The organism is Sphingomonas sp. BK069, from assembly GCF_014193405.1.
In the GTDB taxonomy this organism is placed as follows: Bacteria; Pseudomonadota; Alphaproteobacteria; order Sphingomonadales; family Sphingomonadaceae; genus Sphingomonas.
The window spans coordinates 1,174,163-1,287,890 of record NZ_JACHZH010000001.1 but is presented as its reverse complement, the minus strand read 5'-3'; the positions used below and the strand labels follow the sequence as shown (position 1 = coordinate 1,287,890).

The following is a 113,728-nucleotide window of genomic DNA, read 5'->3' as shown; positions in this document are numbered from 1 at the left end:
CTGGCCAACGTCATCGCCAGCGTCAACGCTACTCCCCAGATCGTCCGCATCCCGCGCCCCATGCGGGTTGATCCCGCTGGTCATCAGTCTAGCGCCGGCGCGCGACGCGCGTCACCACCATCCCATCCAGATCGGGTCAGGCCGCGAGCGCGCGACGCGGTGCCTCGGCGCGGCCGAGCGCGCGCGTGTCGACGACGAAGCGCGATACTTCCTGCGTGAGCGAATCGGCCTCGCTCTCGAGGTTGCGCGACACCGCGGTGATCTCTTCCACCATCGCGGCATTCTGCTGCGTCACGCCGTCGATCTGGTTGAGCGCCACGTCGATCTGGTCGAGCCCGCTGGCCTGCGCACGGGCCGACGTCGCGATCTCCGCCACGAGGCCGCCGATCGCGCCGATCTGCCCGGTGATCCGCCCGAGCGCGGCGCCGGTCTCGTTGACGAGGCGGACGCTGGCATCGACCTGCTCGCCGCTCTGCGTGATGCGCTGGCGCACGTCGGTCGCGGCGTCGGCGCAGCGCGCGGCGAGCGCGCGCACCTCGTTGGCGACCACCGCGAAGCCCTTGCCGGCGTCGCCGGCGCGTGCCGCCTCGACCCCGGCGTTGAGCGCGAGCAGGTTGGTCTGAAAGGCGATCGCATCGATCACCGCGATGATCGCGCCGATCTCGGCCGAGGCCTGCTCCAGCCGCCCCATCGCCGCGACCGCGTCGCGCACCACCGCGCCGCCGCGCTGCGCCTCGTCATGGACCGTCTCCATCGCCTCATGCGCCTTGGAGGCGCCGTCGGCGGCCTGGCGCATGGTGCCGGCGATCTCGCTCATCGCCGCCGACGTCTCCTCGAGGCTGGCGGCCTGGTGTTCGGTGCGGCGCGAGAGGTCGTCGGACGCCTGGCTCAGCTCGGCGGTGTGACCATGCACCGCGGCGCTGCCGTCGCGAATCGCGCCGATCGCGCCGCGGATCTCGTCGAGCGCATTGTTGTAGTCGGCGCGAAGCCGCTCGTAGCTGTCGGGAAAGGTGCCCTCGATGCGCGCGGTGAGCTGCCCAGCGGCGAGCGCGGCGAGGTGGCGTGCGAGCGTCTCGACGACCTCGTGCTGCTCCGCGTCGGCACGGGCCTTGGCCAACGCGCCCTCCCGAAAGACGCTGACCGACTTGGCCATGGTGCCGATCTCATCGCCGCGGTCGAGCCCGGGGACGGTGACCTGGAGCTCCCCGCGCGCGAGCTGCTCCATCGCGCCGCGCATCTCACCCAGCGGCCGGAACATGCGCCGCGTCACGGCGAGGCAGGCCAGCGCCGCCGCGACGGTGACGAGCAGCGCGGCGAGCGCGATGCTGAACTGCACCTCATGGAGGTCGGCGAGGAACTGCGCCGCGGGAATGCCGACGTAGAGCACGCCGATCACCTTGCCACTGGCGTCGATGATCGGATCATAGGCGGTGAAAAACGGGGTGCCGAGGATGTCGGCGCGGCCGCGATAGGGCTTGCCGTCGCGCAGCACCGCGTCGCGCACCGCCTGACTGGTGAGCGTGGTGCCGACCGCGCGCGTGCCGTCGGGGTTCTTGACGTTGGTGGCGACGCGCGTGTCGCCGCGGAAGATCGTGGCGGTGCCGCCGACCAGCGCCTTGACATGGTCGACCGCGTCATTGTCGCCGTTCAGCGCGTGCGCGCCCATCACCAGCCTGTCGCCCTCGACGTGAGCGGCGCGGCCGTGGCGGTGAAGCACGTCCCAGGCGACGCGCATGTTCGCTTCCTGGCGTTCGGTGGCGCGCTGCTCGGCATTGGCGCCCAGGATCGTCGCGGTGACGCCGGCGGTCACCAGCGCGAGCAGACCGAGCGATAGCACGATCAGCATCGTTACCTTGGCGGACAGGCTCCGCCCCACCAGCGTCTTCGCCACTGCTCGCATGTAAAGACCCGATCTTCATTCAGCTTAGGGAGGCGCGCCGCGCGCGCCGATCTTGGCCGTACGTGATCGAAAATGCTTAAAATGCGGCTACTAACCTGGGTGAGTACCGGTCGGCGGAGGAGGCGACCTTATCTTCTTACCGTCACCCCGGACCTGATCCGGGATGACGGTGACAGAGGAGGGGAGGGCGCATCCGTTTCAGATCGCGCCCGAGAAGGTGTCGCATTGCGCCGGGTCGCCGCTCTCCATGCCACGCCGCAGCCAGGTCTGGCGCTGCGCCGAGGTGCCATGGGTGAAGCTGTCGGGCACGACGCGGCCCTGCGCTTCCTTCTGGAGCGTGTCGTCGCCGATCGCCTGCGCCGCGCGCATGCCTTCCTCGACGTCGCCGGGGTCGAGCCGCTGGCGGTTCTGCGCCGCCCACACACCCGCGTAGCAGTCGGCCTGGAGCTCGAGCCGCACCGAAAGCGCGTTGCCCTCGCGCTCGCCGCCGCGCGCCTGGGCGCGCTGCACCTGATCGGAGGTGCCGAGCAGCTTCTGGATATGGTGGCCGAACTCGTGCGCGATCACGTAATATTGCGCGAAATCGCCCGGCGCCTTGAAGCGGTTGGTCAGCTCGTCGAAGAACTCGGTGTCGAGATAGATGCCGTTGTCGGTCGGGCAGTAGAACGGACCCATGGCCGACATCGCCTGGCCGCAGCCCGACTGGCCGCTGCCGTCGAAGAAGCGCAGCATCGGAGGGCTGAAGCGCTGCCCTTCCTTGGCGAAGATCTGCTCCCAGGTGTTCTGCGCGTTGCTGAACGCCTGGCAGGTCTCGCGCCGCTGCGGCGAGGCGTCGCAGATCTGACGAACCCCGCCACCCTCGGAGGTGCCCACCTGTGCTGTCGGCGCGGAGGTCGTGCCGCCTCCGCTGAGCAGACCGCCGAGGTTGCCCAGCCCGCCGAAGACCGCGAGCAGCAGCAGCACCACGACGATGCCGCCGCAGCCGAACCGGCTGCCGATCAGCGGCAGCAGGCCGAGCAACAGTCCGCCGCCGCCTCCACCGCCGCCGAGCCCTCCGCCGCCGCGCGCCTCGCCGACGTTGATGTCGTTGTCATAATCGTCGAGCCGCATCGATCGGGTCCCCCCAGGCGTTTCGTGTCCGTCACGGCATGAATGCGTTCGGGGGCTGGCGGGTTGCAAGCGCGTGCCGGCTCACCGATGGGGCAGCCAGAGGAGACGAGCGGATGATCCTGACAGGTAAGAGCGCCGTGGTGACCGGGTCGACCTCGGGCATCGGCCTGGCGATCGCGCGTGCGCTCGCGGCACAGGGCGCTCAGGTCATGATCAACGGCTTCGGCGAGGACGCGGCGATCACGGCGGCGCTGGCCGAGCTCACGCGGGCGAGCGGCGCCGAGGCGCTGTACGATCCCGCTGACATGACCCGCCCGGACGACATCGTGGCGATGATCGATCGCGCTCACGGTGCATGGGGCGGCCCCGACATCCTCGTCAACAACGCTGGCATCCAGCATGTCGCGCCGATCGCCGACTTTCCCGCGGACAAGTGGGACGCGATCCTGGCGATCAACCTGAGCAGCGCCTTCCACACCATGCGCGCCGCGGTGCCGCATATGCGCGCGCGCGGCTGGGGGCGGATCGTCTCGACCGCCTCGGCGCACAGCCTCGTGGCCAGCCCCAACAAATCCGCCTATGTCGCTGCCAAGCACGGACTGGTCGGGCTGACCAAGACGGTCGCGCTGGAGACCGCGGCCGACGGCATCACCGCCAATTGCGTCTCGCCCGGCTATGTCTGGACCCCCCTGGTCGAGCAGCAGATCCCCGCGACCATGGCGGCGCGCGGGCTGACGCGCGAGCAGGTGATCGACGACGTGCTGCTCGCCGCGCAGCCGACGAAGCAGTTCGTCACGTCGGAGCAGGTTGCCGCGCTCGTGCTCTTCCTCTGCGGTGACGCGGCGAGCGCGATCACGGGCGCCAATCTGTCGGTTGATGGTGGCTGGACCGCGGCGTGAGGCGCACCACCGCGCTCGCGCTCGCCGCCGCGCTCTTCGGCTGCGGCAACAGCGCGGCGCCGCGGCTGATCCCGGTCGCTGCCGGCAGCGACTGGCGCCGCGTCGCGACGCCGGGCGACCGCGAGCGGCTGCGCGCGTGGCGCCAGACCTGGCAGCGCGCGCTCGCCGCCGCCCGCCGCACCGCGCCCGAGGCGCTCGCGGCGCAGGGCGCGCTGTTCGACTATGATCGCGCGCTGGATCAGCCCATCCCGCCGGCCGGGAGCTACAGCTGCCGTGTGTACAAGCTCGGCGCGCGCCAGCCGGGACAGCTCGATTACGTCGACTATCCCGCCCTCGCCTGCCGCGTCGTGGTCGACGAGCGCGGTACGGTCCGGCTGGAGAAGCTGACCGGCTCGCAGCGCCCGACCGGGATGATCTTCGCCGACAACGGACTGCGCGCCGTGTTCCTGGGGGTGATGATCCTCGGCGACGAGGCGCGGCCCTACCCTTACGGTCGTGAGCCGGCGCGCGACCTGGCCGGCTGGGTCGAGCGGATCGGCCCGGCGCGCTGGCGCGTGGCGCTGCCGCAGCCGGCGTTCGAGTCGCTGCTCGACGTGGTGGAGCTCGTGCCGGCGGGGTAGGGCGGCTACTTCTTGGTCTCGTCCGCCTTCTTCCCCGGCAGCGTGCCCGGCGTCGACACCGGCGCCGCCACGGGCACGACGCCGTCGAGCGGCGGGTGCTCGGCGAGGTAGGTCTTGCCGTCCTGCTCAATCACGCCGACCTCCGCCGCGTTGGCCGCCGCCACCGCACGCAGAAAGCTCGTCGGTTTCTTCATCAGCTTGGGAAAGTCCACGGTCGTCAGCCCGGCGCGTCGCGCCGCCTCGCGCACGAACGTGACGCAGTTGCGCTTGCCGAGATTGTAGGTCGAGTCGCCGGTTGTCGCGTCCCACTCGCGCACCAGCGCGAGCACCGCGCCATATTGCGCGTCGTTCAGCGTCACTGCGAAGCGCACCTTGCTGCCCTGCATGTAGCTGAGCCTGGGTCGTTCGATCCGCCCGGGAACGTTGCCGAAGAGGAGCGCGGGCGTGATCGAGCGCGCGGTGAAGCCGTAGCTCGCATCGACCGGCGCCCCGCCGGCGTCGAGCGTGCCGCGCAGTTGGAAGAAGGCGTGCGGAAAGTAGGTGCCGAAGTCGCGGCTCCAGAAGGTCATCGTCACCGCTGCCTGCGCCGGCCAGGCGACGAGCGCGAGCAGCAGCGCCGCCAGCGCCCCGGGTCGGCGTGCGATCACGCCTGCGCCTCGGGCGCCAGTGCGGCGGCGTCCTCGCGTCGCTCGGGCCGGATATAGATCGAGGAGAGCCGCGGTTCGGCCGCGCGCAGCTGATCCTCGATCGCCTCGATCATCCGCTCGCCTTCGCCCATGGTGAGCGAGTCGTCGAAGTCGGCGCTGATCGCGACGAAGATGCTGTCGGGCGCGGTGTGGATCGTGCGGACATGGTTCACCGCGGTGACGCCGCGCTGGCGTTCCACCACGGCGCGCACCGTCGCCACCACCGCCGGGTCGGCGCGCTCGCCGATCAGCAGACCCTTGCTCTCGCGCGCGAGCAGCACTGCGACCAGCGCCAGGATCGCGCCGATCGCGATCGAGGCGAGCCCGTCGATCCTCGGGTCGGCATAGGCGTGGCTCGCCCAGACGCCGATCGCGGCGATCACGAGCCCGGCGAGAGCGGCCGAGTCCTCGAACAGCACCATGAAGCCGGGCGGGTCCTTCGACTCGCGGATCGCGCGCCACCAGCCGGTGTCGCCCTTGGCCGCGGCGAACTCGCGCATCGCGATGAACCAGGAGGTGCCCTCCAGCGCGAAGGCGATCGCCAGCACGATATAGTTGAGCATCGGATCGGCGAGCGGCTCGGGCTCGCGCCAGTGCTTCCAGCCCTCGTAGATCGACACGCCCGCGCCGACCGCGAAGATCAGGATCGCCACCACGAACGACCAGAAATACAGCTCGCGCCCATAGCCGAACGGGTGGGCGGCGTCGGGCGCGCGGCGTGCCTTGCTCTGGCCGTAGAGCAGCAGGATCTGGTTGCCGCTGTCGACCAGCGAGTGGACCCCCTCGGTCAGCATCGACGACGAGCCCGAGATCCCGGCCGCGACGAATTTGGCGATCGCGATCCCGACGTTGGCCGCGAGCGCGCCGTAGAGGACGATATTCTCGCGCACCTGCGCGGCGAGCGTGGCCATGCAGTCTCCTCGTTGCCGGCGCCGGACGCGTCGGTGATGCCGCCAACGCGCGAGCGCGACAAGGTGCCGCGTCCGAGCGACCGTTGACGCGATCACTGTCGTTTCGGAGGCGATGTAAGCGTGTCCTTCATCAATCCCGCGCTACACACTTCCTTCCGCGGCAGGGCAGCAGGGTTACATGGGGATCACCGTCTACGAGCCGGCGTCTGTGCCGTCCGACGAGCCGGCGCGCGAGCGTTTGGTCGAGGGGTCGGGCGCGCTCGGCGTCCGCGACGACGGCGCGCTCCAGTCGCTGGTCGAGGACGTGCGCGAGACGCTGCAGACCCATGCCGCGGCGGTGTCGATCGTCTACAAGGACTGGCATTACATCATCGCCGGGGCGGGCTATGCCGCCGGCGCCTACAGCCGACGCACCTCGCTGTGCGGCCACGCCATCCTGTCGCCGGGCGAGGTCTTCCACGTCGCCGACATCGCCGCTGACCGCCGCTTCGCGGGCAATCCGGCGCTGACCGAGCGCGACTCGCTGCGCTTCTACGCCGCGGCGCCGCTGCTCGCCGGCCCCGGCCTGCCGCTCGGCACTTTGTGCGTGTTCGATCGCGCGCCGCGCGAGCGCTTCTCCACCAGCGACCGCGGCTATCTCCGCCGCCAGGCCGGCATGGTGGTGGCGCGGCTCGAGCGACTCCAGGCGCGCTGAGCCGGCTCAGCCCTGCTGTGCGGCGCGGTGGTGGCGGATCACCTCGTCGATGATGAAGCGGAGAAACTTCTCAGAGAATTCGGGATCGAGCTCGGCCTCCTCGCTGAGCCGCCGCAGCCGCGCGATCTGCGCCTCCTCGCGCCCCGGATCGGCCGCGGGCAGGCCCGTCGTCGCCTTATATTCGCCGACCGCCTGGGTGATCTTGAAGCGCTCGGCGAGCAGGCAGACCAAGGCGGCATCGATATTGTCGATGCTCTTGCGGTAGCGTTTCAGGACGTCGTCGGTCATCGCTGGCTCCCTCGCGTGCGCGGTCTCCTTGCTGATCGAGATGACGAACAGCAAGCCCGCGCTTGCGTTGCGCGCGTGCGACCCCCTAAGGGCGAGCGTAGATGAGCGCCACTCTCCACCGTCTCGCCGGCACGTCGCCGTCGCTCGATCCGATGATCGATCTGGTCGCCGAGGACATGGCGGCGGTCAACCGCGTGATCGTCGACCGCATGCGCTCGGAGATCCCGCTGATCCCCGAGCTGGCGGGGCATCTGATCGCGGGGGGCGGCAAGCGCCTGCGCCCGATGCTGACGCTCGCCGGAGCCCGGCTGCTGGGCTATGGCGGGACTCGCCATCACCTGCTCGCCGCCGCGGTCGAGTTCATCCACACCGCGACTCTGCTCCACGACGACGTGGTCGACGGCTCCGACCTGCGCCGCGGCAAGCGCACCGCCAACATCATCTGGGGCAATCCCGCCAGCGTGCTGGTCGGCGACTTCCTGTTCTCGCGCTCGTTCGAGCTGATGGTCGAGGGCGGCAGCCTGCGCGCGCTCGAGATCCTGTCCAACGCCAGCGCGGTGATCGCCGAGGGCGAGGTCAACCAGCTCACCGCGGTGCGCCGGATCGACCTGGGCGAGGAGCGCTACCTCGACATCATCGGCGCCAAGACCGCGGCGCTGTTCGCCGCTGCCTGCCGCATCGCCGCGGTGGTGGCCGACCGCGGCGAGGCGGAGGAGCTGGCGCTCGACTCCTACGGCCGCAATCTCGGCATCGCCTTCCAGCTGGTCGACGACGCGATCGATTACACCAGCGACTCGGGCACGATGGGCAAGGACGCGGGCGACGATTTTCGCGAGGGCAAGATGACTTTGCCGGTGATCCTCGCCTACGCCCGCGGCGGCGAGGACGAGCGCGTTTTCTGGCGCGACGCGGTCTCCGGGCGTCGCGCCGGCGACGAGGAGTTCGCCCGCGCGGTAACGCTCGTGCGCCAGTCGCGCGCGGTGGACGATACCTTCGCGCGCGCGCGCCACTACGGCCAGCTCGCGATCGACTCGCTCACGGCCTTTCCCGAGAGTGCGGCGAAGGACTCGATGATCGAGGCCGTCGAGTTCGCGGTGGCGCGCGCCTACTGAGCCGCGGCCAACGGCCGTTAAGCCACCGCCGCCGCCCCGATCGTCTGGCGCGGCAGGCGCCGTAGCGACAGCGTCAGCCCCGCCAGCCACACCGTGCCGAACAGCACATGCGCGACGTTGGCGCCCATCGCGCCGATCCACAGCACCAGGAAGGGTGCGGTGAGATAGAAGGTCGCCGTCGCCGCACCGACGACGCGCAGCACCGCCGACTGCGCCCCCTTGGCGAGCAGCGCCGCACGGCTCGCCGCGCCGCTGATCGTCAGCGAGACCGCGAGGATCTGCACCGTCAGCAGAGGCGCCGCGGCGGCGAAGCCGGGGCCGGCGGCGAGCCGCAGCAACGTCGGCGCGAGCAGCAGCGCGCCGAGGAAGCAGGCCCCGCCGAACGCCGCCAGGATCGCCTCGGTCTGGAGCAGCACGCGGTTGAACTGGCGCTGCTCGCCCGCCGCGGCGAGCCGGCTGAGATCGGGGTAGACCACCGATTCGACCTGGCTGCCGACCTGCTGGACGACTCGGCTGATCCGCTTGGCGATGTGGAAGAGCCCCGCCGAGACCGGGTCGGCGAGCCAGCCGACCAGCAAGGTGTCGACCTGCTGCGCGCTCGCCCAGAGGCTGAGCGACAGGTTGGAGGCGAGCGCGAAGCGCCACAGGCCGGGGAATCGCTCGCGCAGCCCTGCCAGCGAGGCGCGCCACAGCCGGTGACGTCCGGCGCGCCGCAGCAGCCACCAGGCGGTCGCGAAATTCGCCAGCGAGCCGAGCGCCTGAGTCACCGCCCAGATCAGCACGAAGCTCGCCAGCCCGGCGCCCGCCGCAAAGGCAGCGGCGACGCAGGCGAGGCGGACCATGGCGTTGATCACCTGCACCCGCGCGACCAGCCGGAACTGGCCGGTCAGCCGAAAGACCGCGGTGCTGATACCGTTCAGGTTGAACAGCAGCGACACCATATAGGCGAGCGCGAGCAGCACCGTGCCGCCGTCGAGGTGGAACAGCAGTCGGCCCGCCAGCACCAACAGGCTCGCCACCGCCCAGGCGAGCGCGCCGCCGCCGAGATCCAGCAGCAGCCCGAACTTCAGCAGGCTGCGATAGTCGGCCTCGTGCTCGGGCGAGTCGAGCGCGGCGCCGTAGCGGATCAGCGGCTGCCACGACTGGAAGCTGAGCAGTCGCTCGCACGCCTGCCCGAGCGTCAGCACCAGCGCGAGCACGCCGTAGCCAGCCGGTCCGAGCGCGCGCGCCGCGAGCCCCACCGTGATCAGCGTGATCCCTACCGTGGCGGCGGTGCCGGTGAGCAGATGCCCGACCGCACGGACGAGCCGCTCGCCGAGCAGCGCGCGCCACCGTGCCGGTGTGAGCGCCCATCTCGCCGCCGTCCTCAACCGCTCGCCCGCCACACCTTTCCCCCGTCGTGCGGATTCGTTCTAGCGCATACGGGCGGTCGCGGCGGCGTCCCGCGGGCGTAATCCCGAATCGCCGCCCGGTCGCGACCACGGCTTTGCTAGGATCCCGCCGACCGGGGGGACTGAACATGCCGATGACCGCAGCGCGATTCTTCGCGGCCGATCCGAAGGAGATCTGGCCCGCGCAGGAGGACAGCTTCTTCAACGAGCTGCGCACCAACAATGCCACCTACAAGACGACCGCGCACGATCGCTTCGCCGATCTCGACGCCGCCTGCATCGCGCTGCTGCGCCAGTCAGCGCGACCGATCCGCGAGGTGCTCGACATCGGTGTCTCCTCGGGCACGACCACGCTGGCGCTCTACGACCGGCTGCGCGAGGCGGGCATTGACGCGCGCGTGACGGGGACCGACCGGTCGGTCAGCGGGCATCTCGTCCGCGTGCTCCCGGGAGTGCGGACGCTGCTCGACGACGGCGGCGCGCCGATCCAGCACGATCTGTTCGGCCTGCCGGTGCGCCCGTGGTTCCGCCGCGCCGACCGCTACACCGGGATGCGCGGCGTACGCAGCGCGCTTAACGCCACGCTCGGCGGGCGCGCGCGGCGGCTGGTCGCGGCGGGCGCCTCCGGTGCCAGCGCGGTGCGGCTCGTCAGCCCGCGGCTGGCCGAGCGCCCGCGCGTGACGATCGAGTGCAACGACATCTTCGCGCCGACCGCGGCCTATCACCGCCGCTTCGACCTGGTGCGCGTCGCCAACCTGCTCCATCCGGGCTATTTCAGCGTCGAGCAATTGCGCCTCGGCATCTCACATACGGTGAGCTACCTGTCGGGCCCCGGCGCGTGGCTGCTGCTGGCGCGGACGCTCAAGCGGCGCCACGTCGCGACGCTGTTCCGCGTCTCGGACGACGGTGCGCGGCTCGAGATCGCCGATCGCTTCAACGGCGGCGCCGAAGCCGAGTGGCTCGCGCTGGAGGCACAGCTGCCCGCCTGGAACAAGTGAGTGACGACGGTCTGTTTCCCGTTCGTCGGTGACCTGATCGGCGGCAGCCACGTCTCGGCCGCCGGGCTGATCCGGCGGCTCGATCGCGCGCGCTACACGCCGCTGGTGCTGTTGCAGCATCCCAACGGCGCAATGGCGCGCTTCTTCGCCGAGGCCGGGATCGCGACCGAACCCGCGCCGCTGTCACCCGAGATGGTGCACGGTCGCGCCGTCTCGCCCGCCGGGGCGGCGCGACTGGTCGCCACCTCGCTGCGGCTGCGCGATTATCTGCGCGCGCGCGGGATCGGCATCGTTCACAGCAACGACGGGCGCAGCCATGCGACCTGGGGACTGGCCGCCAAGCTCGCGCGCGCGCGGCTGCTGTGGCACCACCGCGGGGCGCCCGATGCGATGGGGCTGCGCATGGTCGCGCCGCTGCTCGCCGACCGCGTCGTGTCGGTATCGGCCTTCTCCGCGCCGAAGCCGGGGCGCTACTCCGCCGCGGCGCGCACGCGCGTGATCCGTAGCCCGTTCGACCATCACATGCAGCATGACCGCGCCGAGGCGCGCGCCGCGCTGGCCGCGCTGATCCCGCCGGGCGGGGGAACGCGCTACGTCGCCTATGCCGGGGTGATGATCGAGCGGAAGCGCCCGCTGCTGTTCGTCGACGCGATCGCCGCGCTTCACGCGCGCCGGCCCGAGCTCGACGTCGCCGGCGTGATGTTCGGCGAGGCGCTCGACGGCATGGACGAGCAGGTGCGCGCGCGCGCCGCCGCCGCGGGGGTGGCGGATCGGATCCACCTCCTGGGTCACCGTACTCCGGGCGGCTATTGGCTGGCGGCGAGCGACGTCCTGATGGTCCCCGCGGTCGACGAGCCGTTCGGCCGCACCCTGGTGGAGGCCATGCTGGTCGGCACGCCGGTGGTGGCGACTCGCTCGGGCGGCAATGTCGAGGCGATCGCGCACGAGCGCACCGGACTGTTGGTGGCGGCGGAGGACGCCGACGCGCTCGCCGACGGCTGCGCGCGCGTGCTGGGCGAGCCGGCGCTCGCGGCGCGTATCGCGCGCGACGCCGCGACCGACGCGCGCGCCCGCTTCGGCGAGCAGGCGCATGCCGACGCGATCATGGCGGTCTACGACGAGATGCTGGCCGCCGGCGCCAGGTAGAGCGTACCGCTGCCGTAGCGATCGCTGAGCCACGGCAGCACGATCCGGCGGTATCGGCGCGACCGAGCGAAGGATGCGAGCGGCCCGTCCAGCTTGCCCTCGAAGCCGACCAGCACCGCCGCCGGCGGCGACGCGGCGAGCAGCTCGTCGATCGTGGTCGGCGATACCCAGTTCGCGTAGTGCTGGCGCTGCCTCAGTGGCACGTAATCGCCGACCCGGTACACCAGCGGCCCGGTGGCGAGTGCCGCGGGCACCGCCAACCCGCCCTCGACCGCGTAGAGCGGTGCCAGCGTCGCGATCGTCGCACCGCGGCGCTCGGCGCGGAGCAGGGCGGCGAGCCGCTGCCCCTGATCGTGCGTCACCGTGCCGGTCCAGCGCGCGCTGCGCACCGCGTCAGGCCAGCCGAGCGCCAGCCGCGGCGCCGACAGCAGCAGCGCGCCGAGCAGCAGCAGCAGCGCGGCGGCGCGGGAGCGGCCCTTGATCCGGCCCGCCAGCGTCACCGCCAGCGCGATCGCGAAGGGGACCGGCGGCGCGTAATATTGCGGGAAGGCGGGACTCGGCACGAAGGAGACCAGCACGCCGCCGAGGAGCAGCGCGACGATCAGTCGATGCGGCCAGCGCACCCGCGCCGCGCCATAGCCGCGCAGCCGCCACGCCGCGGTCGCCGCGAGCAGCAGCGCGGCGGCGATCAGTCCGGCGGGCGAGACCAGCCACACCTTGGCGGCGAGCACGAGCTTGCCCGGCAGGTCGAGGATCTTGGCGCCGTCGAGGTCGGCGTTGGCGGTCCAGTAAGCGACGTGGGGGCCGCTGTGGTAGCCGAGCACGTGCGTGACGAAGCCGCCGGGGTCCTTCGCCAGGTAGATCAGCGGCGGCAGCGCGCCGACGATCCCGCCCGCGACGAAGGGCAGGGTCACCCGCCGCATACGCGTCGCGGCCCGCAGCCGCGCCGGTGCCAGCAGCGCGGCGAGCGCGAACGGCGGCAGCGCGAAGACGTAATTGGCCTTGAAGCCCGCGGCGACGCCGAGGCACAGCCCGCTCGCCGCGACGAGCAGCGGCGCGGGGACGTCGCGGTCGGCGCCGGCGATCAGCAGGTAGGTCGCCATCAGCACGAACGCGAGCGGCAGGAAGTTGTTGGTCACCAGCATCCCCGCCGGGCCGAGCAGCAGCGGGTGGGTCAGCAGCAGCAGCGCGGCCAGCGCCCCGAGCGGCCAGGAGCGGGTGAGCCGCCGCACCAGCAGCAGCATTGCCGTCGCCGCCACCAGCCAGCCGGCGAAGATCGTCAGCCGCCCGGCGAGCAGCACCTGCTCCGCCCCGGTGACGCGCAGCACCGCGTGCATCAGTAGCGGCAGGTTGGGCAGGTTGTTGAAGCCGTAGTCGTCGTAGAGCCGGCCGTGCGCCAGCATGGTGGCGATCGGCAGGTACATCTGCTCGTCGTGCCGCAGCGGGTAAGTCATCAGCCGGCCGAACAGCCCGACCAACGCGAGTCCGATCGCCACCATCGCCGCGGGCAGCGCGCGCGATCGCGTCGCCACGCCTGCGCGCGCCGGTATCATCGCCGCGGCCACACTCGCCATTCATCCACCCCCGACCCCGTGTCTGCCCTGATCGTATCGGATGTCTCCGCGGGACGAAGCGCGCGGGCGGAGCGGGCGCGCGATCATTGGGGGTAGCCGGCGTCGATCGCATTAGCCCGGTTGCGCCGGGCTTTACCCGCCTGACCGTGCGACTTCGCGGGCGGGATCTCGCATCCTCGCCGCGGGGACGAAAGGTTGGGGGCAGCCGATGGACGACGGGACGACTCTGGCGATGGCGGAGGTGCGGGTTGACGCCCCGGCGCGATCCCGCCCGCTCGTCGTCGATCTCGATCACAGCCTGGTGCGGACCGACACGTTGCACGAGTGCCTGGTCACGCTCGCCTTCCGCTATCCCCGGCGGGTCCCGACGGTGGCGCGCGCGCTGGGTCAGGGCCGCGCTGCCTTCAAGCGTGCCGCGATGCTTCACGCCGGGCTCGACTGCGAGGCGCTGCCGCTCGATCCGGCGGTGGTCGAGGCGATCGCGCGTCGGCGTGCCTCGGGCGGCGAGGTTCATCTCGTCACCGCCGCCGACCAGCTCATCGCCGATGGCGTGGCCGCCGCGACCGGGCTGTTCGACAGCGCCACGGGCAGCGACGGCACCGCAAACCTCAAGGCAGAGGCCAAGGCCGAGGCGCTCGCACGAAGCTTCCCGAACGGCTTCGACTATGTCGGCGACAGCCTGGCCGACGTTCCCGTGTGGCGTCGCGCGGGTGTCGCGCTGCTGGCGGGGGACCGGCGCGGCGTGGCGCGGCGGCTCGCGCACGAGCGGATCGTGCCCGAGTTGCTGCCGCGCCGTTCAGTGCGCGCACGCGACTGGGTGAAGGCGCTCCGCCTTCACCAGTGGAGCAAGAACCTGCTCGTGCTCGCGCCCATCGTGCTGAGCCACGAGTTCCTCGCGCCGGCCCTGCTGTTGCAGGCGATCGCCGCCTTCGTGTTGTTCGGCGTCGTGGCCTCGGCGACCTATCTGATCAACGACCTTGCCGATCTATCGGCCGACCGCCGCCACCCGAGCAAGCGCTATCGCGCGCTCGCCGCCGGCCTGATCCCCCTCGCTACCGCGGTGCCGCTCGCCGCGGGGTTGCTGAGCGCGGGCCTGATCGGCGGCTGGCTTCTCGCGCCGGCGTTCGGCGCGACACTGTCCTGCTACGCCGCATTGACCTTGCTCTATTCCTTTCGGCTCAAGCGCGAGCCGCTGGTCGACGTCGCCGCGATCGCAGCGCTGTTCACGCTGCGCGTCGTCGCCGGCATGGTGGTGATCGGCCACCCCGTCTCGCTGTGGCTGGCGACCTTCACCGCGACGCTGTTCCTCTCGCTCGCGCTGGCGAAGCGCTCGGCCGAGCTGGTGCAGGCGGCGCGCAGCGGGCGGCCGGTGCACGGTCGCGGCTATCTGCCCGGCGACGAGCCGCTGACGCTCGCGCTCGGCGTCGCCGCCGGCGTCGTGTCGGTGCTGGTGATGGTGATGTACATGTCGGTCGACGCGATGCCGAGCGGGCTCTACGCGCTCGACGGCGCGTTGTACGTGATCCCCGCGGTGCTCTGCCTATGGGTCATGCGCGTCTGGCTGCTCGCGCACCGCGGCGCGCTCGACGACGACCCGGTGATCTTCGCGCTGCGCGACCGGGTGAGCTGGTGGCACGCCGGCGCGGTGGCGGGGCTGTGGCTCGTCGCGGTGGGAGGACGGGTCGCGTGACGCTGGCGCTGTTCGCTCTCATCGTCGTCAGCGTCTCGCTCAACGCGCTCGCCCAGGTGGCGCTGCGCAAGGCGATGACCTTCCGCGCGCTCCCCGCGCTGTCCGAGCCGATCGCGCTCGGGACCAGCCTCGTCGCCAACCCTTGGCTGTGGGCGGGCATGGCCTGCTACGCCGCCAGCATCGGCCTGTGGCTGGTGGTGCTGAGCCGGACCCAGGTGAGCGTCGCCTATCCGATGCTGTCGATGGGCTATGTCCTCGCCGCCGTGCTGGGCGTGCTGTTCCTCAGCGAGACCGTCGGGCCAGCGCGGGCGGCCGGGATCGCGCTGATCTGCCTCGGTGTGCTCGTCGTGGGGAAGACGGCGTGACCCGCCGCCACGTCATTACCGGTGGCGCCGGCTTCCTCGGCGAGCGCCTCGCCGCCGCGCTCGCGGCGCGGGGCGAGCGGGTCACCGTGTTCGACCAGGTCGCGCCGCGCACCGCGATCGACGAGGTGGTGCTCGGCGACATCGCGAGCACCGACGACCTCGCGCGACTCCGGCTCGGCCGCGACGACGTGGTGCACCACCTCGCCGCGCGCCAATTCCACGGTGCGGTGCCGCGGCATGACCGCGACGGCTGGTTCGCCGCGGTGAACGTCGAGGGCACGCGCGCGCTGCTGGCGGCGATGCGTGCGGCCGGGACGCGCCAGCTGCTCTTCGTCTCGACCGACATGACCTATGGCGTGCCGGTCCACACCCCGGTGCCGCCGACGCACCAGCAGGTGCCGATCGGACCATATGGCCGCAGCAAGGTGGGCGCGGAGCGGCTGATCGCGGCCGCGGCGGACGAATTTGGTTTGCGCGCCACCGTCTTCCGCCCGCGCCTGATCGCGGGGGCGGGGCGGCTCGGCATCCTCGCCAAGCTGTTCCGGCTGATCGCGCTGGGGCTGCCGGTGCCGATGATCGGGAGCGGGCGCAACCGCTACCAGATGATCGCGGTGGAGGATTGCGTCACCGCGCTGATCCGCGCCGCCGACCGCGGGTTGCCGCCGGGGCCGTTCAACCTCGGCTCGAGCGAGCCGCCGACGGTGCGTGAGCTGCTGCGCTCGCTGATCGCGCGCGCGGGCTCGCGCTCGGTCGTGCTGCCGACCCCCGCCAGGCTGGTGCAGCGCACGCTGGCGACGATGGACGCGGCCGGCGTCCCGCTGCTCTACCCCGAACAGTTCGCGATCGCCGACGCGGACTATGTGCTCGACACCGCCGCGACGCGCGACGCGCTCGACTGGTCGCCGAGCCGCCGCGACGCCGACATCCTGTTCGACGCTTATCACCATTTCCGCTCGCAGCCCGCGCGCGGGCACGACGCCCCCGCGCTGTCGCTCGCCGCGCCGAGCCGCGGCATCAGCTAGGAGCGCGCGCGTGGGTTCGGCCTCGGTCGTTGGTAAGGGAGCGCGCGGCGAGCATGTCGTGGCCGCGCATGGGCTCCGCGGGCTCGCCTCGGCGATGGTGGTGTTCGCGCATATCATCGGCGGCCCGGCGCGCCACGTCTACGCCGACAACGCGGCCTATGTCGCGCTCACCCGCGCGCCCTGGCATCTCGCCACCTTCGGGGTCATGCTGTTCTTCGTCATCAGCGGCTTCGTCATCCTGCCGAGCGCGCTGCGCTACGCCCCTGGCGAGTTCGCGCTGCGGCGCGGGCTGCGCCTGTACCCGCTCTTCGCGGTGCTGTCGGTGCTGTTCGTCGCGCTCAACGCGGTGACGAACGCCTATCCCAAGATCAACACGCCGCTGGCGGTCGTCGCGGGCTTCACCTTCACCAACCTCTTCACCGGCACCGACCAGCTCACCCCCAACGCGTGGAGCCTGAGCTACGAGGTGATGTTCTACGCGCTCACCTGCGCGGTGGTGACCTTGGCGGTGAAGCGGCGCGACCGACTGACGGGGGCACTGGCGGTGACGGCGGCGCTGGCCTTCGTGCTGGCCTTCCCGATCGCGCTTTACTTCGTCGCCGGTGTCGCGATCCGGCTGCTGCGCTGGCGCTATCCCGACGGCAGCCGCGCGACACGCTGGGTCGAGCTGCTCGCCTTCGCCGGCATGACCGCTCTGGCGAGCCGCGCACATTACGAATATTGGTGGCGCGACTTCCGCGACCCTGTCGTGGTGCCGCTGATCCTATTAACCGCCACATATTTCTACTGCGCGGTGGCACCGGGGAGCTGGACCGAGCGGCTGCTCGGCAACCGTGTCTTCGGCTATCTCGGCACGATCAGCTACAGCCTGTACCTGGTCCACCCTTATATCTATCTCGCGCTGCGCAAGCTGTTCGTGCGGCACGGGCTGTTCACCGACTACCTGCTCCACTCGATGCTGCCCTTCGCGCTGCTGGTCGCCGGCGGGTCGCTGGTGGCGAGCCATGTCGTCCATCTCTGGCTCGAACGCTGGCCCTACGAGCGCTTCTTCCGCCAGCGCATCTACCGCGCCGACCGGATCGCGCGCGGTGACCCCGCGACCGACGCGACCATGACGGCGCAGCGCGCGTGACCGCCGTCGCGCTTCCGTTGCCGCGGACGCAGGCCGCGACCGGCGCCGAGGTGCCGCGGCCGATCATCCTCGCGGTGGCGCTGTCCTCCTACCTGTCGTGGCGGCCCTCGCTCGACATCATGTTCACGCTGAGCGACCTGCTGTTCCTGCTCGGCCTCGGCCTGCTCGCCTCGCGCCACCGCCTGCCGCTGCAACCGTTCGGCGCGCTGCAGCCGGCGTGGCTGATGTCGTTCACGGTGATGATGGCGGGGCTGCTGGTCGCCTCGCTCGGCGCGCGCGACCCGTCGCGCTGGCTGATCGTGGCGATGCAATATGCCTTCGCCTGGGTGGTGCTGCCCTTCGCGATCGCCGGACATGGCCGCGAATACGCCACCACGCTGGCGCGCGCGCTGGTGGCGGGGATGGTGGCGATGGAGGCGTTCGGCATCCTCATCTACGTCTCGTTCCAGGCCTCCTTCGAAGTCGCGCGCAAGGTGCTGGGGCTCGACTTCCTCTCGGGCAATCGCCGGCTCGGCGTGTTCGCCACCGATGCCAATTGGAACGGCGCAGCGATTGCGATGACCCTGCCGTTCGTCCTGTTCTTGTGGCGCGCCGGGCGGCTGCGCACCGCGGCAATGCTGGTCGCCTTCGCGGTGCTGCTGGTGTCCTTGCTGCTGACCGCCTCCTTCACCGCTTTCTCCAGCGCGGCGATCGGTCTGGCGATCTTCGGCGTGATCGCAGGCATCCGGCTGCCGCGCTGGGTGGTCGGCGGGCTGTTCGCCGCCGCGCTGGTGGTGAGCCAGACCGGGCTGATGCTGCCCGAGACCTTCAACAAGCGAGTCGCCGGCGCGATCGAGAACGGCGACATCAGCGAGGCCGGGACCTTCACCGGCCGCGTCGCGCTGATCGACGACGCCTGGTCGATGATCGAGCAGCACCCGTTCAGCGGCGTCGGCGTCGATCAGCATCGCGTGATCAGCAAGCTGAAGGCGCCGGTGCACAACATGTACCTGCTGGTATGGGTCGAGGGGGGGCTGGTCGCACTGCTCGGCTGGCTCGGCATGCTGGTGGTGCTGGTGATGGTGGCGCTGTCGACGCTGCGGCGCGAGCGCGACGTCGCCGGGCTGGTGCTGGCGGTGCTGGTGACCTTCCTGATCTTCTCGGCCGCCAGCCCGCACATGTACGCGCGTCTCTGGTCGGTGCCGGTGATCCTGTCGCTGGCGATGGCGCACGGGGGTGCGGTGCGGCGGACGCCGCGAGCGGTGGCCGCGCTGGTCTCGCGCCGCGCCGAGGCGTGAGATGACGCGGATGCGAGCCCTGCTGGTCGCCGCGCTGCTGCTGCTCGGCGCGCTGCTGCTCCCCGCGATCGAGGGCGGGGTCGCGGTGCCAGCGGCGGCGGAGGAGAGCTTCCCGGTCGACTGCGACACCAGTGATGCGCCGCACGCGCTGCCTGCCTTCCCCGGCGCGCAGGGTTTCGGCCGGTACGCGCGCGGCGGCCGCGGCGGGCGCGTGATCGCGGTGACGACGCTCGCCGACGCGGGGCCGGGCTCGCTGCGGGACTGCGCCGAGGCCAGCGGCGCGCGCACCTGCGTCTTCCGGGTCAGCGGCACGATCGTGCTGCGCGACTGGATCAAGGTGACGCAGCCGTTCCTCACCATCGCCGGCCAGACCTCGCCGGGCGGCATCGCGCTGCGCAACGGTGCCTCGGGCAATGCGCCGATGCTGGTGCGCACGCACGACGTGGTGCTGCGCCACTTCCGCCTGCGCCCGGGCGCCTCGCCGCGCGCATCCGACAACGTCGACACGATCCAGATCAGCGGCGGCGCGCACGACGTGATCCTGGATCACCTCTCGACCTCCTGGCCCACCGACGAGGGGATCAACATCGTCGGCGCCGGGCATGAGAGCGGTCGCTGCGGCCAGACGCGCAACGTGACGGTGCAATGGTCGATCCTCGCCGAGGGGCTCAACCAAGCCAACCGCGGCCCGCACAGCCGCGGTACCTATTTCGGCTATGGCGCGCACGCGGTGACGTTTCACCACAATCTCATCGCCAGCAACGTCCGCCGCAACCCGCTGGTCAACCTGCGCGGGCAGTTCGACATGATCGACAACGTGATCTTCAACTCGGTGCGCTACAACGCCGAGCTGTACACGCGCTTCGGCGACCTCGACGTCAACGCCATCGGCAACAGCGCGATCATGGGCCCCTCGTCCGAGGCGACCACGCAGCTCTATTTGCTCAACTACTTCCGCGACTATCCGGCGCGCTTCCGCATCCACCTGCGCGGCAACCTCGACGTCCACCGTCCAGAGGACCGCGGCGACGAGCGGCTGGTGCTCGAGCCCGGCGACTGGCGCTATGTGTCGACGGCGCCGATCGGCACGCTCTCGATGGCGGCGGCCGAGATCGACGACGCCGGCACCGCTTACCGGCGCATCGTGGCCGCGGTGGGAGCGACGCGGCCGCGCCGCGACGCGGCCGACGCGCGCGTCGTCGCCGGTCTGATCGCGTGCCGCGGCGCGGTGCTGGACGATCCGGCGCAGGTCGGTGGCTGGCCTGCGCTCACCGGCGGCGCCGCGCCGGCCGATCGCGACGGCGACGGCATCGCGGACGAGTGGGAGCTCGCGCACGGCCTGTCGCCGACCAACCCGAACGATCGCAACATGCTCGGGGGCGACGGCTATACCAAGCTGGAGGCCTATCTGTCGGAGCTGGCTGGCGATCGCGCGACCATGACGGTGCAGCCGTCGCTGGTGCCGCGCCCGGCCTGCGGTCGCGCGATCGCCGACCCGGGGCCGCTGCCGTCGATCGCCCTCAGCGCGAATCCCGCGCAGGTCGGGATGGGCGGCGCGGTGACGCTGCGGTGGAGCGGCGAGAACATCCGCTCGTGCAAGCTCGACGGTGCGGCGGCGGGCGAGACGGGTGCGCGCGTCGTTCGGGTGAAGGCGACACGCGCCTATGAAATCGACTGTATCGGCCGCTACGGCGGTGATGCGATCGACTCGGCGCTGGTCACCGTGCGCTGAGGCGGACTACTCCTTCGGAGCCATCCCGCGCCCCGATACCCCACTTACCGCGATACCGCTTCGGACCTAATCTCCCGTCGCCGGTCACGCTGGGGGCGGACGGCGCTTTTCGGGGGAGGGGCGTATGGCAAACGGCGCATTCACGAGCGCGGGTAGCGAGTTCCGCGTCAACTCGACGTGGGCAGGGGTGCAGACCGACTTGTCCTTTGCCGCACTGGCAGACGGGGGCTTCGTCGCGATCTGGACTGACCTGAGCGGCAGCGGGGGCGATTCGTCGGGCACCAGCGTCAAGGCGCAGCGCTTCGACTCGGCCGGCGTCGCAGTCGGCGCCGAGTTCCTGATCAACAGCGCCACCGGCAACAACCAGGACCGGGCCAGCGTCACCGCACTGAAGACCGGCGGCTTCGTGGTGACGTGGAGCGATGCCAGCGGGCTCGGCGGGGATGCCGATCGTGGCTCGGTCAAGGCGCAGATCTACGACGCTGCGGGTCTGCGAGTCGGCGGCGAGTTCCTCGCCAACACCACCACCGTGGCGGGACAGTCGGACTCGACCATCACCGCACTCGCGGGCGGCAATTTCATTGTCAGCTGGGTCGATGCCAGCGCGACCGCGCCCGACGCCAAGGGCAGCGGCGTGCGCGCGCAGATGTTCTCCGTCACCGGCACCAAGATCGGCGGCGAGTTCCTGGTCAATAGCACCATCACCGGCAGCCAGGTCGCACCGGCGCTCGCCGGGCTGGCTTCGGGCGGCTTCGTCTCGACCTGGATCGACTATAGCGGGCTCGGCGGGGACTCGAGCGGCACGTCGATCAAGGCGCAACTCTTTACCAGCGCCGGCGCCAAGCTGGGCGGCGAGCTGCTCGTCAACAGCACGACGCTGGGCGCGCAGGACCAGCCGGTGATCACCGCGCTCGCCGGCGGCGGCTTCGCGATCGTGTGGCGCGACAACAGCGGACTCGGCGACACCAGCGCCTCGGGGCTGCGCGGCCAGATCTTCGATGCCACCGGCGCTCGGACGGCCAGCGAATTCCGCGTCAACACCACCACCTTCAACGCGCAAGACCAGCCGAGCATCGCCGCCACTGCCGATGGGGGCTTCGCGGTGAGCTGGCGCGACAACAGCAACATCGCCGCGGACGCCAGCGGCTTCGGCATCAAGACCCAGCTGTTCGACGCGCTGGGGCAGAAACTGGGCGGCGAGTTCCAGGCGAACGAGGTGGTGAGCGGCAATCAGGAGATGCCCGCGGTGACGGTGCTCGCCTCGGGAGCGCTGCTGGTCGGCTGGACCGACTACAGCACCGCCTCAGGCGACGTCGACGGCGGGCTTAAGGCGCGGCTGTTCGCGCCGACGACGCCGGCGATCACCGACATCGAGGTGTCGCGCAACGCGCTCTCCGAGACCGAGGTGGAGAACAGCATCGTCGCGGTCTTCTCGGGCGTGGGCGCGCTCAACGCGAGCTACAGCTATCGCCTGGTGGACGATTCCACCGGCGGCGCCTTCGCGATCGAGGGCAACAAGCTGATCGTCGAGGACAGCCTTGCGCTCGACTACGAGACCAACCCGGTCGTCTCGATCACGGTGCGCGCGACCGACACGTTCGGCGACACGTTCGACAAAACCTTCACCTTCGGGCTGACCGACGCGGTCAACGAATATCGCTATTCCGGCGCGCCCGAGGTGCTGGCCAACACCAACATCGCCGCGAGCCAGCTCGCCCCCGCGGTGGCGACCCTGGCCGACGGCCGCTCGGTGATCGTCTGGACCGACGGCAGCGGCGTCGGCGGCGACTCGAGCTCGTTCGGGATCAAGGCGCAGCTCATCGCCGCGGACGGCAGCAAGATCGGCGGCGAGTTCCGCGTCAATGCGCAGACGCTGAATGCGCAGGACGCCCCGGCGGTGACCGCGCTCGCCTCGGGCGGCTTCGCGGTGACCTGGAGCGATGCCAACGCCGGCAGCGACGGCTCGGCCAGCTCGGTCAAGGCGCAGCTGTTCGACGCGAGCGGCGCGGCGGTCGGTGGCGAGCTGCTCGTCAACACTGCCACGCTCAACGCGCAGAAGGCGCCGGTGATCGCCGCGCTGGCCAACGGCGGCTTCGTCGTGTCCTGGACGGACGCGAGCCTGCAGGGCGGCGACGCCAGCGCCACCAGCGTCAAGGCGCAGGTGTACGATGCCGCGGGCAATCATGTCGGCGGCGAGCTGCTCGTCAACACCGCCACCAACGGCGCGCAGGACTCGTCGGCGGTCACCGGACTTCAAGGCGGCGGCTTCGTCGTGACGTGGCGCGACGGTAGTTTGCAGGGCGGCGACGCCAGCAAGGACGCGGTGAAGGCGCAGCTGTTCGGCAGCGATGGCAGCAAGATCGGCGGCGAGTTCCTGGTCAACACCGAGACCGCGGGCTCACAGCAGGCCCCCGTGGTGGCGGCGCTGTCGACCGGTGGCTTCGCGATCGCCTGGGCGGACAACAGCTCGCGCGGGGGCGACGCCGATTATTTCGGGATCCGTTTCCAGTTGTACGACGCCGCCGGTGGTCGAATCGGCGGCGAGACGCTGGCCAACACGACAACGCTCGCGGGTCAGCTCGCGCCGACCATCACCGCGCTCGCCGGCGGCAATTTCGCGATCGGCTGGGCGGATTACAGCGGCGTCGGCGCCGAGGGCGGCACCGCCGGGGTCAAAGCGCAGGTGTTCGCCGGCGACGGCACCGCGGTGGGCGGCGAGTTCCTGGTCAATCATCAGACGCTCGGCAGCCAGGTCGATCCGGCGATCACCGGCACCGGCGACGGCGGATTCCTGGTGAGCTGGACCGATTACGGCGGTCAGGGCGGCGACGACCAGGCGACCGGCGTCAAGTACCGGCTGTTCGACCCGCTCGCCTCGCAGGGCACGCCGCCGGTGCTGATCGCGCGCGCCGACACGGTCGCGGCCACCGAGGACCAGACCACGGTTATCGCCGCCGCCGCGCTTCTGGCGAACGACACCGACTCCAACGGCGCGCCCTTCGCGCTGACGGGGGTGGCGGCGCTGTCGGGCGGCACCGCCGCGATCAACGCCGACGGCAATGTCGTCTTCACGCCGCTGGCCAACTTCGCCGGCACCGCGCTGCTGACCTACACGATCGCCGACAGTGCGGGTGAGTCCGCGATCGGGCGGGTCAACGTCCAGGTCGCCAACGTCAACGACGCGCCGGTGGCAGCGGCGGACCAGCTCTCGATCGACGAGGGCGCGACGAGCATCGCCGCGGCCGCGCTGCTCGCCAACGACCGTGACATCGATCCGGGCGACACGCTGCGCCTCACCGCGGTCGCGGGCACCACCGCCGCCGGGCTGGCGCTGACGCTCGCGGGCACGACGATCCAGGTGGCGACTCCCTCGAGCTACCAGGCGCTGCGTGCGGGCGAGACGGTAGTGGATCACTTCGACTATACCGTCGCCGATCGCGCGGGGGCGACCTCCACCGCCTCGGTCACGCTCACCTTCGTCGGCGCCAACGACGCGCCCTCGGCGCTGACGCTGGATCGCGCCCGCGTCGACGAGAATGCCGCGGCGGGCACGATCGTCGGCACGCTCAGCGGCTATGACGTCGATCACGACGAGACGCTGCGTTACCGTCTGGTCGACGACGCCGGCGGCCGGTTCGCGGTCGACGCGACGACCGGCGCGGTGACGGTCGCGAACGGCGCGCTGCTCGACTATGAGACCGCCACCTCGCACCTGATCCAGGCGCGAGTCACCGACGGGGCCGGCGCGACCTTCGACGCCAGCTTTACGATCTCGCTCAACAATCTGCCCGAGCCGAAGAGCTATACCGGCAGCAACAGCGCCAATACCTTCATCGCGCCCACCAACGACCTGTGGACCATGCACGGGCTCGGCGGGAACGACGTGCTGACCGGCAATGCCAGCTCCGACGTGCTGTATGGCGACGCCAACAACGACATATTGGACGGCGCGGGCGGGGCCGACCTGCTGTACGGCGGGATCGGATCCGACACCTTCTACGTCGATGACGTGGGCGATCGGGTGATCGAATATTACGGCGAGGGAACCGATCTGGTCTACACCAGCGTCGACTTCACGCTGGAGGCCAATGTCGAGCAGCTCACCATGCTGGGCAGCGCCAACCTGAGCGCCACCGGCAACGACTTCGCCAACACGATGACCGGCAATGCGGGCGACAACGTCATGCGCGGCGGGCTCGGCGGCGACCTGCTGATCGGCATGGAGGGGAACGACACGCTCTACGGCGAGGCCGGCGGCGATTATCTCCAGGGCGGGGCGGGGGCGGACACGCTCGTCGGGGGCGCGGGCAGCGACGAACTGATCGGTGGCGCGGGCGCGGACCGCTTCGTGTTCGACTATCTCGGGGCGGCGAGCGAGCGCGACACGGTCAAGGACTTTGTAACGGGCGAGGACAGGCTGGTGCTCGCGGGCGCGGTCTTCACCGCTTTCGCCGGGCGCACCGGCGCGATCACGGCGTCCGAGCTGGCGATCGGCGCCGCGGCGACCACCGCCGACCAGCATCTCGTCTACAACCAGGCCACCGGCGCGCTCTATTATGACGCGGACGGCGCCGGCGGCGCGGCGATGGTGCAGATCGCGCTCCTGTCGACCAAGCCTGTGCTGGGAGCGACCGATTTCCACATCATCTGAGCCGCGCTCGATCGTCTTCGTGCTCGCCGGACTCGGTGCCGGCGGTGCCGAGCGCGTCGTCAGCCTGATCGCGGCCGCGCTGGTGCGCGGCGGCAACGAGGTGACGGTGGTGAGCTTCGACCGCCCCGCTGACCCGGTGTTCCACGCCTTTCCCGCGGGCGTCCCGCTGGTTCGGCTCGGCCTGCCGCCCGGATCGGCGCCCGGGCCGCTGCTGGTCGTGCGCCGCGCCGCCGCGCTGCGCGGGACGCTGGGCGAGCTCCGCCCCGACGTGGTCGTCTCGTTCCTCACCAAGATCAACGTGGTGGCGCTGCTCGCCTCGCTCGGCCGACGGCACCGGCTGATCGTGTCCGAGCGCAACAACCCGCGCGCGCAGCCGGCGAACCGCGGCTGGGGGATGATGCTGCGCGCGCTGCTGCCGCGCGCCGACGCGATCGTCATGCAGACACGCGCGAGCCTGAGCCTGCTCGACGCGCGTGCGCGGCGCCGCGCGCGCGTGATCGCCAACCCGATGGCGGTGCCCTTGCGCGAGCGCCGACCGGGTCAGACGATCGTCGGCGTCGGCCGGCTCGATCGCCAGAAGGGCTTCGACCTGCTGATTGACGCCTTCGCGCGTCTCGCGCCAGCGCATTCCGACTGGAAGCTGGTGATCTGGGGCGAGGGGCCCGAGCGCGCTGCGCTCGAGGCGCACGTCGCCTCGCTGGGGCTTGGCCAGCGCGCCACGCTCCCCGGCAACAGTGCGGCACCGGGCGGCTGGCTCGACCAGGCGGAGGTGTTCGCTCTGTCGTCGCGCTACGAGGGCATGCCCAACGTGCTCGGCGAGGCGATGGCTGCCGGTGTCCCCGCGGCGGCCTTCGCCTGCGCCTTCGGCCCGGACGAGATGATCGCGCACGGCGAGACCGGGCTGCTTGCCCCCGCGGGTGACGTCGCCGCGCTCGCCGCCGCCCTGGAGACATTGGTGGCGGACGCCGCGCTGCGTGAGCGGATCGGCGCCGCGGCGAAGGCGGCATCGGCGCGCTACGCACCGGCCGCGATCACCGCCGAGTGGCGCGCGTTGATCAACTCGCTGCTCGGCGCGCGTGCCTCAGTAGGTGAGTCGCAACCCGAGCGTCGCGGTCCAGCGGCTGAACCGCTCGATCGGCTGGTCGGCATCGCGCCGGGTGAAGCTGCCGTTGCCCAGCACGGCTAGGTGGCGGTTGAGCAGGTAGGTGCCCTCCAGCTCGGCGAAGCGGAAGCGCTGGTCGCGGTCGATCGCGCCGCGATAGGCGATGTCGCGGATGCCCACCGCGGCGCGCGCGAGCACGTTGTGGCGCAGCTCCTGGTCGATCGCCAGGCTCAATCGGGTATCGACTCGCCCGATCGCACCCGCGCGGATAGTGGCCACGTCGCCGCGAAAGGCGTCCAGCGTGATCGCGGTGCGCACGCGCGGCTGCCAGGTGAGCTGCCCGCTCGCGGCGAGCCCGGAGAAGGCGCGGAGCGTCGGGTCGGACGGGTCGGAGCGGAAGGCGCCGATCCCGAGCTCGCCCTGCACGCGGGAGCTGACGTCGAACGAGACGCCGGCGAGCGCGCCCGCGGTCGAGGCGTCGCGGTCGATCCCGTAGCGATCGACCCGGAGCCGCGCGTCCCGCCGTACGGCATAGCCCTGCAGATACACGCTGGTGCGTCCGCTCACCGCATAGGAGCCGCGCAAAGCGACGCGGTAGACGGCGAGGTCGCGATCCGCGTCGGCGACGGGGAGGAAGTTGTAATTGGTCGCGGTCGCGCTCGCGAGCATGCCGAGCCGCGCGCCGGTGAAGCGATAGTCGAGCCCGGCCTCGGCGGCGTCGATGAGCGTCGGCCGGCGCCCGGCGCCGAAGTCCGCCTCCGGGTCGCTGCGCCGTTGGTAACTGCGGTCGAACGAGGCACGCGCGCGGATCGACTGGCGCGGCGCGACGTCGCCGCGCCAGTCGGCCAGGCCACGGAAGGTGGTGACGTTCTCGCGGTCGTAGCGCGCATAGCGGATGAGGTTGGCGTTGGCGGCGAGCCGCAGGTCGCTGCTCGTCGTCTGGCGACGCCCCTCCAGCGCGGGCTGGAGATTGAACACGACGTCGCCGATCTCGCCGGTCCGCGTCGCGAAGATGTTGTCGTTGTAGGTCGCGCCCAGATCGACTCGCGGCGTCACCACGATCCCGCCGAGCGTCAGGGTGCGCGGCTCGTAGCCGGGGCGGGGCAGATCGGCGATGGCGGTGGAGCGCTGCGGGTCCGCGGGCGACTGCGCGCAGCACATCGCCCCGCCGGCGGTGAGCAGCACGCAGCGCAGCAGCCTCAGCGACACGGCGGCGCTCCCGCCCCGTACGATGCCGTCACAGCGTGCTCTCGGCCACGGTGACGACGTCGCCCGGCAGGATGCGCGCATCGGGCTGCGCCACACCCTTGCTGCCGCCGCGGCGCACGACCGCGCGGTCCGTGTCGGCGCGGAAGGTGTAGCCGCCCGCGATCGACACCGCGGTCATCAACGTCATGCCGGGCACATAGGCGTATTGCCCCGGCTTCTGCACCTGGCCGGTAATGAAGAAGGGGCGATAGCTCTGCACCTGCGCGCTGACGCGCGGCTGGTTGACGAGCTGGCGGCGGCTGATCTCCGCGGCGATCGCGCGCTCGGCCTCGCGCACCGTCTCGCCGCTCACCGCGATTGGCTCGAGCAGCGGCAGTGCGATCGCCCCGGAGTCACTGACGATATAGGTGTTGTTCACCGCGTCGAGCCCGAAGACGCTGACGCGCAGCTCGTCGCCCGGTCCGAGCCGGTAGTCGCTCGCCGCCACTTCGGGCAGCGGCGCCAGCCCGCGATACTCGCTCGCACATCCCGCCAGCGACAGCCCCGCCGCCGCCAGCCCCAGCCACGTCCGCATCCTTCATCCCCCCTCACGCGTCACTCGGTCGATCGTCCGCTCAGGACGCCGCCGTCACTCGATCGTCGTTGGCCCCCGCCGCGGCGCCCGTGCGCCAGCGCGACAGGTCGCGCCCGATCATCGACTCCAGCTGTAGCACATCGTCGCGGTAATAGTCGCGCAGCAGCGCGCGCAGCTCCACCGTCAGCGGCGGGTAGCGCACCGGTCGCGCCATCGTGCCGCGGAGCCGCGCCAGCAGCGGGTTGCTCCGCAGGGGATCGAGCAACGGGCGCATCGGGCGCAGCACGCGACGGACGGGCAGCGGCAGCATCGCCGCCGCGCCGTCGTTACGGCGGCTCGCCACCGCGGCGGGCTCGATGTGCGGGTCCACGCCGATATGCTCGCACACGCGCGCGATCACGCCCTCGGGCTGCTCGATCACGTCCTCGTAGAGGAACACGGCGATCCGATCGCGCGCGTGATGGGCGTGGAAGCGCGCGAGATGCTGGGCGTAGAGGCCGCCGTCGAGAAAGCGCTTGCCGGCCGGGTCTCGCTTCTCGAGGTAGCGGCGCGGGTCGCCGGCGACGCGACCGTGCCGGAAGAGCATGCAATAGTCCGAATAGGCGCGCTCGACGGGATCGCGCAGCTGCACCACCATCGGCACGCCGGGCAGCACCGTCGCGATGCGCGCGGCGGCCTCGGGGTGCGCGAGATAGTCGGCCGATTTCTCACCGATCCGCCGCCCCGCCGGGGCGGGCGCGAACAGCGAGCGATAATGGTCGAGCCCGCGCTCGTAGTCGTCACTGAAGAAATGCGGCTCGGCGTCGGGAAGCCACAGCTCGGGGTGGCAGCGCAGCTGGTGCGAGATCCAGGTCGTCGCGGCCTTGACCGCGCCGATGACCAGGAAGCTGGGCAGACCCTCAACCATGCGTCCGCCCCATCGCCTCGAGCGCGATCGCGCGCAACGTCTCGCCCATGTAGCGGCATTCCTCCTGGTCGAGCGTCGGGTCGACCGGCAGCATCAGGCTGGTCTCGCCGAGCAGCTTCGCCACGGGCAACGGCGTGTCGCGGCCGAGCCCGCGCTCGACGAAGGCGCGCTCGCGATAGATCTCGGGGCAGCTGCCGGTGAGGCAGGGAACGCCGCGCGCGATCGCCTCGGCGACGATCCGCTCGCGCGTCCAGCCCGGCGCGAGCGCCTCGGGCCGGACGAAAGCGTAAAATTTGTAATAAGCATGGCCCACCTCGGCCGGCGGTTCGGCCAGTCGGACGGCGTCGAGCCCGCGGAGCGGATCGAGGATGGCCGCGGCGTTGCGCCGGCGCGTGTCGAGCCACGCCGGCAGCTTGGCCAGCTGAGCGACGCCGATCGCCGCCTGCATCTCGGTGAGGCGATAGTTGCTGCCGACCTCGTGGTGCAGCCAGCGAAAGCCCGTGTTGCCGCCCCCGCCGCCGAGGTCGCGCACGTCCTTGCCATGGTCCTTCATCGACCAGGCACGACGCCACGCCGCCTCCTCGCGCAGCAGCAGCAGCCCGCCCTCACCGCCGGTCGACATGATCTTGTCGGTGCAGAAGGAGAAGGTCGCGGCGTCGCCGAAGCCCCCGACCGCGCGGCCGTCGATCGTCGCGCCGTGTGCCTGGGCGCAGTCCTCGATCAGCAGGAGCCCGTGTGCGCGCGCCAGTTCAACGATCGGTGCCATGTCTGCCGGCCGTCCGCCGAGATGGACGACGATGATCGCCTTGGTGCGCCGCGTGAGCTGCGCCGCAATCGTCTCGGCCGAGAGCGCCTGGGTGTCCGGATCGACGTCGGCGAACACCGGGGTGGCGCCGCGCGTGACGACGCAGCTCGCCGAGGCGACGAAGCTGCGCGCGGGCACGATCACCTCGTCTCCGATGCCGACGTTCAACGCGTGCAGCGCCAGTTCCAGCGCCAGCGTGCCGTTCGCCAGCGCGATCGCGTGCGGCATCGCGCAGAGCGCGGCGAAGCCGTCCTGCAGCAGCGCGTTGTGCGCGCCGTGGTGGAGCGCGTTGACCTTGCCCGAGCGCAGCACCGCCTCGACGGCGGCGATCTCGTCGGCCTCGTAGCGGGGCCAGCGGCTCGCGATCGGCGCGGGGACGGCGTGAAGCAGCGCGGCCGATGCCGCCGCCTGATGAAGCCCGGCGCTCATGCCGCCGCCCCCTCGCGGTTGCCGTGAAGCGAGCGCACGACGGCCCCGGCATGCTCGTCCGCGGGCTTGGCGGCGACGATCCGATCGGGGTCGAGCAGCTCGAACAGCAGCGCGCGCGCCAGGTCCTGATCATGCTCGCCGACCGCCTCGGCCAGCCGCGTGAACTGCGCCTGGAGCGCGGGCAGGGGGACGGGGATCGGCTCGGCCTCGAACACGCCCTCGATCGCGGAGGGCAGCCGCTGCTCGCGCGCGTCGAACAGCTCCTCGTACAGCTTCTCGCCCGGGCGCAGCCCGACGATATGGATCGGCACGTCGCGGTCGGGCACCAGCCCGGCCAGCTTGATCATCCGCCGCGCGATGTCGATGATGCGGATCGGCTCACCCATGTCGAGCACCACGATCCGTCCGCGCTGCACGTTGCGCTCCATCGTGCGCGCGGTGCTGTGCAGCACCAGCTGCACCGCCTCGTGGACGGTCATGAAGAAGCGGGTGATCTCCGGATGCGTGACGGTCAGCGGCGCGCGGCGCGCCAGCTGGCGCTGGAACAGCGGGATCAGCGAGCCACTCGAGCCCAGCACGTTGCCGAACCGCACCGTCATGAAGCGCGGGCTGTCGGGTCGGCCCGAGCCCTGCAGGTCCATCGCCTGGACATACAATTCCCCGAGCCGCTTGGTCGCGCCCATCACGCTGACGGGATTGACGGCCTTGTCGGTCGATACCTGGACGAACGCACGCGCGCCGAAGCGCAGCGCTGCGTCGGCGACGTTGCGCGTGCCGATCACGTTGGTCATGATCCCGGCGCAGACGTTCAGCTCGACCAGCGGCACGTGCTTCAAGGCGGCGGCGTGGAAGACGTAGTCGGGCATATATTGCTCGAACACTGCCATCACGTGCTGGCGCTGGCGGATCGAGCACAGCACCGCGGTGCACGGCACCTGCGGGTAGTTCTCCCGCAGCTCCATCTCGACGAGGTAGAGGTTGTACTCGCCGCAATCGACCAGCACGATGTCGGAGGGCTTCATCGCCGCGATCTGGCGGGTGAGTTCGCGTCCGATCGTGCCGCCGGCGCCTGTGACCAGCACGCGCTTGCCCTCGATCGCGCGCGCCGCGACCGCGGCGTCGAGGTCGGTGGCGGGGCGCTCGAGCAGGTCGGCGAGGTCGATCGACTCGGCGTCGAGCGACTGGCGCACGCTGGCGTCCGGCGTGGCGCTTCGCACCGACAGGTGAAGCGCCTGTGCCGCGTTGACGAGCTGGACGCGGCGTGCGCCTGGCAGCCCACCGCTGCCGTTGCGCCCTTCCGCGATGATCACGACGCTGGGGCGCTCGTCGCGCGCGGTGAGCATATCGACCGCGTGGTCGATCGCGTCGACCATGCCGAGGATCGGCACGCCGCGCAGCCGCAGCGTGGCGTCATGGCTGTCGAGGTCGAGGATACCGACGGGCAGATAGGCGGGGCTCTCCTCCTGCTCGATCTGGCGCAGCAGCACCTCGACGTCCTCCGGCCGGCCGACGAGAAGCGCGCGCTGCTGACTCACGATCGTCGCGGCGCCGCGCGGTGCGGCCGAGGCGGCGCGGGCGCGGCGCGGCAGCTCGCTGGCGACGCGGCGCCACAGCCGCGCCGCCGTCATCGTCGCGGAGAGGACGAACCAATGGATCACCGGCACCGACAGCGGCAGCCAGGTGGCGTGCCCTGAGACCGAGAGTAGCCCGACCGACAGCAGCACCGACAGCGCGGCGGCGCCCATCAGCAGCAGCGCGTCGGGCAGCGAGGCGAGCCGCCAGACGCGGCGGTAGATGCCGGTGGCGTTGAACACCAGGAACCCCACCGCGATGAACACTGGCGCGCTCCAGACCAGGCCTTCCCACATCGAGGCGGGAACCGCGCCGCTCATTCGCAGCAGCAGCGCGATCGCGAGCGACGCGACGATCGCCACCGCGTCGAACAGCTGGTTGGCGGTGCGACGCACGCGCCGCGAGTAACGTTGGTAGTTCAAGATCCGCGGCATAAGCTCCCCCTGCCTGCCCCCAGGCGCCGGACGCGACCGCAGGAGAGTAGACCGTTGCGGCGCAGCATGGTGGGACGCATCCGGCGATGCGCGCCGTCGATTCCGGTGAGAGCCACGCTGCTCCTTCGCTCCCGGCGGCTCTCCGATCGGTCAGCGACGCTGCTCTTCCGGTCCCGCGCGCTCCCTCGAAGGGGTGATGTGCCCAATCGTCACGCCATGGTGCCGCCGGGTGCGGCTAGGATGCGCGGCGTACGGGGGAGTGTGTTGATCGTGGCGGGACGACGTAGCGGGCGGTGCGGCCGGTGAGGGTGCTGCACGTCATCACGGGATTGGATGTCGGCGGCGCGGAGACGATGCTGGCGCGGCTGCTCGAGCACGGGCGCCGCCACCCGCATCTGTGTTCCGAGGTAATGTCGCTGATCGCGCCCGGGCACGGCGGCGCGCGCATCGCGGCTACCGGTACGCCGGTGGCGGATCTTGGCATGTCCGCGGGGATGCCGTCGCCGCGCGCCCTGCTGTCGCTCGCGCGCGCGATCGCGGTGCGGCGCCCCGACGTGATCGTCGCCTGGATGCACCACGCGCAGCTCGCCGCGACGCTCGCCGCCGCGCTGGCGCGGCCGTGGCTGCGCGTGCCGGTGATCTGGAACGTGCGCCACTCGGTCGCCGATCTCGCCGAGGAGAAGCCGCTGACGCGGCTGGTCTTGCGAACGCAGGCGCTGCTGTCGCGCGGTGCGCGCGCGATCGTCTACAACTCGCACGCGGCGGCCGATCAGTACCGTCGCCTCGGCTTCCGCGCGCCGGATCAGCGCGTGATCCCCAACGGCTTCGACATCGTCACACCGGTGACGCGCGCCGCCGCCCGCGCGACGTTGCGCGACCGGCTCGGGGTCGACAGCGGCGACGGTCCGTTGATCGGCATGGTCGCGCGCGCGGCGCCGATGAAGGACGTGCCCAATCTGCTCCGCGCCGTGGCGATGGCTCGCGGGCAGGGGCTCGCCGCGCGGGTGCTGCTGGTGGGCAAGGGGATGGAGGAGCATCCCGCGCTCGCGCCGGCCGCTTTCGGACTGCCCGAGGACATCGTCATCCGTCGCGGTCACCGCGGCGACGTCGCCGACTGGCTCGGCGGACTCGACCTGCTCGCGCTCTCCTCAGCCTGGGGCGAAGGCTTCCCCAACGTAGTGGGAGAGGCGATGCTGGCGGGCGTACCATGCGTCGCCACCGACGTGGGGGACAGCGCCAAGCTGATCGGTGACACCGGCGCGGTGGTGCCGCCGCGCGATGCCGCCGCGCTGGCGGCGGCGCTGGTGCGGCTCGGCACGCTGCCCGCGACGCAGCGCGTGGCGCTCGGCGAGCGCGCGCGCGCGCGCGTCCGCGCCCGTCATGACATCCGCGACGTGGTCGACCGCTACGCCGCGCTCTACCGCGACGCCGCGCGCTCGACGCCGACCGCGCGTGACTGGGCGAGGGCACGCGCATGAGGGTCGTGGTGGTCGCGAGCCTGGCCTACTCGCTGGTCAATTTCCGCGGGCAGCTGCTCGCCGACATGGTCGCGGCCGGCCATGAGGTGATCGCCTGCGCGCCCGATGACGACCCGCAGGTGCGCGCGCGTCTCGCCGACATGGGCGTGGCGCTGCGCCGGGTGCCGATGGCCCGGGTGGGGCTCAACCCGCTCGTGGACCTCGGCACGCTGCGCGCGCTCGTCGCTCTGCTGCGCGCCGAGCGACCCGAGGTGGTGCTCGCCTACACGCAGAAGCCGATCATCTACGCCGGGCTCGCGGCGCGGCTGACGCGCACGCGCTTCTACGCGATGGTGAGTGGTCTCGGCCATGTCTACGGCGAGGACGCCTCGCCGAGGATGCGACTGCTGCGCCGCGGCGTGTCGCTGCTCTACCGCGCGGCGGTGCGCGAGGCGCGCGCGGTCTTCGTGTTCAACCGTGACGATCGCGCCGAGATGCTCCGCCACGCCATCGTCGTGCCGGACGCGCGCGTGATCCAGGTGCCGGGCTCCGGCGTCGACGTCACGCGCTTCGCGGGCACACCCCCGCCGCCCGGGCCGGTGTTCCTGATGATCGCGCGACTGCTGCGCGCCAAGGGCGTCGACGATTTCGTCGCGGCGGCACGCGCGGTGCGCGCGCGCTACCCTCAGGCGCGCTTTCGTCTGCTCGGGCCGACTGACCCCGGTCCTGACGGCGTGACCGCCGGCGAGATCGCGCGCTGGGCCGAGGAGGGCGTGATCGACTATCTCGGCGAGACGCGCGACGTCCGCCCCTTCCTGGCCGAGGCGAGCGTGTTCGTGCTGCCGAGCTGGTACCGCGAGGGGCTGCCCCGCACGATCCTCGAGGCGATGGCGAGCGGGCGAGCGGTGATTACCACCGACCGCCCCGGCTGCCGCGATCCGATCGATCAGGGCGCGAACGGGCTCGTCGTGCCGGCGCGCGATCCGGCCGCGCTGGCCGCCGCGATGGAGCGGTTCTGCGCGGATCCCGCGCTCGCGTCGCGGTTGGGCGCGGTGGCACGCCGCGTCGCCACCGAGCGCTACGCCGTGGAGCGGGTTAACCGGCTGCTGCTCGACACGATGGAGCTGTCAGCAACCCGACCGGACACGGCGGCGGCGGCGGGACCGGCATTCGCGGAAGCCGCGGCGTGACCGCGCGGCGATCGGTGGACATCGTCGTCGCGGCGGTCGGGCTGGTCTTCGTCGCGCCGCTGCTGCTGCTGCTCGCGCTGGTGCAGGCGGCCGTGGCGGGGCGGCCGATCCTGTTCGTGCAGGCGCGCTCGGGGCTGGCACAGCGACCCTTCCCGCTCCGCAAGTTTCGAACGATGAACGACCGGCGCGACGCCGCCGGCGCGCTGCTGCCCGACGACCAGCGGCTGCTGCCGACCGGGCGCTTCCTGCGCGCCACCCGCATGGACGAGCTGCCGCAGCTGTGGAACGTGCTACGCGGCGAGATGAGCCTGATCGGCCCGCGCCCGCTGCTGCCGGTGACGATCGCCGCCGCGGGCGAGCAGGGCGCGGCGCGCGCGCGCGTGCGGCCCGGGCTGACCGGCTGGGCGCAGGTCAACGGCAACACGCGGCTGAGCGAGGCGGAGAAGCTCGCGCTCGACCTGTGGTATATCGAGCATCGCGGGCTGCGGCTCGACCTGGAGATCCTATTCCGCACCCTGCTCGTCGCCGGCGGCGGCGGCGAGCGGCGCAACGCGGACGCCATACGGAGTGCCTATGCGGGCGATCCTCGTCGGCGCGGTTGAGAGCACCCATGTGGCGCTGCGCGCGCTGGCGGCGGCAAGGGACTGGACGCTCGCCGCGCTGGTCACGCTGCCGCCCGAGCTCAGCACGCGCCATTCCGACTTCGTCGACCTGGGCGACGCGGCACGCGCGCTCGGCGCCGAGGTCGTGCATGCCGCCAATTGCAACGAGTCGGCGGTGCTCGACCGGCTGCGCGCGCTGGCGCCCGACGTGATCCTCGTGATCGGCTGGTCGCAGCTGTGCGGCCCCGACTTCCGCGCCGTCGCGCCGATGGGCACGGTCGGCTACCATCCCGCGGCCCTGCCGCGGCTGCGCGGGCGCGGCGTGATCCCCTGGACGATCCTGCTCGACGAGCCGATCACCGCGGGCAGCCTGTTCGTGATCGACCAAGGCACCGACAGCGGTCCCATCCTGGCGCAGCACTTCTTCCACGTCGCGCGCGACGAGACAGCGCAGACGCTCTACGACAAGCACATGGCCGCGCTCGCCACGATGTTGCCGCCGCTGCTGACGCGGCTCGCCGCCGGCGATGCCGCGGGCGCGCCGCAGGACGAGCGCTATGCCACCTATGCCGCGCGCCGCCGTCCCGAGGACGCCGAGATCGACTGGCGCGACGACGCGGCTTCGATCGACCGGCTGATCCGCGCCTGCGGCGAACCCTATCCGGGCGCGCGCACTCGCTCGGCGGGCGGCGAGGTGACCATTCTCGCCGCCGAGCCGCGGCCGGGCCGCGGCCACGACGCCGCGTTCGCGGGGCAGGTGGTGGCGCGCGACGAGGTCACCTTCACGGTGCGCTGCGGCGACGGCGAGCTGCTGCGCGTGACACGCTGGCAGCGCGACCGGCCCGGCCCGCCGCCGCTCCACGTGCGGCTGGGATAACGAGCGTGAGCGAAGGGGGAATGATGCTGGACCGGATCGAGCGCGCGCTGGTGCTCGCGCCTCATCCCGACGACGAGGTGCTCGGCTGCGGCGGCACGATCGCGCGGCTGACCGCGCTGGGGCGTCACGTCGAGGTGGCGGTGGTCACGCGCGGCACCGCGCCGCGCTTCGCCGCCGAGCAGGTAGCGGCGGTGCGGCGCGAGGCGGCGGCCGCGCACGCGCTGCTCGGTGTGGCGACGACGCATTATCTCGATCTGCCCGCGGTCGAGCTCGACCGGGTGGCGCAGGCCGACATCAACGCCGCGGTCCGCGCCGCGCTGGTCGCGTCCCGCGCAGACACGTTGTTCGTCCCATTCGTCGGCGACCTGCACCGCGATCATCAGCTGATCTTCGACGCGGCGATGGTGGCGGCACGGCCGCGCGGCAGCGATTATCCGGCGCGCGTCCTCGCCTATGAGACGGTGTCGGAGACCAACTGGGCCGCGCCCTATCTGGCGCCGTCGTTCCAGCCCAACGTCTTCGTCGACGTCGCCGACACGCTGGAGGCCAAGCTCGACGCCTTCCGCTGCTTCGAGTCGCAGTGCCACGCCTTCCCCGACGAGCGGTCGATCGAGACGCTGCGCGCGCTGGCGATGGTGCGCGGCTCGTGTGTCGGGCGCCACGCCGCCGAGGCGTTCGTGCTCGTCCGCGAGGTCGGGTGATGGCCGATCTCCGCCTCTTGCTAGGCTCGGCTGGGCGCCGGGTCGCGCTGCTGCGCTGCTTCCGCGAGTCGGCCGCGGCGCTGGGCGCGACGCTCGAAGTCCATGCCACCGACCTCGCGCCCGAGTGGAGCGCCGCCTGTGCCTCGGCCGACGCCGCGCATGCCGTGCCCGCGGCGACGACCGAGGCCTATGTCGAGGCGACGCTGGCGATCTGCGCGCGCGAGCGGATCCACCTACTGGTGCCGACGATCGACACCGAGCTTCACGCGCTGGCGCGCGCGCGTGACCGCTTCGAAGCGGTCGGCACGCACGTCGCGGTGGCCGACGCCGAGCTGGTCGCGATGGCGCGCGACAAGCTCGAGACCGCGCGCTTCCTCGATCGCGCCGGCGTGCCCACCCCGACCACCGCGGCGGCAGAGACGGTCGACGCCGGCTGGCGCTGGCCCGCGATCGCCAAGCCGCGCGGGGGCAGCTCCAGCCGCGGCCTGGCGCGGCTCGGCTCTCTCGCCGAGCTGGCGGCGCTGCCGCGACCGGAACCCTATATCGTCCAGCACCTGCTTGAGGGGCAGGAATATACCGTCAACCTCTTCTTCGACGCCGCCGGCACGCTGCGCTGCGCGGTGCCGCACCGCCGCGTCGCGGTGCGTGCGGGCGAGGTCGAGAAGGGCGTGACCGAGCGGCACGAGGCGCTGCTCGAGGTGGCGCGACGGCTTGGCGAGGCGGTGCGCGGACGGGTGCGCGGCGCGTGGTGCTTCCAGGCCTTCGTCGATGCAGACGGCGCCCCCTCAGTATTCGAGATTAACGCGCGGTTCGGCGGCGGCTACCCGCTGGCGCATCGCGCGGGCGCGACCTTTGCGCGCTGGTTGCTCGAGGAGCGGCTCGGTCAAGCGACGAGCGCGGCGGCCGCGTGGGACGCCGGGGTGACCATGCTGCGCTACGACGATGCCGTCTTCCTCTGAGTCGCCCCCACTCGAGCGGGTCGTGGTGTTCGACCTCGACGATACGCTCTACCTCGAGCGCGACTATGTCGTCAGCGGGCTCACCGCGGCGGGTGACTGGGCGCGTGCGCGGCTCGGGCTCGACCGGCTCGGCCCCATGATGCGCGAGCGTTTCGAAACGGGAGCGCGGCAACGGATCTTCGACGACTCGCTCGCGGCGCTCGGTCAGCCCGCCACGCCCGCGCTGGTGGCGCGCCTGCTCGCGGTGTATCGCCAGCACCGCCCGCGGATCGCGCTGGCGCCCGACGCGGCGCGCTACCTTGATCGGCGCAGCGCGGGCACCGCGGTGGCCATTGTGACCGACGGTTTCATCGACGCGCAGCGCCGCAAGCTGCGCGCGCTCGACCTGTTCCGCCGCGGCGTGCGCCAGGCGGTCTGTACCGATCGCTGGGGGCGCGAGGCCTGGAAGCCGAGCCGGCGCGCCTTCGACCATCTCGAGGCAGCCTTCGGCCTGGATAGCGGCCGCTTTACCTATGTCGCCGACAATCCGTCGAAAGACTTCGTCGCGCCGCGCCAGCTGGGGTGGCAAACGGTGCGAATCGTGCGTGCCGGCGGTCTCCACGCCGAAGTGCGAGCGGCCTCCGCTGCGGACGAGGCGGATCGGGTCATCGAGAGCCTCGACTCGCTCGATTGAGCGGCTGCCCCGATCGGACCGCGATCGTGCCAGAGAGGTATATCACGAAGAGATGTTGCCGCTGCTCCGCTGGGCCAGCACGGTTGTGACGGGCGCGTGACGGTTCGCGCGCCGTGGTCCGGAGTGAATGAATGTCGCCGTTCCCCCCCGCGCTGGACGGCGAGACCCGGACCAAGCTGCTGCGGCGTGCGCGCCGTTACGCGCTGCTCGCCGAGCAGGCGCAGGATCCCGAACTGATGCGTGCCTATCGTGACGAGGCCGCCGACTGCCTGCATCGCGCCGAGCCGCCGCGCGCGCGATGACGTCCGGTTAACCGGAGAGACCCGGGTCGCGGTGTGGCGGCGACACCCTCGCCCTCGTCGTCGCTACGCCATCGACCGGCAAGATGGAGGTGCACGATGACAGATCGGGCGCGTGCATCGCGTCGGCTCAGGGACCAGCATGCTGCTCGACCCAGCAGCCTTCACAGAGACCTTCTTCGCCGATGGGCAGCGTGCCGCAGTCGGCGCAATAGCCGGCGGCGACCCGCGCGGCCGCGACTGCCTCCCGCTTGCGCACACAGGCCAATGGCAGGGCGGCGAGCGTCCGCAGCAGCCCTGCAGTCGGGAGGGTCTTTGGCTCAGGCCCTTTCCCGACGTTGTTACGACCATGCGATAGCGGCGCGCCGACGACGCCCCGGATGAGACCCATGACCACGATGATTCTTCCCCCTCTGGCTCAGGTACCAGAAAGGAAAATCACTAAGGATAAGCTATCTAAACCGAGATGGCCCAACTTTGTACAGGCGCTCGGCGAGAAGGGGTGCGGCGCTGCCGCGTCTGATCCATGCCGGCGGGAGAGCGCCACGGATGGTTCCGAAAAGCTCAGGGCCGCAGGGAAGCCTTAGCATCAGCGAGCGGGCGGGTGGCAGCACGGCCCCACCGAATTTAACCTCACCGGTACAACAGGTCCGGTCAAGCGCCGCTCGATCGCGCCGGACACAGTCCACATGGTGGACGATCCGAAATGGTGACCCCTACGGGACTCGAACCCGTGTTTTCGCCGTGAGAGGGCGACGTCCTAGACCGCTAGACGAAGGGGCCGTACGCGGTGTGGAGGCGCGCTGTTAGGAGGCGGTGAACGCGTCGTCAAGCGACTTTCGCGGCGGCGCACCCAAGGTCGCGTGCTTTTCTCGCGCGGTCCTGGGTGCGACATCGATCAGGCCGCCTTGCGACGCTCCGCCATCTCCGCGTTGAGCATCTCCGCGAGGAGGAAGGCCAGCTCAAGGCTCTGCCCGGCATTGAGCCGCGGGTCGCAGTGGGTGTGATAGCGGTCGGCCAGGCTCTGCTCGGTCACGTCGATCGCGCCGCCGGTGCACTCGGTGACGTTCTGCCCCGTCATCTCGGCATGAATGCCGCCCGCGTGCGTGCCCTCGGCGCGGTGGACCGCGAAGAAGCCGCGCACCTCCGCGAGGATGCGGTCGAACGGCCGGGTCTTGTAGCCGCTCGCCGCCTTGACGGTGTTGCCGTGCATCGGATCGCAGCTCCACACCACCGGATGGCCCTCGCGCGTCACCGCGCGCACCAGCCGCGGCAGATGCGCCTCGATCTTGTCATAGCCGTACCGCGTGATCAGCGTCATCCGACCCGGCACGCGGCCTGGGTTGAGCGTGTCGAGCATGCGCAGCAGCGCGTCGGGGTCGAGCGATGGCCCGCACTTGACGCCGATCGGGTTGCCGATGCCGCGCAGGAACTCGACGTGCGCCGAGCCCTCGAAGCGCGTGCGGTCGCCGATCCAGAGGAAATGGGCCGAGGTGTCGTACCAGTCGCCGGTGAGCGAATCCTGCCGCGTCAGCGCCTGCTCGAACGGGAGCAGCAGCGCCTCGTGGCTGGTGTAGAAGGTGGTCTGCGACAGCTGCGGCACCGTGTCGGGGCTGATCCCGCAGGCTTCCATGAAGTCGAGGGCCTCGCCGATGCGATCGGCCGTCTCGGCATATTTCTTCGCCCAGGGGCTGCGACCCATGAAGTCGTGGGTCCAGCGATGCACCTGGTGGAGGTTGGCATAACCGCCCTGTGCGAAGGCGCGCAGCAGGTTGAGCGTCGCGGCCGATTGCGCATAGGCGCGCACCATCCGCTCGGGATCGGGCAGGCGCGACTCGGGCGTGAAGGCGATGTCGTTGACGTTGTCACCGCGGTAGCTCGGCAATTCCACGCCATCGACCACCTCGGTCGGGGTCGAGCGCGGCTTGGCGAATTGGCCCGCCATCCGCCCGACCTTCACCACCGGCAGCTTCGACGCGAAGGTGAGCACCACCGCCATCTGCAGGATGACGCGGAACGTGTCGCGGATGTTGTTGGCGTGGAACTCGGCGAAACTCTCGGCACAGTCGCCGCCTTGGAGCAGGAAGGCCTTGCCCTCCGCCACCTTGGCGAGATCGGCGGTGAGGTTGCGCGCCTCACCCGCGAAGACGAGCGGCGGGAAGGTGGCGAGCCGATGCGTCGCGGCGGCGAGCGCGCCGGTGTCGGGATAGTCAGGCAGCTGGCGCGCCTCGGCCTTGGTCCAGCTGTCGGGGGCCCATGACATGGCCATCGGTAATCTTCCTTCCGTTTCGCCGCGCGCCTTGAACGAAACGTGCGCGACTCGCAACGTTCATCGGTATCGATCCGGCCTCATAGGATACCAGGATAGGCGCCCCCGTCGATCAAGAGGCTCTGCCCCGTGATATAGCCCGCCTTGGCGGAGCAGAGGAAGGCGCAGGCGGCGCCGAACTCCGCGGGATCGCCGTAGCGGTGTGCGGGGATCCGCTCGGCTCCGCGGCGCGCCGCCTCGGCGACGTCGACGCCTTGCTTCTCCGCCGCCGCGGTGTGGACGCTCTCGAGGCGGCGCGTTGCGAACTGGCCGGGCAGGAGGAAGTTGATCGTGACATCGGCGTGCGCCACCTGCCGCGCGACGCCGGCGAGGAAGCCGGTCAGCCCGGCGCGTGCCCCGCTCGACAGGTCGAGCCCGGCGAGCGGCGCCTTCACCGAGGCGGAGGTGATGCAGACGATCCGCCCGAAGCCGCGTTCGACCATGCCGTCGACCACGCGCTGGGTGAGGCGGATCGGCGTGATCATGTTCGCCTCGACCCCGGCGCGCAGCGCGTCGCGGTCGATCACGCGGAAGTCGCGCAGCGGCGGGCCGCCATTGTTGTTGACGAGGATGTCGGGCGCGCCGCCCGCGGCGTCGACCAGCGCGGCCTGGACCTGCTCGTCGGCGACGTCACCGGCGACCGTCTCGACCGCGACGCCGTGCGCGGCACGGATCGCGGCGGCGGCGGCGGCGAGCGCGGCGGCGTCGCGCCCGTTGAGCACCAGCGCGCAGCCCGCGGCGGCGAGCGCCTCGGCGCAGGCGCGGCCGAGCCCCTGGCTTGACGCGCAGACGATGGCGCGACGTCCCTCGATCCCGAGCTTCATGTGCGATTCCTCCTAACGTGGCGGGTGAGGTGCCTTCGCCCCTCCTGCTGCGTCCCGGCGAAGGCCGGGGCCCATTTGGGAAAGCCGTTGTGGGAGCGACCACCGTTCCCCAGCTGGGCCCCGGCCTGCGCGGGGGGCACAGGAAACGGACAAAGACCTATATCGTGATCTTCCAGTCCCATCCCAGCGGATCCCCGTCCATCACCTCGACTCCCGCCGCGGCGAGTTCGTCGCGGATCGAGTCCGAGCGAGCGAAGTCCTTCCCGGCGCGCGCGGCGCGACGCTGCTCCAGGGCGGCGGCGATCTCGGCCTCGTCGATCGTCGCGCTCGCCGGGCGGACGCGCAGCGCCTCGCGCGTCAGTGTCGCCAGCCCGAGACCGAGCAGCCCGTCGACCTCGTCGAGCAGCGCCAGCCGGTCCACCGCCGAGACCCGCTTGTCAGCGAGCAGCGCGTCCACCACCGGTAGCGCGCGCGGCGTGTTGAGGTCGTCGCTCAGCGCGGCGTCGAGCTGGTCGCGATACGCCGTGGGCGCGCCCGTGGAGACGCCGGGCTCGCGCGCGCGCAGCGCCGCGACGGCGTGGACCAGCCGCTTGAGCCGGACCTGCGCCGCTGCCAAATTCTCCCAGGAGAAGTCGAGCTCGCTGCGATAATGCGCCTGGAGGCACATCAGCCGATAGGCGAGCGGGTGGAAGCCGCGCTCGACCAGCCGGTCGAGCGTCATGAACTCGCCGGACGACTTGCTCATCTTGCCGCCGCGGTCGACGACGAAATTGTTGTGCATCCAGATCTGCGCGCCGGTGTCGGCGCAGTCGCAATAGGCCTGGTTCTGCGCGATCTCGTTGGGATGGTGGATCTCGCGATGATCGATCCCGCCGGTGTGGATGTCGAAGGCGGCGCCAAGATAGCGCCGGCTCATCACCGAGCATTCGAGGTGCCAGCCCGGCGCGCCGCGGCCCCACGGCGAGTCCCATTCCATCTGGCGCGTCTCGCCCGCCGGGGTACGGCGCCAGATCGCGAAGTCCTGCGGGTGGCGCTTGCCCGCCACCGCCTCGATGCGCGCGTGCGCGGCATCGTCCTGCCCGCCGGCGAGCCGGCCGTAATCGGGCACCGTGCTGGTGTCGAAGTAGAGCCCGTCGTCGAGCAGGTAGCAGTGACGCTCCGCGATCGCCTCGCCCCAGGCGATCATCTCGGCGACGTGATCCGTCGCGCGCGGCAGATGGGTCGGCGGCACGATATTGAGCTCGGCAAGGTTGCGCTCGAACGCCTCGGTATAATGGCGCGCGATCGCCCAGATGTCGCGCCCGGAGGCACGCGCCGCGGCCTCCATCTTGTCGTCGCCAGCGTCCGCGTCGGAGGTGAGGTGCCCAACGTCCGTGATGTTGATGACATGAGTGAGCGGCCACCCCTTCCACCGGATGACGCGCGCGAGCGTGTCGGTGAAGACATAGGCGCGCAGGTTGCCGATGTGCGCGTAGTGATAGACCGTCGGCCCGCACGAGTAGACGCGCACGTTCGACGGGTCGAGCGGGCGGAAGGTCTCCGGCTCGCGGGTCAGGCTGTTGTACAGGATCAGGGGCGCGCCGGTCATGGCGCGCCTCTTAGCTATCCTGCCTCAGCGCGCCAAGCCGATCACCGCGGTGGCGGCATAGCCGGCGGTCGGCATGCCGGTGAAGGTCGGGGTCATCTGCGTGTTCTGCGCGGTGGTGTTGTCGCCGAAGACATTGTCGCTCGATAGCGCCACGCGCGCGAAGTTGCTCGCGCTCGACGGGTAGGTGGCGGTATCGGCGTAGACGGTCGCGCAGGTCGAGGACGGCAAGGCCAGCTGTGACGTGAGCGCCGCGTAGCGGCCGCCTAGCGCGTTGGCGAGGCTGGAGAAGACCTCGAAGTGGATGTGCGGCCAGCGCCCATCGTAGCAGCCGGGAAAGATTGTGGTGAAGGTCACCTGACCGTTGCTGTCGGTCACCTGCACGCCGCGCAGATAGCTCTCCGCCGCGGCGGTGTAGAGCGAGTAATGCCCCTCGCGATCGCAATGCCACAGGTAGATGGCGTAGCCCGCGAGCGGCGCGCAGGACTGGTTGACGTCGACGAGCGTGAGCGTGAGCGTCACCTGCACCCCCGCGGCGACGGTGCTGGTGCTGAGGAAGCTGGCGCGGATGTCGCTGCGCACGATTCCAGTGGCGGTGAGCACGTTCGAGGTCGATCCGCTCGACGAGTTCTTGCCGTCGGCGGGGTAGGGACCAGCGGTCTCGCTCGCGTTGAGGACGCAGCCTGCGGTCGTGCTGCTGCTGCTCGCCGTCGGGCTGGGGGTCGGCGTGGGCGAGGGAGTCGGCGTCGCGGTGGCCGTGGTCGCGATGTCGGTCTCGGCCTCACCCGAGCCGCTGCCGCAGCCGGCCACGAGCGCGAGTGTGCCCGCGCCCGCAACCCATTTGAGCGCACGGCGGCGCTGCACCAATCGCTCCATGACCTGGAGGTCGTGCGCGAGGCCGAGGTCGTGATCGTGATCGTGATCGTGATCGTCGTAATGCATCGGGGTCCCTTTCGCTGTCGAGCCCCTGGCTGACGCTCCCTCCTCATCGTCATCCCGGACTCGGTCCGGGATCCACCGAGCCGCATGATCCGCGGCCGCAAGGCGCGTCGGGGGCTAGACTCCGGAACAAGTCCGAGGTGACGGAAGGGAGAAAGCGACAAGGGGCGTGTTGCCTGCCCCTCGTGCCGTCCGCGCCGCACGCCATGATGTCGGCGCGCTTCCGCGACGTTGCCGATTGTGTCAGCGCGCCAGCGGCAGTGTCACGGTCGCGACCGCGCCCGCCGCTTCCTCCCGGTTGGCAAGTACGGCGGTGCCGCCATGCCGCGCGGCGATCGAGCGGACGATCGCCAGCCCCAGCCCGGTGCCGCCGGTCGAGCGGTTGCGCGAGGGGTCGCCGCGCACGAACGGCTCGAACAGCCTTTCCGCCTGCGCCGGATCGATGCCGGGGCCGCGGTCGGCGACCGTGACGGTGACGCGCCCGTCCTCGATCCGCCAGGCGAGCGCCGCGGAATCGCCGTAGCGCAGCGCGTTGCCGATCAGATTGGCGAACAGGCGGCGCAGTCCGCTCGGGTCGCCGCTCACCACCGCGCGCGGCCCCGCCGCGACCGTCACCGCGGCGCCGCCGACCGCCATGTCCTCAGCCAGGCTATCGAGTAGGCTCGACAGCTCGACCAGCGTCTCTTCGCGCCGGCCGACGTCGTGGCGCGCGAAGCGGAGCACCTCGGCGATCATCGCGCGCATCTCGTCGATGTCGGCGACGGCGCGGTCGCGCGCGCCGTCGGGCAGCTGCTCCACCCAGAACGCCAGGCGCGACAGCGGCGTGCCGAGGTCGTGCGCGATCGCGGCCAGCATGGCGGTGCGCGACTCGGCGTGGCTGGCGAGCCGCGCGTGCATGGTCGAGACCGCGTGCGCCAGTTCGCGCACCTCGCGCCCGCCCTCCGGCAGCGGCGGCAGCGGCGCGCCGGTGCCGGCGCGGTCGGCCGCGGCGGCGAGCCGGGCGAGCGGGCGCGAGATCGCGCGCGACAGCATCCAAGCCGGGATCGACAGGGCCACGATCGCGACCAGCATGGCGATCAGCGTGTTGAGGTGCCAGCGCGTGAACAGCGGCAGCGCCGGGCTTCGTACCACACGCCAGCCCTGCGGCAGGTGCCAGGCGATGGTGAAGGAGCCGAACAACTCGCGCCCGCCGCCGCGTGGGCTCAGCTCGGTGAAAGCGAGCACGTCGCCCGGTGCGACGTGGAGCAGCACGGCGATGCGCGCCTGGGTCAGCGCGTCGGGCTTCTCGCGCCAGCGTGGGGTCGGCGCGGCGGCAGCCGTGAGCGTCTCCAGCGGCTCGATCCGCCATGCACGAAAGCGACCGCCGGGCGGGCGGAAGCGGAGGAACTCGGGCGGCAGCGGCGGCGGCGGCAGGCCGCGCAGCGCCGCGGTGATCGCCTCGAGCGGGCGCGGCGGCACGCGCGGCGGCGGCCCGCTGAAGGTGACGAAGAACAGGATCGCGGTGGCGGCGACCACCGAGGCGATCACCAGCGCGAAGATCGGCTGGGCGATCGAATGGGCTCGCCGGACCGGGCGCGTCATCGCCGGCGCCTCAGCGCCGCTCGACGTCGCTGGTGAACATATAGCCCTCGTTGCGCACGGTGCGGATCAGCTCGTCGCCCCCTGGCGCGTCGTCGCGGGTGAGCTTGCGCCGCAGGCGGCTGACCTGGACGTCGATCGCGCGGTCGAAATGCTCGGCGTTGAGCCCGCGCGACAGGTCGAGCAGCTGGTCGCGGGTGAGCACGCGGCGCGGGTGCTCGGCAAAGGCGAGCAGCAGGCGGAACTCGCCGTCCGAGAGGTTGATGACGACCTGGTCGGGGTCGAACAGCTGGCGCCCGACCGGATCGAGCCGCCATCCCGCGAAGCGAAGATAGGGCCGCCCCGAGCTCGGCGCCGCGCTGGCCGCGGCCTGATTGCGCCGCAGGACCGAGCGGATCCGCGCCAGCAGCTCGCGCGGGTTGGCGGGCTTGGCGACATAATCGTCGGCGCCCATCTCGAGCCCGACGATACGATCCACCTCCTCGCCGATCACCGACATGATGATCACTGCCGGGCTGGTCGAGCGGTCGAGCGAGCGCAGGATCGAGAGACCGTCCTCACCGGGCATCATCACGTCGAGTACGATCAGCGCGTAGCTCTCCTGCTCGAGCCGCGCGCGCATCTCGACGCCGTCCGCTGCGACGTCGACGACATAGCCGTGGCCGGCGAGGAAGGCGGCGGTGAGCTCGCGGATGCCGGGATCGTCGTCGACGATGAGGATGCGGGTGGCGAGGTCCACGGCGGGGTCCGGGGCGAGAGCGAGCGAGGCGTCGGGCATGGCGACCCGACTGGTGACCACGCGTATCGCGCGGATGACGCCGCTGCAACAAAGCGCGTTCACCCGCTCCCTGTGTCGCGCGTGCAACACTTGCGCGGCGAACCGCGTTGCTCTTGGAGAGCGGGCGAGGAGTAAGGTTTGACCAGGATCGCGGTTGTCCAGACCACCAGCGGGATCGACCCCGCGCGCAACGCGGCGGCGCTGGCCGCGGCGATCGAGGAGGCGGGCGCGAAGGGCGCGGAGATGGTGTTCACGCCCGAGATGTCAGGCGTGCTCGACCGCGATCGCGCGCGTGCGGCGCAGTCGATCGTGCGCGAGGGTGAGGACCAGGTGCTGGTCGCGGTGCGCGAGGCAGCGACGCGCGCGGGGGTGTGGGTGCAACTCGGCTCACTCGCGCTGCGCCGCCACGACGCCCGCTACGCCAACCGCAGCTTCGTCATCGATTCGCAGGGCAACATCCGCGCCCGTTACGACAAGATGCACCTCTTCGACGTCGATCTGCCCAGCGGTGAGAGCTGGCGCGAATCAGCGACCTATGCGGCCGGCGACCGGCCGGTACTGGCGGCGACGCCGCTGGGACGGATGGGCCTGTCGATCTGCTACGACATGCGCTTCCCCGACCTGTACCGCGCCCTGTCGGACAATGGCGCCGCGATCTTGTCGGTGCCCGCCTCGTTCACGCGGCCGACCGGCGAAGCGCACTGGCATGTGCTGCTGCGCGCGCGCGCGATCGAGGCGGCGTGCTATGTCGTCGCCGCGGCGCAGAGCGGGATTCACGAGGACGGGCGCGCCACCTTCGGCCACTCGCTGGTGGTCGATCCCTGGGGCGAGGTGCTGCTCGACATGGGCGAGGCCGCCGGGATCGGCTATGCCGAGATCGATCCCGAGATCCAGCGCGAGGTGCGCGCGCGCGTGCCCGCGCTGCAGCATCGCCGCGTCATCCCCGCGCCGATGGTGATTGGCTGAGTAGCGGCGCTTGCGGGCGCGCACCCATGCTGCTAGAGGCGGCGTGTTCGGCGCGGACCTCGTCCGCTGCCGCTTTAGCCGTTTGATCCGGAGTTTATCGGTTTTATGCAGATCATCGTTCGCGACAACAACGTCGACCAGGCCCTCCGCGCGCTCAAGAAGAAGCTGCAGCGCGAGGGTGTGTATCGCGAGATGAAGCTGCGTCGCCACTATGAGAAGCCGTCGGAGAAGCGCGCGCGCGAGCGCGCCGCGGCGGTTCGTCGTGCGCGCAAGCTGGAGCGCAAGCGCGCCGAGCGCGACGGCGCACGGTAAGCGGCAGCCCCCGCGTTCTCGGGCGCGGGGATCAGTGATGGGCGCTCGTCGTCCGCCCGATGCTGACGTATCTGCCTGCCGTACGTGATCGCCGCCGGTGGCGGCGCAACCGGGGTGTCCTGAACCGATGTCAACCGTCACCGCCGTCCCGCTTCAGCCGGTCAAGCGCGCCTATGTGCTGTGGCTGGTCGCCGGCCTGCTGATCGCGCTCGTCGCCGGCGTCGCGCTGGCGCGCGCGGGCGATACCGGGATCATTACGACCCCCTCGGGGCTGCGCTACAAGGTGCTCAAGGCTGGCGACGCCAAGGGGCCGAGCCCGACCAACGCCGACGTGACGCTGGTGAACTACGAGGGCCGGTTGCTCGACGGCACGGTCTTCGACAAGTCGCAGCAGCCGACGCCGCTGCCGGTCTCGGGCGTGGTGCCGGGCTTCTCCGAGGGGCTCAAGCTGATGCACAAGGGCGGCAAGTATCGCCTGTGGATCAAGCCGGAGCTGGGCTATGGCGAGCGCTCCACGGGACCGATCCCGCCAAACTCGACGCTGGTCTTCGACGTCGAACTGCAGGACTTCATTCCCGAGGCGACGCTGCGTCAGCTGCAGATGCAGCAGCAGATGATGGGCGGCATGCCTGGCGGCGGCATGCCCGGCATGCCGGGCGGGGCACCCGGCGGTCGCTGAGCGCGTCGACGGTCACGAGAAGAGACGGGTAGGGGGCGGCCGAGAGGTCGCCCTTTCTCGTTCGACCTCCGGAGTGGCGCTCGGTCGGTTATGTGGTGGGGCGCTCAGCCCTTTGCCCGGTACAAGCGCGAGATCACGGCCGGCAAGGCTGCGCATCCCGCTGCGCACCGATCATCTTAACCGCCCGCATCGGCGTGATCTCTAGGCGCGCCAGTATGTACCTGATCGCGGCCGAGTCATGGCAGGACGGCGGGGAAGCATGTGGAAAGCAGGCAAAAAAATAGCGGCCCAAAGGCCGCTATCTCTTACTCCCGAGGGAGCTGGGTCAGCTCAGTTGCTGTCCGCGCTGTCGTCCTCGTCAGCGACGACGACGATGCCCGCGACAACCGCAGCGGCCGCCAGGACCGCGACGATGATGCCGCCGCCAGCGACGTCGCTCTTCTTCGCCGAGGCCGAGCCGGCGCGCGCCGACTTGGCGACCGACAGGCTCGCTGCCGGGTTGGCCGGAGCGGCAACCGCCGGAGCAACCGCCATCGTGGCGGCGGCAGCGGCGAGCATGTACTTGGCAAGACGCATGTCAAACTCCCTTTGCATTCCGCCTGTCACTTACCGAGGCGAAGACGAAAAGCAAGGGGGGAGGTGCGCGTTTATGGCGATCCTATGGTATATCCGCCACGCTGGAGATCAGGTTTGCAGTGTCCACGTGTCTGTGCCGTCGAGCCCCAGCGCGCTGAGCTTCCCGCTGGCATAGGCGCCGGTGTCGATGCCGATGCGATTGGGGCGCCGGTCGATGTCGTCGGTGATGGTGTGGCCGTGGACGATCATCTTGGGATGCGGGCGGCGGTAGTCGAGGAAACTGCCGCGGATCCAGCGCAGGTCGGCGGGCACCTGCTCCTCGATCGGGACCTCGGGCCGGATCCCGGCGTGGACGAAGGCGTAATCGCCGGAGATCACGAGATCCTCGAAGGAGTCGAGGAAGTCGCGATGCGCCGCCGGCACCAGGTCGGGCAGCCGCTCCATCAATTCGTCATAGTCGAGCGCGTCGTAATCCTCCCGCGACAGGCCGTAGCTCATCAGCGTCTCGCGGCCGCCGACGCGGCAGAAAAGTCGCAACGCCTCGCGATCACCGCCCAGCGCGAGCAGGAACACTTCCTCGTGGTTGCCCTTGAGGAAACGCGTGGCCGGGCGCTCCCGCGCGAGCTCGAGCAGCCGTGCTACCACCCCGGCGGAATCAGGTCCGCGGTCGACCAGATCGCCGAGGAAGATCAGCGACGTCTCGGCCGGACCCTGGGCGGCGTCATCGGCGTCGATCAGCGCCAGCAGCCGTTCCAGCTCGTCGCGGCAGCCGTGAACGTCGCCGATGGCATACAGCCGCTCTCCGGACGCAGCGGAGAAACTCGCGGCCGGGGCCGGGCGGGGGGAACGAAGAAATTTGGACAGCATGGTCGCGGGCAGCCGGCACGGGATGCGGAAGCGCGTCGCCATAAGCGCGGCGCCGGCACGGAGCAACCGCGCTTGAGCGTCCCATAGGGCCCGGATTTGGTGCAGCGCAACACGAATCGGCTCGCGGCGTCGTTACACGCGCGCTAACGGTTTGCCGCGAACCAAGGCGGCCGGTAAACAGCCGGCGCCATCAGGAGGACCGAATGACCATCAAGCCCGTGCGTAAGGCCATCTTCCCCGTCGCCGGACTGGGGACGCGCTTCCTCCCCGCGACCAAGGCGATGCCGAAGGAGATGCTGACGGTCGTCGACAAGCCGCTGATCCAATATGCCGTCGAGGAAGCGCTCGAGGCCGGCATCGAGCAGCTGATCTTCGTCACCGGGCGCGGCAAGGGCGCGCTGGAGGACCATTTCGACGTCTCGTTCGAGCTCGAGACGACGATGCGCGCCCGCGGCAAGAGCCTCGCGGTGATCGAGACGATCCGCCAGCAGCCGGGTTCGCCGGTTTATGTTCGCCAGCAGGAGCCGCTCGGGCTCGGCCACGCGGTGTGGTGCGCGCGCGAGATCGTCGGCGACGAGCCGTTCGCGGTGCTGCTCCCGGACGAGCTGATGGTGGGCTCGCCCAACTTCCTCAAGCAGATGGTCGACGCCTATCAGCAGGTCGGCGGCAACGTCATCGGCGCGCTCGAGGTCGCCCCGGAGGAGACCAACAAATACGGCATCATCTCGCCGGGCCAGCGCGACGGCGCGCTGACCGAGGTGAGCGCGCTGGTCGAGAAGCCGGCCGCGGGCTCGGCCCCGTCCAACCTGATGATCCCGGGCCGCTACATCCTCCAGCCCGAGGTCATGCAGATCCTCGACGCCAAGGAGACGGGCGCCGGCGGCGAGATTCAGCTGACCGACGCCATGGCCAAGCTGATCGGCCGCCAGCCGTTCCACGGCTTCACCTTCAACGGCGAGCGCTTCGACTGCGGCGACAAGACCGGCTTCATCATGGCGAACCTCGCGCTGGCGCTCGCCCGCGACGACATCGGCCCGGCGGTGCGCGCCTTCGCGCAGCAGCGTTTGGGGTAACTAATGCTTCGGCGGTGAAGCGCGGTACAGCGGCGGGCTCATGTTCGCTGCACCGCGCTTCACCGTCACGGACGTCGCTCGCTCAGCCGGCGCCCGCTCCACAGGAGGGGCAGCCCGGGTCCTTGGGCAGTGACAAGGTGCGGAAGCGCAGGGCGAGCAGGTCGATCAGCACCAGCTTGCCGGCGCTGTCGTCGCCGAACGGCGCCAGCTGGCGGATCACCTCGAGCGCGGCGAGGCTGCCCACGACCCCGGTCACCGGTCCCAGCACGCCTTCCTCGGCGCAGGTGAGACCGTCGCGCTGCGGCGCACCGCCGACGAAGCAGCGATAGCAGGGCCGGTCGGGCTCCCAGCCGCGGAACACGCCGATCTGTCCCTCGAACCGGCCGACCGCGGCGGAGATCAAGGGAACGCGCAGCGCCAGCGCCGCGTCGGCGACGGCGAGCCGCGTGTCGAAATTGTCGCTTCCGTCGATCACCGCGTCGGCACCGTCGAGCAGCGTCGCGGCGTTGGCGATGTCGATGCGCGACACCAGCGGCCGCACGGCCACGTGCGGGTTGAGCCGCGCCACCGCCGCCGCGGCCGCCTCGGCTTTGGCCTGGCCCAGATCGGCGGTGGTGTAGAGCGTCTGGCGCTGGAGGTTGCTGGCGTCGACGCGGTCGTCGTCGATCACGTCGAGTCCCCCCACGCCCGCGGCGCCGAGATAGTGGAGCACCGGCGAGCCGATCCCGCCGGCGCCGATGACGACCACGCGCGCGCGCCGCAGCCGCAGCTGCCCGGCGCCGCCGACCTCGGGCAACACGATATGGCGCGCGTAACGCGCGAGTTCGTCGGCGCTGAGCATCACGGCCACTCGAAGGTGATCGAACTGCGGTACCAACCGGCGGCGGGCACCTCGGCGACGTTGCCGCGCATCGCGCGCAGCGTCAGCCCGGAGGCATATTGCTCCACCGTCGGGCAGTCGATCGCGCGCGGCACGATTCGGCGAACCTGGCCCTCGGCACCCAGGAAGACGACGAGATCGACCGTGATCCGCCTGGTGTCAGGCGTCGCGCAGCGCCCCGCGCGCACCTCGTCGCGGACAAAAGCGGTGACCTGCTCGCCCGGCTCCCAGCGGCGCAGCAGCGGCACCTGCTGGAGCGCACTCCAGTCGGTCGGCGGCGCGAGCGGAGAGCCCTGGAGCAGCAGCGCGAGCGCGACGATCACCGGTCGGTCATTTCACAGTGCGGCGGAGCCACGATCGTGAGTCCGCTCGGCCGGACGAGGTCGCGAGCGCGGCGCTGGCACGAGTCGCCATCGATCATCGACAAGTCCGTCCGGTCTCCCTTCACTTGCTCGCGGGCGACCGCGTGGCGGCGCTACCGTAACCGGTCGAGCCGAATCCGCCAAGGCCACGGCCCGTCTCGGACGAGAAGGCTTCCACCACGCGCAGCGCTGGCCGGAGGATCGGCACGAAGACGAGCTGAGCGACCCGGTCGCCCGGCTCGATCACCAGCGGGGCGGAGCCCGGCGGGGTGCGCAGCCACGCGCTGATGTAGATCTGGTCGGCGTAATCGGCGTCGATCAACCCCACCGACTGGCCGAGGATCAGGCCCTTCTTATGGCCCAGACCGGATCGGGCGAGCAGCACCGCCGCCATATAGGGGTCGTTCATCAGCAGCGCGATGCCCGAGGGGATCAGCACCGCGGGCGCCTGCGGCTGGAGCGTCAGCGGCGTGTCGATGCAGGCGTGCAGGTCGATCCCCGCCGCCATCTCCGTCTGGTAGCGCGGCAGTCCCCATTCGTGCAGCCGCTCGTCGATGACGCGCAGCTCGACCGCGCGCGTCGCATCCCGTTCCGTCATCGGCCCTGTCATCCTTCGTCCGTCGCACCGGGCCTTAGCGCGTCGGCCGCGGTGCTGCCACCACGGCCGAGTCGTTGACGGGTCAGAAGCGGACGTGGCCGCCGACGATGAAGCGGCGCCCATAATCGAACACGTCGAGCAGCTGGTTGCTGAAGCGGCCGTGCGTGCTCTGCTGGTTGTTGTTCAGGTTCTCCGCCGCGGCGAAGATGCTGAAGGTCTTGCTGATGTCATAGCTGGTCGAGAGATCGAGCTGGAGGCTCGAGTTGACGAACGTCGGCTCGGCGCCGAACTGGCTGGTATTCTGGTTCTGCCCGAATTGAAGCAGATACTCGTCGCGCCAGTTGAGCGCGGCGCGGAACTGGAAGCCGTTCTTGTCATAGAAGCCGACGAAATTGGCCGAATTCGCCAGGCCGGTCACCGCGAAGCCGGTCTGCGAGATGTCGGTCTGATCGTACGGCTTGTTGGTATCGACCAGCGTGGCGTTGGCCTGGAAGCCGAAGCCGGTGTCGCCGAACACCTGCTGCCATGCCAGCTCCACGCCGCGCACGGTTGCGTCAGGGCCGTTGACCTGCTGCGAGACCGCGAAGTTGGCGGCGTTGCCGGTGGTCGGGTCGACCACGCCGTTGATCGCCTGGCGCGTCACGCCCTGCACGATGAAGTTGCTGACGTTCTTCAGGAAGAAGTCGACCGAAAGATAGGAGTTGCGCTTGTAATACCATTCCGCGGCGACGTCGAAATTGTCCGCGAGATAGGGTTGCAGCGCGGGGTTGCCGCCGCTGGCGGTGAGCGCGCCGACGCGCTGCCCGATGCCGACCGCGAGCACCGGGTTGAGCGTGGAGAGCCCCGGTCGGGTGAGCGTGCGCGACGCGTCGAAGCGCAGCTGGAGCTCGGGCGTGACCTCGAGCCGCATGTCGACGGTGGGGAGCAGGTACGAATAGTTGCTTTTCGCGCTGATCGGCGAGACCTCGCCGAACGCCACGCTCAGCAGCGTCGGGTCGGCGGCGCTGGTCGAGATCGAGACGGGGAGGCGCCCCTGGCCAGTCGAGGTCAGGTGCGTGTTCTCGTTGCGCACGCCCGCCGCGAAGTGGAACGGCATGCCGGCGATGTCCGCGGTGTAGGCGACGTTGAGGTAGAGCGACCAGGTCTTCTCATTGATGTTCTGGAGGCTGTTGGGATCGACCAGCTGATCGAAGCTGCCGGTGAAGCCGCTCAGTCCGGTGGTGCTAGCCGCTGCATAGTTGAAGCCGGGGATGTTCTGCGTCTGCGGGTTGCCGAGGCCGCTGAGGAACTGCTGATAGGCGGCCGGGCTGAACACGATCAGCGACGGCGGCAGCGAGCCCTTGAAGCCCGGGATGAAGTTGCGCCCGAGCGAGACGCTGCCCTGGTAGAGCGAGGCCGGCAGCGGCGCGATCCCGCTGCCCTGGCCCGATGGCGTGCCGTACCCCGAATAGGCCTGCCAGAAGTTGTTGGTGAAGGTGCTCTTGTTCGACAGGCGGAACTGGTCGTCGACGTACTGACCGCCGGCGCGGATGGTCAGGTCATCCTGCTTCCACGTCGCGGTGAAGCGCGCCTGCTTGAGCTCGTCGGTGTTCTGCTGGGTCTGGTTGACCGTGACATGCGAGCCGATCAGCGTCGGATCGGCGAACGCCGCGGCATTGCCGTTCGGCCCGACAACCGTGAGCGACGGGAAGCTGTTGGTGCTCTTGCCGTTGATCTGGAGTCCGGTGTTGTTGGCGAGATTGCCGCCGTAGCCGATGTCGCCGTTCTGGCTGCCGATCGTGTCGTCGTCGGGGTTGAGCCAGCTCTTTGCGTAGGAAAGGTCACCCTCCAGCGTGAAATTCTCGCTGACGTCCCATTTGACGTTGCCGCCGATCTGGTTGGTGCGCAGGACCTGCGTATTGAGCGCGGCGGTGAAGTCGGTCGGCGACCCCGCTTGGGTGAAGTCGATCGCGGTGCCGTTGTCGTCGAGCTCGACGTTGCGCAGCGCGCCCTGGTTGAACCAGACACCCAGCGCCGAGGAGCGCGTGACGATCTCCTGGCGCGAGAAATTGTCGTCGAGCGTGACCATCACGTCCTCGGACGGATGCCATTGCAGCGCCAGGCGGGCGTCGACGCGCTCGTCCTTGGTGTTCTGCTGGTCGATGACATATTGCTGCGGGAACCAGCCCACCACGGTCTGGCGCTGCGCCGCGTCGGCGCCCGCGTTGCTCGTCGGCGCGCAGCTCGCGGCGGTGCTGCCCTGCAGCTGGCACGGCGCGTAGAAGCCGCCGGCCCAACCCGAGACCGAGACGCGGTTGGTCTTGGTGTCGCGCCGCGTGTAGATCACGTCGGCCAGCACGCCCAGCGTGTCACCGGCGAAGGTGTTGCTGACGAGCACGCCCGCGGTCGGGACGATCTTGCCCGAACGGTCCTGGAGCGATCCCGCCGCGCTCGCCGCGACGCGCAGGCCGGGGTGGTCGAACGGCTTGGGAAACTGGATGTCGACGGTGGCGCCGATCGAGCTCGACGCCAGCGTGACGTCGGGCGTCTTCAGCACGCTGAGCTGGCCGATGAAGTCCGAGCCGACGGTCGAGAAGTCGATCTGGCGGTTGCCGGTGCCGGTCGAGATGCGGCGGCCGTCGTACAGCGTAGTGTTGAAGTCGCCGCCGAAGCCCCGGACGGTGATGCCGGTCGCCTCGCCGCGCGTGCCCGAGCGCTGGATCGACACGCCGGGCAGGCGCTGGAGCGACGCCGCGACGTTGGTGTCGGGAAATTTGCCGATGTCCTCGGCCGAGATCGCGTCGACCACGCCGGTGGCGGTGCGCTTGATGTCGAGGTTGCGCTGGAGCGAGCCGCGCAGGCCGGTGACGATGATGTCGCGGGTCGTGTCGCCGTCCAGCCCAGCCTGGTCGCCGGCGGTGTTGGCACCGTTGGTGTCGGGCGCGGTGGCCTCGTCCTGCGGGCGGCCTGCCTCGCTGGCGCTGGTGGTGTTGGCGGTGGAGGGGACCGCCGGCTGCACGCCCGCGGAGGGCTGCGCCTGGCTGTTCTGCACGCTGCCGGAGTCGGCCTGCTGCGCCATCGCGGGCGCCGGCGCGATCAGCGCGGCGGTGAGCGCGGCACCGCTGCACGCGGCGATCAGGGTGCGACGGGTGGTGGCGCGTCCGCCGCGACCGACAGGACGTACGCTCTCAGGCTCTCTCATGGCCCCTCTCCTCCTCTGTACCGGCGGCACCGGCGTGATCGATCATCGCGTGCGCCCGACTCGACTGGCCCGGCTGTCACTTCGATGTAGCGCTAACATATCCGCCCAATCTGATCTGGCAAGTGATCATATAGGATCAGTTTAGCGCTAACGACTTGACGCTGGTCGTGCGCCCGCTGATCCTTCGCGCGAGCCGAGGCGAGCGCCCGGCGAGGAGGAGGGGGCATGGCGGTGTGGGAGCTGTTGGCGAGCGAGCGACATGCCGCGCTCGCGATGCGCCGCGCCAGCGCCGCGGGACGTCATTTCGTCCAGGTCGTGCCGAGCGAGTTCGCCAAGGTGGCGACGCGCTGCCCGATCGTGCTCACCAAACATCCCGAGACCGGCCGTTTCTACGCCGGCGCGCTGCTCGGCCTGGTGCCGGGCGAGAACCTCGTCACGGACGCCGGCGGCGCGATGGACGGCATCATGCCGCTCGATCTCGAACGTGAGGGGTTCTTCACCGTCGAGCAGGACATCGCGATCGACCTCGACCATGCCCGCTTCGCCGCGGAGGAGGGAGAGCTGGCGCTGTTCGACGCGGAGAGGGCGCCCTCCGCGCATCTCCGCCGCGTCCAGCGCGCGCTCGGGCTGCTCCATACCGGGTTGGCCGAGAGCGAGGCGCTGATGGCGGCGTTGCTCGGCGCGCGCTTAATCGAGCCGATCGACGTCTCGCTCTCGTTCGATGACGGCGAGCGGCTGCGCCTCGATGGTCTGTACACCGTCAGTCGCGACGCGCTGGCGGAGCTCGACGACGCGACGGTGCTGGCCCTGTTTCGCGCCGGCCATCTTCATCACGCTTACACGCTCGTCAACTCGCTCGCGCAGATCGCGCTGCTCGCGCACCGGCGCAACGAGCGGCTGGTGGGCGCGTGAGCGCTACCGTCGCGAACTACAGGCCCGCCGAGGTCGGCGCGCCGGACCGCTTCGGTGAGCTTGTCGCGGCGTGCGAGCCGTTCGTGGTGCGCGGGCTGTGCGCCGACTGGCCGGTCACACGGGCGGCGGGCCGGTCGCCCGCGGCGCTGCTCGACTATGTGGTCGCGCTGGACGCGGGAAAGTCGGCAGAGGCCTTCGTTGGCGCGCCTGCGATCGGCGGTCGCTATTACTACGAGGACGCACTCGACGGCTTCAACTTCGCGCGCGAGACGATCGGCGTGGGTGCGGCGCTGCGGCGCATGATCGACACCGCGGGCGTCGACGGCGCGGCGACGCTCTATCTCGGATCGCTCCCCACCGCCGCTTACCTGCCAGGGTTCGCGGAAGACAATGCCATGCCGCTGCTCCCGGCTGCCGCGCGCCCCCGCATCTGGCTCGGCCACGCCTCAACCGTGGCGTGCCACCACGACAATTCGGACAATCTCGCCTGCGTCGTCGCGGGGCGGCGCCGGTTCACGCTGTTCCCGCCCGACGCGATCGGTGACCTCTACGTCGGCCCGATCGATCACAATATGGCGGGGCAGCCGGTTGGGCTCGCCGTCGGCGCGGCGCCGGGCGACCCGCGCTACCCGCGCTTCGCCGCCACGCGGACGCGCGCGGCCACGGTCGAGCTCGAACCCGGCGACGCGCTCTACCTCCCCAAGCTGTGGTGGCACCAGGTCGAGGCGCTCAGCCCGGTCAACGTGCTGGTGAACTATTGGTGGGACGCGGTCGGGGCCGGCCCCGACGCGCCCTACACCGCGATGTTGCTCGCGGTCGCGGCTATCGCCGAGCGGCCCGAGCGCGAGCGCGCGGCATGGCGCGCCTTCTTCGACCATTATGTGTTCCGCCCCGACGGCCACCCGCTCGCGCATCTGCCCGAGGCGCAGCACGGGCTGCTCGCGCGCGGGCAGGGCGGGCGGATCCGCGCCATGGTGATGCGGCTGTTGCGCGGCTGAGCGGGGGGGGCGATCATGACTCAGCGGGACGGGGTGACGCGGCGGGACGCGCTCGGCGCAGCAGCGGGAACGGCGGCGCTCGCGGCGCTGCCCGCGCGCGGCGAGGAAGGAGGGGCCGACCGGCAGCGACTCTGGTACCGGCAGCCCGCGATGGTGTGGACCGAGGCACTGCCAGTGGGCAACGGCCGGCTCGGGGCGATGGTGTTCGGCGGCACCGCGCGCGAGCGACTCCAGCTTAACGAGAGCAGCCTGTGGGGCGGGGGGCCGTATGATCCGGTGAATCCGGCGGCGGGTGCGGCGCTGCCCGAGGTGCGCCGGCTGATCGCCGCGGGGCGCTATGCCGAGGCGCAGGCGCTCGCCAACGCCAAGGTGATGGCGCAGCCGCTCAGCCAGATGTCGTATCAGCCGATCGGCGACCTGATGCTGGAGCTGCCGGGCCTCGGCGCGACGAGCGACTATCACCGCGAGCTCGATCTCGACGCGGCGCTGGCCACCACCACTTTCACCGCCGGCGGGGTGCGATACCGCCGACGCGTGCTGGCCTCACCGGTCGATCAGGTGATCGCGATCGAGCTCAGCGCCGATCGCGCCGGCGCGATCGACCTCGACGTCGCGCTCACCACGCCACAGCGCGGCGCGGTGACCGCCGCCGGTGACACGCTCGCGCTCGACGCGCGCGCGCCCGACGAGCATGGCGTGGCGGGCGCCACGCGGCTGGCGGCGCGCGTACGGGTATCGGCGCATGGTGGCTCCGTGAGCGCGGGCGACGCGCGTCTGACGGTGCGCGGCGCCGCCGCGCTGACCATCCTCGTCGCGCTGGCGACGAGTTACCGCCGCTTCGACGATGTCGGCGGCGACGCCGGTGCGATCGCCGCGGCGCAGCTCGCGCGCGCGGCGACGAAACCGTTCGCGCGTATCGCTGACGACGCCGCGCGCGATCACCGCCTACTGTTTCGTCGCGTCACGCTCGACCTCGGCCGCACCGCCGCGGCCGACCGACCGACCGACGAGCGCGTGCGCGCCAGCCAGCAGGGCGACGGCCCCGCACTGGCGCAGCTCTACTTCGACTATGGCCGCTATCTGCTGATCTGCTCGTCGCGCCCCGGCGGCCAGCCCGCCAATCTGCAGGGCTTGTGGAACGAGAGCGTCAAGCCGCCGTGGGGCTCGAAGTACACGATCAACATCAACACCGAGATGAACTATTGGCCGGCGGAGGCGACCGCGCTGGCCGAGTGCACCGCGCCGCTGGTGCAGATGGTGCGCGAGCTGGCGGTGACGGGCGAGCGTACCGCACGCGCGATGTACGGTGCGCGCGGCTGGGTGGCGCACCACAATACCGACGGCTGGCGCGCCACCGCCCCGATCGACGGCGCGCAATATGGCCTGTGGCCGACCGGCGGCGCGTGGCTCTGCACGCATCTGTGGGACCGCTACGACTACGGCCGCGACCTCGACTATCTGCGCTCGGTCTACCCGCTGATGCAGGGCGCGGCGCTGTTCTTCCTCGACACGCTCCAGGTCGACGCGGCGAGCGGGCGGCTGGTGACCAGCCCGTCGCTCTCGCCGGAGAACGTCCACCCGCGCGGCGCCGCGATCTGCGCCGGGCCGGCCATGGACCAGCAGATCCTGCGCGACCTGTTCGACCAGACCGCGCGCGCCGCGGCGCTGCTCGGCAAGGACGCCGCCTTCGCGGGCGAGCTCGCCACGGCGCGCACTCGGCTCGCGCCGGACAAGATCGGCGCGCAGGGCCAATTGCAGGAGTGGCAGGAAGACTGGGACGCCGCCGCGCCCGAGCCGCACCACCGTCACGTCTCGCACCTGTACGGCCTGTTCCCGAGTACCCAGATCGACGTCGAGCGCACCCCCTCGCTCGCCGCGGCGGCGCGGCGCTCGCTCGAAATGCGCGGCGACGAGTCGACCGGCTGGGCGACCGCGTGGCGCGCCAATCTGTGGGCGCGGCTGCGCGACGGCGAGCATGCGCACCGCATCCTCGCCTATCTGCTCGGCCCCGAGCGGACCTATGCCAACCTGTTCGACTCGCACCCGCCGTTCCAGATCGACGGCAATTTCGGCGGCGCGCGCGCGATCGCCGAGATGCTGATGCAGAGCCGCGGCGACGAGATCCTGCTGCTGCCAGCGCTGCCGCGCGCCTGGCCGAGCGGGGCAGTGCGCGGGCTGCGCGCGCGCGGCGCACGGCAGGTCGATCTGACCTGGCGCGCGGGGGCGGTCGAGCGCGTCGCGGTCACCGCGGAGGTGGCGGGGTCGGTGACGGTGCGAGTCGGGGCGGGCCACGTCACCGCGCGACTGGGCGCGGGCGAGGTGCTGCGGCTGCGCGGTCCGGAGTTGCGACGCGGATAGGGCGGTGCGGCGCGGCCAGGAGGCACCACTTTCCTTCGGGGGAGTGGCCGGGGAGCGCCTCTGCGAGCGGAGCGCCGCCGGTGCGGCCTCACTCCAAACCCTCCCTTTAAGGAGAGGGGCTCGATCGGCTCTCGTTCGACGTGTCGCCGCCGCGCACGCAATTAGCGCTTCCGCGGGAGCACTGCGCGACATGCCGTCACCAGCTCTCTCTCACGGCGCCTCGACGAACGGGCCGACCACGGTGCCGACGAAGCCGCCGGCACGCTGCGTGCTCAGGAAGGTCGTGTCGAGCCGCTCGGTCAGCGTTCGTCGCGCGCCGCCGGTCGCATAGTCGAACGCCATCGTCCCGCCGTCGGCGCGGATCGTCAGCGTCACCGCACCGGCGGCGTCGACCGGCGCGGAGGCGACCAAAGTGTCGCTGTCGGCCAAGTCACGCGTGTACAGCGCCACCACCGTCTTGCCGCCGAGGCGCGTGACCGCGAATTCGAGCAACGAGCGGTCGTTCTGCACCGCCGCCAGCCCCGCGCGCGCGCCGTCGCGCTCGGGGGTGAAGCGCAGCACCGTCGATACCGTGGCGACATGGTGCTGCTGGCGCCGGCCGAGGAAGGCGGGCGTCCCGCTCAGGTCGCCGAATCGGGCGGCGGCGCTCAGCTCGAGCGCACCCCCGGCGACCCGGTAGAAAGGCAGACGCGGCGTGCGGATGCCGATCCACTGCATGCCGAGTGTGCCGCCGTCGAACTCGTCGACATAGCCGAAGTCGCCGCTGGTCGGCAGCGCGGGAGCGGGGCCGGCGGGAAGCCGGGGCCGCGCCGCGGTGAAGGGGATCGCGCGGCCGCGCTCCAGGATGTGCGGCCAGCCGGCACGCCACGTCACCGGCAGCAGGAAGGTCTCGCGGCCGATGTTGTAATGACCGTCGGCGTAGGGGCGCGTCGCCAGGAAGGTCGCCCACCAGTCGCCGTTCTGCGTCTGCACCAGCTTGGCGTGTCCCGCCGAGGTGACCGGATGCGCGCGGTCGGCGGGCAGGTCGCGCTGGGTCAGGATCGGATTGCCGGCATAGGGTATGAACGGTCCGCGCAGCGCGTTCGAGCGGAACACCACCTGCGAGTGGTTGTCGCCGGTGCCGCCCTCCGCCGCGGTGATATAATAGAGGCCGTCCTTCTTCAGCAGGTGCGGCCCTTCGATCCACACCGGCTTGGTGGCGAGGTCGACCCCGCCGTTGACGAGCTGCGTGCTCTCCCCGACCATCTTGCCGGCGCGCCAGTCATACTCCTGCACCCACAGCGCGCGGTGGCCGTCGTAGCGTGGCGGCTCGTTCGGTGCGCGATTGTTGATGATGTAGGCGCGATCGCCCTCCCAGAAGATCGACGGGTCGATGCCCTCGAACGGCAGCCAGATCGGCTTGGACCAGGGGCCGGCGGGATCGCGCGCGGTGATGATGAAGTTGCCGCCGCAGGCAACGCAGGTGTTGGCGATGTAGAAGACGCCGGCATGGTAGGAGATGTCCGGCGCGAACACCGCCTCCGAGACGCGCCGACCGGTGAAGTCGAGCTGGTCCGGCCGGTCGATCGCGTTGCCGATCTGAGTCCAGTCCACCAGGTTCTTCGAGTGGAACACGGGCAAACCGGGAAAGTGCGCGAACGACGAGTTGACGAGGTAGTAATCGTCCCCGACGCGCGTGACCGACGGGTCTGGATAGTAGCCGCTGACGATGGGGTTACGGTACTGGCCGGCGGACAGCGGCGCGTGCTCCTGCGAGCGTCCGTGGTAGGTGAACCGCTCGAAGCGGGCGACCTGCGCCGAGGCGGTGACACCGGTGATCGCCAGCAGCGTGGCGGCAGCTGTGCCCAGCCGCCCAACGACTCGCCGCATCTCGCCTCTCCCTTTCCGTTCAAGTGCATCGTACGAGTTACCGCTACCATAACAAGGAGCGCGTCCTCCTCCGGCAGCGGATGAAGAAGCGGTGCGCCGTATGCGACGCCGGCCAGTCTCACGACCGCTTGCACCCCTTCCGGAATGCTGTAGAACATATCAGATAGGATTCGTCGAGCCGTGTAGAGCATCGCGAACCGGGAGAGGAGAGGGGCGATGAGACTAGCTCGTGCCACAATGATCGCGTGCCTCATCGCCGCCGCGCCGGCGCGCGCGCAGACGACACCGCCAGCACCTTCCGCGGCGATCGCCGAGGATTTCAAACCGTCATCGCTCAACCAGCCCGGCCAGGCCTATCCGCAGGTCAACTCGCAAGGCTACGTCCGCTTCCGCGTCACCGCGCCCGACGCGAAGGCGGTGCGAGTCAGTCTCGGCCTCGGCGGGCGCGGCGGCACCGTCCTGACGAAGGCGGCGGACGGCAGCTGGACGGGCACATCGGAGGGGCCGCTCGACGAGGGCTTCCATTACTACCACCTCACCGTCGACGGCGGCACCTTCAACGATCCCGGCACGCTCAACTTCTATGGCTCGACCCGCTGGGAGAGCGGGATCGAGATCCCGGCGCGCGACGCCGACTTCTACGCGGTGAAAGACGTGCCGCACGGCCGCGTCGAGCAGATCCTGTTCGCCTCGCCGAGCACGCGCACGCATCGCCGCGCCTTCGTCTACACGCCGCCCGGCTATGACGCCGCGGATGGCAAGCGCTATCCGGTGCTGTATCTCCAGCACGGCTGGGGCGAGGACGAGACCGCCTGGTCCAACCAGGGCCACGCCAACCTCATCATGGACAATCTGATCGCCGCGGGCAAAGCGCGACCGTTCCTGATCGTCATGACCTATGGCATGACCAACGATGTCCGGCCGGGCAGCCCGGGCGGACTCGCCAGCTTCGACATCACGCCGTTCCGCAGCGTGCTGATCGACGAGCTGATCCCCTATGTCGACCGTCACTATCGCACGCAGGCCGATGCGCCGCATCGCGCGATGGCGGGACTGTCGATGGGCGGGTTCGAGACCAAGCTGATCGCGCCCAAGAACCTCGACACGTTCGGCGCGATCGGGTTGCTGAGCGGCGGTACCATCGCGCCCGAGGACGTCGCGGCGGCGCCCGGCTACAAGGACAAGGTGCGGCTCACCTTCGTCAGCTACGGCAGCCGCGAGCTCGAGGACGGGCGCACCCGCGGCGGGCCGGGACGGCCGAGCACCGACCCGCGCGCCAACGCCGAGGCGCTGAAGCGGGCAGGGCTCAACAGCGTCTTCTACGTGTCGCCCGATACCGGACACGAATTCCTGTCCTGGCGCCGCAGCCTGTACCAGATGGCGCCTTTGCTGTTCCGCGATCGGTAGTGGCAGACCCGATCTTACCTGTTGATTCTTAAGCCCTAATCTGTTCGCGGCGAAGGGTCGCCGGCGCTGAGCAACCGAATAGCCGCTGACAGTTTTTATTCACGAGAGAGTGTTGACACGAAAGGAAGCATGATTACGCTTTGATGGTAACGTTACCGTCCAAGGCTAGTGGCCGAATCGATCCGCCGATCGAAGAGGTATGTTCGCAAACGACGGGAGGGCGTGTGAGAGGAGGAGGGTGACGCACCATCGCTGCAGCGATGTGAGAAGTTTCTGGTACGAAGCGCGGGCGAGCGCCGGACCGGGGTCATCGATGATCGCTGGAACGATGACTTGTCACAAGCGCCCGACTTTCATCACGGCGATGCGAAGGAGTGCGGCTCATGGCGGAGCCGGCTGCCGCACATTGCTGCCGATCACAGATCAACGATACAAACTCTTGGAGGAGGGGACGATGATGAGAGCCACCATTAGCGCACGCCGCGCCGGTATGCGGGGCGGCGTGGCCTTCGCCGCGCTGGTCACCGCGATCGCGCTGCCGGCGGCCGCCTGGGCGCAGTCGGCACCCGCCGGGCAGGAAGCGGGCGCCGCGATGACGCCGCCCGAGGTGCCCCCGCAGCTCGACACCACCGCCGGCTCCACCGCGCGATCCGAGCAGGACGGTGCGAGCGCGCGCGATGCCGCCGCGCAGGACATCATCGTCACCGGATCGCGCATCACCACGGGCGGCTTCACCGCGCCGACGCCGACGACGGTGATCGATTCCGGTGCGATCGCGGCCAACGCGCAGCCCAACGTCTTCACCACCATCGCGCAGCTGCCGTCGCTGCAGGGCTCGAGCGGCACCAGCGTCAACACCTTCAGCACCTCGAGCGGCGCGCAGGGGCTGAGCTCCTTCTCGCTGCGCGGCGTGGGCGCGATCCGCACGCTGACGCTGATCGACGGCCAGCGCGTCGTCGGCGCCAACGTCACCGGCGTGCCCGACGTCAGCCAGTTCCCACAGCTCCTGATCAAGCGAGTCGACGTGGTCAACGGCGGCGCCTCCGCGTCCTACGGTTCGGACGCGGTCGGCGGCGTGGTCAACTTCATCACCGACACACGCTTCAAGGGCGTGAAGGGCAACGTCCAAGGCGGCATCACCGACTATGGCGACAACGAGCAGGTGCTCGTCCAACTCGCCGCGGGCACCAGCCTGCTCGATGATCGGCTCCACATCGTCGGCAGCACCGAATATGCGCGCGACGAGGGTGTCGGCGGCGGCGAGTTCGGCATCGGGCTGGCCGGCGGGCGCGACTGGTTCAAGCAGACGACGCTGGTCAACCGCAACGTCACCAACGATGGCTCGCCGCAGTACGTGTTGCGCGACTATGCCCAGTCGATCACCTTCGCCAAATACGGTCTGATCACCGCTGGGCCGCTGCAGGGCATCGCCTTCGACCAGTCGGGCAGCCCGTTCCAGTTCCAGTACGGCTCGAACGGCGTGCCGTCGCGGACATCGTCGGGAGCAGTAATCGGCTGTTTCGCCGGTTTCTGCCAGGGCGGTGATCTGTCGGGCAACGTCGACGCGGGGCGCTCGCTGCTGTCGGGGCTCGAGCGCATCAACAGCTACGGTCGGATCGGCTTCGACTTCGCGCCCGACAACGAGATCTACGTCACCTCGAACATCGCGCAGGTGAAGACCAACAACCAGCCGGTGGGCGGACAGAACCGCCCGGCGCTGACGATCCAGTGCGCCAATCCCTATGTTCCCGCGCAGGTCAAGGCGGCCTGCGCCACCGCGGGGATCACGAGCTTCCAGTTCGGCACCAGCAACGCCGCGCTCGGCAACACCCAGGTCCATACCGATCGGCGCCAGTACCGCTTCGTGGTCGGCGCCAAGGGGCGCCAGCCGGTGTTCGGATCGGACTGGAGCTACGACATCTACGTCGAGCACGGCACCAACCGTACCAAGATCGACGTCGACAACATCCTGCTCACCAACCGCTACAACAACGCGATCAACGCCACGACGCTCGACGGCGCGATCGTCTGCGCCAATCCGGTCGCGCGCGCCGCGGGCTGTCAGCCGCTCAACGTCTTCGGCGGCAACCCGTCGCAGCAGGCGCTCGACTACGTCATGCCCGCCAACGGCCCGCGCCAGCGCACGCGCCAGACGCAGGATGTCGCCAGCCTCAACTTCTCGGGGTCGCCGTTCAGTTCCTGGGCGGGGCCGGTGTCGGTCGCGTTCGGCGGCGAGTTCCGCCACGAGTTCTACAAGGTGACCGCGGATCCTTATGGCGCGGGTATCGAGAACCAGCCGTACGACTCGATCTACCCGTTCGATCCGGTCCAATTGCCCGCGGGCAACAACTGGTATGCCGGCAATTACAAGAACGGCACCGGCGCCTATAGCGTGAAGGAGGCGTTCGTCGAGGTCGACGTACCGCTGCTCAACGGCGACTCGGTAGGTCGCGCCAGCGTCAACGGCGCGGCGCGAGTCACCGACTACAGCACCTCGGGCACGGTCTGGGCGTGGAAGGTCGGCGGTACCTGGGACCTGCCGATCGACGGCTTCCGCTTGCGCGGCGTGACCTCGCGCGACGTGCGCGCCCCGAATCTGTCGGAGCTGTTTGCCGCGCCGGTGACGACGACGCAGCCGAACTTCTTCGACCCGTTCCGCAACGTCAACGTGCTCGCGATCCAGAACACGATTGGCAACCCTGCCCTGACGCCGGAGATCGCGCGCAACACCACCGCGGGCATCTCCTTCTCCGGGTCGAGCTGGGCGCCGGGCCTGAGCCTGTCGTTCGACTGGTACAAGCTCAAGATCACCGATGTCATCTCGAGCCTGGGGGCGGGCGACATCGTCGATCTGTGCTATCGCAACATCCTCCCCGAGACGTGCAGCGCCTTCAATCTCAACAACCAGGCGGGGCCGAACTTCATCAACGTTCAGGCCTTCAACCTGGCGTCGATCGACACCTCGGGCTTCGACATCGAGGCGAGCTACCGCTGGCAGCGGCCGTTGGGCCTGCCCGGGCGGCTCACCGTGCGCGCGCTGGCGACGCATATCAGCAAGTTCGTCACCGACACCGGGCTTGCCGGCCAGATCCCCAACGACACCGCGGGCGTGAACAACGGCAACACGCCCGATTGGAAGTGGCTGGCGGTGCAGACCTACGAGGGTGACGACTTCTCGCTGCTGGTGCAGGAGCGCTGGTTTAGCGACGGCACGCTCGGCAACCAATATGTCGTCTGCGCGCCCGGCACTTGCCCGGAGTCGACCAGGCAACATCCCACCATCGACCAGAACTTCATGCCCGGCGCCTTCTACATGGACGTCGGCGGGACGTACAACATCACCGAGGCAGTCACCGCCTATGCCAAGGTGGACAACCTCTTCAACCGCGATCCCGCCAAGTCGCCGTCTTTCGTCAATCCGGCGCTGTACGACGTGCTCGGGCGGACCTACCGGCTGGGCGTCCGCTTCAGCTTCTGACCTGACCGGCGGCCCGCGTGCCTCAGGCGCGCGGGTCGCCGTCCGCCGCTACTTACCTTCATCGTATAAAACCTATAGGATCGAGGCCGTTTCCCTCTCGGACCGGCGTACCTCACTTGCGGCAGATCGACACGAAGAGCTCCGTTCCCATCCCATCCCGCGCCGCGCGGCCTGCGCCCGGGCCGACGATGGTGGAACGCGCGTATGACCATCTGCTCGACATGCTGATGAGCCTCAGGATTGCGCCGGGCGAGCGGATCGCGATCGACACCGTCGCGCGCCAGCTCGGCATCTCGCAGACGCCGGTGCGCGAGGCGATGAGCCAGCTCGAAGCGGAGAAGTTGGTCTACAAGATGCCGAACGTCGGCTACCGCGCCAGCCCGCAGATGACGCGGCAAGAGGTGCGCGATCTCTACACGCTGCGCCAGCTGATCGAGCCCTACGCCGCCGCCCGTGCCGCCGAGGCGATGACCGACGCAGCGATCGCGACCTTGCGCGCGATCGATCGCGACATGTCGGGCGTGGCGGACGGGGACGCGCGCGCCTATTCGCGCTTCGCCGAGGCCGATGCCGCGCTCCATCGGCTGATCGCGACCGCCAGCGGCAACCGCCTGATCGCGGACACGATCGAGCGGCTGCACGCGCACCTCCACATCTTCCGCGCGCTCTACGCCACCAACGCGCCGCACGAGGCCGCGCGCGAGCATCGCGCCATCATCGACGCGTTGGTGGCGCACGATCCCGCCGCGGCCGAGCAGGCGGTGCGCCACCATCTCCTATGCTCGCAGCAGCGGATGGATGACGTGCTCGCGGAGGGTACGCCAAACACCTGACAACATTCGACTGGCGGTACGTCCCGACGCTTGACAGTCCCCCAGCCCCTACCTAGTCAGATCATATAGGATATGACATGGAGGGGAGTGCGATGCGGCGGTTTCGCCCAGGTCGCGCGCGGGCGATGAACCGCGTCGGTGTCGCGTTGGCGGCGCTGTGTCTCGGCGGCGGGGCCGCAGCGGAGACGGTGGTACTCGACCATGTCACGCTGTTCGACGGCACCGGCAGCGCGGCGCGCCCTGACCAGGCCCTGGTGATGACCGACGGCCGCATCACCTGGGTCGGCGCCTCCGCCGCACGGCCCAGGCTGAGCGATGCTACGGTCGAGGACCTGCGCGGCAAGTTCCTGATGCCGGGCCTGATCGACAGCCACGTCCATCTCGGCCTGGTCGACGGCGTCGATCAGAGCTTCCCCAAATATTACGACCGCGCCAACGTCGAGGCGCAGCTCAACCTGTACGCGGCCTACGGCGTCACCTCGGTCTACACGCTCGGCACCGACGGCGACCTGATCCACCAGGTTATCGCCGACCAGCGCCGCGCCGGCCGGATCGACCGGGCGCGCGCCTACACGGCGGGTCGCGGTGTGGTCTACAAGGGCAGCTACGGCGGTGTGCCGGGGCTCGAGCAGTCGGTCGCCACCCCGGCCGAGGCGACCGCGATGGTCCAGCGCGAGACCGCCAAGGGCGACGATTTCGTCAAATTGTGGATGGACGACGAGTTCGGCACCGTCGCCAAGCGCATGCCGTACGAGGTGAGCAAAGCGGTGATCGACGCCGCCCACGCCGCGGACAAGAAGGCGGCGGCGCACATCTTCTACTACGACAATGCCGCGGAGCTGACGCGCGAGGGCGTCGACGTCTTCATGCACCAGGTGCGCGACCGGGTCGCCGACCCGGCGCTGACGGCCGCGATGAAGCGGCGCGGCACGTGGCAGCTCGCCTCGACGCTCAGCCGCGAGGCGAGCTTCACCTACACGCTGCTCCCCTTCGTCGACGAGCCCTTCTTCTCGCGCGGGGTCGCGCCATCGACGATCGCCACGCTGAAGAGCCAGGAGCGCCAGCGGAAGCTCGCCGCCTCGCCGCTGTTCCCGAAATATCCGCCCGTGCTGCGCAACGCGATGGCGAGCCTCGCCGCCGAAGTGAAAGCCGGAGTGCGCTACGGCATGGGGACCGATAGCGGGCCGACCGCTCGCTTCCCCGGCTATTTCGCGCATTGGGAGCTGGAGCTGATGGTCAAGGCGGGGCTCACCCCGCTCCAGGCGCTCACCGCCGCGACCGGCACCAACGCCAGCTTCCTGCGCGAGAACGAGAGCGGCCTGTTGGAGCCGGGCAAATGGGCCGACCTGCTGGTGCTCGATCGCGACCCGACGCGCGACATCCGCAACACGCGCTCGATCAACGCGGTCTATGTCGCCGGGCGCAAGGTGCCGACGATCTGGCAGACCTGCGTCGGCCGCGCCGCCGACGCCTGCGGCACGGCCAAGCCGTGACCCCCGCGAGCGCGCTGGCGGAGCCCGTACCGGCAGTGGGCGAGGGCACGCTGCGCCCGACGCGGGTGCGCCACGCGGTGTTGTGGCTCACCGTGCTGGCCTATCTGATCACCTACATGGACCGCGTGGTGATCGCGACCGCGGCGCCGTCGATCCAGAAGGAATATGGCTTCTCGCTCGTCACGATGGGCTGGATCTTCGCCGCCTTCCAGTTCGCCTACGCGCTGTTCCAGATCCCCGGCGGCTGGCTCGGCGACCGCTTCGGGCCGCGACGCGCGCTCACCGGGGTGGTGGTGTGGTGGTCGACCTTCACCGCCGCGACCGCGCTGACCTGGTCGGCGGGCTCGATGATGGTATGCCGCTTTCTGTTCGGCCTCGGCGAGGCGGGGGCCTTCCCGATTGCAACGCGCTCGCTGTCGCGCTGGATGCTGCCCGCCGAGCGCGGCTGGGCGCAGGGGCTCACTCACGCCGGTGCGCGGCTGGGCGGCGCGGTGACCCCGGTGTTCGTGGCGCTGCTGATCGTCGATTTCGGCTGGCGCATGCCGTTCCTGCTGTTCGCCGGCGTCGGGCTGATCTGGGCGTTCTGCTGGTTCGTCTATTACCGCGACACGCCGCGCGAGCATCGCCGCGTCAACGCGACCGAGCGCGCGTTGATCGAGGGCGCGCTCGGCACTGGCCCGGCGCGCGCCAAGGTGCCGTGGCGTCGGCTGCTGCGCCAACCGCAGCTGTGGACGCTGTCGGCGATGTATTTCTGCTATGCCTACTGCATCAACATCTTCCTGACCTGGTTCCCGAAATACCTGCACGACGCGCGCGGCTACGATCTCGCGGTAATGGGGCTCTTCGCGAGCCTGCCGCTGATGGCGGGTGTGGTGGGCGATCTCGCCGGCGGCTGGACCTCGGACCTGCTGGTCAAGCGCGGTGCCGGGCTCAAGATGGCGCGGCGCGTCGTCGCGGTGATTGGCTTCGTCACCGCCGCGGTCATGATGCCGCTCGCCGCCGCGATCGATGCGCCGATCGCGAGCATCATTTGCTTCTGCGTCGCCGTATTCGGGCTCGAGCTGACCGTCGGCGTGTCCTGGGCGGTGACGCTCGACATCGGCGGCGAGTTCGCCGGCTCGGTCTCCGCGGTAATGAACACGCTCGGCAACCTCGGCGCGGCGATCGCCGCCGCGGTGACCGGCTATATCGTCACCGTCAGCGGCTGGTTCCCCGCCTTCATGGTGCTCGCGGTGCTGTGCGCGATCGCGGCTCTTCTCTTCCTGCGGATCGACGCGTCGCGGCGGCTCGCCACCGCCGACGAGGTCGCCGCGGCATGACTTCTGGAGACACTTCGATGACGTCCGACCCGACCGCGCCCGCCCTGTTCGGTGCGGCGCGCCTGCCGCGCTCCATCCTGTTCGGGCGCGGGCAGCGTGCCGCGCTCGGCTCGGCGACCGCGCGGCTCGGCACCCGCGCGTTGCTCTGCACCGACGAGCGCCAGGCCGCACAGCCTGAGTTCGCCGCGATGCTCGCCGACCTCGCCGCGCACGGGGTGGAGACGCGCGTGTTTGACGGCACCGTGCCCGACTTGCCGCTGCGCTCGATCGACGCGTGCGTCTCCGTCGCCAGCGGCTTCGACCCCGACGTCGTGATCGGCGTCGGCGGCGGCAGCTCGCTCGACCTCGCCAAGGTGGCGGCGGTGCTGCTCACCCATGGCGGCAGCGTGCGCGATTACTACGGCGAGTTCGCGGTGCCCGGCCCGGTGATGCCGCTGGTGGCGGTGCCGACCACCTCCGGCACCGGCTCGGAGGCGACCCCGGTAGCGGTGGTCGCGGACGAGGAGCGCGGCGCCAAGGTCGGCATCGCCAGCCCGCACCTGATCGCGCAGGTGGCGATCTGCGACCCCGAGCTGACCGTCACCTGTCCGCCCGCGCTCACCGCTTTCTCGGGAGCGGACGCGCTGACCCACGCGGTGGAGGCCTATACCACGCTGGCGCGCCCGATCGACGCAATGCTGACCGAGCAGCACGTCTTCGTCGGCAAGAACGTGCTTTCCGACCATTTCGCCAAGCTCGCGGTGACCAACGTGTTCCGCTACCTCGAGCGCGCCGTCGTCGACGGCAGCGACATCGAGGCGCGCGAGGGCGTCATGCTCGCCGCGCTCGCGGCAGGCTGCGCCTTCGGCACCGCGGGGACCGCCGCGGCGCACGCGCTGCAATATCCGGTCGGCAACCTCACGCACACGGCGCACGGGCAGGGCGTGGCGACGCTGCTGCCCTATGTCATGCAGTTCAACCGTCCCGCCTGCGCCGACGGCTTCGCCGAGCTCGCCGAACTCGTCGGGATCGCGGGTGCGACGCCGGGGGAGCGCGCGCAGGCGTTCATCGACGCGGTGGACGCGCTGTTCCAGCGGATCGCCATCCCGCGCTCGCTCGCCGATCTGGGATTGCGCGCCGACCAGCAGGACCATGTCGCGGAATATTCGCTCAACGCGGCGCGGCTGATCAAGAACAACCCGCGGCCGCTCGATCTTGCCGCGATGCAGACCATCACGCGTGCCGCCTTCGCCGGCGACCGCGCCACGCTCCTCCACGCCTGATGCACGGGACGCCTCCGATGACCAGCTACACTCCGCCGGGCGACGGCCCGTTCGCTATCCCCACCGGCCTGCTGATCGGCGAGCGCTGGACCGCTGCCGCGAGCGGCGCGACCATTGCGGTCGACGATCCCGCCACCGGCGCGACCCTCACCGAGGTGGCCGACGCCGCGGTGGAGGAGGGGATCGCCGCGGTGGACGCCGCCGCTGCCGCTGCGGCGGACTGGGCCGCGACAGCGCCGCGCAAGCGCGCCGACGTGCTGCTCGCCTGTTTCCACGCGATGATGGCGCATCAGGAGTGGCTGGCGCAGCTGATCTCGCGCGAGAACGGCAAGGCACTGACTGACGCGCGCGGCGAGGTGGCCTATGCCGCCGAATTCTTCCGCTGGTACGCCGAGGAGGCGGTGCGGATCCCCGGTGAGCTGGGGACCTCGCCCGCGGGCGGGAACCGCATCATGGTGCAGTACCAGCCGATCGGCATCGCGCTGCTGATCACGCCGTGGAATTTTCCCGCGGCGATGGCGACGCGCAAGATCGCGCCCGCGCTGGCGGCGGGCTGTACCTGCATCCTCAAGCCGGCCGCCGAGACGCCGCTGACCGCGTTCGCGGTGGCCGAGATCATGCGCCGCGCGGGCGTCCCCGCGGGCGTGGTCAACGTCGTCACCACCAGCCAGCCCGGCCCGGTATGCAGCGCCATCCTGCACGACCCGCGCGTGCGCAAGCTCTCCTTCACCGGCTCCACCCAGGTCGGCCGCGTGCTGCTGCGCGAGGCGGCGGACCAGGTGATCAGCTCGTCGATGGAGCTCGGCGGCAACGCACCCTTCGTGGTGTTCGACGACGCCGACCTCGACGCCGCGATCGAGGGCGCAATGGTCGCCAAGATGCGCAACGCCGGCGAGGCCTGCACCGCGGCGAACCGCTTTTACGTCCAGCGCGGCATCCACGACGCCTTCGTGGCCAAACTGGTCGAGCGCATGGGCGCGCTGAAGGTCGGCGCCGGGACCGATCCCGCCACGCAGTGCGGCGCGATGATCAACCGCAAGGCGGTCGACAAGATCGAGCGGCTCGTCTCCGACGCGGTCGCCAAGGGCGCACGCGTCGAGTTGGGCGGTGAGACCCCCGCCGGCGACGGCTATTTCTACCCGCCCTCGGTAATCGCGGACATCAAGCCAGGCTCCGAGATCCTGCGTGAGGAGGTGTTCGGCCCCGTCGCAGCGGTGACCGCGTTCGACACCGCCGACGAGGCGGTCGCGCTCGCCAACGATACCGAATACGGGCTCGCCGCCTATGTATACTCGGCCGATCTCAAGCGCGCGCTCGCGGTGGCCGAGCGGATCGAGTGCGGCATGGTCGCGGTCAACCGCGGGCTGGTGTCGGACGCCGCGGCGCCGTTCGGCGGCATGAAGCAGAGCGGGCTCGGGCGCGAAGGCTCGCACCACGGCCTGCTCGAATATTGCGAGGCGAAATATATCGCGGTGACGTGGTGAGCATTCCCGGTCTCACCCGCCGCCACCTGCTGGCGGGCACCGCCGCCTCGGCGCTGATCCTGGCGATCGACCCGGCGGCGCTAGCGGCGCCGATGCAGGACGCGGACGCGCCGCCGCCCGACACCGAGTGGCGCAGCTACGCCGCGGACAAGGCGAACACGCGTTACTCGCCGCTCGACCAGATCAACGCCGAGAATTTCAATGACCTCGAGATCGCCTGGAGCGTCAAGACCGACGTGTTCGGCGCGCGCAAGGAGTATCAGTTCGAGCCGACCCCGCTGCTGGTGAAGGGCCGGCTGTTCCTTCCCGCCGGCTCGCGCCGCGACTGCGTCGCGCTCGACGCCGCGACCGGCGAGCTGCTGTGGATGCACCGCCTTGACGAGGGCCAGCGCGCGCTCAACTCGCCGCGCCAGCTCTCCGGCCACGGCGTATCCTACTGGACCGACGGGAAGATCGAGCGGATTCTCTACGTTACGATCGGCTACCAGCTGGTCTCGCTCGACGCGAACACGGGCATCCCCGATCCGAACTTCGGCACCAACGGCATTGTCGACTTGAAGAAGGATTTCGACCAGGAGCTCGACGTCGACACCGCCGACGTCGGCCTCCACGCCACGCCGATGGTGGCGCGCGACACGGTGGTGGTCGGCGCGGCGCATACCGCGGGCGACGTGCCGGCGGTGCGCAAGAACGTGAAGGGCTATATCCGCGGCTTCGACGTGCGCACCGGCAAGCGCAAGTGGATCTTCCACACGATTCCGAAGAAGGGCGAGTTCGGCTACGACACCTGGCTCAACGGCGACGCCGACGAGGCGGGTAACGGCGGTGCCTGGGCCGAGATGTCCGCCGACGAGGAGCTCGGGCTGGTCTATGTCCCGGTCGAGCTGCCGACCGGTGACGAGATGGGCATGTTCCGCCGCGGCGACGCGCTGTTCGGTGAGTCGCTGGTGGCGCTCGACCTCGAGACCGGACAGCGCCGTTGGCACTATCAGTTCGTCCACCACGGCCTGTGGGACCGCGACGTGCCCTGCGCGCCGATCCTGTGCGACATCCCGGTGGGGGGACGTACCGTCAAGGCGCTCGCGCAGCCGACCAAGCAGGCGTTCCTTTATGTGCTCGACCGCGAGACGGGCAAGCCGATCTGGCCGATCGTCGAGCGCAAGGTGGAGCGCGGCGACGTGCCCGGCGAATGGTACAGCCCGACCCAGCCGGTCCCGACCAAGCCGCCCGCCTATGACGTGCAGGGCGTGAGCGAGAACGACCTGATCGACTTCACCCCGGCGCTCCGCGCCAAGGCCGTCGAGTTCGTGAAGTCTTACAAGATCGGCCCGCTCTTCACGCCGCCGACGGTGAGCAAGCCGGGGCGCTGGGGCACGATCTCGGCGCCCGGCGTCCAGGGCGGGACCAACTGGCCGGGCGGCTGCTACGACCCGGAGACGCACATGGTCTACGTCTATTCCAAGACGCAGCCCTCGCTGATGGGGATCGTGCGCAATGCCGATCCCAAGGTGTCCGAGTTCCCGCAGGTCCACGGCGTCGCCGGGCGCGAGGCGCGCGCCATGCCGGCGATGGGCGCCGGCGGGCCGAGGATGCGCAACATGGAGGCGCCCCCCGCGGCAGCCCCCGCTGGCGGCAAGCCCGCCGGCGCGTCCAAGGGGCCGCCGCCCGGCTTCCTCGCCGTCGACGGCCTGCCGCTGCTCAAGCCGCCCTACGGCCGGATCACCGCGATCGACCTGAGCAAGGGCGACCTCGCCTGGCAGGTCGCGCACGGCGAGACGCCCGACAACGTGCGCAACCATCCAGCGCTAAAGGGGCTCAAGATCCCGCGCACGGGCCGGGCCGGCAATCTCGGGCCGCTCGTCACCAAGACGCTGGTGATCTGCGGCGAGGCGGGCTTCTACACCAACGAATATGGCCTTCGCGGCGCGATGCTGCGCGCCTATGACAAGGCCACCGGCGAGGAGAAGGGCGCGGTGTACATGACCGCGCCGCAGAGCGGCTCGCCGATGACCTATCGTCTCAAGGGACGCCAGTATATCGTCGTCGCCACGGGCGGCGGCAATGCCAGCGCGGAGCTGGTCGCCTACCGACTGCCGGGAGTAGCGTGATGATGGAGCGGACAACGCGATATGGCCTCTGGGCGCTCGGCGCGGCGGCGCTGGCGTTCGGCAGCGCGGTTGTGGTGCGCGCGCAGGGCGGCCAGCGCGACGTGTGGAACGGCGTCTACACCGCCGAGCAGGCCGCGCGCGGGAAGGTGGCCTATGCCGAGAATTGCGCCGCCTGCCACGGCGATACGCTTGCCGGAATCGACGTCGCGCCGGCGCTCGTGGGGGGTGGTTTCCTCAACAACTGGAACGGCACCTCGGCGGGCGACCTGTTCTCGCGCATCAAGACGACGATGCCGCTGAGCGCGCCCGGCAGTCTGCCCGGGAAGACCGTCGCCGACATTCAGGCCTATATCTTCGAGGTCAACGGCTTCCCCGCGGGCAAGCTGCCGCTCCCGCCGAGCCAGCCGATGGCCGCCGGAATCGTGATCGCGCCCAAGCCGGTGGGGTAGGGGCGAAATCCTCCCCGGCACGGGGAGGGGGACCGCGCCCGAAGGGCGTGGTGGAGGGGGCTTCCACAGACGAGCCGGTGCGTGCGCGGAGAGCCCCGTCTACCAGCCTGCGGCTGGTCCCCCCCGCGAGCGGGGAGGATTTCGGACCGCCCCTCACTCCCCCGTCCACGCCGGTACACGCTTGGTCTTCGCCAGAAAGTCCGCCACGCCGCGCCGGAAATCGGCGCTGCCGTACACCTGCTCGATCAGCGGTTCGATCGTGGGCAGGCCGTCGAACGTCATCCGCCGCAGCGTTTCCTTCGTCACGCGAGTCGTCAGCGGCGCGTTCTCCGCGGCGCGCGCGCACAAGGTCGCCACCTCGGCGTCGAGCGCGTCGCGCTCCACCACCTTGAGCAGGAAGCCGCTCGCGCGGAGCTCCTCCGCCCCGACGATCTCGCCGAGCAGCACCATCCGCCGCGCCACCGCCACGCCCACCGCCCCGCCGATCCGCGCCAGGCTCGCGGCGGAAAGGCAGTTGCCGATCGTCCGCCCGATCGGCGAGCCGAAGCGCGCGTCGGGGGTCGCCACGCGGAAGTCGCACGCCGAGCTGATGTTGAGCCCGCCGCCGACCGCCCAGCCTTCCACCACCGCGATCGTGGTGCACGGCAAGGCGTCGATCGCGCCCATGCACTCGTCGATCTCGCGCTCATACGCGACACCCTGCGCGCCCTCGGCATAGTCCGCGAACTTGGTGATGTCGGTGCCCGAGATGAATGCCTTCCCGCCGGTGCCGCGAAAGGTGACCACCCGCACGCTGGGATCGGCGGCGACCGCGCGCGCGGCGTCGCGCAGCGCGAGCCACATCGCGCCGGTCAGCGCGTTGTGCGCGGCCGGGTTGTCGAAGCGGACATGGACCGCGTCACCGTCACGCGTGACGACGATCCCGCTCACGCCATCGCCTCGGTCGTCACGGGCAGCAGCCCGCGCTCGGCCAGCTCGCGGCGGATCTCGTCGTCATGCTCGTTGAGCAGCGGTGGGGGCAGGCGCACCTCCTGCGGTGTGCCGCGCATCTTCACCGGGAAGCCGAGCGCGCGGAACTCGCCCTCGACCGGGTGCGGCACCTGCATCACCATGTCGCGCGCGACCGCCTGCTCGCTCGCCACCGCCTCGCCATAGTCGAGGATCGGCGCGGCGGGCACGCCGGCGGTGAGCAGCGCGTCGATCCACTCCTGGCTGGTGCGCGTCACGAAGGTCGGCGCCAGCTCCTCGATCAGCGCCTCGCGGTTCGCCACACGCGCGGCGTTGGTGGCGTAGCGCTCGTCCTCCTGCAGCTCGGGACGGCCGATCACCTGGAGCAGCTTGAGCCACAGGCCCTGGTTCGCCGCGCCGATCACGAACCAATCGTCCGACGCGCGCACCGCCTGATAGGGAGCGGACATCCGGTTGGCCGAGCCGATCGGCGTGGGCGCGCGGCCGGTGCCCCAATATTCGGTCGTCTCCCAGATCGAGAGCCCCATCGCGGCCTCGAGCAGCGACGCGTCGATATACTGCCCCTGGCCCGACGCCTGCCGTCCGATCACCGCGCTGAGGATGCCGTAGACCGAGAAGAGCCCCGCGCCGAGGTCGGCCACCGCGATCGAGTTCTTGGCCGGCTCCATGCCCGGGAAGCCGTTGGAGCTGAGCACGCCCGACATCGCCTGCGCGATCAGGTCGAAGCCGGGGCGCTGCGCCCAGGGGCCGGTCTGCCCAAAGCCGGAGATGCTGGCGTAGATCAGCCGCGGGTTGAGCGCGGCGAGCGTGTCATAGTCGATGCCGAGCCGCTGCGCGACGCCGGGGCGTGCGTTCTCGACCACGATGTCGGCGGTCTGCACCAAGGCGTAGAGCACTGCCCGGTCGGCCTCGTCCTTGAGGTCGAGCGTGATGCTGCGCTTGTTGCGGTTGAGCGCGAGGAAGCCGGGGCTGTCCTCGCCCTTGAGCCGGAAGCCCATCGAGTGGCGGGTCGAATCGCCGGTGCGCGGCGGTTCGATCTTGATCACGTCGGCACCCATGTCGCCGAGCAGCATGCAGCAGAACGGCCCCGCCATTACCTGCGAGATATCGAGCACTCTCAGGCCCTTCAGCGGCAAGTCCGGCATGTCTCTCTCCTTACGCGTGACGCGGCCTTGGTCCGCGCCGATCCGCTACAGATCATATTGTATAGGATCGCGCGGCTTGCTAGCACCCTTGAAATGACAGGACAACGTTGTGGCCGCTCGGCGCGGAACGCAATGTTGCCGATTGGGAGAGCGGAGCGTGGCGAGCAGGATCAAGCGCCCTGAGAAGCGCGTCGTGCGGGGGGGGACGATACTGGCGGCGGCGGCGCTCGTGTCGGGCGCGAGCGCTCCGGTGTTCGCGCAGGCCAAGGGCGACTGGCAGGGCTATGGGCGTGACGAGAGCCATGCGCGTCACTCGCCGCTGGCCGAGATTACGCCGGCGAACGTTGCCAAGATGCGGCAGGTGTGGACCTATCACATGCGACCGGCCGGTACGACCGGCGAGGCGATCCCGATGCCCGATAGCGTCCCCGCCAAGTTCCGCACCGGCTTCTCTGCGTCGGAAGCGACGCCGCTGGTGGTGAAGGGTGTTATGTACCTCGCCACCCCGTACAAGCGCGTGGTCGCGCTCGACGCCGCCACCGGTGCCGAGCGCTGGGTGTTCCAGCTGCCCGGCAACGACCAGGCCTCAACTCGCGGGGTCGCTTATTGGCCTGGAGGGAAGGGGACGGGCGCGCGGATCGTCTTCGGCACGCGCAGCGGCAAGCTGATCGCGCTCGACGCCGCGACGGGTCAGCTCGCCGCCGGCTTCGGCACCGCGGGGATCGTCGACATGAAGACGCCCGAGGTGATGAACGGCACGCGGGCGCCGCTCGGCATGAGCAGCCCGCCCGCAATCTACCGCGACGTCATCATCACCGGCTCGCGCGTGCAGGAGATGCCGGTCAAGGGGGCGGCCGGCGATGTGCGCGGATGGGACGCGCGCACCGGCAAATTGCTCTGGACCTTCCACACCATCCCGCAGCCGGGCGAGCCGAACTTCGGCACCTGGGAGGGCGACAGCTGGCAGAAGCGCTCGGGAGTGAACGTCTGGACCTTCGTGCTCGTCGACGACAAGCGCGGCATCGCCTACCTGCCCGTCGGCGCGCCGACCTTCGATCGCTGGGGCGGGGACCGCAAGGGGCAGAACCTGTACGGCAACTCGATCGTCGCGGTGGAGGCGGGCACGGGCAAGTACCTCTGGCATTTTCAGACCGTCCACCACGACATCTGGGACGTCGACCTGCCCACCGCGACGCTGATCGAGGTGCGCCGCGGCGGCCGCACGATCCCCGCGATCGCGGTGATGAACAAGACCGCAACGATGTTCATCCTCGACCGCGTCACCGGCAAGCCGCTGTACGACGTGCGCGAGGTGCCGGTCCCGACCGACACCGACGTCCCCGGCGAGCAACCCTGGCCGACCCAGCCGATGCCGGTCACCCCGCCCCCCCTGGCACGCACCAGCTACGCCGCTTCCGACCTGATCGACGGTCCGCCCGCGCACCGCGCCGCGTGCGAGAAGCTGGTCGCCGAGCTGACGATCGCGCCGAGCCGACCGTTCCAGCCCCTGCGCGCCGACAGCGCGGTCAACTTCTTCCCCGGCAGCCTCGGCGGGGTCGATTGGGGCGGGGGCGCGTTCGATCCGAAGAGCGGGCTGTACGTGATCAACGTCAACAATCTCGCCAGCCCGCAGCAGCTCGCGCAGCAGCCCGACGGCAGTTGGGGAATGAAGGCGGGCTACGCCTACTTTCAGGACAAGGAGACCGGCAATCCCTGCCAGAAGGGGCCGTGGGGCGAGCTGGTCGCGGTGAACGTCGACACCGGCGCGGTGGCGTGGCGCAAGGTGCTCGGCAAGAACGACGATCCCGCCTTTGCCGCGAACGGCGTGATCAGCGCGGGCGGGCCGATCACCACCGCGAGCGGGCTGACCTTCATCGGCGCGACGCGCGATGCCACGATCCGCGCCTTCGAGACCAAGAGCGGCGCGCTACTCTGGTCGGCACCGTTGCCCGCCTCCAACTACGGCACGCCGATGACCTATCGCGCCGCCGACGGTCGTCAGATGGTCGCCGCGGTGGCGACCGGCGGCTTCGCCTTCCAACCCGCGACCAGCGACCAAGTGGTCGCCTTCGCGGTCCGCTGAGGATGCCTGCCATGACGCGTATCGACCCGATCGTCCGCCTCGCCGCCGGCTGCGCCGCCTTCGCCGGTACCGCGCTGCTCGGCGCGGTGGCGCTGGCGGCGCAGCAGCCCGCCACGCCGGCCGCTGCGCCCGCGCCGGGCCCGGGGCTCGACCTGATCAACGAGCGCTGCGGCTTCTGCCACACCACCAACCAAGTCTTCGCCGCGCACAAGACCGCGGCCGAGTGGCCAGCGCTGGTTCAGTCGATGATCGATCGCGGTGCGGAGCTCTCGCCCGAGGAGCAGAAGGTGATGAGCGACTATCTCGTTGCCAACCTGGCGACCGACAAAAAGGCCGGCGCGACGGGACATTGAAAGAGGACGACGTCTCAGCCGTGGAGGCGTCCCTGCGGGGATACTTGCTTAGCCAACGCCGGCGTCATCCTGAGCTTATCTCAGGATCCACTGTTGCGCGAGCGCCTTGGTGCTTGAGTGTGCGGACGGGTGGATCCTGAATCCAGTTCAGGATGACGCTAACGTGGGGCGACGGTTTGAGACAGGCAGTAGGGGGGCCGCCGCTCGCTACCGAGCGAAGCGCGGCAGCACCCCCGCCACGGTCGTGCGGAGCCGGTACACGCTCGTCGAGGCCGTGATGTACAGCGTGTGCCCGTCACCCGCGAAAGCGAGGTTGGCGGCGACCTCGGGCAGTACGATACGGCCGAGCACCTTCCCCCCGGGCGAGATCACGCGGATGCCGCCCGGCCCGGTCGCCCAGACGTTGCCGCGGCGATCGACCTTGAGCCCGTCGGCGCCGCCGGCTCCGCCCGCGGGGAAGCTGATCAGCACCCGTCGCCGCGAGAGCCTTCCGCCGCGCCCGACATCGTAGGCGTAGATCATGCCTGGGGGGCCGTAATCGGTGACGTACAAGGTGCGGCCGTCCGGCGAGAAGCCGATACCGTTGGGGAGCTTGAGGTCGGTGATCACCGGCGTCAGGGTGCCGCCGGCGTAGCGGAACACCGCGTTGTACGGCAGCTGCTTGGCCGGATCACTGTCCATCCCGTTGTACAGCCCGAACGGCGGGTCGGTGAACCACAGCGCGCCATCGGCGGCGAAGACGAGATCGTTAGGGCTGTTGAGCCGCTTGCCGAGATAGTCGGCGATTAACGGTGTGACGCGGCGGTCGGCGCCGACGCGCACGATGCGGCGCGCGCCCATCTGCGCCATCAGCACGCTGCCGTCGCGGTCGGGCACCATCCCGTTGGGGCCGATGCTCTTGCCCGCGGGTGGGTCGGGCAGGCCGCCGGCGTTGGCGATCAACTCCTCGACATGGCCGGCCGGGTCGACGGCGCGCAGCGTGTCGCCGCTGACGTCGGAGAACCATAGGCGGCCGTCGTGCCACAGCGGACCCTCAGTGAAACCGAAGCCGGTCGCGACTCGCTCGACCTTCGTGCCCGGCGTGATCACCGCGTCGAGCGAAGGGTCGAGCCGTTCGACTCGCGGACCCGCCTCTTGGGCGGCGGCGATGGGGGCGTGGAGCGCGAGCGGTGCGAGCAGCGCGGCCGCGAGCAGGGGGGCGGTCCGCATGCTCATACCGCATCGGTCAGCAGGACGAGATAGTCGCGGTTGAGCACGGTGCGCTCGATCAGCGGCCAGTTGCGCTGGTGCACGTCCGAGCGGATCCACACCTGGCGCTGCTCCTCACTCTCATAGGTGAGCTGGAAGCGATAATTCACCCCGGCGGGCGGCGCGGGCTGGCCCTGGATCACCGTTCGAAGCTTGAGCATCTTCAGGTCGATGAACCCGCGCCCGCGGAAGCTCTGCGCCGCGGGGAGGAAATGCTGGTGGAAGGCGTCGAGCATCTCCTTCTCGCGCGCCGGATCGACCGCGAGGTCGCAGTAGAGCACGATCGGCTTCCGCGTCGGCGCGGCGGCGCGTGCGGCGCCGGGCAAGGCCGAGCCGGCGCCGAGCGAGGCGATCAGGTGCAGGAGCGAGCGGCGTTGCATCGGCAGGTCCTTTCCGGGAGTCAGCGGGGGGGAAGCGAAGCGGCGTAGGCGGCCTTGGCGGCGAGATCGCGCGCGACGCCGACCACCATCAGTTCGAGCGGCGCGGCACCGGTGGCGCGCAGCGTACGCGCGGCGCCGACCTCGACCGGCAGCGCGTCGCCGGCGCGCAGCGGCGCTCGCTCTCCGGCGACCTGCGCCTCGCCCGCGCCGGCCATGACATAGACCATCTCGCTGATGCCGGGCGCGGCGGCGCCGTCGAGCGCGGCGCCGGGGGGCACCAGCACATGGTCGACGAACGCCCAGGGCGTGGTGAAGACCTCGGGCCCGAGCAGCCGGCGCATGCGCACCGCGCCCTGCAGCTTGAGCCTGTCGCGATCGAACCTGACGGCGGCGAACTGCGCGACGCGGTCGAGCGCGGCGCCCTCGCGCGAGTCGCCGAGGTCGAGATTGTCGTAGCGCTTGGTCTGGCCGACGTTGATGTTGAGCCACTGCACTGGGCGGTCGGACGCGTTGTACAGCGCGTGCGCGTGGCCCATGCGATCAGGCACCGCCGCCGGTCCCGCGATCGTGGTGGTGCGGCCGTCGACGGTGAACTGTGCCTCCCCGTTGAGGATGACGAACATCTCCTCGCACTGGTGGTGGAAATGCTGCCCGATCCCGCTGTGCGGCGCGATCACGCCGCGGTGCACGAAGATGAGGTTGGTCGAGAGCGCGTCGGCACCGAGCAGCGGCGCGAAGGCCATGGTGCCCGCACCGTCGTGCACCTTTGAGAGCTGCCGGTAGCGCGCCGGGTCGGTGTGGCCGATGCGCTCCGCCAGAGGGCGCGGGGCGGTCGCCTGCTGCGCACCCGCTGGGCCCGCCAGCACCAACGTGAGCAGCGCCGCACCGCGCGCGAGCGATCCGATCCCCTTCACCCCTTCTCTCCCTTCTGACGCCGAACTTCGCCGGGCTTTACGCACGCTTACAACGGCTCTACACAGAATCATATAGGATATAATGCGGCGTCGACGTCGTGCGTCCGGGAGAGCGGTGATGACGGGAGCGGGGCGCAGCAACGTCCGGGTGAGACTGGTGGCGATGCTGTTCGTCATCAGCGCGATCGCCTTTCTCGATCGTACCAACATCTCCGTCGCCGGCGTGCAGATGCGGCAGGAGTATGCGATCGACCAGATCCGGCTCGGCTGGATCTTCAGCGCCTTCCTGATCGGCTATGCCGCGTTCCAGGTGCCCGCGGGGTGGCTCGCGGCGCGGATCGGGCCGCGCCGGCTGCTGACGCTCGCCTTGCTGTGGTGGGGTGTGTTCAGCGTCGCCACCGCCTGGGTACCGCCCGGCAGCGCGCACGCGATCACGCTGCTGATGCTGGTCCGCTTCGGACTCGGCATCGGCGAGGCGGCGGTCTACCCATCCGGCAACCAGTTCGTCTCGCGCTGGGTGCCGGCGCAGGAGCGCGGCAAGGCCAACGGCCTGATCTTCGCGGGCGTCGGCGCGGGCTCGGGGCTGACCCCACCGCTGATCAGCGCGGTCGTGGCTTATGGCGGCTGGCGCGCCTCCTTCTACGTCTGCGCACTGATCGGCCTCGTCGCGGCGATCGTGTGGTTCACGGTCGCGCGCGACCGGCCGCAGGACCATCCCGCGGTGAACGCGGCCGAGCTGGCGCACATCGAGTCGGGCCTGCCCGGCGAGCCCGAGGACGCCGCGGGTCCGATCCCGTGGCGCGCGATTCTGGCGAGCCGCGCGGTGTGGGGGCTGTTCCTCAGCTATTTCGCGTTCGGTTACGTGATCTGGATCTTCTTCAGCTGGTTCTTCATCTATCTCGCCGAGGCGCGTGGGCTGGATCTGAAATCGAGCGCTGTCTTCGGCATGGCGCCGTTCCTGGCGATGACGGTCGGCTGCCTCGCCGGCGGCGTGATCAACGACGCGGTGTCGCGGCGGCACGGCCTCTACTGGGGGCGATCGGGTCTGGCTATGCTGTCCTTCGCGCTGACCGCCTTGTTCCTGCTGATCGGCTCGCAGGTCGACAGCGCCCCGCTCGCGGTGCTGACGCTCGCGCTGGGCGGCGGCGCGATCTACCTGTCGCAGAGCTCCTTCTGGTCGGTCACCGCGGACATCGCGGGGCGTCACACCGGCGTCGTGTCGGGGCTGATGAACGTCGGCTGCCAGGTCGGCGGTGCGCTGACCGCCTCGCTGACGCCGTGGATCGCCGCACGCTACGGCTGGGCCGCGGCGTTCGGCACCGGCGCGGGTGTGGTGGTGCTCGGCATCGCGGCCTGGGCGATCGTCGACCCACGTCGGCTGATCGGCGCCGAGCGCACGCCGAGCCAAGATACCGCGGTCGCCGCGGCATAGTGACACGACAGAGGAGGGGAGCGACCATGATCCATCTGACCCGACGCCGCGCGCGCGTCGCCGCTGCAGCCGCCGCGGCGCTGCTCCTCACTGCGCAGGCGCCGCGCCCGGCGCCGCCCGCGCCGGTCGAGATGTGGGTGCCCAAGAAGACGCCCTTCGCCGCCTATGACTCGCCCAACCGGCCGTGGTGGAAGCTCGCCGACGTGCTCGCGCTTCACCGCGGCGCGAGCGACTGGTCGCAGCCGATCGTGCGCAACCGCGATCTCGTCGCCGACTGGCACCAGCAGGGCGCCGGCAAGCGAACGACCGAGGTCGCCTATTCCGACAATCGCACCGCGATCATCGTGTGGGGCGGGCGGCTGCGCGTTGCGATCGCGGGACAGCCGAGCTTCGTCGCGGGCAAGGGCTTTGAGGTCGACGTGCCGCTGCGCGTGCCGTTCACGTTAGAGACCGTCGGCGATCAGCCCGCTCTGTGGTTCGAGATCCATGCAGCGACGGACATGCCGCTCTATCCGGTGGCGAGCACGACCGAGCGGCCGCGCGACGTGGGTGGCTTCCACTACGAGCGGCGGCTGGCGGCGGGCGGGGCAGGCACGCCCGACGAGGCCAATCCCTTGTACCTCGATTACTATAAGGACGTGGTCCAGGGCGGCGCGCGCGCCACCGCCTTCGTCGCGACGCAGCACCTGTTCGTGAACAACATCCGTGGTCGTGCCACGCCGACGCCGCCCTCCTCCAACCTCGGCCACTTTCACGTCGGCTACGACGAATTCTGGTTCGTGATGGAGGGCAACGTCGACCTTCAGATCGAGGGTGAACCGCTGATCAAGGCGGCCGCCCCCGGCGACGTGCTGATCGCCAAACAGGGCCGCTGGCACCGCGCCAGCTTCGGCGGCCCGGAAGGGCAGATGGGGACGCGCGTGGCGGTCAATCCCTATCCGATGGGGTTGCATGGCTATAGCGTCGAGTCGCGCGGCCGGCAGTGACGCTGGGGAGCGTGTCACGCGTTTCGACGCACCCGTGCTCCTGCGACGGTAGGAGCCCAGCGCCGCGAGCGACGCGCTTGCGACCCTGGGCTCCGGCGTCCGCCGGAGCACGTTGAGCGCTCAGTGCAGAGGCGGCGCAGTGGATTCGCGTTCGACCAAGACATGGTCGAGCACGCGCGCGACGCAGCGCGGCCCCTTGCCCTGCGCCGCGCGCATCTCGTCGATCAGCAGCCGCAGCGCCTCGCCCGCGAGCTCCTGCACCGGCTGGCGAATCGTCGTCAGCGGCGGCCACAAAGTGGTGGCGGCGATGCTGTCGTCCATGCCCGCGACGGTGAGGTCGCGCGGCACGTCGAGGTGACGGCGATGCGCGACCGAGACGACCGCAGCGGCCATGTCGTCGTTGCTGGCGAAGATCGCGCTGGGCGGCGCGGCGGAGTCGAGCAGGCGCTCGCCCGCGACCAGCCCCGAGGCGTAGCTGAAGTCGCCCTGCGCGACGCAGGTTTCCACCCCGGCCTCGCGCGCCGCCTCGTTGAAGCCGGCCAGCCGCTCGGCGCTGGCGGTCTGGTCGGGGTTGCCGACGATGAAGCCGAGCCGGCGGTGGCCGAGCGCGATCAGGTGGCGCGTCATGTCGTGCGCGGCGCGGCGATCGTCGATGCCGACCGAGATGGCATCGGCCACGCGCCCTGCCACGACCGCCAGCGGTAGCCCCGCGTCGCGCAGGATCTGTCGCACCGCGTCCGACTCGCCCAGCGGCGGCGTCAGGATCACGCCGCCGATCCCGGAGGCGATGAGCTGCTCGATCTCTTCATGGGTCGGCACGCCGCCGTGCTTGCCCTTGAGCAGGATCAGCTGCGCCGCGCGTGCCGAGGCTTCCTCGAACACGCCGGCGAGAAAGCCGCTCATGAAGGCGGCGCTGGGGTTGGCATAGATCACGCCGATGCGCAGCTCGCGCGAGGTGACGAGGCTGCGCGCGGACAGGTTGGGCGTGTAGTTGAGCTCGCGGATGGTGGCGTTGACCAGCACGCGCGTCTCCTCGCGCACGCCCGGATCGCCGTTGATCACGCGCGAGACCGTCATCGGCGACACGCCGGCCTGTTTGGCCACATGGATGATCGTCACCCCGCGGCGACGTCCTCTCGGCTGGGGCACGTCGATCCTCGCCTCCGCGCTGTCGACCGCCGACCGCGCCTCCAGCGGACCGACCTGCCTCGCGGCGGGAGGGTGCGTCAATGGTATCGGTCGCGCCGCGATCTGCTAGCGAGCGCTTGTCAGCGGCGGGTCCGTCCGCGTACGACACTGCTGGTAACGTTACCGAGGAGGGCGGGTGGCGCGATTCCCCTATGTGCGTTGGACGATCATCGCGCTGTTCGTCGGCGCGATGGTGATCAACTATCTCGCGCGCAGCGTGCTGGGCGTCGCCGCGCCCGCGATCATGGCCGAGCAGTCGATCTCCTCGGCGCAATATTCCTGGATCACCGGCGCGTTCCAGCTCGGCATCATGTTTCAGCCGGTGGCGGGGTACCTGCTCGACGTGATCGGGCTGAAGATCGGCTTCACCCTGTTCGTGGCGCTATGGTCGCTGATCACCGTCGGGCACGGTCTGGCGACCGGCTGGCTCGGCTTCGCCGGTCTGCGCGGCGCGCTCGGGCTGGTCGAGGGCTCGGCCCAGCCCGCCGGCATGAAGGTCGTCGCCGAGTGGTTCCCCGCGCGCGAGCGCGGCGTCGCCGGGGGCATCTACCAGATTGGCGCGTCGTTCGGCGCGGTGTTCGCGCCGCCGCTGGTCGCCTGGGCGGTCTTTCATCACAGCTGGCGCGCCGCTTTCTTCGTGGCCGGTGGGCTGGGGCTGCTGTGGGTGGTCGCCTGGCTGCTGTGGTACGCGCCGCCCGCGCGCCACCGCCTGATCTCGGCGGGCGAGCGACAGCTGATCGCAGACGGGCAGGAAGCGGCGCTGGCGCAGCACCGCCGCCGACCGCCGCTGGGCGAGCTGCTGCGTCGGCGCAACCTGTGGGCGATCGCCGGGGCGCGCTTTCTCGCCGATCCGGTGTGGGGCATGCTGTCGCTGTGGATGCCCTTGTACCTCGTCCAGGCGCGCCACTTCGACCTCAAGCAGATCGCATTGTTCGCCTGGCTGCCCTTCCTCGCCGCCGACCTCGGCTGCCTGTTCGGCCCGGTGGTGGTCGCCTGGCTGCAGCGCCGCGGGGTGAGCCTGATCGACGCGCGGCGCGGCGCCTTCACGCTCGGTGCGGTGCTGATGACGGGCATGATCTTCGTCGGCACCGTGACCAGCCCAGTGGCGGCGGTGGCGCTGCTCTGTCTCGGCGGCTTCGCGCACCAGACGCTGTCGGTCACCGTGATCACGATGGTCTCCGACCTATTTCCACAAGACCAGGTGGCGACCGCGACCGGCATCTCGGGAACGGCGGCCAACCTTGGCGTGCTGATCTTCACCCTGGTGCTGGGCGCATTGGTCGATCAGGTCGGCTACCAGCCCTTCTTCATCCTGCTCGGCCTGCTCGACCTCGTCGGCGCCGCGCTGCTCTGGACGAACATCCGAAAGCCGTCATGACCATCCGCAATCCCATCCTGCGCGGGTTCAACCCCGACCCGTCGATCGTCCGCGTCGGCGCGGATTATTACCTCGCCACCTCGACCTTCGAGTGGTTCCCGGGCGTGCAGATCCACCATTCGCGCGACCTCGCCGACTGGCAGCTGGTGGCGCGCCCGTTGAACCGGGCAACACAGATCGACCTGCGCGGCGACCCCGATTCCTGCGGTGTCTGGGCCGCCGACCTCAGCCATGCCGACGGCCGCTTCCACCTCGTCTACACCGACGTGAAGCGCTATGGCCGCACCACGGTCGGCGGCGCCACGGGCGTGTCGCTGCGCGACTTCCACAATTACTGGGTGTGGAGCGATCGGGTCGACGGCGACTGGTCCGATCCCGTCCATCTCAACAGCAGCGGCTTCGACCCCGCCTTGTTCCACGACGACGACGGGCGCAGCTGGCTGCTCAACATGCTGTGGGACCATCGTCCCGGCCGCGGCCGCTTCGGCGGGATCGTGGTGCAGGAGCTGGATCGCGCCGCCGGCCGCCTCATCGGCGGGCGCCGCCTCATCTTCCACGGCACCGCGCTGGGCTTCACCGAGGGGCCCCACCTCTACAAGCGCGACGGCTGGTATCATCTCCTCGTCGCCGAGGGCGGCACCGAGCGTAACCACGCGGTGGTGATGGCGCGCTCGCGCACGTTGTTCGGCCCGTACGAGCCGCATCCCGACGGCCCGGTGCTCACCGCCAAGGATCGGCCCGATGCGCCCTTGCAGCGGACCGGCCACGGCGACCTGGTCGACGCGCCCGACGGCACCACCTGGCTGACTTACCTCTGCGGGCGCCCGCTGCCCGCGAGCGATCGCTGCGTGCTGGGGCGCGAGACCGCGATCCAGCCGATGCACTGGGGCGAGGACGGCTGGCTGCGGACGCTGAACGGCGACGCGCTGCCGGTCGACACGGTCGGCACGGCCAAGGGCGAGCGGGCGCCGGCGTGCGAGCGCGACGATTTCACCGACGCGGCGTTGCCGCCTGCGTTCCAATGGCTGCGGACGCCCTATCCCGAGCAGATCTTCAGCCTCACCGCGCGGCCGGGCTGGCTGCGGCTGCACGGGCGCGAGACGATCGGCAGCCACTTCACCCAGGCGCTGGTCGCACGCCGCCCGCTCGCCTTCCGCTACGCCGCGGAGACCCTGCTCGACTATGCCCCCGCCAATTTCCAGCAGGCCGCGGGCCTGGTCTGCTATTACAACGCGACCAAGTTCCACTTCCTCCATCTCACCGTTGACGACTCGGGGAAGCGGCTGGCGCAGGTGCTCTCGGTGCTGCCGCTCGACGAGGGCGTCAGTACGGTGAGCGCGTCGGTCGCGATCGGCTCGGGGCTGGTGGCGCTGCGCGCGGAGGTGGATCACGAGCGGCTGCGCTTCGCGGTGCGTGCCGAGGGTGACGCAGAGTGGACGTGGCTACCCGAGACCTTCGCCGCAGACCTGCTCTCCGACGAGGCCACCTTGCCCGGTCTGCCCAATTTCACGGGAACGTTCATCGGTATGGCCTGCCAGGATATGTCGGGTACCGGGCAGCCGGCCGACTTCCGCTACTTCCACTATCTCGAGGAGTGACGCGGACGGCAGAGAGAAGGTAACACGGTGATTCCCAGTTCGCTGAGGGCGAGATGCCGCGCTCAGCCCGCCAGCGCGGCGGCGATCCGCTCCGCCAGCCGCGCCGCGACCGCCGCCTTGGGCAAGCGCTCCCAGGTCTCGACCCCCTGCGCGGTGACGAGCTGCACCGCGTTGGCATCCCCGCCCATCACGTCGCCGGAGACGTCGTTGGCGACGATCCAGTCGGCACCCTTGCGCGCGCGCTTCGCGGTGGCGTGCGCGACGACCTGCTCGGTCTCGGCGGCGAACCCCACCAGCAGGCGCGGTCGGCGTGGATCGGTCGCGAGCCCGGCGAGGATGTCGGGATTGGCGATCAGCGCGAGTGGCGCCGGCGCGGCGCCGTCCTTCTTCAGCTTCTGCGCCGCCGCCCGCTCGACCCGCCAGTCGGCCACCGCCGCCACCATCACCGCGACGTCGGCGGGCAGCGCGGCGTCGACCGCCGCCGCCATCTCGGCCGCGGTCTCCACGTCGACCCGATTGACCCCGGCGGGGGTCGCGAGCGCCACCGGACCCGCCACCAGCGTGACGCGCGCGCCGAGCTCGGCGAGCGCCCCGGCGAGCGCGAACCCCTGCTTCCCCGACGAGCGATTGGCGATGTAGCGCACCGGGTCGATCGGCTCGTGCGTCGGTCCCGCCGTGACCAGCACGTGCCGCCCCGCCAACACCCCCGCGGCGCGCGGCGCGAGTTCGTGCTCGATCCGATCAGCGATCGCCAGCGGCTCGGGCAGCCTGCCGGGACCGAACTCGCCGCACGCCATCGCGCCCTCGTCCGGCTCCATCACCGTGATGCCGTCGCCACGCAGCTGTGAAACGTTGCGCTGGGTCGCGGCGTGCAGCCACATGCGGACGTTCATCGCGGGCGCGGCCAGCACCGGCTTGTCGGTGGCGAGCAGCAGCGTGGTGGCGAGATCGTTCGCCAGCCCCGCCGCCATGCGCGCGAGCAGGTCGGCGGTGGCGGGCGCGACGACAACGAGATCGGCCTCGCGGCTCAGCTGGATGTGGCCCATCTCGGCCTCGTCCTTGAGGTCCCACAGGTCGGTGTAGACCTTGTCCTCGCTCAGCGCGGCGAGCGTCATCGCGGTGACGAAATGCGCGCCGCCCTCGGTCAGCACGCAGCGCACCCGGTGGCCGCGGCGACGCAGCTCGCGCACCAGCTCGCACGACTTGTAGGCGGCGATCCCACCGCCGACGATCAGCAGGATGCGGCTCATCGTGTCACCCTCGTCACCGTGATGCGACGACGTCCCGGCGCGCCCCGCAGCAGATCGGCGATCGCGTCGGGCGCGAGCGCGAGCCCGGGGGCGACCAGCGCGGCGGCGAGCGTGGCGCTGTGCAGATCGGCGACGCGCCCGTCGGCGGCAAGTCCTGCCAGCACGAGCGCGACCACGCGCGGACCGAGCGCGCGCGGCAGCGCCGCCCAGCCGAGCAGCGCGAGCAGCAGCAGTGCCGCCGCTAGCCTGGGGGCGACACCCGGCAGCGCGGCGCCGAGCAGTCGCGGCAGCGCGCCGGGCGGGGCGAGAAGCGTCGGCAGCGTCTCCGCCGCCGGCGGCACGACGGCAGCGATCGCCCACAGGTGGCAGCCCAGCACCGCGCCGCCGACCGCGAGCGCGACGAGCCAGCCGAGCGTCTCGCGCGCGCTGCCGTCGTGAAGCGCGAAAATCGCCATCACCGCAGGCACGAGCAGCGCGGCGGGATCGATCACCGCGGCGGCGCAGCCGAGCGCGGCGGCAGTGCCCCAGCGCTCGGCGCGGCGCAGCAGCACGGCATACGCGGCAAGCAAGGCGGCCCACCCGGCGTGCGGCGTCTGTTCCCACAGCAACGCTACCGCGGCAGTACCGGCGACGAGCAGCAGCGCCGCGAGCACCTGGCCCGCGGCGCCGGCGAACAGCGCGGCGAGCCGTTGCACGCCGACCGCGACCAGCCCGGCAAGCGCGGCGCCGACCAGCAGCAGCATCGCCGCGTTCGGCACGGCGGCACTGACGACGGCGAGCGTCGGCGGCAGCGAGCGCGCGTCCTCGCCGTCGGGCGCCGTGCGGGCCAAGTCGCGGAAGGTGTCGTAATAATGGCCACCGTGGCGGATCGCCGCGACGATCGAGTCGTGGAGCAGTTCGGCGGCGGGTCGCGCGCTCGTCTCGGATAGGCCGAGCGCCGCAATCAGGCCGAGCAACAGCGCCGCGCACCACCACCGCGCCGCGCCGCGCTCGACCCGGCCGAGGCGGGTCGGCGCGACGAGCAGCAGCGGCGCGGGCGTCACCACGGCGCCGCCAGCAGCATCGCGCCCGCACCCGCGGCCAGGCCGAGCGCACCGACCAGCGCATAGCGCCAGCGCCCGCCGACGCGCACCACCTGGATCTCCTTGAGCGGTGGCCGCGGCGGCGCCCCGCCGGGTGCGGGGAAGCGCGCCTCGATCCGCCGCACCAGCTCGGGCAGCCGCGCCAGCGTGCGCACGTCGGCGACCAGCCGGTCGGCGATCGCCGCCTCGGGGCCGAGCTCGGTGCGGATCCAGTCCTCGACCAGCGGCGCGGCGGTGACCCAGAGGTTGATGTCGGGGTCGAGCGCCGTGGCGACGCCCTCCACCATCACCATCGTCTTCTGGAGCAGTAGCAGGTGCGGCTGGGTGACCATGTCGAAGTCGCGCGTGATGCCGAACAGCCCGTCCAGCATCATGCCGATCGACATGTCTTTGACCGGCAGCCCGCGCATCGGCTCGCCGACCGCGCGCAGCGCGGTGGCGAACTCCTCAACGCTGTGGTGCGCCGGGACATATTGCGCCTCGAAGTGGATCTCGGCGACGCGACGGTAATTGCCGGTGATCAGGCCGTAGAGGATCTCGGCGAGCCACACGCGCGCGCGCCGGTCGATGCGCCCCATGATGCCGAAGTCGATCGCCGCGACCTGGTCGCCCGGCAGCGCGAACAGATTGCCCTGGTGCAGGTCGGCGTGGAAAAAACCGTCGGCGATCGCCTGGCGCAGGAAGGCGTGGACGAGCACGCGCGCCAGCTCGCGCAGGTCGTAGCCGGCCTCGATCAGCGCCACCCGATCGGACAATTTGATGCCGTCGATCCACTCGATCGTCAGCACCTTGCCCGTGGTACGCACCCAGTCGACCGCGGGGACGAAGAACTTGGGCTCGGCCGTCATCGTCTCGGCCAGCTCGGACGCCGAGGCCGCTTCGCGCGTGAAGTTGAGCTCGCGCGCGGTCCAGCGTTTGAACGTCTCGATCACCAGTCGCGGCTGGAGCCGCGCTATCTCGCCGCCCATCGGCTCGATCTGCGCCGCGGCCCACTCATAGGTGTCGATCGCGCGCGCGAAATCCTCCTCGACGCCGGGACGCAGCACCTTGACCGCGACGCGCCGGCCGTCGGTGGTCACGGCGCGGTGCACCTGCGCGATCGAGGCCGAGCCGACCGGCACCTCCTCGATCTCGCGGAACAAGGTGTCGAGCGGCCGACCGAAGCTGATCCGCATCACCTGCGAGATCGCTGCGTAAGGCACCGGCGGGATCGAGTCCTGCAGCCGAAGGAGATCGTGGGCGGCCTCCTCACCGACCAGGTCGGGGCGGGTGGCGAGCGTCTGGCCGAACTTGATCGCCGCTGGCCCCAGCGCCTCGAAGGCGTCGGCGTAGCGCGGCGTCGCGGGCACGCGCGCGCCGAGCCGCGCGAGCCGCAACAGCCGGCGCAGCCGCGGCGGCGTGTTGGGATCGCGCTCGAGCCCACGCAGCGCGCCGTGGCGCGCCAGCGTGCGCCCCCAGCTCAGCAGCCGCCAGGTGTGGACAATGGGCGAGGTCACATCTTCCAGCCGCTATGGATCGCCACCAGCCCGCCCAGCACCGCCTCGACGCGGGTCTGCACGAAACCGGCCTCGCCGATCATCCGCTCGAACGCGGGCATGTCGGGGAAGCGGCGGATCGACTCGATCAGATAACGGTAGCTGTCTGAGTCGCCCGCGAGTAGCTGGCCGAGCTTCGGTACCATGCGGTGCGAGTAGGCGTCGTACACCTCCGCGAAGCCGGGCCATTGCGTGGTCGAGAATTCGAGGCAGTAGAAACGGCCGCCGCGGCGCAGCACGCGATGCGCCTCACGCAGCGCCGCGGGGATGTCGGTGACGTTGCGGATGCCGAAGGCGATCGTATAGGCGTCGAAGAAGCGGTCGGGAAAGGTTAGCGTCTCGGCATTGGCCTCGGTCCACACCAGGCCGTCGATGCCGCGCTGCTGCGCGCGGCGCATGCCGACCTCGAGCATCTCCGGGTTGATGTCGGCGACCGTCGCCGCGGCGCCGTGCTGCGCCAGCCGGAACGCGATGTCGCCGGTGCCGCCCGCCATGTCGAGGATCTGCTCGCCCGCGCGCGGCTTCACGCGGCGCACGAAGCGGTCCTTCCACAGTCGGTGCATGCCCCCCGACATGGCGTCGTTCATCAGATCGTAGCGGCTCGCCACGTTGGAGAAGACGCCGCGGACGCGCGCGGTCTTCTCGACCGGGGTGACGTCCTCGTAACCGAAGGAGACCACGCGCTCGCTGGCGGCGCTGCCGGGGGTATCGCTCATGCCCGTCGCTCTAGGGCGTGCGTTGGGGGGAGGGAAGGGGGCGAGCATGCTGATCTCGCCATCGATCGCGCGATCTAGTCGCGCCGATGCGCGATGCCTAAATCGCCAATATGCCCGAACTTCCCGAAGTCGAGACCACCGTGCGCGGGCTCACCCCGGTGCTGCTCGACGCCACGCTGGCGCGGGTCGAGCCGCGCCGCGGCGACCTGCGCCGGCCGTTTCCGCCCGAGCTGCGCCAGCGGCTCACCGGCGCGCGGGTCACCGCTCTGTCGCGCCGCGCCAAATACGGGCTGATCGACACCGATCGCGGTGACACGCTGATTTTCCATCTTGGCATGTCGGGGCGCTGGCGAGTCGATCCGGCCGAGCTGCTCGCGCACGATCACTTGCTGATCGACACCGGGGCAGGGCGGCGGCTCGCGCTCAACGATCCGCGTCGCTTCGGCTCGGTCGACCTGTGGCCCACCGACGAGCTGGCGCGCTTCCCCGCGTTTGGCCCGCTCGGCCCCGAGCCGCTCGGTCCCGCCTTCACCGCCGACTATCTGCGCGACGCACTGGCGGGGAAGACGACCTCGATCAAGCTCGCGCTGCTCGACCAGCGCGTCGTCGCGGGCCTCGGCAACATCTACGTGTGCGAGGCGCTGTACCACGCGCGGATCAACCCGCGCCGCGCGGCGGGACGGATCGCGCGGTCGCGGCTGGAGCGATTGGTCGAGGCGGTCGGCGCGGTGCTCGAGTCCGCGATCGCGGCGGGTGGATCGAGCCTGCGTGACTATGCCCGGCCCGACGGCGAGCTCGGCTATTTTTCCAAGCAGTTCGCGGTCTATGGCCGAGAGGGCGAGCCGTGCGGCTGCGGCGGGACGGTGCATCGTTATGCCGAGGGCGGGCGCTCGACCTTCTGGTGCCCGGCCTGCCAGCGCAGTTGACGCTGCACGGCACCCGCGCTATGGGCCGCGCCTTCGAGGGTGACGGTGTTGCCGGCCGCCCTGCTTTTCATCGATTCGAAACAGTCAGAGGACGTTCATGGCGAACACGCCGCAAGCCAAGAAGCGCATCCGCCGCAACGAGCGCCGGGCCGAAGTCAACGGTAACCGCGTCGGCCGGATCCGCACCTTCGTGAAGAAGGTCGAGGCAGCGCTCGCGGCCGGCGACAAGGCCGGGGCGGCGACTGCGCTGCAGGCGGCGCAGCCGGAGATCGCGCGCGGCGTGGCCAAGGGCGTACTCCACAAGAACACGGCGGCGCGGAAGTTCTCGCGCCTGACCAAGCGCGTGGCCGGGCTCGCCTGATCTAACGCGTTCTCAGCGCTACGAAAACGCCCGCCGGGACGCTCCCGGCGGGCGTTTTCGTATGCGTTTTCGGTGTTCCCCAGACCAGGTCGACGCTTCTTTCCAAAAGCCTCGGGAATCCTGCGATTCGCACCCGATACGATCGGCAGATCGCCATAAAAAACTAGCGATTACAGTGTCTTGTGCGAAATCTGACGCATTTGCGCGGCTGCCGACGAGTCAACCTTCTTTATTTCGATTTTGTGTCCGCGACCGGTCTTGATCGACTCAGCCGGCTGTTCCTAATCCTGTCGAACCGCACCGGCGATCGTCCGGCGCGGCACAGAGACACCGTCTGATAGCCGACGCGCGAGGGGCCGCGGGCAGGGGGACGTTTGACTTTGCGGATGAAGGATCCGCGAACGCTCGCGTTCGCGGCAACGGGAGAGCTGTGCGTGGCGCAAGTGGCGGAACGAGTGGACGGGATGAGCGACGTGGCGCGGGCCTGGACCCGGGTGCGCGCCAACCTGCGCCAGTCCGCCGGGGCGCGGCTCTTCGACCAGTGGCTCGCGCCGATCGCGCTGGCCGACGCGACCGACCCGCTCGACGTCCGCTTGACGCTGCCATCGCCGTTCATGACCAACTGGGTGCGCAGCCACTATGCCGAGCGGCTGGTACACGAGTTTCGCGCGGTGTTGCCGGGCGTGCGCAGCGTCGAGGTCGAGACCGCGTCGCGCGCGCCGGTCGCCGCCGTGCTGACCGCGCCCGCCGCGGTCGCGGCACCGGCCGAGCCGGTCGCCGAGGGATCAGGCGAGGCCGGCGAGCGCCCGCAGCTTGATCCGCGGCTCACCTTCGATCGTTTCGTGGTGGACGAGTCGAACCTGGTCGCGGTCAACGCCGCGCGCGCGCTGGCCGAGCCCGGTCCGGTGCGCTTCAGCCCCCTGTTCCTTCACGGCGCGACCGGACAGGGCAAGACCCATCTGATGAACGCGGTGGCGCACGCCTTCCTGACGGCGCACCCGGGCGCGCGCGTGATGCTCATGTCGGCGGAGCGCTTCATGTTCGAGTTCGTCGCCGCGGTGCGTGCGCGCGACACATTCGCGTTTAAGATGAAGCTGCGCGGGCTCGACCTGCTGCTGATCGACGACCTCCAGTTCATCGCCGGCAAGGACTCGACGCAGGAGGAGTTCTTCCACACCGTCAACGAGATCATGGCGGCGGGTAAGCGGCTGGTGATCGCCGCCGATCGCGCGCCCCAGGCGCTCGAGGGAATCGAGCCGCGCATCCTCGGTCGTCTCGGCGGCGGCCTGGTGGCGGACATCCGCCCCTCGTCGCTGGCGCTGCGCCGCGAGGTGCTCGCGCGCCGCGTGGCGGACATGCCCGACGTGCGCGTGCCCGCCGCGGTGCTCGACCTGCTGGCGGCCCGGATCACCGCGAGCATCCGCGAGCTGGAGGGGGCGCTTACCCGGGTCACCGCTTACGCGATGCTGACCGGGGCGACGATAGACCTCGACTTCGCGACGCAGACACTCGGCGACATGCTGCGGGGCCATCAGCGCCGCGTGACGATCGACCAGATCCAGAAACTGGTCTCGGACCATTTCGAACTCAAGCCGCTCGACCTGATCTCGGCGCGCCGCGCGCGGGCGGTGGCGCGGCCGCGGCAGATCGCGATGTATCTCGCCAAGCGACTCACCACGCGCTCGCTGCCCGAGATCGGCCGCAAGTTCGGTGGGCGCGATCACTCCACCGTGATCCACGCGGTGAAGCGGATCGAGGCGCTGCGCGACAGTGACCGCGAGGTCGACGGCGCGGTGCGCCTGCTGCTCGGCCAGCTCGGCGGCTGAGCGCCGCTCACGCCGCGCGGCGCAGCGGCTCCTCCTGGCTCGGCGCGATCGCACTGGGGAGTGGCGTGATCTCGGCAGTGGCGGTCGCGCGCCGGCGATCGGGGAAGAGTAGCCGGCTGGCCAGCACGATCACGCCGAGCGCGGCATAGGTCGCCAGCACCGCTTCCAGGCTGAACAGCAGAGCGCCCGCGAAGACGGCGCGCAGCCACAGCGGATTGAAGCCCAGGTCCGCACCGACCGCGGCGCACACGCCGAAGAGATTGTCGCGCGGGGCGGGCAGGGTGGTGGTGTCGGTCATGCGCTCTCTCGCTCTCTCGGGGCCGCGGTCGCCGCGGCTCGCGAGATGCTCAGCAAGAGTGATGCCAACTTTATCGAGCTTGGCCTGCACGTCCTTCCCTGCAAGGGGGGGGGACCGGCCGACGGCTGGTGGCGGGGTGTCACCGGTGGTGAGTCCAGCGCTCACTCACCGATCGGGTCATTCCTCCGTCACGCCTGCGGCCTGCTACCTTCCCATGAAGGGGAGGATGAGAGACCGCTCCGGGCATCTAGGTGCGCCATCATTTGGCGGAATGTGCCATCGCTCCCGCGCCGCTTACGCCAACAACCCCATTGCTCGTTGCGCCGCCTTCAGCGTCGGTGTCGCGAGCGCGCGCGCCTTCTCCGCGCCGCGCTCCAGGATCGAGTCGATCGCGGCGCGGTCGTCGAGCAGCCGCACCATCTCGTCGCGGATCGGCGCGAGGGTGGCCACCGCCAGGTCCGCCAGCGCCGGCTTGAACGCGCCGAAGCCCTTGCCGGCGAACTCGCCGAGCACGTCCTGCGGAGAACGGTCGGCGAGCGCGGCGAAGATCGTCAGCAGGTTGCGCGCCTCGGGCCGGCCCTCCAGCTCCTCCATCGTCGCGGGGAGCAGGTCTGGGTCGGTCTTCGCCTTGCGAAATTTGTCCGCGATCATCTCGTCGCTGTCGATCAGCTTCACCAGCGACTGTTCCGACGGGTTGGACTTGCTCATCTTCGCCGCGGCGTCACGCAGCGACATGATGCGCGGGGCCGCGGCGCTGATCAGCGGCTCGGGCAAGGTGAACAGCGGGCTGTCATAATCCGTGTTGAACTTGGTCGCGATGTCGCGTGCCAGCTCGAGATGCTGCTTCTGGTCCTCGCCGACGGGCACGTGCGTGCCGTTGTAGAGCAGCACGTCGGCGGCCATCAGTACGGGATAGTCGTACAGCCCGACGCTGGCGCCCTCGCGGTTCTTCCCCGCCTTGTCCTTGAACTGGGTCATGCGGTTGAGCCAGCCGACGCGCGCGACATTGTTGAGCAGCCAGGCGAGTTCGCTGTGCGCGGGCACGCGCGCCTGGTTGAACAGGATCGAGCGCTCGGGGTCGATCCCGGCGGCGACCAGCGTGGCGGTCATCTCGATCGTGTTGGCGGTCAGCTCGGCGGGCGCGATGAACTCGGTCAGGCCGTGCAGGTCGGCGATGAAGTACATCGTCTCGCCCCCCTGCGCCTGGATCTGGTCCTGCATCGCCACCCACTGCTTCACCGCCCCCAGATAGTTGCCGAGGTGGAGGTTGCCGGTGGGCTTGATACCGGAGACGACGCGCATCTTGGTCATCGGGACGAGGCTCTGCGACGGAGGAGGGAACGGAGGTCGGCGACACGGAACGCGCCGGTGGCGAAACAGGCGAGCGCGTAGATCGCCACGCCTGCGCCGACCAGCACCGCCAGTGCGACGCCGCGCACGACGAGGCTGCCGGTGAGATAGGGGTCGACCAGCGGCGTCACCAGCAGCAGCGCGCCGCCCATCAGCAATGCGGCGAGCGCGAGCCGCGGCACCTTGCGCTTGAGCTGCGGGTCGAGCGCGAAATGGCCGCGTCGCGCCAGCACGACGTACAGTGAGGCGACGTTCACCGTCGACGCCAGCGCGGTGGCGAGCGGCGGGCCGATCTGGCCGATGTTCCAATGCGCCAGCGTCGGGATCAGCACAAGGTTGCCGACGAGGTTGAGCGCCACCGAATAGAGCGCCAGCCGCACCGGCGTCCGCGTGTCGGCGCGCGCGTAGAAGCCGGGGGTGAGCACCTTGACCAGTACGTAGCTGGGCAGTCCGAGCGAGAAGGCGGCGAGCGCCTGCGCCGAGCGCGCGCTGTCCGCGCCGGTGAAGGCGCCGTGCTGGAACAGTCCGCGCACGATCGGCTCGGCGGCGAAGACGAAGGCGGCGGTGGCGGGCAAGGTGAGGAATAGCGCGAGCTCCAGCCCGCGGTTCTGCGTCTCCATCGCCTCGGCCTCGCGCCCCTCGCTCAGCAGCCGCGACACGACCGGCAGCAGGATTGTGCCGAGCCCGATGCCGATCATGCCGAGCGGCAGCTGGTTGAGCCGGTCGGCGTAATAGATCGCGGAGATCGATCCTGCGGGCAGCAGCCAGCCCGCGAGCGCGGTTGAGATGGCGAGATTGACCTGCGCCGCGCCCGCACCTGCCGCGGCTGGGACGATCAGCGTAAGCAGCCGCTTCACGTCGTCGTCGACGCGCGGTCGGCGCAGCCTGAGCGAGACTCCGGCGCGACCGCACGCCCACCAGAGCCAGGCAAGCTGGAACGCGCCGCCCACGGTCACCGAGATCGCCTGCACCCGCGCGGTCGCGTAGGAGTCCGCACCGTGAAAGAAGATAAGCGCGCCGACCATCGCCACGTTGAGCAGGATCGGCGCCGCGGCATTCACCCAGAAGCGATTGAGCGAGTTGAGGATGCCGCCCAGGAGCGAGACGAGCGAGATCAGCATGAGATAGGGGATGGTGAAGCGCGACAGCATCACCGCGAAGGCGAACTGCTCGGGCGTCGGCTGCTGACGGTCGAACCCGCCCGAAAGCGCCAAGGTGATCGGCCACGCCGCGATCAGCATCGCGGCAGTGAAGACGAGCAGCACCGGGAACAGCACCGCCAGCGCGCGCTCGGCGAAGTCGACGCCCGCGGGCGTACCGCCACCCTCGGCCACCTTGCGGTTGAACAAGGGGATGAAGGCGGCGGAGAAGGCGCCCTCCGCGAACAAGGCGCGGAACATGTTGGGCAGGCGGAAGGCGACGAAGAAGGCGTCGGAGGCAAAGCCGGCGCCGACATAGCTCGCCTGCAGCGTGTCGCGCACCAGCGCGAGCACGCGGCTGGCGAGCGTTAGCCCGCCGACCGATCCGAGCGCTTTGGCGAGGTTCATAGCGTCAATGGCCGCCGGTGTTCCCGCGCACGCGGGAACCCAGAGCCACGGGAGCAGCGCCCGCCGCCCTGGGCTCCTGCCTGCGCAGGAGCACCGCGCATCGGCCTCAGGCCTGGCCGATCTCGCCGCCGAACGACACGCCCTGCGCCTGCGCCTGCTGCAGGAACAACGCGTTGAAGTCGATCGGCTCGAGCAGCAGCGGCGGGAAGCCGCCGTCGCGGATCGCGTCGGCGACGACGCGGCGCGCGAACGGGAACAGCAGCCGCGGGCCTTCGCCGAGCAGGAAGGGCTGGACATGCTCGGCCGGCACGTTGCGCAGCCCGAACAGGCCCGCGTAGGAGAGCTCGGCGATGAAGGCGGTCTTGCCGCCGGTAGTGGCGCGCACCTCGATCTTGAGCGTCACCTCATGGACTTCCTCGCCCACCTGCGCCGCACCGATGTCGAATTGGACGTTGATCTCGGGCGGGTTGGGCTCCTGATAGACCGCCGGCGCGTTCGGGTTCTCGAACGACAGGTCCTTGACGTACTGCGAGATCAGCCCCGCCGCCGGGCCCGTGTCCGCGCCGTTGGCGAGCGGCTCGTTGCCGAGATTGTCCTGGCTGTCCATCGTCCGTCCCTTCACCGATCCTGTGTCGCGCGCGCCGGTGGCCCGGGCGCGGCAGTGAGCGGCGGTTAGCAGCGCGGTCGGCGGGATACAATCGCCGCCCCGGCGATTTGACCCAGGGCAGTTTGATGTTCGGCGCCGTCATGCCTATGTACGACGTTGAGTTTTCGCAGACCAGCCGTCTGGAGTTGCCGTGTTCTACGTAGTCCTGCTCGCCATGGTTGCCGGCTTTCTCGCCCTGCGCCTCTACTCGGTCCTCGGCAAGCGCTCGGGCCACGAGCAGCCGCTGCCCAAGCCGGCGGAGGAACGAGTCGGCGCGACGGCGCTGCCGCGCACCGTGGACGTCACGCCCGAGGTGCGCGAGCCGGTGATGCGGCCGTTCGACAGCGGCACCGAGCCGGGCTTGCGCGCGCTCGTCGCCGCCGAGCCGCAGTTCGATGTCAACCGCTTCATCGAGGGCGCGAAGTCGGCCTATCGCATGATCCTGGAAGCCTATTGGCGCGGTGACGTCGAAGCGCTGCGTGGGCTCGTCGCGCCCGACGTGCTCGCCGCGTTCCAGGAGGCGGTCGAGGCGCGCCAGGCGGCCGGTCACGTGCTCGACAACCGCCTGATCTCGATCGAGCGCGCCAGCATCGCGTCGGCGTCGGTCGGCGCCGGCGAGGCACGCGTGACGGTACGCTTCGACGCCGATATCGCCGCCGTGACCCGCGACGGCGAGGGCCAGGTGGTCGCGGGCTCGACCAGCGATGCGGTCGAGACTCACGACGTGTGGACTTTCGTGCGCCAGGTGAAGAACGCCGACCCGAACTGGATCCTCGCGGACACCGACGAGGCGTGAGGACGCCGCGAACAACGGCGTGACAGGGAAAGGGGCGGAATGCGGATGAGGGGGGCGCTCGCGGCAGCGAGTGCGATGGTGGTCGCGGCGTGCGTCGGGCCCGGCGAGCGGCCGACACCGCCACGTAGCACCGCGAGCCGCCCGGTCGCGGCCCCCCCCGCCTCACGCCCGGCGCGCGCGCCCGCGCCGACCTCCTATCCGCTCGACCGGCCGGCGCGGCAGCCCGTCGCGTCTACTCCGCTCGCACCGATGCCGGGCATCGCCGTGCCGGGCGCCGTCAGTGCCTCTGCCAACGGCATCGTGCGCGGCCCCGCGATCAGCACGCTCCCACTTGAGCGCGACCAGGCCAGCGCCGCGCTCGCCGCTTTCCGGCTGAGCTGCCCCAGTCTCGTCCGCCGCACCGACGCGAGCGGGCTGACGCTCGGCGCCGACTGGCAGGCGGCCTGCACCGCGGCGTCGACCGCCGCCGACCGCGACGCCGCTTCCTTCTTCCAGCGCTGGTTCGAGGCGGTTCAGGTCGGCGACGGCCGCGCCTTCGCCACCGGCTATTACATCCCTGAGATCGCGGGCTCGCGGGAGCCGCGGCCCGGCTACGCGCCGATCTACGCGCGCCCGACCGACCTGATCGACGTCGACCTCGGCAGCTTCGTCGACACGCTCGTGGGCAAGAAGATCCGCGGGCGTGTCGAGGGCAGCCGGCTGGTGCCATATTACGATCGCACCGCGATCGAGCAGGGCGCGCTGGAGGGCCGCGCGCGCGTGCTCGGCTATGCCGTGGACCCGGTCGAGCTGTTCTTCCTTCAGGTGCAGGGTTCGGGGCTGGTGCGGATGCGCGGCGGTGAGGTGCTGCGCATCGGCTATGAGACGCAGAACGGCCGCGAATATACCGGGATCGGCGCGCTGATGAAGAGCCGCGGGCTGCTCGAACCGGGGCAGTCGTCGATGCAGGGGATCGTCGCCTGGCTCCACGCGCATCCCGAAGAAGGCCGCGCGATCATGCGCGAGAACAAGAGCTACGTCTTCTTCCGCGAACTCGACGGGCCGCCGCTCGGTGCGCTCGGCTTGCCGGTCACCGGCGGCGTCACCGTCGCCGCCGACCCGCGTTTCGTGCCGCTCGGCGCGCCGATCTTCCTCTCGATGGATCGCACCGACGCCAACGGCGTGTGGATCGCGCAGGACACCGGCGGTGCGATCAAGGGCGCCAACCGCGTCGACACCTTCTGGGGTGCGGGCGAGGCCGCGCGCGCCACCGCGGGCGGGATGAGCGCGCGCGGTACCGCGTTCCTGCTGCTGCCGGTCGGCAGCTACGATCGCTGGGTCGCGCGCCGCGCCGCGGGAGGCGTGGGTGGCGGGACGACGCCTCGGCGCTGACGAGGAAGCGCTGTGGGCGCGCGTGCGCGCCACGGTGCGCGCGCTGCCGGGAAGGCGCGTCGAGCCGGTTGCCGCCGCGCCGCCGGTGCCCGAGCCCCGCGCGCCGGCGCGGGCGGCGGCGGTGGCTCCGGTCAGCGCGCCGGTGCGGCCCGCGCCGCGCGGCCCCGGCGAGACGCTCGACCGCGGCTGGGACCGGCGGCTCGCGACCGGCCATGTCGCGCCCGAGCGGACGATCGACCTGCACGGCCACACGCTCGCCTCCGCTCATAGCGCGCTCGATCATGGCCTCGGCGCGGCGATCGCGCGCGGGGAGCGGGTGGTGCTGCTCGTCACGGGCAAGCCGCCGCGGCCGGAAAGCCAGCGCCCGCACGCGCGCGGCGCGATCCGCGCCTCGGTGCTCGACTGGCTTCACCTCTCGCGCCATGCCGGCGCGATCGCCGCCGTCCGCAATGCCCACCCGCGGCACGGCGGCGCGGGGGCGCTCTACGTGATCCTGCGGCGGAAGCGGTGAGCGGAGCTTCCCTCCTTTTCTCATTCCTCCCTTCGTCACCCCGGACTTGGTCCGAGGTCCACTGTTGGGCTTGATCCGCAGCCTTCGTCGGCGCGGAGCCGTGGATCCCGGACCAAGTCCGGATGACGATGGTGATCGGAGCAGGGGGCGCGAACCCTATACGCGACCCTCTACCCGCTGAGGTGGCGTCTCACCCAGCGAAGGCGCGCCCGATCACCCGCTCGTAGATGTCGGTCAGCTGCGCCAGATCGTCGAGCGCCACCGCCTCGTCGGGCTTGTGCATCGTCGCGTTGAGCAGGCCGAACTCCACCACCGGGCAGAGCGCGCGCAGGAAGCGCGCGTCCGACGTGCCGCCGGTGGTCGACAGCTCGGGCGTCCGCCCCGTCACCTCGAGGATCGCCGCCGAGACCAGCGCCGACAGCGCCCCGGGCACGGTGAGGAACGCCTCGCCCGAGACCCGCGCCACCACCTGCGCCGCGGGGGCGTGCGCGTGTACGATCGTTTCCACCCGCGCCGCCAGGTCCGCGCCGCGATGCAGGTCGTTGAAGCGGATGCTCAGCCGCGCGCTGGCGTGCGCGGGGATGACGTTGGTCGCTGGATTGCCGACGGTGACGTCGGTGATCTCGAGGTTGGAGGGTTGGAACCACTCGCTGCCGGTGTCGAGCACCAGCGCGTCGAGCTCGGCCAGCGCCGCGATCAGCGGCGGGATCGGGTTGTCGGCGAGGTGGGGGTAGGCGACATGGCCCTGCCGTCCCGGCACATCGACCCAGATATTGACCGAGCCGCGCCGCCCGATTTTGACCATGTCGCCGAGCGCCGCGACTGAGGTGGGCTCGCCGACCAGGCACAAGTCGGGCAGCAGCCCGCGCGCGCGCATCCGCTCGATCAGCGTTACGGTGCCGTAGGTGGCGGGTCCTTCCTCGTCGCCGGTGATGATCAGCGTCAACTGGCCGGCGTCGGCGGGGACGCGCGCCGCGGCGGCGACGAAGGCCGCCACCGCGCCCTTCATGTCGACCGCGCCGCGCCCGCGCAGCAGTCCGTCGGCGATCACGGGCTCGAACGCGCCCGCGCTCCAGCCCGGCCCGGGCGGCACGACGTCGACGTGGCCGGCGAACGCGAGGTGACGTCCGCTGCCGCGGGTCGCCAGCAAATTCTCGACCGGCCCGTCGGGCGCCCCCCCCGCGACGAAGCGCTCGACCGCGAAGCCGAGCGGCAGCAGCGCCGCCTCGAGCACGTCGAACACGGCGCCGCGCGCGGGCGTCACGCTCTCCGCAGCGATCAGCGCCCCCGCGAGTTGAACCACGTCGGTCACGCGAGGAGTTCCTTATGCCCAGGGTCGAAGTCGAGCGCCTGCCGTCGCATGAGGGGAGCGACTATCCCGAGCCTTTTGCGGCGGCGGCGTCCGATCGCACCGTGCGCGTGCTGTCCGAGGCGGTGGCGCTGAGCGACTTCGTCGCCACGCATGTCACGGTGCCGCCGGGCGGTTGGTCGTCGCAGCGCCACTGGCACGAGGGCGAGGACGAGGTGGTGGTCGTGCTCAGCGGCGAGGCGGTGCTGGTCGACGACACCGGTCGTCACCCGATGCGCCCCGGCGACATCGCCACCTTTCGAAAGGGCGAGGCGAACGCGCACCACCTCCGCAACGAGAGCGACTCGCCCTGCGTGCTGTTCGCGGTGAGCCTGCCCGAGGCGTCGACGGTCCATTATCCCGATATCGCGATGCGCTGGCACCCGCTGCACGGCTACGAGGCCGAGCCGACTCCCGACGACAACGGGACGCATTAGGCGACCGGCTGCTCGAACTTCTCGATCACCCACTCTTCCTCCTGCGCGCCGGCGATCCAGTCCTGCAGAAAGGGATGGCGCAGCACTGCGCCGATATAGGCGGCGGCGAAGCGGGGGGCGGGGAGCGAGTAGGTGACGATTCGCGTGCACACCGGTGCGAACATGATATCGGCCGCGCCGAACGCGCCAAACAGGAAGTCGCCCTCGCCGGCACCCCCGAATCGCGCGCGCGCCTGCGCCCAGAGCTCGAAGATGCGCGTCAGGTCGGCCACCACGTCGTCGTCGATCGCGGCGGGCGGGTAGATCTGGCGCACGTTCATGCCGTGCTTGCGGCGCAGCGCCGCGAAGCTGGAGTGCATCTCCGCCGCCATCGATCTGGCCATCGCGCGCGCCGCCTCGTCCTCGGGCCAGAAGCGGGCACGCCCGACCTTGTCGGCGAGATAGTCGACGATGGCGAGGCTGTCCCACACCACTGCCTCGCCGTCCCACAGGATCGGCACCTTGCCCGAGGAGGGGGCGAACTCGTCGCCCTCGCGGCGCTTGTCCCACGCCTCGTCGTAAAGCGGCACCACCACTTCCTCGAAGGTGAGCCCCGACTGGCGGCAGGCGAGCCATCCGCGCAGCGACCAGGAGGAATACGCCTTGTTGCCGATGATCAGCTTCATCCCCGCTGGTTAGGCGCGCGCGGCAAGGAGGGCAATCGCGCGTGTCGCCGCCGCGGGCGTGTGCGTGCGGTTAACCGCCCTCGTAGAGCCTGCGGCAGTGACGTCCGGCGTAGCGTCGCGGTCGGCCATCCCCGGCCGGAGGGTAATGTCGATGACCTTGGACCCGCTCGCCACGCCGCCGTGCACCGCCGACCTCTCGGCGCGCGCACCCGCTTTCGTCCAGGCGCCGCGGCTGGTGTTCGACTTGCCCGTCGCCGCGCCGAGCCGTTCCGAACTGCTGCGCCGTCAGATCGCTGCGGCGCGGGAACGCGCGCGGGCGCATTGAGACGGTTGAGCAAAGGCGGCGCGTGCGCGGATGCCGCGTAGATGCCAACGACAGCGGCAGCGGCGGTAGCCTGAAGGCGGACGTCCGAGTGCGGGCGAGCGCCGGCCGTCCCGCTTCCCTTCCGTCATCCCCGCGGAGGCGGGGATCCAGACGCGCGGACGTCCCAGCTCCATCGCGATCGTCAGCGTGTCTGGGTTCCTGCCTTCGCAGGAATGACGAGAGGAGGATGGGCGATCGCGTAGACTATGCCCGCGCGCCTCAACTCTGCCCCAGCCTAGCCGATCGACTCGATCACCGCCGCGCGCAGCTCGGCGATCCCCATACCGGTCTCGCTCGACGTCTGCAGGATCTGCGGGTGCGCCGCCGGGCGTTTGCGCGCTTCCTCCTCGGTGCGCGCCAGCACCTCGGCGAGGTCGGTGGCCTTCACCTTGTCCGCCTTGGTCAGCACCAGGCGGTAGCTCACCGCGGCCTTGTCGAGCATCGCGAGTACTTCGCGGTCGACCTCCTTGATGCCGTGCCGGCTGTCGATCAGCACCAGCGCGCGCTTGAGCGCCTGCCGCCCGCGCAGATAGTCGTTCACCAGGAAGCGCCACTTCTTGACGACGTCCTTGGGCGCCTTGGCGAAGCCATAGCCGGGCATGTCGACCAGCCGGAACACCGCCGGCTCGCCGACGTCGAAGAAGTTCAGCTCCTGCGTCCGACCCGGCGTCACCGAAGTGCGGGCCAGCGCCTTGCGACCGACCAAAGCATTGAGCAGCGACGATTTGCCGACGTTCGATCGCCCGGCGAACGCTACCTCGGGCATCTCCGCCGGCGGGAGGTGCTCGAGCGCGGGCGCCGACTTCAGAAATTCCACCGGGCCGGCGAAGCGCTTGCGCGCCGCCTCGATCAGCTCCTCGTCGAAGGTGGCGCCGTCCTCGCTCACTTGGCCGGCGCCTGCTTGAGCTGTGGATGGCGGCTGTAGAGCCACTTCTGCTGCGCGATCGAAATACAGTTGGTGGTGATCCAATAGATCTGCAGCCCGACCGCGAACGGCGCCATCACGAACATCAGCACCCAGGGCAGGATCGCGAACACCTGCTTCTGTGCATCGTCCATCGGCGCCGGGTTGAGCCGGAACTGGAAGAACATCGAGATGCCCAGCAGCACCGGCACCACGCCGATGGCGAGGAAGTGCGGCAGCGTGATCGGGATATAGCCGAACAGGTTGAGGATCGTCGCCGGGTCGGGCGCGGACAGGTCCTTGATCCACAGCGCAAACGGCTGGTGGCGCATCTCGATCGTCAGCAGCAGCGCCTTGTACAGCGCGTAGAAGATCGGGATCTGGATGAACGTCGGCAGGCAGCCCGCCAGCGGGTTGACCTTCTCCGCCTTGTATAGCGCCATGATCTCCTGCTGCTGGCGCTGCTTGTCGTCCTTGTAGCGCTCCTGGATCGCCTTCATCTTGGGCTGAAGCGCGCGCATCGCCGCCATGCTGGCGAACTGGCGCTGCGCGATCGGGAAGACGAGCAGCCGGATCGTCAGCGTCAGGATGATGATCGCCACGCCGAAGTTGCCGATCAGCCGGAACAGCAGATCGAGGTAATAAAAGATCGGCTTTTCGACGAGGCGGAACCAGCCCCAGTCGATCGCATAGTCGAGCTTCGTCACCGCGCCGGTGTCGGTGTAGCGGTCGAGCAGCTTCACCTCCTTCGCGCCGGCGAACAGCTTGGCGGTCTGGCTCAGCTGGCGGCCCGGCGGCAGGAGCTGCGGCGCGGTGGTGAAATCGGCCTGGTAGCTCTGGTTCGGCCCGGCGCGGAACTGGCCGTCGAACGCGCGACCCTGGTCGGGCACCATCGCGGCAAGCCAATATTTGTCGGTAAAGCCGAGCCAGCCGCCGCTGCTGGTGAAGCGCGCCGGACCCGAGGCGAGGTCCTTGAAATTGGGGTTATAGTGTGCGGCGCCGTTGTTGACCGACATCGGCCCGGTGTGGATCGTCCAGCTGTCCGGGTCCTTCGACACGCCGATGCGGTTGACGAGGCCGTAGGCCGCGACCGGCACCGCGCCGCGGCCTGCGTTGGCGACGGTCTGCTTGACCGTGAAGAGATAGTCGTTGTCGACCGCCAGCTCGATCGCGAAGCGCTGGCCCTGCGCGTTGCTGGCGGTGAGCGTCACCGGCTCGCCCGGGGTGAGCAGCGGCGCGGACGCGGTCCACACCGCATCGGCGGCGGGGGGGCGCAGCCCCTCGTCGCGCCAGCCGAAGGCGGCGAAATAGGCGTCCTGCGTCCCCGCCGGCGAGAACAGGCGGATGGGTGGCGAGTCCTTGGCGACCGTCTCGTTGTAGCGGGTCAGCACGAGATCATCGATCCGCGCGCCCTTGAGGTTGATCGAGCCCTTGAGCGCGGGCGTCTCGATGCGGACGCGCGGGCTCTCCGCGAGCACCTGCTGGCGATCGCGTAGTGCGGCGGGCGAGTCGGCCGTCGGGTCGGCGTTCGGCTGCGGCAGCACGCGCGACTTGCCCTGCTCGACCTTTGTGGCGGGCGGGTTCGCGGTCGGGAAGAAGCGGCTCTGCACCAGCGGCCATCCGAACAGGATGAGCGCGGCGATGACCGCGAACAGCACGAAGTTCTTGCTCTCGTCCTTCACAGGCGTCCCAAGCTTTCCTTATGGCACCGGATCATGGCCGTGCCCGCCCCAGGGGTGACAGCGCGCGATCCGCCGCACCGCCAGCCACCCGCCCTTGACCGCGCCATAGCGGCCAAGCGCCTCGATTGCATAGGCGGAACATGATGGTTGGAACCGGCACGAGGGCGGCAGCACCAGCGACGGCCCCAGCTGCCAGGCGCGCGCCACCAGGATAAGCGCGCGCGCGATCACTTGCGTGTCTTCGCCAGCGCGCGGGTGAGGTCGGCGCCGAGCTGCGCCCAGTCGCGGTCCTTCGCGGCCAGCCGGCCGATCAGCACGTGGTCGGCGCCCGCCGTCCCGTGGCTCGGCAGGACCTCACGCGCCAGCGCGCGAAAGCGCCGCTTGATGCGGTTGCGCACCACGGCATTGCCCACCTTCTTGGTGACGGTAATGCCGAGCCGCATGCTGGAGTCGCCGTCGTCGCGCGCCTTCACCAGCAACACGAAGCCGGGCATCGGTGCGCGACGCCCGGCATTGGCGGCCAGATAATCCGACCGCTTCGTCATCCGGCCCACAGCCATTGTTGGCTCCGGGCCGGCCGAGCGCTCGATTACGCCGACAGCTTCTTGCGGCCGCGCGCGCGGCGCGCCCGGATCACCGACCGGCCGCCGACCGTGGCCATCCGCGCGCGGAAGCCGTGACGGCGGGCGCGCACCAGATTGCTCGGCTGAAAGGTCCGCTTCATGAGTCATTTCCCGAATTCGAATGGCAAAGGGCCGCCACGCGGACGGCCCGAACGATCCGGGCCGCTAAGCGAACGGCGCGCGAAAGTCAACGCGCGCGGGGTAGGGCGCGCGATCGGCCACGCCGGGTCAGCAGGTGAGGGTGCGTCACGTTGACAAGCCGGAGCCGGGCGCGGTCTGCGTCGGCTTCATGGTCGCGATCGTCTCCACGCTGGCGTATCTGGGGCTCGAGGCGCGCGCCGTCGAGGTGCAGGTGCAGCTCATCCCAGGGCTCCCCGCCTTCAACCTCGTCGGTCTCGCCGACAAAGCGGTGGGCGAGAGCCGCGAGCGCGTGCGCGGCGCGATCGCCGCGATGGGCCTGTCGCTCCCGCCCAAGCGCATTGCGGTCAATCTCTCGCCGGCCGACCTGCCCAAGGAGGGCTCGCACTTCGACCTGCCGGTCGCGCTGGCGCTGCTCGCCGCGATGGGGCTGGTCGATGCCGCGGCGCTGGAACGCTACGTCGTGGTGGGCGAGCTCGGGCTCGACGGGCGGCTGGCCCCTTCGCCGGGCGTGCTGCTCGCCGCGCTGCACGCCGGCGCCGCGGGCAAGGGCCTGATCTGCCCCGCGGCCCAGGGCAGCGAGGCCGCCTGGGCGGGCCAGCTCGAGGTGATCGCCGCGCCCGACCTCATCGCACTGCTCAACCATCTCAAGGGCCGCCAACTGCTCGCGGCGCCGCGCCCCGGCGACGTGATCGAGCGGCGCGACGGCCCCGACCTGCGCCAGGTGCGCGGGCAGGAGAGCGCCAAGCGCGCGCTCGAGGTCGCCGCGGCGGGCGCACACAACCTGCTGTTCGTCGGCCCACCGGGAGCAGGCAAGTCGCTGATGGCGGCCTGCCTGCCCGGCATCCTGCCGCCGCTCGACTCGGTCGAGGCGCTGGAAGTGTCGATGGTCCAGTCGGTCGCGGGCACGCTCGCGGGCGGCGCGCTGACTCGCGTGCGTCCATTCCGCGCCCCGCATCATTCGGCGAGCATCGCGGCGCTGACCGGCGGTGGCCTGCGTGTTCGACCGGGCGAGGTGAGCCTCGCGCACAACGGCGTGCTGTTCCTCGACGAGCTGCCCGAGTTCCAGCGCGCAGTGCTCGACTCGCTGCGCCAGCCGCTCGAGAGCGGCACCGTCAGCATCGCTCGCGCCAACGCGCACGTGACCTATCCCGCGCGGGTGCAGCTGGTGGCGGCGATGAACCCGTGCCGCTGCGGCCATCTCGGCGATCCCGCGCTGTCGTGCGGGCGCGCGCCGCGCTGCGCCGTCGACTATCAGGCGCGGGTCTCCGGGCCGCTGCTCGACCGGATCGACCTGCACGTCGAAGTCGCCGCGCTGACCGCGCTGGAGCTGGCGCTGCCGCCCGCGGAGGAGGGCTCGGCCGAGGTCGGCCCGCGGGTCGCCGCCGCGCGCGAGGTGCAGCGCGCGCGGCTCGCGGGCACCGGGCTGCGCACCAACGCCGAGCTCGACGGCGACCTGCTCGATCGCTTCGCCACACCCGACGACGCTGGACGGGCGCTGCTGGTCGAGGCCGCGACGACGCTGCGGCTGTCGGCACGCGGCTACACCCGCGTGCTGCGGACGAGCCGCACGATCGCCGATCTGGCCGGCTCCGAGCCGGTCCGCCGGGCGCATGTCGCCGAGGCGCTGAGCTATCGGCGGCGGGCTGCAGTGGGATAACCGCATGGGAGCAAATTCACGTTGCCAGTCGTGCGACGGCAGAGGAAGGTCCCGCGCTACGATGCTGGGAGCTCACCTGGAATGATGCTCGTCGCGCTGCTCGCCGCTTACACGCAGGTTCCACCTCCGCCTTATTACCCACATCACGAGATGCCACGGCAGCTGCTGAGCTGGAGCGCCGGCGAGGTCCGCTGCGACGGTCTCCCGGTCACGGTCACCGGTTTGCGCCAACCTTCCGTCGAGCTGTTGTGGGGCGCGGGGCAGACCCGCGCCTCTGCGACGCTGGTGTTCGCACTCGACCCGACCGGCCGCCCGACCTCGATCCGACCCGAAGCGAAGGAGGTTGCGCCGAGCGCGGACCTCGCACCCGCGCTGGCCGCCTCCCGCTTCGCCGCGGGCGCATCGCGGACGAACTGCGCGATCACCTACACGCCGAGGATCGCTCCGCTCGCCGAGGCGGCGATCGCCGACCTCATCGCCTACACGCTCGCGCCCGACAATGGCACGATGCCGCAGGAAGGGTGGGATCGCGTGCGACTAGCGGGCACGTGTCTCGATCTGCCGCGACCCGAGGCGCTTCTCCGCGCGCTGCCAGACTTCCGTAACATCAGCGCCACTCCGGGTGCGCGCGACTGGACGATGGTCCGGTACGACACCGACGCGCGTGGGCGGCCGCGTGGCACGCACGTGATCCACGGCACCGGCAACCCCGCCCTCGACGCCGCCGCGATGAGCGCGACTCGCGCCAGCCGCTTCACCGGGGGTGCGCGCACCGGCTGCCAATATCCGTACTGGCTCCGCCCCGCCAAGCTCGTCGCACCCGAGCTTTCCGAGGCGGCGCGCGCCGCGAAGGATGGCCCTGATTGTCCCCACCGGCCGGCATTCCTGACGCCGCCGCGGCTCACCTTTCCCGAGCCCTACCGTCGCCGTATGATCGAGGGCTGGGCGGTGATCCGCTTCGATGTCGCACCATGGGGCGAGATCGGACATCTCAGCGTGGTCGCGTCCGAGCCGACCGCCGACTTCGGCAGTCAGGCCATTATCGTGATGCGATCCGCCACGCTGCCTCCCTCCGACCACGGCCGCAGCGGCTGCGTCGATCGCGTGCGCTTTGTGATGGGACCGGACGATATGCCAGACCCGTCGGGGCCGCCGCGGCCGAGCTACTGACGCCCCTCACACGTCGCCGAAGCGCTCGACCGGGCGCGCCGGGCCGTCGCCCGCGGGCGCGCGCGCCGGCTCGACCGCGACCGGCTCGGGTGGGTCGAAGCCGCCCTCCCACTTGGCGATCACCGCGCTCGCCACCGCATTGCCGATCACGTTGGTGGCGGTGCGACCCATGTCGAGGAAGTGATCGATCGCGAGGATCAGCAGCAGCCCCGCCTCGGGCAGGTGGAACATCGGCAGCGTCGCCGCTATCACCACCAGGCTCGCACGCGGCACTCCCGCGATGCCCTTGCTGGTCACCATCAGCACCAGCAGCATCGTCACCATCTGCCCCAGCGACATGTCGATGCCATAGGCCTGGGCGATGAACAGCGACGCGAAGGTCAT

General features: G+C 70.6%; 103 protein-coding genes and 1 tRNA gene (2 of these 104 cut by a window edge). 54 read left to right on the top strand and 50 right to left on the bottom strand.

Annotated features, from left to right (window positions below; all coding sequences use genetic code 11):
- From FHY02_RS06320 to FHY02_RS06310, 3 genes are all read right to left on the bottom strand, one after another.
- Positions 1–62 carry the beginning of a hypothetical protein gene (locus tag FHY02_RS06320; RefSeq protein WP_183920969.1) on the bottom strand. The gene continues 1,015 nt to the left of window position 1, outside the view, so only the first 62 of its 1,077 coding nucleotides appear in the window; its start codon is at positions 60–62; the stop codon falls past the left edge of the window.
- A gap of 74 nt (positions 63–136) precedes the next feature.
- Positions 137–1,891 carry a methyl-accepting chemotaxis protein gene (locus FHY02_RS06315; RefSeq protein WP_183920968.1) on the bottom strand — a complete coding sequence of 585 codons (1,755 nt, stop codon included), beginning with the start codon at positions 1,889–1,891 and terminating at the stop codon, positions 137–139.
- A gap of 207 nt (positions 1,892–2,098) precedes the next feature.
- A complete protein-coding gene (locus tag FHY02_RS06310) occupies positions 2,099–3,010 on the bottom strand; it encodes a neutral zinc metallopeptidase (RefSeq protein ID WP_183920967.1) in 912 nt (303 codons plus the stop codon).
- 113 nt (positions 3,011–3,123) lie between these two features.
- Here FHY02_RS06310 and FHY02_RS06305 point away from each other — a divergent pair, with 113 nt between their 5' ends.
- Positions 3,124–3,909 carry a 3-hydroxybutyrate dehydrogenase gene (locus FHY02_RS06305; RefSeq protein ID WP_183920966.1) on the top strand — a complete coding sequence of 262 codons (786 nt, stop codon included), beginning with the start codon at positions 3,124–3,126 and terminating at the stop codon, positions 3,907–3,909.
- Positions 3,906–4,529: a DUF4893 domain-containing protein gene (locus FHY02_RS06300; protein ID WP_183920965.1), complete on the top strand. Its 624-nt coding sequence runs from the start codon at positions 3,906–3,908 to the stop codon at positions 4,527–4,529. Before FHY02_RS06305 ends, FHY02_RS06300 begins: the two co-directional genes overlap by 4 nt.
- Before the next feature lie 5 nt (positions 4,530–4,534).
- Here the strand turns inward: FHY02_RS06300 and FHY02_RS06295 are convergent, their stop codons facing one another.
- Positions 4,535–5,176 (bottom strand): hypothetical protein, encoded by a 642-nt coding sequence (locus tag FHY02_RS06295; protein WP_183920964.1) that lies wholly within the window; start codon positions 5,174–5,176, stop codon positions 4,535–4,537.
- A complete protein-coding gene (locus FHY02_RS06290) occupies positions 5,173–6,126 on the bottom strand; it encodes a cation diffusion facilitator family transporter (protein ID WP_183920963.1) in 954 nt (317 codons plus the stop codon). Before FHY02_RS06290 ends, FHY02_RS06295 begins: the two co-directional genes overlap by 4 nt.
- A gap of 178 nt (positions 6,127–6,304) precedes the next feature.
- Here FHY02_RS06290 and FHY02_RS06285 point away from each other — a divergent pair, with 178 nt between their 5' ends.
- Entirely contained in the window at positions 6,305–6,820 is a 516-nt protein-coding gene (locus FHY02_RS06285) for a GAF domain-containing protein (RefSeq protein WP_183920962.1), read from the top strand.
- Positions 6,821–6,826: 6 nt separating this feature from the next.
- Here the strand turns inward: FHY02_RS06285 and FHY02_RS06280 are convergent, their stop codons facing one another.
- Positions 6,827–7,108, bottom strand: coding sequence for a chorismate mutase (locus FHY02_RS06280; protein ID WP_183920961.1), 282 nt, complete (start codon positions 7,106–7,108; stop codon positions 6,827–6,829).
- A gap of 101 nt (positions 7,109–7,209) precedes the next feature.
- Between FHY02_RS06280 and FHY02_RS06275 the strand changes: the two genes are divergently transcribed.
- Positions 7,210–8,220 (top strand): polyprenyl synthetase family protein, encoded by a 1,011-nt coding sequence (locus FHY02_RS06275; RefSeq protein ID WP_183920960.1) that lies wholly within the window; start codon positions 7,210–7,212, stop codon positions 8,218–8,220.
- A 17-nt stretch (positions 8,221–8,237) separates the two neighbouring features.
- On the opposite strand, the gene FHY02_RS06270 is transcribed toward FHY02_RS06275, so the two are convergent.
- Positions 8,238–9,590, bottom strand: a complete 1,353-nt coding sequence (locus FHY02_RS06270; protein ID WP_221198475.1) for a lipopolysaccharide biosynthesis protein — start codon at positions 9,588–9,590, stop codon at positions 8,238–8,240.
- 155 nt (positions 9,591–9,745) lie between these two features.
- On the opposite strand from FHY02_RS06270, the gene FHY02_RS06265 reads away from it, so the two are divergent.
- Both FHY02_RS06265 and FHY02_RS06260 read left to right on the top strand, forming a co-directional pair.
- Positions 9,746–10,609, top strand: coding sequence for a hypothetical protein (locus FHY02_RS06265; RefSeq protein ID WP_260172649.1), 864 nt, complete (start codon positions 9,746–9,748; stop codon positions 10,607–10,609).
- Positions 10,610–11,755, top strand: a complete 1,146-nt coding sequence (locus FHY02_RS06260) for a glycosyltransferase family 4 protein (RefSeq protein WP_183920957.1) — start codon at positions 10,610–10,612, stop codon at positions 11,753–11,755. It begins immediately after the preceding gene.
- Here the strand turns inward: FHY02_RS06260 and FHY02_RS06255 are convergent.
- Positions 11,722–13,329 (bottom strand): hypothetical protein, encoded by a 1,608-nt coding sequence (locus FHY02_RS06255; RefSeq protein ID WP_183920956.1) that lies wholly within the window; start codon positions 13,327–13,329, stop codon positions 11,722–11,724. The genes FHY02_RS06260 and FHY02_RS06255 overlap by 34 nt on opposite strands.
- A 208-nt stretch (positions 13,330–13,537) precedes the next feature.
- On the opposite strand from FHY02_RS06255, the gene FHY02_RS06250 reads away from it, so the two are divergent.
- The 8 genes from FHY02_RS06250 (at position 13,538) to FHY02_RS23270 (ending at position 26,384) form a co-directional block, all read left to right on the top strand.
- Positions 13,538–15,019, top strand: a complete 1,482-nt coding sequence (locus FHY02_RS06250) for a UbiA family prenyltransferase (protein WP_183920955.1) — start codon at positions 13,538–13,540, stop codon at positions 15,017–15,019.
- Positions 15,016–15,384, top strand: a complete 369-nt coding sequence (locus FHY02_RS06245) for an EamA family transporter (protein WP_183920954.1) — start codon at positions 15,016–15,018, stop codon at positions 15,382–15,384. Before FHY02_RS06250 ends, FHY02_RS06245 begins: the two co-directional genes overlap by 4 nt.
- A complete protein-coding gene (locus FHY02_RS06240; RefSeq protein WP_183920953.1) occupies positions 15,381–16,406 on the top strand; it encodes an NAD-dependent epimerase/dehydratase family protein in 1,026 nt (341 codons plus the stop codon). The genes FHY02_RS06245 and FHY02_RS06240 overlap by 4 nt, the downstream gene beginning before the upstream one ends.
- A 10-nt stretch (positions 16,407–16,416) precedes the next feature.
- A complete protein-coding gene (locus tag FHY02_RS06235; protein WP_183920952.1) occupies positions 16,417–17,538 on the top strand; it encodes an acyltransferase in 1,122 nt (373 codons plus the stop codon).
- On the top strand, positions 17,535–18,815 hold the full coding sequence (locus FHY02_RS23275; RefSeq protein ID WP_183920951.1) for an O-antigen ligase: 1,281 nt from the start codon (positions 17,535–17,537) through the stop codon (positions 18,813–18,815). Before FHY02_RS06235 ends, FHY02_RS23275 begins: the two co-directional genes overlap by 4 nt.
- 1 nt (position 18,816) lies before the next feature.
- Entirely contained in the window at positions 18,817–20,547 is a 1,731-nt protein-coding gene (locus FHY02_RS06225; protein ID WP_183920950.1) for a hypothetical protein, read from the top strand.
- Positions 20,548–20,671: 124 nt separating this feature from the next.
- Positions 20,672–25,198 (top strand): Ig-like domain-containing protein, encoded by a 4,527-nt coding sequence (locus FHY02_RS06220; RefSeq protein WP_183920949.1) that lies wholly within the window; start codon positions 20,672–20,674, stop codon positions 25,196–25,198.
- A 19-nt stretch (positions 25,199–25,217) separates the two neighbouring features.
- Positions 25,218–26,384 carry a glycosyltransferase gene (locus FHY02_RS23270; RefSeq protein WP_311731784.1) on the top strand — a complete coding sequence of 389 codons (1,167 nt, stop codon included), beginning with the start codon at positions 25,218–25,220 and terminating at the stop codon, positions 26,382–26,384.
- On the opposite strand, the gene FHY02_RS06210 is transcribed toward FHY02_RS23270, so the two are convergent.
- The 5 genes from FHY02_RS06210 to FHY02_RS06190 are packed head-to-tail and all read right to left on the bottom strand — an operon-like array spanning position 26,280 to position 32,230.
- Complete coding sequence (locus tag FHY02_RS06210; protein ID WP_183920947.1) at positions 26,280–27,509, bottom strand: outer membrane beta-barrel protein; 1,230 nt, start codon at positions 27,507–27,509, stop codon at positions 26,280–26,282. The genes FHY02_RS23270 and FHY02_RS06210 overlap by 105 nt on opposite strands.
- 28 nt (positions 27,510–27,537) lie before the next feature.
- Positions 27,538–28,083, bottom strand: coding sequence for a polysaccharide biosynthesis/export family protein (locus FHY02_RS06205; protein WP_183920946.1), 546 nt, complete (start codon positions 28,081–28,083; stop codon positions 27,538–27,540).
- Between the two features lie 40 nt (positions 28,084–28,123).
- Positions 28,124–28,990, bottom strand: coding sequence for a sulfotransferase (locus tag FHY02_RS06200; RefSeq protein WP_183920945.1), 867 nt, complete (start codon positions 28,988–28,990; stop codon positions 28,124–28,126).
- Positions 28,983–30,224, bottom strand: coding sequence for a DegT/DnrJ/EryC1/StrS aminotransferase family protein (locus tag FHY02_RS06195; protein WP_183920944.1), 1,242 nt, complete (start codon positions 30,222–30,224; stop codon positions 28,983–28,985). Before FHY02_RS06195 ends, FHY02_RS06200 begins: the two co-directional genes overlap by 8 nt.
- Positions 30,221–32,230, bottom strand: a complete 2,010-nt coding sequence (locus FHY02_RS06190; RefSeq protein ID WP_183920943.1) for a nucleoside-diphosphate sugar epimerase/dehydratase — start codon at positions 32,228–32,230, stop codon at positions 30,221–30,223. Before FHY02_RS06190 ends, FHY02_RS06195 begins: the two co-directional genes overlap by 4 nt.
- 302 nt (positions 32,231–32,532) lie before the next feature.
- Here FHY02_RS06190 and FHY02_RS06185 point away from each other — a divergent pair, with 302 nt between their 5' ends.
- The 8 genes from FHY02_RS06185 to FHY02_RS06150 all read left to right on the top strand — a co-directional run bounded on the left by FHY02_RS06185 (position 32,533) and on the right by FHY02_RS06150 (position 38,991).
- Complete coding sequence (locus tag FHY02_RS06185) at positions 32,533–33,708, top strand: glycosyltransferase (protein ID WP_183920942.1); 1,176 nt, start codon at positions 32,533–32,535, stop codon at positions 33,706–33,708.
- The gene (locus tag FHY02_RS06180) at positions 33,705–34,877 is read left to right on the top strand and encodes a glycosyltransferase family 4 protein (RefSeq protein ID WP_183920941.1); all 1,173 of its coding nucleotides are present in this window, start codon (positions 33,705–33,707) and stop codon (positions 34,875–34,877) included. The genes FHY02_RS06185 and FHY02_RS06180 overlap by 4 nt, the downstream gene beginning before the upstream one ends.
- The gene (locus tag FHY02_RS06175) at positions 34,874–35,479 is read left to right on the top strand and encodes a sugar transferase (protein WP_183920940.1); all 606 of its coding nucleotides are present in this window, start codon (positions 34,874–34,876) and stop codon (positions 35,477–35,479) included. Before FHY02_RS06180 ends, FHY02_RS06175 begins: the two co-directional genes overlap by 4 nt.
- Complete coding sequence (locus FHY02_RS06170; RefSeq protein WP_221198474.1) at positions 35,451–36,356, top strand: methionyl-tRNA formyltransferase; 906 nt, start codon at positions 35,451–35,453, stop codon at positions 36,354–36,356. Before FHY02_RS06175 ends, FHY02_RS06170 begins: the two co-directional genes overlap by 29 nt.
- A 5-nt stretch (positions 36,357–36,361) precedes the next feature.
- Positions 36,362–37,057 carry a PIG-L deacetylase family protein gene (locus FHY02_RS06165; protein WP_311731783.1) on the top strand — a complete coding sequence of 232 codons (696 nt, stop codon included), beginning with the start codon at positions 36,362–36,364 and terminating at the stop codon, positions 37,055–37,057.
- Positions 37,058–37,074: 17 nt separating this feature from the next.
- A complete protein-coding gene (locus FHY02_RS06160) occupies positions 37,075–38,016 on the top strand; it encodes an ATP-grasp domain-containing protein (RefSeq protein ID WP_260172647.1) in 942 nt (313 codons plus the stop codon).
- Complete coding sequence (locus FHY02_RS06155) at positions 38,000–38,689, top strand: HAD family hydrolase (RefSeq protein ID WP_183920937.1); 690 nt, start codon at positions 38,000–38,002, stop codon at positions 38,687–38,689. The genes FHY02_RS06160 and FHY02_RS06155 overlap by 17 nt, the downstream gene beginning before the upstream one ends.
- Positions 38,690–38,820: 131 nt before the next feature.
- Positions 38,821–38,991: a hypothetical protein gene (locus FHY02_RS06150; RefSeq protein WP_183920936.1), complete on the top strand. Its 171-nt coding sequence runs from the start codon at positions 38,821–38,823 to the stop codon at positions 38,989–38,991.
- A gap of 127 nt (positions 38,992–39,118) precedes the next feature.
- Here the strand turns inward: FHY02_RS06150 and FHY02_RS06145 are convergent, their stop codons facing one another.
- The 8 genes from FHY02_RS06145 to FHY02_RS06110 form a co-directional block, all read right to left on the bottom strand.
- Positions 39,119–39,385 carry a hypothetical protein gene (locus FHY02_RS06145; protein ID WP_183920935.1) on the bottom strand — a complete coding sequence of 89 codons (267 nt, stop codon included), beginning with the start codon at positions 39,383–39,385 and terminating at the stop codon, positions 39,119–39,121.
- A gap of 310 nt (positions 39,386–39,695) precedes the next feature.
- A tRNA-Glu gene (locus tag FHY02_RS06140) sits at positions 39,696–39,771 on the bottom strand.
- Positions 39,772–39,886: 115 nt separating this feature from the next.
- Positions 39,887–41,257: a class II 3-deoxy-7-phosphoheptulonate synthase gene (locus FHY02_RS06135; protein ID WP_183920934.1), complete on the bottom strand. Its 1,371-nt coding sequence runs from the start codon at positions 41,255–41,257 to the stop codon at positions 39,887–39,889.
- A gap of 80 nt (positions 41,258–41,337) precedes the next feature.
- A complete protein-coding gene (locus tag FHY02_RS06130) occupies positions 41,338–42,120 on the bottom strand; it encodes an SDR family oxidoreductase (RefSeq protein ID WP_183920933.1) in 783 nt (260 codons plus the stop codon).
- A gap of 157 nt (positions 42,121–42,277) precedes the next feature.
- Positions 42,278–43,708: a cysteine--tRNA ligase gene (gene cysS, locus FHY02_RS06125; RefSeq protein WP_183920932.1), complete on the bottom strand. Its 1,431-nt coding sequence runs from the start codon at positions 43,706–43,708 to the stop codon at positions 42,278–42,280.
- Between the two features lie 24 nt (positions 43,709–43,732).
- Positions 43,733–44,647 (bottom strand): intradiol ring-cleavage dioxygenase, encoded by a 915-nt coding sequence (locus FHY02_RS06120; RefSeq protein WP_183920931.1) that lies wholly within the window; start codon positions 44,645–44,647, stop codon positions 43,733–43,735.
- Between the two features lie 240 nt (positions 44,648–44,887).
- A complete protein-coding gene (locus tag FHY02_RS06115) occupies positions 44,888–46,225 on the bottom strand; it encodes a cell wall metabolism sensor histidine kinase WalK (RefSeq protein WP_183920930.1) in 1,338 nt (445 codons plus the stop codon).
- Positions 46,226–46,235: 10 nt separating this feature from the next.
- On the bottom strand, positions 46,236–47,000 hold the full coding sequence (locus tag FHY02_RS06110) for a response regulator (protein ID WP_183921476.1): 765 nt from the start codon (positions 46,998–47,000) through the stop codon (positions 46,236–46,238).
- Positions 47,001–47,138: 138 nt separating this feature from the next.
- Here FHY02_RS06110 and FHY02_RS06105 point away from each other — a divergent pair, with 138 nt between their 5' ends.
- From FHY02_RS06105 to FHY02_RS06095, 3 genes are all read left to right on the top strand, one after another.
- Complete coding sequence (locus tag FHY02_RS06105) at positions 47,139–47,966, top strand: carbon-nitrogen hydrolase family protein (protein ID WP_183920929.1); 828 nt, start codon at positions 47,139–47,141, stop codon at positions 47,964–47,966.
- A gap of 105 nt (positions 47,967–48,071) precedes the next feature.
- Entirely contained in the window at positions 48,072–48,278 is a 207-nt protein-coding gene (gene rpsU / locus FHY02_RS06100; RefSeq protein ID WP_007404630.1) for a 30S ribosomal protein S21, read from the top strand.
- A 127-nt stretch (positions 48,279–48,405) separates the two neighbouring features.
- The gene (locus tag FHY02_RS06095; RefSeq protein WP_183920928.1) at positions 48,406–48,957 is read left to right on the top strand and encodes an FKBP-type peptidyl-prolyl cis-trans isomerase; all 552 of its coding nucleotides are present in this window, start codon (positions 48,406–48,408) and stop codon (positions 48,955–48,957) included.
- Positions 48,958–49,287: 330 nt separating this feature from the next.
- On the opposite strand, the gene FHY02_RS06090 is transcribed toward FHY02_RS06095, so the two are convergent.
- Entirely contained in the window at positions 49,288–49,533 is a 246-nt protein-coding gene (locus FHY02_RS06090; RefSeq protein ID WP_183920927.1) for a hypothetical protein, read from the bottom strand.
- Between the two features lie 108 nt (positions 49,534–49,641).
- On the bottom strand, positions 49,642–50,442 hold the full coding sequence (locus FHY02_RS06085; RefSeq protein ID WP_260158728.1) for a metallophosphoesterase family protein: 801 nt from the start codon (positions 50,440–50,442) through the stop codon (positions 49,642–49,644).
- Between the two features lie 161 nt (positions 50,443–50,603).
- On the opposite strand from FHY02_RS06085, the gene galU reads away from it, so the two are divergent.
- Positions 50,604–51,473, top strand: a complete 870-nt coding sequence (galU, locus tag FHY02_RS06080; protein ID WP_183920926.1) for a UTP--glucose-1-phosphate uridylyltransferase GalU — start codon at positions 50,604–50,606, stop codon at positions 51,471–51,473.
- A gap of 82 nt (positions 51,474–51,555) precedes the next feature.
- On the opposite strand, the gene FHY02_RS06075 is transcribed toward galU, so the two are convergent.
- The 4 genes from FHY02_RS06075 to FHY02_RS06060 all read right to left on the bottom strand — a co-directional run bounded on the left by FHY02_RS06075 (position 51,556) and on the right by FHY02_RS06060 (position 56,494).
- Complete coding sequence (locus FHY02_RS06075; protein ID WP_183921473.1) at positions 51,556–52,317, bottom strand: molybdopterin-synthase adenylyltransferase MoeB; 762 nt, start codon at positions 52,315–52,317, stop codon at positions 51,556–51,558.
- The gene (locus FHY02_RS06070) at positions 52,314–52,676 is read right to left on the bottom strand and encodes a hypothetical protein (RefSeq protein WP_311731782.1); all 363 of its coding nucleotides are present in this window, start codon (positions 52,674–52,676) and stop codon (positions 52,314–52,316) included. Before FHY02_RS06070 ends, FHY02_RS06075 begins: the two co-directional genes overlap by 4 nt.
- Positions 52,677–52,797: 121 nt before the next feature.
- Entirely contained in the window at positions 52,798–53,313 is a 516-nt protein-coding gene (gene dut, locus FHY02_RS06065; protein ID WP_183920925.1) for a dUTP diphosphatase, read from the bottom strand.
- A gap of 82 nt (positions 53,314–53,395) precedes the next feature.
- Positions 53,396–56,494: a TonB-dependent receptor gene (locus FHY02_RS06060; RefSeq protein WP_183920924.1), complete on the bottom strand. Its 3,099-nt coding sequence runs from the start codon at positions 56,492–56,494 to the stop codon at positions 53,396–53,398.
- 225 nt (positions 56,495–56,719) lie between these two features.
- Between FHY02_RS06060 and FHY02_RS06055 the strand changes: the two genes are divergently transcribed.
- The 3 genes from FHY02_RS06055 to FHY02_RS06045 are packed head-to-tail and all read left to right on the top strand — an operon-like array spanning position 56,720 to position 60,762.
- The gene (locus FHY02_RS06055; protein ID WP_183920923.1) at positions 56,720–57,406 is read left to right on the top strand and encodes a SapC family protein; all 687 of its coding nucleotides are present in this window, start codon (positions 56,720–56,722) and stop codon (positions 57,404–57,406) included.
- The gene (locus FHY02_RS06050) at positions 57,403–58,404 is read left to right on the top strand and encodes a cupin-like domain-containing protein (RefSeq protein ID WP_183920922.1); all 1,002 of its coding nucleotides are present in this window, start codon (positions 57,403–57,405) and stop codon (positions 58,402–58,404) included. Before FHY02_RS06055 ends, FHY02_RS06050 begins: the two co-directional genes overlap by 4 nt.
- Before the next feature lie 15 nt (positions 58,405–58,419).
- On the top strand, positions 58,420–60,762 hold the full coding sequence (locus tag FHY02_RS06045; RefSeq protein ID WP_183920921.1) for a glycosyl hydrolase family 95 catalytic domain-containing protein: 2,343 nt from the start codon (positions 58,420–58,422) through the stop codon (positions 60,760–60,762).
- 210 nt (positions 60,763–60,972) lie between these two features.
- Here FHY02_RS06045 and FHY02_RS06040 read toward each other — a convergent pair whose 3' ends face one another.
- Positions 60,973–62,631 carry a glycoside hydrolase family 43 protein gene (locus FHY02_RS06040; RefSeq protein ID WP_183920920.1) on the bottom strand — a complete coding sequence of 553 codons (1,659 nt, stop codon included), beginning with the start codon at positions 62,629–62,631 and terminating at the stop codon, positions 60,973–60,975.
- Between the two features lie 216 nt (positions 62,632–62,847).
- Here FHY02_RS06040 and FHY02_RS06035 point away from each other — a divergent pair, with 216 nt between their 5' ends.
- The 9 genes from FHY02_RS06035 (at position 62,848) to FHY02_RS05995 (ending at position 76,464) form a co-directional block, all read left to right on the top strand.
- The gene (locus tag FHY02_RS06035) at positions 62,848–64,038 is read left to right on the top strand and encodes an alpha/beta hydrolase-fold protein (protein WP_183920919.1); all 1,191 of its coding nucleotides are present in this window, start codon (positions 62,848–62,850) and stop codon (positions 64,036–64,038) included.
- Positions 64,039–64,495: 457 nt separating this feature from the next.
- On the top strand, positions 64,496–67,516 hold the full coding sequence (locus FHY02_RS06030; RefSeq protein ID WP_183920918.1) for a TonB-dependent receptor domain-containing protein: 3,021 nt from the start codon (positions 64,496–64,498) through the stop codon (positions 67,514–67,516).
- Between the two features lie 188 nt (positions 67,517–67,704).
- Positions 67,705–68,349, top strand: coding sequence for a GntR family transcriptional regulator (locus FHY02_RS06025; RefSeq protein WP_183920917.1), 645 nt, complete (start codon positions 67,705–67,707; stop codon positions 68,347–68,349).
- Between the two features lie 92 nt (positions 68,350–68,441).
- The gene (locus tag FHY02_RS06020) at positions 68,442–69,842 is read left to right on the top strand and encodes an amidohydrolase family protein (RefSeq protein ID WP_260172645.1); all 1,401 of its coding nucleotides are present in this window, start codon (positions 68,442–68,444) and stop codon (positions 69,840–69,842) included.
- Positions 69,839–71,161 carry an MFS transporter gene (locus FHY02_RS06015; RefSeq protein WP_183920916.1) on the top strand — a complete coding sequence of 441 codons (1,323 nt, stop codon included), beginning with the start codon at positions 69,839–69,841 and terminating at the stop codon, positions 71,159–71,161. Before FHY02_RS06020 ends, FHY02_RS06015 begins: the two co-directional genes overlap by 4 nt.
- Before the next feature lie 17 nt (positions 71,162–71,178).
- The gene (locus FHY02_RS06010) at positions 71,179–72,423 is read left to right on the top strand and encodes an iron-containing alcohol dehydrogenase (protein WP_183920915.1); all 1,245 of its coding nucleotides are present in this window, start codon (positions 71,179–71,181) and stop codon (positions 72,421–72,423) included.
- Positions 72,424–72,440: 17 nt separating this feature from the next.
- Positions 72,441–73,907: an NAD-dependent succinate-semialdehyde dehydrogenase gene (locus tag FHY02_RS06005; RefSeq protein ID WP_260172644.1), complete on the top strand. Its 1,467-nt coding sequence runs from the start codon at positions 72,441–72,443 to the stop codon at positions 73,905–73,907.
- The gene (locus tag FHY02_RS06000; protein WP_311731781.1) at positions 73,901–76,015 is read left to right on the top strand and encodes a PQQ-binding-like beta-propeller repeat protein; all 2,115 of its coding nucleotides are present in this window, start codon (positions 73,901–73,903) and stop codon (positions 76,013–76,015) included. The genes FHY02_RS06005 and FHY02_RS06000 overlap by 7 nt, the downstream gene beginning before the upstream one ends.
- Positions 76,015–76,464 (top strand): c-type cytochrome, encoded by a 450-nt coding sequence (locus FHY02_RS05995; RefSeq protein WP_260158731.1) that lies wholly within the window; start codon positions 76,015–76,017, stop codon positions 76,462–76,464. The genes FHY02_RS06000 and FHY02_RS05995 overlap by 1 nt, the downstream gene beginning before the upstream one ends.
- A gap of 153 nt (positions 76,465–76,617) precedes the next feature.
- Here FHY02_RS05995 and FHY02_RS05990 read toward each other — a convergent pair whose 3' ends face one another.
- Both FHY02_RS05990 and FHY02_RS05985 read right to left on the bottom strand, forming a co-directional pair.
- Entirely contained in the window at positions 76,618–77,394 is a 777-nt protein-coding gene (locus tag FHY02_RS05990) for an enoyl-CoA hydratase (protein ID WP_183920913.1), read from the bottom strand.
- Entirely contained in the window at positions 77,391–78,578 is a 1,188-nt protein-coding gene (locus FHY02_RS05985) for a CaiB/BaiF CoA-transferase family protein (RefSeq protein WP_183920912.1), read from the bottom strand. The genes FHY02_RS05990 and FHY02_RS05985 overlap by 4 nt, the downstream gene beginning before the upstream one ends.
- A gap of 157 nt (positions 78,579–78,735) precedes the next feature.
- Here FHY02_RS05985 and FHY02_RS05980 point away from each other — a divergent pair, with 157 nt between their 5' ends.
- Both FHY02_RS05980 and FHY02_RS05975 read left to right on the top strand, forming a co-directional pair.
- Positions 78,736–80,661: a PQQ-binding-like beta-propeller repeat protein gene (locus tag FHY02_RS05980; RefSeq protein ID WP_311731780.1), complete on the top strand. Its 1,926-nt coding sequence runs from the start codon at positions 78,736–78,738 to the stop codon at positions 80,659–80,661.
- A gap of 11 nt (positions 80,662–80,672) precedes the next feature.
- Positions 80,673–81,014: a hypothetical protein gene (locus FHY02_RS05975; protein WP_260158732.1), complete on the top strand. Its 342-nt coding sequence runs from the start codon at positions 80,673–80,675 to the stop codon at positions 81,012–81,014.
- Positions 81,015–81,221: 207 nt separating this feature from the next.
- Here FHY02_RS05975 and FHY02_RS05970 read toward each other — a convergent pair whose 3' ends face one another.
- From FHY02_RS05970 to FHY02_RS05960, 3 genes are read right to left on the bottom strand one after another with little or no spacing between them, the layout of a single operon-like run.
- A complete protein-coding gene (locus FHY02_RS05970) occupies positions 81,222–82,223 on the bottom strand; it encodes an SMP-30/gluconolactonase/LRE family protein (protein ID WP_260158733.1) in 1,002 nt (333 codons plus the stop codon).
- Positions 82,224–82,225: 2 nt separating this feature from the next.
- Positions 82,226–82,642: a hypothetical protein gene (locus FHY02_RS05965; RefSeq protein ID WP_183920910.1), complete on the bottom strand. Its 417-nt coding sequence runs from the start codon at positions 82,640–82,642 to the stop codon at positions 82,226–82,228.
- Positions 82,643–82,662: 20 nt separating this feature from the next.
- The gene (locus FHY02_RS05960) at positions 82,663–83,556 is read right to left on the bottom strand and encodes a cupin domain-containing protein (protein ID WP_311731779.1); all 894 of its coding nucleotides are present in this window, start codon (positions 83,554–83,556) and stop codon (positions 82,663–82,665) included.
- Positions 83,557–83,674: 118 nt separating this feature from the next.
- On the opposite strand from FHY02_RS05960, the gene FHY02_RS05955 reads away from it, so the two are divergent.
- A complete protein-coding gene (locus FHY02_RS05955; RefSeq protein ID WP_183920908.1) occupies positions 83,675–84,988 on the top strand; it encodes an MFS transporter in 1,314 nt (437 codons plus the stop codon).
- A 26-nt stretch (positions 84,989–85,014) separates the two neighbouring features.
- On the top strand, positions 85,015–85,974 hold the full coding sequence (locus FHY02_RS05950) for a cupin domain-containing protein (RefSeq protein ID WP_183920907.1): 960 nt from the start codon (positions 85,015–85,017) through the stop codon (positions 85,972–85,974).
- A 120-nt stretch (positions 85,975–86,094) separates the two neighbouring features.
- On the opposite strand, the gene FHY02_RS05945 is transcribed toward FHY02_RS05950, so the two are convergent.
- Positions 86,095–87,093 carry a LacI family DNA-binding transcriptional regulator gene (locus tag FHY02_RS05945; protein WP_311721319.1) on the bottom strand — a complete coding sequence of 333 codons (999 nt, stop codon included), beginning with the start codon at positions 87,091–87,093 and terminating at the stop codon, positions 86,095–86,097.
- Between the two features lie 205 nt (positions 87,094–87,298).
- Here FHY02_RS05945 and FHY02_RS05940 point away from each other — a divergent pair, with 205 nt between their 5' ends.
- Together FHY02_RS05940 and FHY02_RS05935 are read left to right on the top strand one after the other, a co-directional pair.
- A complete protein-coding gene (locus FHY02_RS05940) occupies positions 87,299–88,540 on the top strand; it encodes an MFS transporter (protein ID WP_311721320.1) in 1,242 nt (413 codons plus the stop codon).
- A complete protein-coding gene (locus tag FHY02_RS05935) occupies positions 88,537–90,138 on the top strand; it encodes a glycoside hydrolase family 43 protein (RefSeq protein ID WP_183920905.1) in 1,602 nt (533 codons plus the stop codon). The genes FHY02_RS05940 and FHY02_RS05935 overlap by 4 nt, the downstream gene beginning before the upstream one ends.
- Positions 90,139–90,200: 62 nt before the next feature.
- On the opposite strand, the gene coaBC is transcribed toward FHY02_RS05935, so the two are convergent.
- Genes coaBC through FHY02_RS05915 form a run of 4 tightly spaced genes read right to left on the bottom strand, consistent with a single transcriptional unit; the run spans position 90,201 to position 94,721 of the window.
- Positions 90,201–91,388 (bottom strand): bifunctional phosphopantothenoylcysteine decarboxylase/phosphopantothenate--cysteine ligase CoaBC, encoded by a 1,188-nt coding sequence (gene coaBC, locus FHY02_RS05930; protein ID WP_183920904.1) that lies wholly within the window; start codon positions 91,386–91,388, stop codon positions 90,201–90,203.
- The gene (locus tag FHY02_RS05925) at positions 91,385–92,431 is read right to left on the bottom strand and encodes a hypothetical protein (RefSeq protein WP_183920903.1); all 1,047 of its coding nucleotides are present in this window, start codon (positions 92,429–92,431) and stop codon (positions 91,385–91,387) included. The genes coaBC and FHY02_RS05925 overlap by 4 nt, the downstream gene beginning before the upstream one ends.
- Complete coding sequence (gene ubiB / locus FHY02_RS05920; protein WP_183920902.1) at positions 92,428–93,966, bottom strand: 2-polyprenylphenol 6-hydroxylase; 1,539 nt, start codon at positions 93,964–93,966, stop codon at positions 92,428–92,430. The genes FHY02_RS05925 and ubiB overlap by 4 nt, the downstream gene beginning before the upstream one ends.
- A complete protein-coding gene (locus tag FHY02_RS05915; RefSeq protein WP_183920901.1) occupies positions 93,963–94,721 on the bottom strand; it encodes a class I SAM-dependent methyltransferase in 759 nt (252 codons plus the stop codon). Before FHY02_RS05915 ends, ubiB begins: the two co-directional genes overlap by 4 nt.
- 110 nt (positions 94,722–94,831) lie before the next feature.
- On the opposite strand from FHY02_RS05915, the gene mutM reads away from it, so the two are divergent.
- From mutM to dnaA, 3 genes are all read left to right on the top strand, one after another.
- Positions 94,832–95,647, top strand: a complete 816-nt coding sequence (mutM, locus tag FHY02_RS05910) for a bifunctional DNA-formamidopyrimidine glycosylase/DNA-(apurinic or apyrimidinic site) lyase (RefSeq protein WP_183920900.1) — start codon at positions 94,832–94,834, stop codon at positions 95,645–95,647.
- A 97-nt stretch (positions 95,648–95,744) separates the two neighbouring features.
- Positions 95,745–96,008: a 30S ribosomal protein S20 gene (gene rpsT / locus FHY02_RS05905; protein WP_132909366.1), complete on the top strand. Its 264-nt coding sequence runs from the start codon at positions 95,745–95,747 to the stop codon at positions 96,006–96,008.
- A gap of 464 nt (positions 96,009–96,472) precedes the next feature.
- Complete coding sequence (gene dnaA / locus FHY02_RS05900) at positions 96,473–97,834, top strand: chromosomal replication initiator protein DnaA (RefSeq protein WP_183921466.1); 1,362 nt, start codon at positions 96,473–96,475, stop codon at positions 97,832–97,834.
- 7 nt (positions 97,835–97,841) lie between these two features.
- On the opposite strand, the gene FHY02_RS05895 is transcribed toward dnaA, so the two are convergent.
- The 4 genes from FHY02_RS05895 to secB form a co-directional block, all read right to left on the bottom strand.
- The gene (locus FHY02_RS05895) at positions 97,842–98,132 is read right to left on the bottom strand and encodes a PspC domain-containing protein (RefSeq protein WP_183920899.1); all 291 of its coding nucleotides are present in this window, start codon (positions 98,130–98,132) and stop codon (positions 97,842–97,844) included.
- A 294-nt stretch (positions 98,133–98,426) separates the two neighbouring features.
- Positions 98,427–99,434, bottom strand: a complete 1,008-nt coding sequence (gene trpS / locus FHY02_RS05890; protein ID WP_183921465.1) for a tryptophan--tRNA ligase — start codon at positions 99,432–99,434, stop codon at positions 98,427–98,429.
- Positions 99,435–99,439: 5 nt separating this feature from the next.
- Complete coding sequence (gene murJ / locus FHY02_RS05885) at positions 99,440–101,029, bottom strand: murein biosynthesis integral membrane protein MurJ (RefSeq protein ID WP_183920898.1); 1,590 nt, start codon at positions 101,027–101,029, stop codon at positions 99,440–99,442.
- Positions 101,030–101,135: 106 nt separating this feature from the next.
- Complete coding sequence (gene secB, locus FHY02_RS05880) at positions 101,136–101,636, bottom strand: protein-export chaperone SecB (protein ID WP_183920897.1); 501 nt, start codon at positions 101,634–101,636, stop codon at positions 101,136–101,138.
- Positions 101,637–101,826: 190 nt separating this feature from the next.
- On the opposite strand from secB, the gene FHY02_RS05875 reads away from it, so the two are divergent.
- Genes FHY02_RS05875 through FHY02_RS05865 form a run of 3 tightly spaced genes read left to right on the top strand, consistent with a single transcriptional unit; the run spans position 101,827 to position 104,353 of the window.
- On the top strand, positions 101,827–102,471 hold the full coding sequence (locus FHY02_RS05875) for a Tim44/TimA family putative adaptor protein (protein ID WP_183920896.1): 645 nt from the start codon (positions 101,827–101,829) through the stop codon (positions 102,469–102,471).
- A 39-nt stretch (positions 102,472–102,510) separates the two neighbouring features.
- Positions 102,511–103,842: an MltA domain-containing protein gene (locus FHY02_RS05870; RefSeq protein WP_409322256.1), complete on the top strand. Its 1,332-nt coding sequence runs from the start codon at positions 102,511–102,513 to the stop codon at positions 103,840–103,842.
- The gene (locus FHY02_RS05865) at positions 103,817–104,353 is read left to right on the top strand and encodes a Smr/MutS family protein (protein WP_183920895.1); all 537 of its coding nucleotides are present in this window, start codon (positions 103,817–103,819) and stop codon (positions 104,351–104,353) included. Before FHY02_RS05870 ends, FHY02_RS05865 begins: the two co-directional genes overlap by 26 nt.
- A 190-nt stretch (positions 104,354–104,543) precedes the next feature.
- On the opposite strand, the gene dapE is transcribed toward FHY02_RS05865, so the two are convergent.
- The gene (gene dapE, locus FHY02_RS05860) at positions 104,544–105,665 is read right to left on the bottom strand and encodes a succinyl-diaminopimelate desuccinylase (RefSeq protein ID WP_183920894.1); all 1,122 of its coding nucleotides are present in this window, start codon (positions 105,663–105,665) and stop codon (positions 104,544–104,546) included.
- 14 nt (positions 105,666–105,679) lie between these two features.
- On the opposite strand from dapE, the gene FHY02_RS05855 reads away from it, so the two are divergent.
- Positions 105,680–106,138, top strand: a complete 459-nt coding sequence (locus tag FHY02_RS05855; protein ID WP_183920893.1) for a cupin domain-containing protein — start codon at positions 105,680–105,682, stop codon at positions 106,136–106,138.
- On the opposite strand, the gene FHY02_RS05850 is transcribed toward FHY02_RS05855, so the two are convergent.
- The gene (locus tag FHY02_RS05850) at positions 106,135–106,803 is read right to left on the bottom strand and encodes a glutathione S-transferase family protein (RefSeq protein ID WP_183920892.1); all 669 of its coding nucleotides are present in this window, start codon (positions 106,801–106,803) and stop codon (positions 106,135–106,137) included. The two genes, FHY02_RS05855 and FHY02_RS05850, sit on opposite strands and share 4 nt — an antisense overlap.
- 151 nt (positions 106,804–106,954) lie before the next feature.
- Between FHY02_RS05850 and FHY02_RS05845 the strand changes: the two genes are divergently transcribed.
- Positions 106,955–107,128: a hypothetical protein gene (locus FHY02_RS05845; protein ID WP_183920891.1), complete on the top strand. Its 174-nt coding sequence runs from the start codon at positions 106,955–106,957 to the stop codon at positions 107,126–107,128.
- A 274-nt stretch (positions 107,129–107,402) separates the two neighbouring features.
- Here the strand turns inward: FHY02_RS05845 and yihA are convergent, their stop codons facing one another.
- From yihA to rpmH, 5 genes are read right to left on the bottom strand one after another with little or no spacing between them, the layout of a single operon-like run.
- The gene (yihA, locus tag FHY02_RS05840) at positions 107,403–108,053 is read right to left on the bottom strand and encodes a ribosome biogenesis GTP-binding protein YihA/YsxC (RefSeq protein ID WP_183920890.1); all 651 of its coding nucleotides are present in this window, start codon (positions 108,051–108,053) and stop codon (positions 107,403–107,405) included.
- Positions 108,050–109,753, bottom strand: a complete 1,704-nt coding sequence (gene yidC, locus FHY02_RS05835) for a membrane protein insertase YidC (RefSeq protein ID WP_183920889.1) — start codon at positions 109,751–109,753, stop codon at positions 108,050–108,052. The genes yihA and yidC overlap by 4 nt, the downstream gene beginning before the upstream one ends.
- Before the next feature lie 18 nt (positions 109,754–109,771).
- Positions 109,772–109,984, bottom strand: coding sequence for a membrane protein insertion efficiency factor YidD (yidD, locus tag FHY02_RS05830; RefSeq protein WP_183920888.1), 213 nt, complete (start codon positions 109,982–109,984; stop codon positions 109,772–109,774).
- Entirely contained in the window at positions 109,981–110,298 is a 318-nt protein-coding gene (gene rnpA / locus FHY02_RS05825) for a ribonuclease P protein component (protein ID WP_183920887.1), read from the bottom strand. The genes yidD and rnpA overlap by 4 nt, the downstream gene beginning before the upstream one ends.
- 44 nt (positions 110,299–110,342) lie before the next feature.
- Positions 110,343–110,477 carry a 50S ribosomal protein L34 gene (gene rpmH, locus FHY02_RS05820; RefSeq protein ID WP_076743215.1) on the bottom strand — a complete coding sequence of 45 codons (135 nt, stop codon included), beginning with the start codon at positions 110,475–110,477 and terminating at the stop codon, positions 110,343–110,345.
- A gap of 188 nt (positions 110,478–110,665) precedes the next feature.
- On the opposite strand from rpmH, the gene FHY02_RS05815 reads away from it, so the two are divergent.
- Both FHY02_RS05815 and FHY02_RS05810 read left to right on the top strand, forming a co-directional pair.
- Positions 110,666–112,174, top strand: a complete 1,509-nt coding sequence (locus tag FHY02_RS05815; RefSeq protein WP_183921463.1) for a YifB family Mg chelatase-like AAA ATPase — start codon at positions 110,666–110,668, stop codon at positions 112,172–112,174.
- 81 nt (positions 112,175–112,255) lie between these two features.
- Positions 112,256–113,344 carry an energy transducer TonB gene (locus FHY02_RS05810; protein ID WP_260172643.1) on the top strand — a complete coding sequence of 363 codons (1,089 nt, stop codon included), beginning with the start codon at positions 112,256–112,258 and terminating at the stop codon, positions 113,342–113,344.
- A gap of 6 nt (positions 113,345–113,350) precedes the next feature.
- Here FHY02_RS05810 and FHY02_RS05805 read toward each other — a convergent pair whose 3' ends face one another.
- Positions 113,351–113,728: the end of a dicarboxylate/amino acid:cation symporter gene (locus FHY02_RS05805; protein WP_183920886.1), read on the bottom strand. It continues 945 nt past the right edge of the window; the window shows 378 of its 1,323 coding nt (coding positions 946–1,323); its start codon lies off the right edge, out of view; its stop codon occupies positions 113,351–113,353.

Excerpts from the sequence above, each read along its gene's own strand:
- FHY02_RS06310 (WP_183920967.1), bottom strand. The coding sequence starts at position 3,010 with ATGCGGCTCGACGATTATGACAACGACATCAACGTCGGCGAGGCGCGC.
- FHY02_RS06305 (WP_183920966.1), top strand. The coding sequence starts at position 3,124 with ATGATCCTGACAGGTAAGAGCGCCGTGGTGACCGGGTCGACCTCGGGC.
- FHY02_RS06290 (WP_183920963.1), bottom strand. The coding sequence starts at position 6,126 with ATGGCCACGCTCGCCGCGCAGGTGCGCGAGAATATCGTCCTCTACGGC.
- FHY02_RS06285 (WP_183920962.1), top strand. The coding sequence starts at position 6,305 with ATGGGGATCACCGTCTACGAGCCGGCGTCTGTGCCGTCCGACGAGCCG.
- FHY02_RS06280 (WP_183920961.1), bottom strand. The coding sequence starts at position 7,108 with ATGACCGACGACGTCCTGAAACGCTACCGCAAGAGCATCGACAATATC.
- FHY02_RS06275 (WP_183920960.1), top strand. The coding sequence starts at position 7,210 with ATGAGCGCCACTCTCCACCGTCTCGCCGGCACGTCGCCGTCGCTCGAT.
- FHY02_RS06265 (WP_260172649.1), top strand. The coding sequence starts at position 9,746 with ATGACCGCAGCGCGATTCTTCGCGGCCGATCCGAAGGAGATCTGGCCC.
- FHY02_RS06255 (WP_183920956.1), bottom strand. The coding sequence starts at position 13,329 with ATGGCGAGTGTGGCCGCGGCGATGATACCGGCGCGCGCAGGCGTGGCG.
- FHY02_RS06250 (WP_183920955.1), top strand. The coding sequence starts at position 13,538 with ATGGACGACGGGACGACTCTGGCGATGGCGGAGGTGCGGGTTGACGCC.
- FHY02_RS06225 (WP_183920950.1), top strand. The coding sequence starts at position 18,817 with ATGACGCGGATGCGAGCCCTGCTGGTCGCCGCGCTGCTGCTGCTCGGC.
- FHY02_RS06220 (WP_183920949.1), top strand. The coding sequence starts at position 20,672 with ATGGCAAACGGCGCATTCACGAGCGCGGGTAGCGAGTTCCGCGTCAAC.
- FHY02_RS06205 (WP_183920946.1), bottom strand. The coding sequence starts at position 28,083 with ATGCGGACGTGGCTGGGGCTGGCGGCGGCGGGGCTGTCGCTGGCGGGA.
- FHY02_RS06200 (WP_183920945.1), bottom strand. The coding sequence starts at position 28,990 with ATGGTTGAGGGTCTGCCCAGCTTCCTGGTCATCGGCGCGGTCAAGGCC.
- FHY02_RS06195 (WP_183920944.1), bottom strand. The coding sequence starts at position 30,224 with ATGAGCGCCGGGCTTCATCAGGCGGCGGCATCGGCCGCGCTGCTTCAC.
- FHY02_RS06190 (WP_183920943.1), bottom strand. The coding sequence starts at position 32,230 with ATGCCGCGGATCTTGAACTACCAACGTTACTCGCGGCGCGTGCGTCGC.
- FHY02_RS06180 (WP_183920941.1), top strand. The coding sequence starts at position 33,705 with ATGAGGGTCGTGGTGGTCGCGAGCCTGGCCTACTCGCTGGTCAATTTC.
- FHY02_RS06170 (WP_221198474.1), top strand. The coding sequence starts at position 35,451 with ATGCGGGCGATCCTCGTCGGCGCGGTTGAGAGCACCCATGTGGCGCTG.
- FHY02_RS06155 (WP_183920937.1), top strand. The coding sequence starts at position 38,000 with ATGCCGTCTTCCTCTGAGTCGCCCCCACTCGAGCGGGTCGTGGTGTTC.
- FHY02_RS06150 (WP_183920936.1), top strand. The coding sequence starts at position 38,821 with ATGTCGCCGTTCCCCCCCGCGCTGGACGGCGAGACCCGGACCAAGCTG.
- FHY02_RS06135 (WP_183920934.1), bottom strand. The coding sequence starts at position 41,257 with ATGGCCATGTCATGGGCCCCCGACAGCTGGACCAAGGCCGAGGCGCGC.
- FHY02_RS06130 (WP_183920933.1), bottom strand. The coding sequence starts at position 42,120 with ATGAAGCTCGGGATCGAGGGACGTCGCGCCATCGTCTGCGCGTCAAGC.
- cysS (WP_183920932.1), bottom strand. The coding sequence starts at position 43,708 with ATGACCGGCGCGCCCCTGATCCTGTACAACAGCCTGACCCGCGAGCCG.
- FHY02_RS06120 (WP_183920931.1), bottom strand. The coding sequence starts at position 44,647 with ATGCATTACGACGATCACGATCACGATCACGATCACGACCTCGGCCTC.
- FHY02_RS06115 (WP_183920930.1), bottom strand. The coding sequence starts at position 46,225 with ATGACGCGCCCGGTCCGGCGAGCCCATTCGATCGCCCAGCCGATCTTC.
- FHY02_RS06110 (WP_183921476.1), bottom strand. The coding sequence starts at position 47,000 with ATGCCCGACGCCTCGCTCGCTCTCGCCCCGGACCCCGCCGTGGACCTC.
- rpsU (WP_007404630.1), top strand. The coding sequence starts at position 48,072 with ATGCAGATCATCGTTCGCGACAACAACGTCGACCAGGCCCTCCGCGCG.
- FHY02_RS06095 (WP_183920928.1), top strand. The coding sequence starts at position 48,406 with ATGTCAACCGTCACCGCCGTCCCGCTTCAGCCGGTCAAGCGCGCCTAT.
- FHY02_RS06090 (WP_183920927.1), bottom strand. The coding sequence starts at position 49,533 with ATGCGTCTTGCCAAGTACATGCTCGCCGCTGCCGCCGCCACGATGGCG.
- FHY02_RS06085 (WP_260158728.1), bottom strand. The coding sequence starts at position 50,442 with ATGGCGACGCGCTTCCGCATCCCGTGCCGGCTGCCCGCGACCATGCTG.
- galU (WP_183920926.1), top strand. The coding sequence starts at position 50,604 with ATGACCATCAAGCCCGTGCGTAAGGCCATCTTCCCCGTCGCCGGACTG.
- dut (WP_183920925.1), bottom strand. The coding sequence starts at position 53,313 with ATGACGGAACGGGATGCGACGCGCGCGGTCGAGCTGCGCGTCATCGAC.
- FHY02_RS06060 (WP_183920924.1), bottom strand. The coding sequence starts at position 56,494 with ATGAGAGAGCCTGAGAGCGTACGTCCTGTCGGTCGCGGCGGACGCGCC.
- FHY02_RS06055 (WP_183920923.1), top strand. The coding sequence starts at position 56,720 with ATGGCGGTGTGGGAGCTGTTGGCGAGCGAGCGACATGCCGCGCTCGCG.
- FHY02_RS06045 (WP_183920921.1), top strand. The coding sequence starts at position 58,420 with ATGACTCAGCGGGACGGGGTGACGCGGCGGGACGCGCTCGGCGCAGCA.
- FHY02_RS06040 (WP_183920920.1), bottom strand. The coding sequence starts at position 62,631 with ATGCGGCGAGTCGTTGGGCGGCTGGGCACAGCTGCCGCCACGCTGCTG.
- FHY02_RS06035 (WP_183920919.1), top strand. The coding sequence starts at position 62,848 with ATGAGACTAGCTCGTGCCACAATGATCGCGTGCCTCATCGCCGCCGCG.
- FHY02_RS06030 (WP_183920918.1), top strand. The coding sequence starts at position 64,496 with ATGAGAGCCACCATTAGCGCACGCCGCGCCGGTATGCGGGGCGGCGTG.
- FHY02_RS06025 (WP_183920917.1), top strand. The coding sequence starts at position 67,705 with ATGGTGGAACGCGCGTATGACCATCTGCTCGACATGCTGATGAGCCTC.
- FHY02_RS06020 (WP_260172645.1), top strand. The coding sequence starts at position 68,442 with ATGCGGCGGTTTCGCCCAGGTCGCGCGCGGGCGATGAACCGCGTCGGT.
- FHY02_RS06010 (WP_183920915.1), top strand. The coding sequence starts at position 71,179 with ATGACGTCCGACCCGACCGCGCCCGCCCTGTTCGGTGCGGCGCGCCTG.
- FHY02_RS06005 (WP_260172644.1), top strand. The coding sequence starts at position 72,441 with ATGACCAGCTACACTCCGCCGGGCGACGGCCCGTTCGCTATCCCCACC.
- FHY02_RS05995 (WP_260158731.1), top strand. The coding sequence starts at position 76,015 with ATGATGGAGCGGACAACGCGATATGGCCTCTGGGCGCTCGGCGCGGCG.
- FHY02_RS05985 (WP_183920912.1), bottom strand. The coding sequence starts at position 78,578 with ATGCCGGACTTGCCGCTGAAGGGCCTGAGAGTGCTCGATATCTCGCAG.
- FHY02_RS05975 (WP_260158732.1), top strand. The coding sequence starts at position 80,673 with ATGACGCGTATCGACCCGATCGTCCGCCTCGCCGCCGGCTGCGCCGCC.
- FHY02_RS05970 (WP_260158733.1), bottom strand. The coding sequence starts at position 82,223 with ATGCGGACCGCCCCCCTGCTCGCGGCCGCGCTGCTCGCACCGCTCGCG.
- FHY02_RS05965 (WP_183920910.1), bottom strand. The coding sequence starts at position 82,642 with ATGCAACGCCGCTCGCTCCTGCACCTGATCGCCTCGCTCGGCGCCGGC.
- FHY02_RS05955 (WP_183920908.1), top strand. The coding sequence starts at position 83,675 with ATGACGGGAGCGGGGCGCAGCAACGTCCGGGTGAGACTGGTGGCGATG.
- FHY02_RS05950 (WP_183920907.1), top strand. The coding sequence starts at position 85,015 with ATGATCCATCTGACCCGACGCCGCGCGCGCGTCGCCGCTGCAGCCGCC.
- FHY02_RS05935 (WP_183920905.1), top strand. The coding sequence starts at position 88,537 with ATGACCATCCGCAATCCCATCCTGCGCGGGTTCAACCCCGACCCGTCG.
- coaBC (WP_183920904.1), bottom strand. The coding sequence starts at position 91,388 with ATGAGCCGCATCCTGCTGATCGTCGGCGGTGGGATCGCCGCCTACAAG.
- FHY02_RS05915 (WP_183920901.1), bottom strand. The coding sequence starts at position 94,721 with ATGAGCGATACCCCCGGCAGCGCCGCCAGCGAGCGCGTGGTCTCCTTC.
- mutM (WP_183920900.1), top strand. The coding sequence starts at position 94,832 with ATGCCCGAACTTCCCGAAGTCGAGACCACCGTGCGCGGGCTCACCCCG.
- rpsT (WP_132909366.1), top strand. The coding sequence starts at position 95,745 with ATGGCGAACACGCCGCAAGCCAAGAAGCGCATCCGCCGCAACGAGCGC.
- dnaA (WP_183921466.1), top strand. The coding sequence starts at position 96,473 with ATGAGCGACGTGGCGCGGGCCTGGACCCGGGTGCGCGCCAACCTGCGC.
- FHY02_RS05895 (WP_183920899.1), bottom strand. The coding sequence starts at position 98,132 with ATGACCGACACCACCACCCTGCCCGCCCCGCGCGACAATCTCTTCGGC.
- trpS (WP_183921465.1), bottom strand. The coding sequence starts at position 99,434 with ATGCGCGTCGTCTCCGGTATCAAGCCCACCGGCAACCTCCACCTCGGC.
- murJ (WP_183920898.1), bottom strand. The coding sequence starts at position 101,029 with ATGAACCTCGCCAAAGCGCTCGGATCGGTCGGCGGGCTAACGCTCGCC.
- secB (WP_183920897.1), bottom strand. The coding sequence starts at position 101,636 with ATGGACAGCCAGGACAATCTCGGCAACGAGCCGCTCGCCAACGGCGCG.
- FHY02_RS05870 (WP_409322256.1), top strand. The coding sequence starts at position 102,511 with ATGCGGATGAGGGGGGCGCTCGCGGCAGCGAGTGCGATGGTGGTCGCG.
- FHY02_RS05855 (WP_183920893.1), top strand. The coding sequence starts at position 105,680 with ATGCCCAGGGTCGAAGTCGAGCGCCTGCCGTCGCATGAGGGGAGCGAC.
- FHY02_RS05850 (WP_183920892.1), bottom strand. The coding sequence starts at position 106,803 with ATGAAGCTGATCATCGGCAACAAGGCGTATTCCTCCTGGTCGCTGCGC.
- FHY02_RS05845 (WP_183920891.1), top strand. The coding sequence starts at position 106,955 with ATGACCTTGGACCCGCTCGCCACGCCGCCGTGCACCGCCGACCTCTCG.
- rnpA (WP_183920887.1), bottom strand. The coding sequence starts at position 110,298 with ATGACGAAGCGGTCGGATTATCTGGCCGCCAATGCCGGGCGTCGCGCA.
- rpmH (WP_076743215.1), bottom strand. The coding sequence starts at position 110,477 with ATGAAGCGGACCTTTCAGCCGAGCAATCTGGTGCGCGCCCGCCGTCAC.
- FHY02_RS05815 (WP_183921463.1), top strand. The coding sequence starts at position 110,666 with ATGGTCGCGATCGTCTCCACGCTGGCGTATCTGGGGCTCGAGGCGCGC.
- FHY02_RS05810 (WP_260172643.1), top strand. The coding sequence starts at position 112,256 with ATGATGCTCGTCGCGCTGCTCGCCGCTTACACGCAGGTTCCACCTCCG.